Genomic DNA, 115343 nt, shown 5'->3' on the forward strand with positions numbered 1-115343 from the left:
TCTTTCTTTTGTTTTTCTGTAATTAGTTTATCTTTATTTAATTGCATTGGATTTTCCAACGTAGGGTTTTCCTGCGTGGGATTCTCCAACGTTGGATTTTCCAATGTAGGTGAAACCGATGCAGGAACGGGCTGCGGCAGCTCGAAAATCACATAGTCTGCACCACGCAGCCGCCCTTTCTCGTCCCGTTCTCTGGAACGCTGGATGTAGCCCGTCTGTTCCAGTTCCCGGATGGCCTGCCGTATCGCATCTATGCTTTCCCGATTGATACGGGCCAGCCCTTGCAGGGTGTAGTCCCAATCTTCCGGCAGGGAGAGCATTTGGGAGAGTAAGCCTTTGGCTTTCAGGGACAAGGCCCGGTTCCGCAGATGATGGTTCGACATGACCGTATAGCCGCTGTTCTTTTCTACCCGAAATACTGCCATTTCACGGATGCCTCCTTTCTGTTTTTGGGCAAAGAAAAAGCCGCAGGCTTTTTGTGAAAGTCTGCGGCTATGCCGATTGTTAGATATTCAATTCTTTGTGTTTCCGCACTCCATATCAATTACCACCGAAACAGTAATGTGATTTTCAATGCGTTTGTTGCGGAGTTTATCGCCCTCGCCATCGAACACAACGTGACGAGAAAATAACGTAAAACGGAGGATTTCTACTAGATTTCTCTTTGTAGCGAAACTATCGCTTCGACGTGCCTCGTCCTCGGGAAAAGGTCCACGGGCTGCACCTTTTCGGCCCGATACCTATGCTCTTCCAACCACTTGGCATCCCGGGCAGCGGTGGAGGGGTTGCAGCTGACATAGACCACCCGGCGGGGGGACATGGCGACGACAGCGGAAAGGGTTGCTTCATCACAGCCTTTGCGGGGCGGGTCGAGCATCACAACATCCGGGTGCAGGCCCTCGGCGGCAAGCTGAGAGGCGGCCTTACCAGCATCGGCGCAGAAGAAGCGGCTCTTTGCGGCTATGGTATCACCCATGCGGGCTGCATTGGCCTTGGCGCTTTCGATGGCCTCAGGCACGATCTCCACGCCGATGAGCTCCCGGCAATGGTCTGCCATGGACAGGCCAATGGTGCCCATGCCGCAGTAGAGGTCCAACAGCAGGTCATCCGGGGTCAACTGAGCATATTCTGCGGCAATGCCATAGAGCTGCTCAGCGGCCAGGGTGTTGACCTGATAGAACGACAAGGGGCCCAGCTGCACCGGAACGCCGCAGAGGGTGTCCTCGATGAACCCGGGGCCGTACAGGGTGTGGGTCTCGCTGCCCAGGATCACATTGGTGTTTCTGGCGTTGACATTGATCAGGATGGTAGCGATATCGGAAAACTGCGCAGTCAGTGCGCGGCAAAGCTCCTCTGCGTGGGGCAGCTTTGCCCGGGTGCAGACCAGACAGACCATGATCTGGCCGCTGTGGACACCCCGGCGCAGAAACATATGACGCACCAGCCCCTTGCCCGTCTGCTCATCGTAGGGCTGAATGTTGTGGGCGGCAAAGAAATCGCAGAGGGTATTGCCGATCTCGTTCAGCACATCCGGCTGCAGCTTGCAGTCGGGGCAGGGTACAATGCGGTGGGTGCGCCCGGCGTAGAAACCGATGCAGGGCTTGCCATTCTTATCACAGCCCACCGGGAATTGAACTTTATTGCGGTAGCGGTCGATCTCGGGGGAGGGGAGGGGCGGCAGCACGGGTACATCCAGCCCGCCAATGCGGCGGAAAGCATCGGTAACGCTTTCACCCTTGGCGCGCAGTTCAGCGGCATAATCCAGATGCCGCAGGCTGCAGCCACCGCAAGGGCCGGCCACTGCACAATCTACCGGGATACGGTCAGGCGAGGGAGTCTGAATGGCATCCAGAATACCGAAAGCGTAGCGGCCGCAATCTTTGACGATGCGGATGGCGGCAACGTCACCGGGGGCGGTGCCGGGTATGAACACAGCCTCGCCGTCCGGGCTGTGAGCAACGCCGCTGCCATCGTTGGACAGGCGCTCAATGGTCAGGGTCAGCACCTGATTTTTTTGTAAGGGCATGGAAATTCTCCTTTGGAATGGGATTGGGTCAGGCTTCTTCCGAAGCGGGGGCATCTGCATTTTCGCTCTGGGCGGCAATGTATTTGCTGGGCGGCATCCCCTTGGCCCGCTTGAAGACCCGGGAAAAATAGAACTGGTCAAAGAAGCCCACCGAGATGGCAACCTCTGCAATGGAAAGGTTGCCGGCCCTCAGTAGCTTGCAGGCTTCGTTGATGCGGTATTCGGTCAGATAATCGATGGGGCTCTTGCCCACATTGAGCATAAACACCCGGTACAGATGACTGCGGGAAACGCCCACGCTCTTAGCGACATCATCAATGGAGATGTCGTGCGAATAGTTGAACTGGATGTATTTGATGGCATTCAGCACATATTGATTGGAGGAGGAAGCGTTGTGGGGGCGCGTCTCGCTGGTCTCCTTCATCAGGGCAGAGATGAACAGGTAGAGGTATCCCACCATGGCAGCCTCATCCTGAGGCTCTAACCCACGGGAAGAATAGATGTTGGTCAGAGCTGCCCGCATTCCCTCCGGGTCCTGCGTGTGGTGCACAGGAGCAGTGTCGGTAAAGGGTAGCTGTGCCGCCAGTTTGTGAGCGCAGGCACCGTTGAAGCCGACCCAACTGTACTCCCAGGGCTGCTGCTCATCGGCAGAGTAGCGGATGAGCTGACTGGGCCGGGCAAAGAACAGATCTCCCGGCACGACCTCAAAGGTCTTGCCGCCCACTTCAAAGGTGCCCTTGCCCGAGACCACCAGATGGATCAGGTAGTGATCCCGGATACCGGGGCCCCAGGTTTGGCCCGGGGCACAGCGTTCCAGACCACAGTTGAAGATGGATAATTCAATATTATTGGTGTAATTCTGCTTGAAGGACTGCTTGTAGACATCTGCCATGATCGTTTCCTCCAGTTGACCGCATTCTTGACTCCAGTATATCATAACTGTATCTGCAAATTCAACAAAAGTACATCCGAAACTTTGGTTTTCGCGCCGAAATTGGATTTTTTGCGGATTCAAATTGCAAAAGAGGGCGGAATGAAGTACAATAAGGCTAACCCAAGTGCATGGAACCTTCATGCACGGACTTTGCGGAGAACGTTTGTGGAGGAGGAATGGCCATGGCGACCAGTACACAACTCAGGCGGGAGATCCTTGCGGGGCAGTGGGACGAAGCGCTCTGCACGCTCTATGGCACAGAACCGGCGGTGCTGGCCCGCCAGCGGCAGCGGTATGCCGCCGCGCTGGAACAGTTTGAGTTGTACTATGGCCCCGGGCGGCAGGTGCATGTCTACTCGGCTCCGGGCCGGGCAGAGCTGGGCGGCAACCATACCGATCATCAGCACGGGTATGGTCTTGCGGCAGCGGTGACGCTGGATCTGGTCGCAGTGGCATCCCCCAGTGACGACGGTTTTATCCGGGTCAAATCCCGGGGCTTCAACAAGCTGGATGTCATTGATCTGAGCGAGGCCGAGCCCCAGCAGGGCGAGAGCACCCATTCGGCCAGTCTGATCCGGGGCATTGCGGAAGGTTTCCGGGCACAGGGAAAGACGGTGGGGGGCTTCGATGCCTATACCGCCAGCGACGTGCTTCGGGGCAGCGGGCTTTCCAGCTCGGCGGCTTTTGAGATGGGAATGGCGGCCATCCTGAACGGGGAATATGGCTGTGGCCTGACTGCGCCGGAGCTGGCGAAGATTTGCCAGTATGCGGAAAATACATATTTCGGAAAACCCAGCGGCCTGTTGGATCAGCTGACCAGCGCCGTGGGCGGGGTCATCTTTGCGGATTTTGCCGACCCAAAGAAGCCCCGGATAGAAAAGATCCACACGGCAGGGCTGCTCCCGGCGGACATGACCCTTTGCGTGACCGATACCCGGGGGAGTCACAGTGAGCTGACCGGTGAATTTGCGGCCATCCGGAACGAAATGGAATCGGTGGCGGCCTGTCTGGGCGGTAAGGTATTGGGGCAGGTCAAAGAGCAGGAGTTCTGGACGGCTCTGCCACGCCTGCGCAGGGCTTGCGGGGATTGTGCCGTTCTGCGTGCGATCCACTATTTTGAGGAGAATGCCCGCGCATTGGCCCAGCGGAATGCCCTGGTCAGCGGGGATTTCAATGCTTTCCTGCAGCTGATTCTGGAAAGCGGACACGCTTCTTTTGCCCTGTGCCAGAACGTTTACTGCTCTACGGACGTACGGCATCAGGGGCTCTCGGTGGCGCTTGCCCTCAGTCAGACTCTGCTGGGGGGGCAGGGGGGAGCCTGGCGGATGCAGGGCGGCGGCTTTGCAGGGACCATTCAGGCGTTTGTGCCCGGTGCGCTGACGGCAAAGTATCACAATGCCATGGAAAAGGTGTTCGGTGCGGGCAGCTGCTATCTGCTCCGTCTGCGGGAGCAGGGGGCCCTGCGGGTCATTTGAACATCTGGAAGCGGCCAAACAAAAAGAGCTTCACACTCCGGCAGAAGCCGGAATTGTGAAGCTCTTTCGTGTTACAGGGAAAAGGGCTCAGATACCGCGTTGCTGCTGTTTTTGGCGCATTTCATCCGTGAAATTAGAAACGGCAGAGAAGGTATCATCGTGATAACCGAACCAGTTGGACAGGTTCTTGTAAATGTTCTCTACAAACCGGTAGCCAGAAACAACAACATTGAACAGGAGCAGAGGCACAAACGAGATGGAGATGGAGAGGATCCCCCCCTGAAAGAAGAAATCGTCCAGGTGGAGGTTATCCGTAAAGCTGTCCAATGCATCTCCCAGTTCTCCGCCGCCAAAGATCTCCGGCAGCTCTTCTTCCGGAAGCGTTGCATAAGATGCAGGCATACGCAAGTTTTCCATAAAAGGCTCCTTTCAAAGATTTACTCAGGCGGCCAGAGCTGCTGTACCTGCGGCCTGTGCCTGATTTTTGGCTTCGCTCTCGTTGTAGATGTTCCGCATGTCATTGTAAATGGACAGGAAGCTTTCAATAGCAGACCTAGCCCAGTAGTAGACATAAACGCCTGCAAAACCGGCAGCAACCACAGTCATGGTCTTGCCCACGGGAGTCTGGCGGCCCCAGTAATGCTCAATGGCACCCATCGTGGTCAGACCATCGTTCCGCATGTCAATGATGCCGGCAATGGTGTTGCTGATGGCAGCCTGACCCAGCATACGTACCAGGTTGACACCGACATTAACGGTGAAATTCAGGACATCCTGCGCGTTGATATTCAGCTCAAAAGCGCCGCCAACGGTGTAGACCATTTCATCTTCGGAGAGAACCGCATAGGATGCGGGCAGCTGCATCGTGCTCTGATAGGTAAATTCCATGGTGGAAAACTCCTTTCGTTCGTAAAATCCGCGCAAAGGCGGACGTGAAGCTAATTGGATTATAGCATAATTACCCAAAAACAACAAGAGAGCGATGAAACCCCAAATGCGAAAGAATTGTGAAGATACTGTGGCCGTTTTGTAAAAAAGAAACGGTTCTGCGCGGAAATATGTGGAACGTCCTGTGCGGGATGCGGCGAAAAAATGTTGTGTGAAAATTGAAAATAATGCAAAAAGAGACGGCGGGCACCAGTTCCTCCGGAAAGGAGGGGGCTAGGGCCTGCCGTCTTTGTATGGGGAGAAAAGAAGAAGGAACGTTTTAGCGGTCTGCCGCAGCCGGAGCCCGGTCATACAGTGCTGTCAGATCGGCAATATGCTCGGCCAGCAGACTGGTAAGCGGGGTGTCCAGCCGCCACTGCCAGTTGGCTCCCTGGGTGCTGGGGGTGTTGATGCGGGCCTCCGCGCCCAGATGCAGCCAGTCGGCCATGGGGATGATGGCCATATCCGAAACACTGGCAAGGCAGGCGCAGATCATGGCCTCTGTCAGATCCTCGGGCAGGCAGCGCAGGTAACGGCAGGCATAGTGGACATCCTCGGGGCTGGCAGATTGCCGCCAGCCCTCGGTGGTCACATTGTCATGAGTGCCGGTGTAGACCACGCTGTTGTGAGGGTAGGTGTAGGGAAGATAGTTGCCCGGTTCCCGGCTGTCAAAGGCAAACTGCATGATTTTCATGCCCGGGTAGCCGCTGGCAGCCAGCATGGTCTTGACCTCAGGGGTCAGGTATCCCAGATCCTCCGCAATGATGCTGCCCTGACCCAGGGTCTCGTGGATGGCATCGATGAAAGCACGATCCGGCCCCTTTTCCCAGTGGCCGCCCGCCGCTGTCTTGTTTCCGGCAGGGATGGCGTAGTAGCTCTCAAAACCACGGAAGTGGTCGATGCGCACGACATCATAAATCGAAGTAGCGTGCCGCATCCGGCGCTTCCACCAGGCGAAATCCTCGGCCTTGTGGCGGGGCCAGTCGTAGAGCGGATTGCCCCAGAGCTGACCGTCTGCCGCAAAGGCATCCGGGGGACAGCCTGCCACCTGCGTCAGGTGGGTCTGGCCATCGGTCTGGAAGAGCTCCGGCCGCGTCCACAGATCGCTGGAATCTGGGCTGACGTAGATGGGAATATCTCCCACCAGTTGGATGCCCTTGCCGTTGGCATAGGCTTTCAGGGCATTCCACTGGGTGTAGAAGAAGAACTGCACCGCCTTGAAATAATCCACCTGCCCGGCCAGACGTTCCCTGGCAGCGTCTACGGCCGCGGGCTGGCGGGTGCGCAGGTCATCCGGCCAGTCACACAGGCCTGCCTGTCCCTGTTCGGCCTTGACGGCCATGAACAGGGCGTAATCGTCCAGCCAGAAGCTCTGTGCCGTGCAGAAGTCTTTGTACTCCACGCTGGCTGCAGCCAGCAGACGGTCAGCGGCTTTTTGCAGCACCACCGGGCGCTGCTGGTAGAGCACGCCGTAGTCCACCGGTCCAACCGGAACCTCAGCGGGAATCTCATCGGCGGTCAGATAGCCCTGCTCGTGCAGGACACGGAAATCGATAAAGTAGGGGTTTCCGGCAAAGGCAGAAAAGCTCTGGTAGGGGCTGTCACCGTAGCCGGTGGGGCCAATGGGCAGGATCTGCCAATAGGTCTGCTTTGCACGGGCCAGAAAATCCACGAACGAAAAGGCTTCTTTCCCCAGCGTGCCGATGCCAAAAGGCCCCGGCAGACTAAAAACGGGCATCAGAATGCCGCATGCTCGCATGGTGAACTCCTCCTTAGCCCTTGACAGCGCCTGCAACAACACCTTCAATGATGTATTTCTGGCAGGTCATGTACAGGATGATGATGGGGATGATGGCGATGATGATGCAGGCCATCATGGGGGCCAGCTCCACGCGGCCGTAGCCGCCGCGGAAGTACTGGATCGCCATGGGGATGGTGCGGTACTTCTTGATATCCAGCACCAGAGTGGGCAGCAGGTAGTCGTTCCAGACCCACATGGTTTCCAGAATGGCGGTGGAGATCATGGTAGGCTTCAGGATGGGGAACACGATCTTGAAGAAGATCTGGATGGGGTTGCAGCCATCGATCATGGCGGCCTCCTCGATCTCAATGGGAACGCTCTTCATAAAGCCGGTGAACATAAACACAGCCAGACCGGCACCAAAGCCCAGATAGATGATGCAGATGTTCCAGGGGGTGTTCAGCTTGAGGGTGTCTGCGGTCTTGGAGAGGGTGAACATGACCATCTGGAAGGGGACGACCATCGAGAACACGATGAGCAGGTTCATAAACTTGCTGAGCTTGTTGTTCACGCGGGTCAGGTACCAGCCTGTCATGGAGCAGCACAGCAGGATGAGGACCACACTGGAAACGGTAATGACAAGGCTGTAGCCCAGACTGGAGAGGAAGCCCATTTTGATCACGCCGTAGACGTAGTTGGAAAGGCCTGCAAAGCTCTCACTGGTGGGCAGCTGGAACACGGTAGAGGTGGTAAAGGTACCCTCTTTTTTCAGGCTGTTCAGCAGAATCAGGACGATGGGGTAGATCCACAGCAGGCAAAGCAGGGCCATGATGACGGTGAGAATGTTATCCCACAACTTTTTCTGTTTAATCATTACTGCTGGACCTCCTTAGAACGGGTGAAGTGGAGCTGCGCCAGAGAGATGACCACAACGATCAGGAAGAATACCACAGCCTTTGCCTGGCCGATGCCCTTCCACTGAGCACCGGAGCGGCCATAGAAGGTATTGTAGATGTTCAGGGCCAGCATTTCACTGGCGTTGGCAGGTTCGCCTGCGGTCAGAGCAACGTTCTGGTCGAACAGCTTGAAGCTGTTGGTCAGGGTCAGGAAGGTGCAGATGGTGATGCTGGGCATGACCATGGGCAGCTTGATCTTGAACAGGATCTCGCGGTCAGAAGCACCGTCGATCTTGGCAGCCTCGATCAGGTCACCGGGCACGCTCTGCAGACCGGCCACGTAGATGATCATCATATAACCGATCTGCTGCCAGCACATCAGAATGACCAGACCGACGAAACCGGCCTTGGCATCCAGTGCCAGCAGGGGCTTTTGCAGGTTTGCCAGCACGCCGTTGAGCAGGATCTGCCAGATGTAGCCCAGCAGGATGCCGCCGATCAGGTTGGGCATAAAGTAGACGGTACGGAAGATGTTGGTGCCCTTGATACCGCGGGTCAGCACGATTGCAATGGCAAAGGCGCAGACATTGATGAGCACGGTGGAGACCACAGTGAACGCTGCCGTAAAGCCGAAAGCGTGCAGGAAGGTGGAATCCTGGAACACGGAAATATAGTTCTGGATGCCCACAAAGGTGGTCTTGCTCACGGTGGTGAAGCGCTGGAAGGAAAGGAAGATGCCCCAGATAAAGGGCCAGATAAAGCCGATGATGAACGCGATCAGCGTAGGAAGCACGAACACCGGCCAATATTTGCTGATGGCCTTTTGCATGATATACCTCCAAAACAAAAGGAGGCGGGCGAACAGCTCGCCCGCCTCCCATTACGGTTTACACAAATAAAAGGGGAAAGAGAAAACCGAGAATGCTTAGCCGTTTGCCAGCTTGTACTCCTTAGCCCAGCCATCGACAAAAGCGGTCACAACGCCGTTCCAATCGCCGGTGCCTGCTGCGTAAGCGGTCAGAGCGGAACCAACGCCGTTCTTCCACTCCTCGGAAGGCATGGTGGAGAAGCACCAGTCAACACTGGTCTTGCCAGCTGCAACGTAGTCGTTTGCAATGGCGATCAGGGGGTTGGTGGAATCCTTTGCAGCCTTGAAGGGGATGACAAAGCCCATATCATCAGCCATTGCGCTGGTGCCGGTCTCGGAGGTGACACACCAGTACAGGAAGTCCAGAGTGGCCTGAATGTCCTCGTCAGAAGAGGTGTTGTTCACGCACCAGAAGTTCTCGGAACCGGTGCACAGGCCCTGGTTCTCCTCGCCCTCAGCGCCGATGTAGATGGGCAGCATACCCAGGTTGTCGTCGCCCAGATCCTTCACGTCGCTGTAAGCCCAGGTGCCGTTCTGATAGAAGACAGCCTTTTTACCAACAAACTCGGCCACAGCGTCGTTGCCGGTCTTGGAAGCCAGCAGCGTGGGGTCGCAGGTAGAATCGGTGATGTACAGATCCCAGATCTGCTTGTAGTTGTCGAGGTAGGTGCCCTTGATAGCGTCGGTGGAGCTGATGCCGTCTGCCTTGTACTCGTAGTAGATGGGCAGGTTTGCCAGATGGGTCTTGAAACGCCAGTCAGAAGAGGCATCCATGCCGGCGGAAGTGAAAGCGCCATCCACGCCCAGCTCAGCCTTGCGTGCCTGGATATCATCGGCGACCTTCTTCAGATCGTCAAAGCCCTTGATGTCGTCCTGGGTGTAGCCAGCGGCAGTCAGCAGCTCCTTGTTGTAGATGATGCCGTAGGTCTCAATGACGTATGCGATGCTGGTGACAGCGTCGCCGTCCTTCAGGGCGAAGGAGTCGCTGGTCAGCTCGCCGTACAGCTTGCTGCCGGACAGGTCGTAGCAGTAATCCTTCCAGTTGGCCAGACCCACAGGACCGTTGACCTGGAACAGGGTAGGAGCCTCGCTCTTCTCCATCTCGCTCATCAGGGTGGTCTCGTACTGACCGGAAGCGGCGGTCACAACGGTCACAGGCACGCCGGTCTCCTTGGTGTACGCAGCAGCCAGGTCCTGCCAGGCCTGATCCTGTTCGGGCTTGAAGTTCAGGTAGTAGACCTTGCCGTCAGCCTTTGCAGCGGTCTCGGAACCGGCAGCAGAGCTGGCAGTGGAGGAAGCGGTGGAGCTGGACGAACCACCACAGGCAGCCAAGCCCAGAGCAGCGGTAGAAGCGCCTGCGACCTTCAGAAAGTTACGACGAGAGATCATCTTTTTCATAGTAGTACTCCTTCTTCTTTTGGTTAATATCTGCCACCGTCCACAGCATGAGGACGGAAGTTAGACTGAATAGTTCCGGCGGCAGGGGCAAACGCTTTCGCCCTGCTGCAATTCCGGCTGGAGCGTGACGGTCTGGGCCGGGGCTCCGTGTTCGATCTGCCGCACCAGCAGCTCGATGCTCTGCAGTGCGATCTGTTCACTGGGCTGGACGATGGTGGTCATCACCGGCACGCAGTAGCGGGACATCGTGATGCCATCAAAACCGATCACTGAGACATCCTCCGGCACCCGCAACCCTGCGCTTACCAGCGCCCGGATCGCACCAAAGGCGATCACATCGCTCATGGCAAACAGGGCAGTGAACTCGGCCCGGCGGGCCAGCAGACTGTTCATGGCGTGGTAGGCGGACTCGAAATCGTAGTTGGACAGGCCATAGAGCTTATCGTCAAGGACAAGCCCTGCGTCCTCCATGGCATCCTGCGCACCCAGACGACGCATCCGGCTGGGAAAGCTGGTGGCCGGACCGCCCAGCACCGCGATCTTGCGGTGACCCTGTGCGATGAGATGGGAGACTGCCGCTTTTGCTGCGGCCCGGTCATCCACACCCACCATCGAGAGGTTGGGAAAGTCCAATTCGTTGGAGACCAGTGTGGCCAGCACGGAGGGAACGGAGATGTTTGCAAAGCCGTTCTGGAAGTTCGTGACACTGCCGCCCAGAAAGATCATGCCCTTGGGCTTGATCTCCCGCAGGATCTTCTCGGCAGCATCGATCTCGTTGGCGTTCTCGTCCAGGTAGGAGACGATGCCGTTGTACCCATACAGGGTAGCGGCCCGCTGCAGCTGAACGAGGAAGTCGGAGAAGAAGATGTTCCGGGTCCCCTTGACCACGAACACCAGGCTACGGGATTGCTGGATCTTCAGCTGCCGCGCGTTGGTGTTGGGGGTAAAACCTGCCTCCCGCATGACCTTGAGCACATGCTCCTTGGTCTCGGGCCGGACATCCGGCCGGTCATTGATGACGCGCGAAATGGTGCTGACAGAACAGCCGCTGATGCGGGCAATGTCCTTGATCGTCATATCGCGTGCCCTCGCTTTCGGTTGGATTTTCGGGAACGGTGTCGGGAACGTTTCCAGTGGCTATAGTATGGCACAGTTTGTTCAAAAAATCAATCATGTGGAAGTAATTTCGTAAAAGGTGTACAAAGAATCGACTTGCATTTGTGCAGATTGATTTGCCAGCACATCAAAACACCGGTTGATTTCGGAAATTCCCGGTAAAATATCATGAAATGCCGGAAAAACCGTACCAGTTTGTAACTTTTTGACCGAGTGATGCAATTTTATGGATGAGAGAGATCTGCCCGGAAACTGCGGGAACGGTTCCATAAGATGTTCCCAGAATGCAGCAAAAAGAAACAGGCAGACTACTGAGTGCCGGGAGCACTGCACAAACGAAAGACACAACAAAAAAGCGCTTTCACCTTGTCATCGGTGAAAGCGCTTTGCTGATTGCTGATTATTTTGAATGGGTTGATAAAGTTCTGATTAGTCGCTGACGTAGGGCATCAGAGCAACGTGACGAGCACGCTTGATGGCGGTGGTCAGTGCGCGCTGATGATAAGCGCAGGTGCCGGTCACACGGCGGGGAATGATCTTAGCACGCTCAGAGACGTACTTACGCAGACGGGGCACGTCCTTGTAATCGATGGTGTCGATGCGATCGACACAGAAGCTGCAAACCTTCTTGCGGCCGCGACGCATGGGGCGTGCGGGGCGAGAGCCTTCGGTTCTTTCAAAAGCCATTGCTTATTACCTCCTATAAGAATTGAACGGTCAGACCGTTACGGAATCAGAACGGCAGGTCATCACTGTCATCAATGACAGCAAAATCATCTGCACTGCCGGCGGAATAGCTGGGAGCTGCCTCCACAGCAGCCGGACGGGCAGGGGCTGCGTTCTGGTAGGCGGGAGCAGAATTCTGATAATTTGCTCCACCGCCCTGATTGCTGCTCTTGGGGCCTGCAAAGCTGATGTTGTTGGCTACGACTTCCACAGCCGTGCGATTGTTGCCGTTCTTATCCTGATACTGGCGGGTCTGAAGAGAGCCTTCGATGGCGATCAGACTGCCTTTCTGGAAATACTTAGAAACAAACTCGGCCTGAGAACGCCAGGCAACAATGTCAATGAAATCAGCCTGACGCTGCTCACCCTGACGCACAAAATTGCGGTCGCAGGCAATGCGGAAGCTGCACACATTGGTGCCCTGGGGCGTGGTGCGGAGTTCAGGATCCGCCACAAGACGGCCCATGATAGCAACAACATTCAACATTTTACGGTCTCCCTTTCTGTCACGAAAAGATTACTCCTCGTGGGCAACGATCAGGCTGCGCATAACACCTTCAGTGATCTTGTACACACGGTCCAGCTCAGCGGGGAAGCTGGGCTCGCTGGTGAAGTTGATCACAGTGTAAACGCCTTCCTCCTCGTCGTTGATGGGGTAGGCCAGACGGCGCTTGCCCCACTCGTCGATGGAATCGATCGTACCGTTGTTCTCGATCAGGGTCTTGAACTTACCAACCAGAGCGGCGGTAGCCTCCTCGTCGAGAGCGGCGCTGGTAATCAGCATGGTTTCGTACTTTGCCATTTTGTAGCACCTCCTTTTGGACTTAAGGGCCTCAAGGTTATGAGGCCAAGGGTACACACGACATGCGGCATCGCCTGCCGTGTGTGGCGTGTCTGTTCAGACAGCAATTTATTATAGCAAGTCCCTGCTATTTTGTCAAGCCCAACGGCCCAAAAATCCGCACAAAAATTTGTGCTGAAGCTTTGGTGAACTTTGTCTGTTTTTTTAACGAGAAAAATTGATAATCATTTTGATTTTGGCAATGAGCGGCGATATAATAAAGAAATAGGATGGCGGGCGCGGCCGGCCGCCCTGTATAAAGAAATAGAACGGAGGAAGACAAATTTATGTATTCTGTTTTTCGGAACCTTGCCATCATCATCCTCAGTGCCAAGTTCTTCGGGCTGGTGGCCCGCAAGTGCAAGGCACCGCAGGTGGTGGGCGAGATCGTTGCGGGCCTGATCATTGGGCCCTGCCTGCTGAACCTTGTGCATATCAGCGATACCATTTCTATCTTTGCAGAGATCGGCGTGGTGCTGCTGATGTTCTCCACGGGCCTTGGCACCAACCTGAAGGAGCTGATCAAGGCAGGCCCCATCGCAACACTGATCGCCTGTGTGGGCGTGGCGGTGCCGCTGGCAGGGGGCACGCTCCTTTATAGTCTGTTCTACGGCTTCTCGGCGTTGGGCAGCCAGGAGTTCTACCGTGCTCTCTTCATCGGTACCATTATGACCGCCACCAGTGTGTCCATCACCGTGGCCACCCTGCAGGAGATGGGCCACCTGAAGAGCTTCCTTGGCACCACCATCGTCAGTGCCGCCGTTATCGATGATGTCATCGGCATCGTGGTGCTGACCTGTGTGCTGGGAGCCAGCTCCGGCACCGGCACAGGGCTGGGTAAGGTGCTGATGAACACCGTGCTGTTCTTCGCCACCGCCATCGGCGTGGGCATCATTGCCCATTTCGCCATGAAGTGGCTGGACAAGCGCAACCCCCACACCCAGCGCATCACCATCGTCAGTATGGCATTCTGCTTTGCCATGGCCTACATTGCTGAGGCTTACTTCGGCATTGCAGACATCACCGGTGCCTACATCGCAGGCATCGTCCTGTGCACTCTGGAGGATGCCCCCTATGTGGAGCGCCGGGTGGACATCAGCAACTATGTGCTGTTTGCTCCCATCTTCTTCGCCAGCATCGGCCTGAAGACAGATATCAGCGGCCTGACCCCGGAGATCCTGCTGTTCAGCGTGTGCTTCGTGGTGGTGGCCCTGATCACCAAGATCATCGGCTGCGGGCTGGCGGCCAAGGTCTGCAGGTTCAGCTGGGGTGATTCCCTCAAGGTGGGTGTTGGCATGATGACCCGCGGCGAGGTGGCCCTGATCGTGGCCCAGAAGGGCCTGGACATCGGCGTGGTGGATTCCGTCTACTTCACCGCCGTCATCCTGCTCATCGTCGTGTCCAGTGTGGCCACTCCGCTGGTCCTGAAAGCGCTGTTTACTAAAATGCCTGTGCAGCCGCATCCCAGTCAGGCAAAGCAGTAAGGGAGCTCTGCCAGAACCCTCTTGATGTTTTCCAAAACGACAGCAGCACCTCACCAGAAATGGCGGGGTGCTGCTGCTTTATGGGGAGAAACGGGGCGAAAAGTTTTCGCAAACGGTGCAAAACGGGCTGAAAAGCGGGGCCCTTTTGTGAATAGTGCTAAAGAAATGGCGAAATCCTTGTAAAAAATAACAGCAGGTGGTATAATTTACCTGTAAAACGAAAATGATTGGCTCAAAAGAAACAAACTTGGAGGGATTTACATGAAAACTGTAGCGCAGACCGTGATCGAGGCAGATCGCTTCTATACCATCGCTGCCAAGGGCGGCAGTGTCATTCAGGCCGTGGAGAAGGCCACCAACGGCGGCGATATCCGCCTGGGCAAGTACGAGCACAAGCCCGAGCAGGAGTGGGCCTTTGTGCGCGAGGGTGACGGCGTGTACCGCATCCGCAACCGCGCATCCGGCAAGCTGATCGACCTGATGATGACCGGCACCGCCAATGGCACCTGGCTGCACCTGTGGGAGGATGTGGGCGGCACCTCCCAGATGTGGGCCGTGGAGCCCACCCCCGCCGGCACCGTCCGTCTGCGTTCTTCCTGGGCCAGCGGCAAGTGCATCGATACTGTGGGCATGGGTGCCAACGATGGTGCCATCCTGCAGATCTGGCAGGAGGCCGCAGGCGATGACCAGCTGTGGACCATTTCCGAGGTGAAGGACCGCGCAAAGCGTGCCCCTGCCAAGAAGGCAGAGGAGCCCGTTGTAGAGACTTCACCTGTGGTCGAGAGCGCTCCTGCAGAGGAGGCAAAGCCGGAGGTCAAGGAAAAGCCCGTTGTGGAGGAAAAGCCCGTGGAGGAGCCTGCAAAGGCTGAGGAGAAGCCCGCCGAGCCTGTTAAGGCCGAAGAGGTGAAGGCAGAGCCTGTCAAGGCCGCTGCTCCCGCTGCCAAGGCTCCCGCAAAGAAGCCCGCCGCCAAAAAGACCAGCCGCGCTGCCCGCAAAAAGGCCGCTGCCGCTAAAAAGTAAGTAATACAAGCAAAAAGCAGCTGCATTCCGTAAAAACACGGAGTGCAGCTGCTTTTTTATTGCGATCTTACAGGCCTCCCCTGCGAGGAGAACTGGAACGAAACGCCTGAGAAGGTCAGACGTGCATCATGCCGCGCTGTGCATGGATGCGGAATTTGAGTGCGGCGGCGATAAAGCCCTTGAACAGGGGATGAGCGCGGTTGGGGCGGCTCTTGAATTCGGGGTGGAACTGTGCACCCAGATGGAAGTCACGGCCGGGCAGCTCCACGGTCTCCACCAGACGGCCGTCAGGGCTGGTGCCGGAAATGACCAGTCCGGCATCCTCCATCTCCTGACGGAACTCGTTGTTGAACTCGTAGCGGTGACGGTGACGCTCCCAGATCTCAGCCTCGCCGTAGCACTCGGCCATCTTGGTGCCGGGCTTGACGGTGCAGGGGTACTTGCCCAGACGCATGGTGCCGCCCTTGGGGATGTTGCCCTGCTGGTCGGCCATCAGGGCAATGACATTGTGGGCACCATCGGGGGTGAACTCGCTGGAATTGGCATCGGCATAGCCCAGCACGCCGCGTGCGAACTCCATCACCATGATCTGCATTCCCAGGCAGATGCCAAAGTAGGGGATCTGGTTCTCACGGGCATACTGTGCGGCCTGGATCATGCCCTCGATGCCGCGGTCACCAAAGCCGCCGGGCACAATGATGCCGTCCACGTCAGCAAACACTTCTTTGCAGGCATCCTGATCGATCAGGTCCTCGCTCTCCACCCACTTGATGTCTACCTGACTGTCGTTCTCAAAACCGGCGTGGTACAGGCTCTCCATCACAGAAAGATAAGCGTCGTGCAGCTTGACGTACTTGCCCACCAGCGCAATGGTGCAGGTCTTGCTGCGGGTGGCAATGCGGGAGACCACACCCTTCCACTCGGTCAGGTCGGCGGGGGGCACGTCCAGCTTGAGCTTTTCCACCACCACATCATCCAGACCGTTGGTGTGGAGCATCAGCGGGCACTGGTACAGGCTGGGCATGGTCAGGTTCTCAATGACACACTCAGGCTTGACATTGCAGAAGGTGCTGATCTTGCGGCGGATATCGCCGCCCACGCTGCCGTCAGCACGCAGGATGATGATATCGGGGTTCACGCCCATGCCCTGCAGCTCCTTGACGGAATGCTGGGCCGGCTTGGACTTGTACTCGTCGGAGCCGGAAATATAGGGCACCAGCACAACATGGATGTAGCAGCAGTTGTCGCGGCCCTGCTCCAGGCCCACCTGACGGATGGCCTCCAGGAAGGGCTGGCTCTCAATATCGCCGGTGGTGCCGCCGATCTCGGTAATGACCACATCGGCATCGGTAGAGGATGCCATGTTGTAGATGTAATTCTTGATCTCGTTGGTGATGTGGGGGATGATCTGGACGGTCTGACCCAGATAAGCGCCCTGGCGCTCCTTGTTCAGCACGTTCCAGTACACCTTGCCGGTGGTCAGGTTGGAATACTTGTTCAGATTTTCGTCGATGAAGCGCTCATAGTGGCCCAGATCAAGGTCGGTCTCAGTGCCGTCATCGGTCACGAATACCTCACCGTGCTGCAAGGGGCTCATGGTGCCGGGGTCCACGTTCACATAGGGGTCCAGCTTCTGGCTGGCGACCTTCAGTCCGCGGCACTTGAGCAGGCGGCCCAGAGAAGCCGCCGTGATGCCCTTGCCCAGACCGGAGACAACGCCGCCGGTCACAAAGATGAATTTTGCCATTTGTTCAGTCCTCCTCTAATTTATCTTTCAGAGATCATTCTTTCCCAGTATGGATGCGACCGCATCCGGAACAAAACATACAACACCAGATTATAATCCTAATCCTCGTAAGAATCAAGGATTTCCTGTGCAATTTCTGCACGGCTGCGCCGGGTGTCCATGGCGCGCTTTTCAATGTAGCGGTGGGCGGCATCCTCGCTCATCTGCTCCCGCTCCACCAGACAGCATTTTGCATGGCTGACCAGCCGTACCTGTGCGATCTTTTCCTGCATCCGCGCGTTTTCCTGCCGGAGCAGCTGCAGGCGGTGGTTGCTGGCCGCGGCCAGATGGATGGCCTGCAGGAACAGCGTGTTGGAGAACGGCTTGCTCAGCAGCAGCACCCCCTGCTCACTCATGGGGGCCAGCAGCTGCTCGGCGGCTGCCGCCTTGGCCAGCAGCACCACGCCTGCGTCTGTTTTTTCTACGGCAGAGGAACACAGCTCGTGGCCGAACTCGTCCGGCAAAGGCGCGTTGACCACGATCAACTCAAAATCAGATTCCAGCATCCTGCGCCGGGCCTCGGCACCACTGGGGATGATCGTAGGCCGGGTGTATCCCAGCTCTGCCAGCCGCGCGGAGATGTACTCGTTGGAGCTTGCTCCGGCACTCACGATCAGAGCACGTCCCATTTGAATCGCTCCTTTCTCTTACATCCAGGCAAGGGGCCGAATCATTGCCCCTTCGTACTTTCCCTCAAAAGCGGTTCAGATGGCGTTGAAGTAGTGCACCCGCTCGTACTCTGCCGGGTCGGCGGCAGCTTTCAGGGCGGCACAGCGCTTCAGTTCTTCCTCATAGTACCGATGCGAAAGTTCCTCCGGCAGCACGCGGCGCAGGAACTCGCTCTCCTGCGCGGCCTGCACAGCCTCCTCCAGCGTGGAAGGCAGTCTTTCCAGCCCAAGACCTGCGGCCTCGGCGGGATCGAACAGATTCTTGTTGATGGGGGGCTGCAGCACCATCCGGTGCTCGATGCCGTCCAGACCGGCGGCCAGCACCAGACCCACGGCCAGATAGGGGTTGCAGGCAGGATCAGGGCTGCGCAGCTCCATGCGGCAGTTGTTGCCCTTGACCTGCGGGATGCGCACCAGCTGGCTGCGGTTCTGGCGGCTCCAGCTTACATAGCGGGGGGCCTCGTCACAGCCAAAGCGCTGGTAGCTGTTGGGCAGGGGATTGGTGAACACGGTCAGCTCCCGGCTGTGGGCCAGAACACCCGCCATAAAGCTGCCTGCAATGCTGTCCGGGGCAATGTCGCCCTCAAACAGATTGCGGCCGTCCATGCAGAGCGAAAGGTTGATGTGCAGGCCGCTGCCGGCCTGATCCGGCAGGGGCTTGGGCAGGAAGCTGGCGTGGATGCCGTTGCGCATGGCAACAGCTCGCACAATCTGCTTGAACATCATCACATTGTCGGCTGTTTTCAGGGGGCCGGCGTAGTGGCAGTCGATCTCGTTCTGGCCGTGGCCGCTCTCGTGATGGCTGTGCTGGGGGCTCATGCCCATCTGCTCCATGGTCAGGCAGATGTCCCGGCGCAGGTTCTCACCTGCATCCAGCGGGGCTACATCAAAGTAGCCGCCAAAGTCGATGGGGATGCGGGTGGGGCGGCCCCGGTCGTCATTCTCAAACAGGTAGAACTCGCACTCAGCCCCCACGTTGCAGGTCAGGCCCAACTTGCGGAAGCTGCGGCTCATCTGGCGCAGGAAGCCGCGGCAGTTGCCGCCAAAGGCAGCGCCGTCCGGCTTTTCCACGTCACAGAAGAACTGCATCACCCGGCCCTCGGTGGGCCGCCAGGGCAGGATGGTCACGGTGGAAAGATCGGGCCGGAGCACAAGATCGCTCTCCTCCACCTTCATAAAACCGGCAATGGAGCTGCCGTCAAAGCAGACACCATCCTCCATGGCCTTGGGCAGGTCACTGGCAAGCACGGCGATGTTTTTCTGGGTGCCAAAGATATCGCAGAAGGCAAAGCGGACGAATTTGACGTTGTTGTCCTCCACAAAATCAAGGATGTCCTGTTGGGTATTATAGCTCATAGTGGTTCCCTCCGAGCCGCAGGGCGCGGCAAATGGCACAACAGTGCAAAACTGGAAAAATCGGCTTGTGTTCTTAAAAAACGCCTAAAGGCCTGCTTCGTATGCGCAAAGCAGGTCTTTAGGCTGGTGTAAGAAATAGGAAAAGGGGAATGGCTTAAAAATCCAACAACCCAGCGATGCTTATCAAGCTATGTCAGAAAGATCAGACGTAGTAGAGCATCTTGCTGTAGCTGGGCAGAGGCCAGTAGTCCTCACCGCAGATGGTCTCGGCATCGTCAGCAGCGGCGCGCAGAGCATCCATCTTGGGCAGAACGTCATCGTGGAAGGAGACAGCCTTGGCACTCTCATCGGTCATGGCCTCAGCAGTATCCACGGCAGCCTGCAGGGCATCGATGGCATCGCTCATGGCATCGGCATCGGTGGACAGGCGGGTGAGGGTCTTGGTCTCGCTGCGCACGCTGATGGCCTCGCTGACGGCCAGCTTGGATGCAGCGGTGTTGGCAACCTCGCTCATGTAGGCGTTGATGGCGGGCAGCAGCTGCTTGCGGGCCATCTCCAGCATGGTCAGAGCCTCGATGTTGATGATCTTGGAGTAGTGCTCCATCTCGACCTCGTAACGGCTGTGCATCTCTACCTTGGTCAGGACACCGAAATCCTCCATCAGCTGGATGTTCTTCGGGTCGATCAGTGCGGGCAGAGCGGCGGGTGTATTCTTCTTGTTGGGCAGGCCGCGGCGTGCTGCTTCCTCTTCCCACTCGGCGGTGTAGCCGTTGCCGTTGAAGATGACACGGCGGTGGTCACGGATGGTGCGCTTGACCAGGGCAATGGCAGCGCTGGTAAAGTCCTCAGCGCCCTCCAGCTCGTCAGCGTAGCCCTTCAGCTCCTTGGCAACAGCGGTGTTCAGGATGGTGTCGCAGTCGCTCAGGTTCTGAGCAGAGCCGGGCATACGGAACTCGAACTTGTTGCCGGTAAAGGCAAAGGGAGAGGTGCGGTTGCGGTCGGTGGTATCCTTGCTGAACTTAGGCAGCACGTCCACGCCCAGATCCATCTTCATCTTCACGGGGCCGGCATAAGGAGAATCAGATGCAATGGCATCGATGACAGCTTCCAGCTCCTCGCCCACAAAGATCGAGATGATGGCCGGGGGTGCCTCATTGGCACCCAGACGGTGATCGTTGCCCGGGGTGGCTACAGAGGTGCGCAGCAGGTCGGCGTACTCGTCCACAGCCTTGATGACGGCGGCAAGGAACACCAGGAACTGCAGGTTCTCCATGGGGGTGTCACCGGGATCCAGCAGGTTCTCCTCGGTGGTGGACAGCGACCAGTTGTTGTGCTTGCCGCTGCCGTTCACGCCCTCAAAGGGCTTCTCGTGCTGCAGGCAGACCAGACCGTACTTGGGAGCGATCTTCTTCATCATCTCCATGGTCAGCAGGTTGTGGTCAATGGCAACATTGGTGGTGTCGAAGATGGGGGCCAGCTCATGCTGGCAGGGAGCCACTTCGTTGTGCTTGGTCTTGGCGGGAACGCCCAGCTTCCACAGCTCCTCGTCCAGCTCCTTCATAAATTCGGAGACCTCGGGACGGATGACACCGAAGTAATGCTCCTCCAGCTCCTGACCCTTGGCAGAGGGAGCACCGAACAGGGTGCGGCCGGTGAGGATCAGATCCTGACGTGCCTCGTAGTCTTCCTTCTTGACAAGGAAGTACTCCTGCTCGGGGCCGACGGTGGTGGAGACGTAATCAACATCCTTGCCGAACAGCTTCAGGATGCGGATGGCCTGACCGGACAGTGCGTTCATGGAGCGCAGCAGGGGGGTCTTTTTGTCCAGTGCCTCGCCGGTGTAGCTGACGAAAGCGGTGGGGATGCACAGTACGTCATCCTTCACGAAAGCGTAGCTGGTGGGGTCCCATGCGGTGTAGCCGCGGGCCTCGCAGGTGGCACGCAGGCCGCCGGAGGGGAAGGAGGAAGCATCGGGCTCGCCGCGCACCAGCTCCTTGCCGGAGAACTCCATGATGGCGGTACCGTCGCCCACGGGGCTCACAAAGCCGTCGTGCTTCTCACTGGTGATGCCGGTCAGCGGCTGGAACCAGTGGGTATAGTGGGTGGCGCCCAGCTCCATGGCCCAGCGCTTCATCACGCTGGCCACAACGTTTGCCACCTCGATATCCAGGGGTGCGCCCTTGTGCAGGGTGCGCTCCAGGCTCTTGTAAGTAGCGCTCGGCAGACGCTCCTTCATTACATGCTCGTTAAAGACCTTGCTGCCGTAGATTTCCATAACATTTGCTGCCATAAATCCTACTCCTTACTTGATCTTATGTCTGTCCCTTCCGAAACTGTCTCCCGCCGCCGAACTGCGGCCCGGAAACAGCGAAAAGCTTTTTAACAAAAATGGCGCTGCGAGTCAGGAGGTGACCCACAGCGCCGTTGCTGTCTATGGTTTGATTATATCCCGGAACGGCTCAAAAGGCAATTGACAAAACTAACGATTCTGCACAAACACGTTCTCGTTTTTTTGGGAGATATCGTATTTGGTATGACTTTTGCGGGTGGCATCCTCGCCCTCTCAGCTTCGCTTCGCTCAGCAGCTCTCCCAAAGGGAGAGCCAAAGGCTATCCCAGATGTAGCAGCATCTATTCTCTGTGATGCGTTGCCTCTCCCCTCGGGAGAGGTGGATGCGAACGAAGTGAGCAGACGGAGAGGGTTAAATCACCTGGAACAGGAAGAACTTCAGGTAATTGGTCTCGGGCACGCCCCACAGGATGGGGTGATCCGGGGCCTGCTGGCGCACCTCGATCTGCCGCAGCTGCCGGTGAGCATCCTTTGCGGCGGCGTGCAGCATCTTGATGAACAGCTCCTCGGTGGCAAAGTGAGAGCAGCTGGCCGTGGCCAGATAGCCGCCCCGGGGCAGCAGCTTCATGGCGCGGTAGTTGATTTCCTTATAGCCGCGCATGGCGTTCTCCACCGTGCGGCGGGCCTTGGTAAAGGCCGGCGGGTCAAGGATGATAAAGTCGTAGGGGTGGCCCTCCTTTTCCAGCCGGGGCAGCAGCTCAAAGGTGTCCTCGCAGAGGAAATCCATGTTGGTCAGGTTGTTGCGCTGGGCGTTCCGCTGGGCCATGGCAATGGCCTCGGCGCTGATGTCAGCGGCGGTGACCCGGGCAGCCCCGCCCTTGGCGGCGTTCAGCGCAAAGCTGCCGGTGTGGGTAAAGCAGTCCAGCACAGTGTGACCGGCAGCAATGCGGGCCACAGCCCGGCGGTTGTATTTCTGGTCGAGGAAAAAGCCGGTTTTCTGGCCGTTCTCAAAATCGACGTGGTAGAACACGCCGTTTTCGCAGATCTCGGTCTGGGTGCTGTCGGGGTGCGTCTCGCCGGGCAGGTCAAACCAGCCCTTGTTCTGTGCCAGGCCCTCCTTGGCCCGCAGAGCCTCGTCGTTGCGCTCGTAGATGCCCTCAATGGTCTGGCCGTCAGCGCGCAGAACTTCTGCCAGAAGGGGGAAGAGGATGGGCTTGAGCTTTTCCATGCCCACGCTCAGGGTCTGGGTGACAAGGATATTGCTGAACCGGTCCACAGTCAGGCCCGGGAACTGGTCAGCCTCGCCAAAGATGACACGGCAGGCGGTCAGGTCGGCGGGCTCCAGCACGGTCTTGCGGTAGGCCCAGGCGTATTCGACACGGCGCTTCCAGAAAGCGGCATCAAAGGTGTCGTTGGCGTTGCGGGAGATGAGCCGCACCCGGATCTTGCTTTTCAGCGAGAGAAAACCGGTGCCGAGATAGGCACCCTTTGTGCTGACCACATCGACCAGCGTGCCGTTTTCAGGCTCCACCTCCGGGGAACCCAGGATGTCGTTTTCGTACACCCAGGGGTGGCCGCCCACCAGCAGGCCCTCGGCGTGTTTGTTGACGGTGTAAACGGGGTAATTGCGAGAAGATTTCATAGTTGCTCCTGTTATAACTGGCTCGCCCTCTCAGTCTCGCTCCGCTCGCCAGCTCTCCCAAAGGGAGAGCCTTTGGCGATTTTCGATTTAGTCTCATCAAGCTTGAATACAGAGCGGCTCTTGGCTCCCCCTTTGGGGGAGCTGGCAATGCCGTCAGGCATTGACTGAGAGGGTGAGGATGCTAAAATTTCATACTGATATTTATTCTAGCATAAAAACGTGCTAGAATAAATACAAAAACACAGAAACGAGGAAAACGTCATGGAGATCGAACGCAAATGGATGGTGAACGGCTGGCCGGAGGGTGAAAACTTCCCGGCTCTGCCGCTCAAGGAAGAGTTTGCCATGCGGCAGGGATATATCAGCGTGCGGCCCACCGTGCGCATCCGGGAGGAGGCGCTCAAAGGCGGCGAGACGGCCTATATCCTCTGCTTTAAGTCAGGAAGCGGGCTTGCACGGGAGGAAATCGAGCGCCCCATCGACAAGAAACTGTTTGATGAACTGGAAACAAAGATCATCGGTAAGCCCCTGATCGGGAAGATCCGCAGAAGCTACGCCCTGCCCGATGGCCTTGTGCTGGAGGTGAACCATGTGGATGAGGGCCAGCCCACTGCGTTCTGGTACGCCGAGGTGGAATACCCCACCGTGGATGCTGCCCGCAGCTGGAAGCCGGAAGCCTTTGGCCTTGCAGACTATCTGAACGATGATGTCACCGACCAGCCCGGCCAGAGCATGGGAGCCTACTGGGAACAGACCCGGAAATAAAAATGACCCTCTCCGTCGCGCAGATACGGCCGCCTAGCCCTTGGGGAAAGACGGCAGCGCAAAGCAATGACAGAGAGGGTCATTATTTTTTACTTCTTGTGGTACATCCGGTCTGCTTCCTCATAGGTGGGCTCGCAGGTCAGATACATGCCCAGCTTCTTCACGGTATCCATATCCACGCTGGACAGGATGACGGTGGAGTGCATATCGCAGCCCTTCAGGTGGGAGAGCTGCTTGAGGGCGGCTGCAGCAGTGGGATTCTGCGCGGCCGAGCTGGACAGGGCAATCAGGATCTCGTCGGTGTGCAGGCGAGGGTTCTTGCTGCCCAGATAGTTGGTCTTGAGGGTCTGGATGGGCTCGATGGCGGCGGCAGAAACGAGGTCAAGCTCCTGGTCGATACCGGCCAGCTTTTTCAGCGCGTTGAGCAGAGCGGAGGAAGCGGCACCCAGCAGGGGGCCGGTCTTGCCGGTGACAACGGTACCGTCCGGCAGCTCAATGGCGGCAGCGGGGGCACCGCCGGTCTTTTCGGAGACTGCATGGGCGGCCTGCTCCACCGGGCGGCTGCCCAGGGTCAGTCCGGCCTGATTCATCAGCAGCTCCAGCTTGTAGACCTCGCTCTGGATCTGTGCGCCGTTCTTGAGGTCGCACAGGGCCTTGAAGTAGCGGCGGACGATCTCGTTGCGGGAAGCTTCGCAGCAGGCCGCATCATCCACGATGCAGTTGCCGGCCATATTCACGCCCATGTCGGTGGGGGAGTGGTAGGGGCTCTTGCCTGCAATCAGCTCAAACATGGCGTTGACCACGGGGAAGATCTCAATGTCGCGGTTGTAGTTGACCGCGGTCTTGCCATAGGCCTCCAGATGGAACGGGTCGATCATGTTCACATCGTTCAGGTCGGCGGTAGCGGCCTCGTATGCCAGGTTGACCGGGTGCTTCAGGGGGATGTTCCAGATGGGGAAGGTCTCAAACTTGGCATAGCCGGCCTTCACGCCCCGCTTGTATTCGTGGTACAGCTGGGACAGGCAGGTGGCCATCTTGCCGCTGCCGGGGCCGGGAGCCGTGATAACCACCAGCGGGCGCTGGGTCTCAATGTACTCGTTGCGGCCATAGCCCTCGTCGCTCACAATGCGGGCAACGTCGTTGGGGTAGCCGGGGATCTTATAGTGCCGGAAGGTGCGGATGCCCAGGCTGTTCAGCCGCTTCTCAAAGGCTTCCACCTCGGGGGCAGCGGTGTACATGGTCACGCATACGCTGCCCACAAACAGGCCGCGCTCCTGGAATGCATCGATGAGACGCAGAACGTCCAGATCATAAGTGATGCCATAGTCACCGCGCACCTTGCTGCTGACGATGTCCTCAGCGTTGATGACGATAACGACCTCGGCCTGATCCTTCAGCTGCAGCAGCATCTGCAGCTTGGAATCGGGCTGGAAGCCGGGCAGCACGCGGGAGGCGTGGTAGTCATCGAACAGCTTGCCGCCGAATTCCAGATACAGCTTGTTGTCGAACTGCGCGATCCGCTCCCGGATGTGCTCCGACTGCATCTGCAGGTATTTGTCGTTGTCAAATCCTTTTTTCATTCGTTGCTCCTCTTCCTGATTTCGGTTCCCATATCCTGCCCGGGCAGCGGGTTCCACAGCGGAAGTGTGCCCGGGGAATTACACAATACAAAAACAGTATATCATATCAGAGGAGCGGGTGCAATAAAAAATCAACAAAAGTCCCGCTCCTTCCAGCAGAGCGCTTCTGCCGGAAAGAGCGGGGCAGGGAGGAACAGTGCGGATTACAGGGTCAGCTGGATGCCGCTGAGGGTCACGGTATCCGGATCGGGCTCCTCATCCTTTGCTTTGGCGCGGGTCTGTTTGGGCAGAGCGTCCTCGTGGACTACTTTGCCGCATTCCAGCTCAGGGATGGCAAAGAAGGCCGCTTCCAGAGCACCAGGCAGCTCTACTTCACCGGTAACATGCAGGAATTCGATCTGAGCCAGCAGGTCTGCGCTCTCTGCGGGGATGACAGCATCGCCCAGCACATAGAGACGGGTGCCATACCGGCGCAGGGAAGAGGCGGTCAGTTCCAGGTCGTCCTCCACCACGGCGGTGCCGTCCGGCACGATGATCAGCTCGGTGGAATCCGGGAAGAGCGGGGCCAGAACGGGCGCAAGGCTTGCGCACAGGATGGCCTTTGGAGCGGAAAAGCGGCAGCCCTTGGCGGCCAGTGCGGCAGTGTCGAGCCTGGGGTCAACCGCCAGGAAGCGATGTTCATTCCAGTACAGGCGGCTTTGTGCCCGCAGCAGGAAGGTGTTGTCTAGCTTGATGGAGCTTCCCGGCAGGAGCACTGCATCATCGGGGTAGACCGCCAGCTTTCCGTTCAGGATGCAGCGGGCGGATACCACTGCCGAGAGGCACTGCGGGCAGTAGATCATACCGTTGACCAGAATGCAGGCGTACTTCTGTAAAACCTCCGCAGCATCCGGTGCGATCATCAGCTTGCCGTTGACCACCAGTACCTGCCCGGCGGCGGTCTGGCTGGCAGAGCTCAGCGTGACCTTGCCATTGACCACACCCACCGAGACCTCCTCCGGGACATTTTTGCAGAGCATCGAATCCAGAGAAATGTTGTGCTGGCTCAGGAGCGTCTGCACCCGGGGCGAGGTCAGCGCGATCATGCAGTCCAGCTTGATCTGCTCATAGCGGTCAAGAAAATCCTCCTGCACATTGCGCAGGTCCAGGATCATAGCGTCCACATTCAGGTTCTTTTTCATCATTTATTCCTCCGTAAGTTCAGTTTTGAGGCGATGGCGTATCTGGGCAAGGCGGCTGCGGACCGTGCCGGGCGGGAGACTGAGCAGCTGACCGATCTCGCTGGCATTGTAGCCCGCTGTATAGCGCAGGGTGAACAGCCGCCGTTCTTCCGGGGTGAGCAGAGCCAGCAGACTGGCGGCTTCCACTGTGTCCAGCGCGGAATCCGGTTCAGCACTGTCCTCTTCCGGGAAAAAGGTGCTGAGCAGCTGCTCCTCCTTTGCCGTCCGGCGGAGCTGGTCACAGTAGAGATTCCGCGCTGTGGTAAATAGCCAGGCTTTGCACTGCCGTTCCGTAAAGCTGTTGATAAGGGTCCGGTTCTGCAGTGCCCGCAGAAAGACTTCCTGGGTCAGATCCTCCGCCCGGGCTTCGTCCCGGCAGAGATTGAAACAGAAGTGTTCCAGCCTGTCCCAGAAGGTCTCGTACAGCAGCTCCCACATGGGGCTTCCTCCTTTCATTGCGTCGTTCTGCCTGTAAGACGAAGGAGACCGGGGAAGTGTTGGATAGATCCGGAGAAAAATAAACCCTCAGTCTCGCTGGCGCTCGCCAGCTCTCCTACCAGGAGAGCCTTTGGCATGGCGGTAAACAGCGTGAAACTGAGGGAAACTCCTTGATTTAATGTTTTGCTTCCAGTGCTTCAAGATCTTCTTTGATCTCTTCCACATCTTCTTTCAGGAACATCAGGCAGAAGCTGACGGCCAGCAGCAGGCAGGAGAGCCAGATGGCCTTTGCGCCGCAGAGGTCCAGCGCCAGGCTGCCCAGGCCCGCGCCCAGCGCAAACAGGAGGATGATGCCCCAGTAATAAAGGGATTTTTTCAGGGCGGCAGGATTGCGGTTGAGCACCCAGCTGCAGAGGGAGTCCATGCCGCTGCGCATGTTGCCGATGCACATGGTGCTGGCAAAGGCATAACCGTTCACCTTGCGGAAGGTCTGCACCTGCATCGCACAGGCAAACGAGACCAGCGCATTGGCCATAAGATTCCACTCCTGCGGGAAAAAGCCCACCACGAACAGCATCACGATCTCACATAGCACCACCAGCTGCCGCCAGTGGAGCCGCTGCAGATTCTGCAGCTTCTGGTGCATCAGCTCTGCCGCGAACACGCCCAGCGCAAAGAAGCACAGGGGCACAAGATAATGCAGCACACGCCCCCACTCCCCGGCAAAGGCATGGACAGCCATCAGCACGATGTTGCCGGTCTGGGCGTTGGCAAACACCTTGCCCCGGAACAGATAGGTGTATACGTCCTGCAGGCCGCCGGACAGTGAAAGGAACATTGCCGTGCAGAAGGCTTCCGACATCTGGCCGCGGCGCTTTTTCTTGGAATTCATGCAAATTCCCCCTCTGTTTTTTTACCCCTATACTATAGCGCGGGTTGACGTATTTGTCAAAAACAAAAGGTGATTTTTGGCGGTTTTGACCATGTAAAACGAATATGCCTGCCATGTATTTTGCAATTGCATCCGGGTTGTGCTACAATAAGGTCATTCATACAGAAAAAGGAGAATCTCCCCATGCCCAATATCATCGAGATCACGGACTTTCACGCGCCGGAGCTGGACCCCTACGCCCGCCTGACACAGAACCAGCTGCGCAGTCGGCTGGAACCCGAAAAAGGCATCTTCATTGCCGAGAGCCCCAAGGTGATCTCCCGGGCACTGGATGCAGGCTTTGTGCCGGTCTCCCTGCTGATGGAGCGCAGGCAGATCACCGGCCCTGCGGCGGAGATCCTGACCCGCTGCGGGGATGCACCCATTTATACTGCTGACCGGGAGCTGCTGGCTGCACTGACAGGCTACGAGCTGACCCGGGGTGTGCTCTGCGCCTTTCAACGTCCAAAGCCTCGCACCGTGGAGGAGCTTTGCCGGAATGCCCGGCGGGTGGCCGTGCTGGAGGGTATTGTGGATTCCACCAACGTGGGTGCCATCTTCCGCAGCGCGGCAGCGCTGAACATGGACGCAGTTCTCGTCAATCCCTCCTGCTGTGACCCGCTCTGCCGCCGGGCCGTGCGCGTGAGTATGGGCACAGTATTTCAGGTGCCCTGGGCGCAGATCGGTGAAACGCCTGCTGATTGGCCCGAAAAGGGGCTTGCTCAGCTGAATGCCCTGGGCTTCAAGACGGCTGCCATGGCCTTGAGTGACCGTTCGGTCAGCATTGATGACGAAGCCCTTGCCCGGGAGCCGAAGCTTGCCATTGTGCTGGGCACGGAGGGAGACGGCCTTTCCCATACCACCATCGCATCCTGCGATTACACAGTCAAGATCCCCATGTCCCACGGGGTCGATTCCCTGAATGTTGCCGCCGCCAGCGCCGTGGCGTTCTGGCAGCTGGGCAAACAGTAATTCATAAGCCACACAGCAAAACTCCCGCCCGGAGCCGGGCGGGAGTTTTGCTATGCCTTAGAAGGATTCAAAGGAGAAATTACTTTTTCATGTAGATGTGGTGGGGCAGACCTGCAATGTACAGCGGAGTCAGCTCAGCCTGGATCAGCGGGCGGGCATACTCGAGGAATTCCTCGGTCATCTGGGTGTGATTCTCGTTCATCCAGCTCAGGGGAACCTTCTTCTCGAGGTTTGCAACTTCACTGATGGGGTGCAGCTCGGTGATGTACTGATAGGGGCTGTTGGAGATGCGCTTCAGGGCGACCATCTGACCGGTGACACCCTCAAAGGCAGCCTTGGCAGCAGCGCCGCCCACCTGGTAAGCCTCGGTGATGTCGGTGCGGCTGGTCAGGTGACCAGCGCAGCGCTGCAGGGTAGACAGCTCGATACAGCGGGTCTTGGTATCCAGATTGCGGGCGACCACATTCGCCAGATAGCGTGCGGTACCAGTCAGTGCCTTGTGGCCGAAAGCGTCCACTGCGTGCACATCATCGGCCAGCTCACAGACGTAACGACCGTCCTCGAGCTTGACACCCTCGGAAACAGCGATCACGATGCTGGGCTTCTTCTCCTGCATGGCGCGGACCTTCTCAATGAAGTGCTCCACGTTGAAGGGGACTTCGGGCAGACAGATCATATCCACGCCCTCGCAGTCATCGCTCTTGGCCAGAGAGGCAGCAGCGGTCAGCCAGCCGGCGTTGCGGCCCATGATCTCGACCACGGTGACATAATTGGTGCCGTAAACGGTGGCATCGCGGATAATCTCCTTCATCACCACACCGATGTACTTTGCCGCAGAGCCGTAGCCGGGGGTGTGGTCGGTCACCATCAGGTCGTTATCGATGGTCTTGGGAACGCCCATGAAGCGGATGTCGCTCTGGATGCGGTTGCCGTACTCGGCCAGCTTGCCGATGGTATCCATGGAGTCGTTGCCGCCAATGTAGAAGAAGTAGCCAATGTTCAGCTTTTCCAGGATGGTGAACAGCTTCTTGTAAACGGTCTCGTCATCGTGCCAATCGGGCAGCTTATAGCGGCAGCTGCCCAGGAAGCTGGACGGGGTGCGCTTGAGCAGCTCGATATCCAGGTCGTCGGTCAGCACGGTGGAAAGATCCACCACGCGCTCCTCCAGCAGACCGGCAACGCCGTTGCACATGCCGTAAACGATCTCAGCGCCGCGGCTCTTGCAGCTCTCGAATACGCCTGCCAGACTTGCATTGATGACGGAGGTAGGGCCGCCAGACTGACCAACGATTGCATTTTTACCCATGATGATTTCTCCTTTTCTTCTGTTTCGGCTTTTATATTATCGTGCAGGAGCACGAAAACAGACCACGAGGGGGGAGGAAACGCGCAAATGAAACTTACAGGCAGATATGGCGCGGGGTACCGTTGACATAGACCGGTGTCACTTCGTCCAGGATGAGCGGGCGGGCATACTCCTCAAATGCCGCCGTCACCTGCATTCCGTCCGGGGTGATCCAGTCCAGCGGCACCTTTTTCTCCAGGTTTGCCACCTGCCGGACATCCACCGACTCGGTGATGCACTGGTAGGGGTAATCGGAAATGCGCTTGAGCGAGATCATCCGCCCGGTCTCGCCCGCAAAGGCAGCGGAAGCGGCAGCGCCGCCCACGGCGTAGGCCTCGTTCACATCGGTGCGGCTGGCCAGATGGCTGGCGCAGCGCTGCAGGGTCGAGAACTCAATGGCACGGCTCTTGCAGTTCAGGTTGTCGTGGATGAGATCGGAAAGGTACCGGCTGGTGCCGCTGAGGATGGCCTTGTGACCAAAGGCATCCAGCTGCCCGGCGGTAGAGACCAGATCGCACAGATAGGTGCCGTCGGCAGTCTTAACGCCCTCGCTGGCTGCAATGATGACATTGGGTTTGACCCGCTGCAGCTCGTCCACCCGGGTCAGGAACCTGTCCGGGTCAAAGGGAACTTCGGGCAGCAGGATGAGGTCGGGGCCTTCGCAGTCATCGCCGCCGGCCAGGCAGGCCGCACCGGCCAGCCAGCCCGCGTGGCGGCCCATGATCTCGGCCACCGTCACGCTGCGGATGTTGTAAACGGAGGAGTCACGGATGACCTCCTTCAGGATGGTGGCAATGTACTTGGCGGCAGAGCCGTAGCCGGGGGTGTGGTCGGTCAGGCAAAGGTCGTTGTCGATGGTCTTGGGCACACCGATGAACCGGACGCTGCTGCCCACCTGGGCACCGTAACGGGAGAGTTTTGCAATGGTGTCCATCGAGTCATTGCCGCCGATGTAGAACAGAGCACAGATATCGTACTTGTCAAACAGGGTGAACAGCTTGATGAACGGGGTAGAGTCCACATCCGGGTCCGGCAGCTTGTAGCGGCAGCTGCCCAGATAGCTGGACGGGGTGCGCTTGAGCAGCTCGATACTCATGCGGTCATCCAGCAGAACGTTCAGTTCCAGCATCTCTTCCTTTAAAAGGCCCTCGATGCCGTACTTCATTCCGTAGACTTTATCGGCCCCCAGACTGCAGGCAGCTTTGTATACGCCTGCCAGGCTGGAATTGATAACGGCGGTGGGGCCGCCGCTTTGGCCGATGATGACATTCTTTGACATACGTCCTCCTTATCCAAAAGAACAACATTTTACGTCCTGCAAAGCACGCGGTCAGTCCCCCTGTGTCCTCCCAGAGCCCTGCACTGCCCGGGGAAGGAGAATGTGGATGCGGATGCGCGCCGCAAGTCGTACAAAAAGAATGCAGGATGTGCATCTGATTCAATGAAAACTGTGCAATTCCTGCAACAATACTATTGTAAACTATTTCTCTGTTGTATGCAAGACCTGATTGGTTGCATGGGCAAAAAAATTATGATACAATATTTGGCGTATCCTACAAAAACATAGGGTCGGTCGGAGTGCAGAATGCAAACTTTGCAATTTTTCGGGGATACTGACCGTAATGATAGAGAAAAGAAAACAGGGAAAGGCGGGAAAGAGAATGGGAATCTCACACGAATATCATTCCACCCATGGCCGGAGACGGCGCAGCAAGGCAGGCACCGGCCTGCGGCTGGCGGGGGTCATTGCAGCGATCCTGCTGCTGTCGCTGGCCATCACGGCCATTCTGGAAAATGGCGAAAAGCAGAGCGAGGCTGTCCAGCAAAGCCCGGCGGCGGGCACAGCGGCCAATATCCTGGCTCCGCTGCCCATGCAGGGAGATACGGGAGCCTCTGCGGCAGACAGCGCCGGCGGTACGGCAGGGGAAGGCAGTGGAACCGCCGATGCGGCGGCTGTCACGCTGGAACAGTTCGGACCCGCCCGGCAGGCAGCGGGGGCCTATCAGGTCAAGGCGTATGACAGCAGCGTGATCCGTCAGCCCAGCTGTGGGCAGGTGGATCTGAGTTACTTTTCGGATGCGGCCCTGCTGGGCGACAGCCTGACCGTGGGCTTTTCCGATTACAGCATCAACCTGGGCGGGGCGCTCATCTGTGGCTATACCGGCGTGGGCCCCGATGCCATCGTGAACCGCAGCGCGGTCAAGAGCAGCGTGCGCGGCTCAGAGGTGGCAATGGATGTGCTGACAGCGGCCCAGCCGAAAAAGCTCTATATCCTGCTGGGCACCAACACGCTGACCACGCTGGGGGCAGCAGACCGCTTTCTGGCCTACTATGGCCAGATGCTGGATCAGCTCAGGCAGGCCCTGCCCGGCTGCGTCATCTATGTCCAGTCCATCCCGCCGGTGCGGCCCCAGGCCGCTGCGGAAAAGCCCGGTCTTGCGTCCGATGTCCTGCGCTCGGTGAACGAGCAGCTGGCAAAGCTGGCTGCAGACAAGGGCTGTGTCTACCTTGACCTGTGGGAGACCTTTGCCGATGAGAACGGGAATCTGAAGGAGATGCTGGCGGCTCCGGATGGAGTCCACTTCTCGGCCGGAAACGGCTACGGTGCCTGGGTCACCTACCTGCGCAACCACGCAAAGTATTCGGCTTCCAACTCCTGGACCATGGGCAGCGCATACAGCGCTGAATAAAGAGCGAAACGCAAAAACGGCATCGCAGACCGATTGGTTTGCGATGCCGTTTTTTATGTTGATCGGGAAGGAAAGCAGCTTACTTCAGCTTGCTCTTTGCCTTCATGCGCTGGTCGTGGTTCAGGATCTGCTTGCGGATGCGCAGGTTCTCAGGGGTGACCTCCAGCAGCTCATCCTGTGCCAGGAACTCCAGGCAGCCCTCCAGGCTCAGCTTGCTGACGGGGATCAGGCGCAGAGCGTCATCGGAACCGGAAGCACGGGTATTGGTCAGGTGCTTGGTCTTGCAGACGTTGACATCCACATCCTCGCCGGAAGCGGTGTAGCCGATGACCATGCCCTCGTAGACCTTTTCGCCAGCGCCCACCAGCAGGGTGCCGCGCTGCTGCGCGTTGTACAGGCCGTAGGTAACGGCATCGCCGGTCTCAAAGCTGACCAGAGAACCGGTGGAACGGTTGGCAATCATGCCGGCCCAGACATCGTAGCCATCAAAGATCTGGTTGAGGATGCCTTCGCCGTGGGTATCGGTCAGGAACTGGTTGCGGTAGCCGAACAGGCCGCGGCTGGGCATCCGGAACTCCAGGCGGACACGGTCGGTGCCCAGGGACTCCATCTGCTGCAGGACGGCTTTGCGCTGGCCCAGGCCGGTCATCACAGCACCCTGATACTGGGTGGGAACGTCGATGACAACGTGCTCCATGGGCTCGTAGGTCTTGCCGTCGATGACCTTGGTCAGAACGTGCGGGGGAGAGACCTGCAGCTCGTAGCCTTCACGGCGCATGGTCTCGATCAGGATGGACAGGTGCATCTCACCACGGCCCATAACGCGGAAGGAATCGGTGGTGGGAGAATCCTCCACCTTCAGAGCAACGTCCTTCAGCAGCTCTTTCTGCAGGCGGTCACGAATCTGGCGGCTGGTGACGTACTTGCCCTCACGGCCGGCCAGGGGGCTGTCGTTGACGGAGAAGGTCATCTCCACGGTGGGGTCGTTGATCTTCACGAAGGGCAGCGGCTCAACCTGAGAGGGAGCACACAGCGTGTTGCCGATGGTGACATCGGGCAGGCCGGAGAATGCAACGATATCGCCTGCGGTGATGTTGTCGCAGGGCTGGCGGCCATTGGCCTGGAAATCGTACAGCTTGGTCAGGCGGCCGCGCATCTTCAGGTCGGGGTTGTGCCAGTCGCACACGACCACTTCCTCGCCGACCTTGGCAACGCCGTTCTGGATGCGGCCAATGCCGATGCGGCCAACGAACTCGTTGTAGTCAACAGAGGAGACCAGCATCTGGAAGGGAGCCTCGGGGTCACCCTGAGGAGGCTGGATGGTGTCCAGCAGGGTGTCGAACAGGGGGATCAGGTCGGTGCCGGGCACATCGGGGTCCAGGCTTGCGGTGCCCTGACGGCCGCAGCAGAACAGGATGGGGCATTCCAGCTGCTCATCGGAAGCGCCCAGATCCATCAGCAGGTAAAGCACCTCGTCGATGACTTCCTTGATGCGGGCATCGGGGCGGTCGATCTTGTTGATGGCAACCACCAGGCTCAGGTTCTGCTGCAGAGCCTTCTGCAGAACAAAACGGGTCTGGGGCATGCAGCCCTCAGCAGCGTCCACCAGCAGCAGTACGCCGTTGACCATCTTCAGCACGCGCTCGACCTCGCCGCCAAAGTCGGCGTGGCCCGGGGTATCAACGATGTTGATCTTGACACCCTTGTAGGTGCAGGAGCAGTTCTTGGCCAGAATGGTGATACCGCGCTCACGCTCGATATCGCCGCTGTCCATGACACGCTCTGCCACGACCTGATTGTCGCGGAAAGCGCCGCTCTGACGCAGCATGGCATCCACCAGCGTGGTCTTGCCGTGGTCAACGTGAGCGATAATGGCGACGTTGCGCAAATCGTTACGAACCATAAATAACTACCTCTCTATTTTGAATCTCTGTAGAAGTTACGTCATACGAATAAAGTTTATCTCAGTTGGGGGTGGTTTGTCAAGATTGTATAAAAACTTTTTCAAAATTTCGGCGCTTTGCCCGATAACTCTTGACACGATTTGGGCAGATGGACGCGGCGAGTTGTGCTATACTAAGGGTGCAAAACTGAACCGGGAGGTGTATCTATGAAGCTCACATTTTTGGGAGCCAACCACGAGGTCACGGGCAGCTGCACCCTGTTGGAAGCAGCTGGGCAGCGCTACCTCATCGACTGCGGCATGGAGCAGGGCAAGAATGTCTACGAAAACCAGCCCCTCCCTGTGGCACCGGGTGAAATTGACGGCGTGTTGGTGACCCATGCGCATATCGACCACACAGGCCAGCTGCCGCTGCTGGTGCGCAACGGCTTCCGGGGCAGGATCTATGCCACCAAGCCCACGACTCAGCTGTGCAGCATCATGCTGCGGGACTCTGCCCACATTCAGGAGTTTGAAGCTGAATGGAAGAACCGCAAGGCGAAGCGTGCCGGTGCCGAGCCGGTGGAGCCGATGTACACCGTGCAGGATGCCGAGGCGGCCATGCAGCTGTTCCGGGGCATGGAGTATAACACTAAGATCGAACTGGCCCCGGGCCTTGTGATCCGCTTCATCGATGTGGGCCATCTGCTGGGCTCTTCCAGCATCGAGATCTGGGTCACTGAGAGCGGCACCACCACCAAGCTGGTCTTTTCCGGGGACATCGGCAACCAGCATCAGCCCATCATCAAGGACCCGACAACGATCCGGGACGCGGACTATGTGTTTATGGAGTCTACGTATGGCGACCGCAGCCACGGTCCCCGCCCGGACTATGTGGGGGAGCTGAGCAGGATCCTGCAGCGCACCTTTGACCGGGGCGGCAATGTGGTCATCCCCAGCTTTGCGGTGGGCCGCACCCAGGAGCTGCTCTACTTTATCCGTGAGATCAAAAAAGAGGGCCTGGTCACCGGCCACGGCAATTTCCCGGTCTACATCGACAGCCCCCTTGCCATTGAGGCGACCCGCATCTTCAAAGATACCGACCCCGACTGCTTTGACGAGGATACCCGGGCGCTGCTGGCCCAGGGCATCGACCCCATCCAGTTCCCGGGGCTGCAGGTCAGCGTGACCAGCGATGAGTCCCGGATGATCAACGCCGACCGGGTGCCCAAGGTCATCATCTCGGCCAGCGGCATGTGCGAGGCAGGCCGCATCCGCCACCACCTCAAGCACAATCTGTGGCGGCCGGAGTGCACGATCCTTTTTGTGGGCTATCAGGCCGTGGGAACGCTGGGGCGCACCCTGATCGATGGTGCCGTCAATGTCAAGCTGTTCGGTGAGACCATCGACGTGCAGGCAGAGATCTGTCAGCTGACGGGTCTTTCGGGCCATGCCGACCGCGAGGGCCTGCTGGCCTGGGTGAACGCGTTCAGCCCCAAGCCCAAGCGGGTGTTTGTCATCCATGGCGAGGACGAGGTGGAGAACATCTTTGCCCAGACCCTGACCGAGCAGGGCTTTACCGCCTGTGCCCCTTACAATGGGGAGCAGTGGGCCATTGGGGCCGAAGGTGCGGTCTGCCTGCAGGAAGGCTCCCGTGTCCGGCTGGAGCACAAGCCCAGCGAGGGAGCGTCCCGCGCCGCAACGGTGTTCCAGCGGCTGGTCAGCGCCGGCAAGCGGCTGCTCCGCGTCATCGAGCACAACGAGGGCGGGGCCAACAAGGATCTTGCCAAGTTTGCCGACCAGATCAACGCCCTGTGCGACAAGTGGGACAGATAACCATAGAACCAGAAAAAACAGCACGCCGTTCGGTTTCGGCGTGCTGTTTTTGGTTAAAAGGGAAAAGGCTCTGCCGGGAGAAACGGCAGAGCCTTTTCGGGGTATGGAGAAAAGTGTGTGGGAGAAGAGCATGGAGGGCGCTACTGGTCGTCAGAGAGGCTTTGGGAGGAAGCCTTGTCTGCAGCATCCGGGGAGAAGGGGCGGTGCAGTGCTTTGTACTGCCTGTACCGGATGCCGAGCAACGTGAATACAACGCCGGTGACAAAGGAGCCGACGCTGACCACGATATAGGCATCAGCGCCGCTGTGCAGCAGCACCGAGCCGTACCCGGCCAGAACGATGGAAAGACCCGGAACATGCTCCTGATACAGCAGGGATGCAATGCCGACTGTCAAAAACAGACAAACTGCGGAGAGAGCGCAGTTGATTCGATGTGCCCGCCTTTGACGAAGCCTGCGTGTGCGGCGGCGAATTTCCTCCATACGAACACTCGCCTTCTGGGTCATGGACAGTCCCTCCTTTTGAGAGATCATCAGAGCGGCTGCTTTCCGTCCTCTCTATCTCCTATAATACAGTTCGCGCCGATTCCTTTCACCCAAATTTGAAAAAAGTTCAAAAAAATTTCCCGCTCCGGAAAAGAGCGGGAAACGGTCAGCGAAAAACAGTGTGCCTGCCCCTGTGGAGCAGCCTTGCCGCAAACAGGGTGACGATGATGGCAGAGGGAAAGAAGTACCCGACCATCTGCCAGAAGCCGTCGGCGGTGATCAGCAGATTGTAGATGCCGTGCAGCACCATGCAGACCCCCAGAATCCCCACCGTGCCGGTGCAGGTGAGCCATGGACGGCGGAACACATAGGCCAGTGCCAGACCGGTCAGGATGCCGCAGACCAGATGCAGGGCCCCGGCGGACATGCCGCGGATGAGCAGGAAAACAAAACTTCCTGCACCGTTTTCGGTCAGGTAGCAGACGTTTTCAAAGGTAGCAAAGCCCACTGCAATGCCAATGGCCGCAGGAGTCAGCTTGTGGGAATCCGGCTCAAAGATCAAAAAGTAGAGCAGCAGAGGCAGCAGCTTCAGGATCTCTTCGCAGACAGGTGCGATCTCTATGGCGGTGGTCACGGCACTGCACTGGTGCCGCCCCATGAAAAAGCTGCTGACATAAGCCGAAAGCAGGCAGGTGGCCATGCCCAGCACCACGAACAGGGTAAAGCGCCGGGGGCTGCCCGATGTGAACAGCAGGGAGAGCAGCATGGGAAGCGCCAGGCACAAAAAGATGTTTTCAATGTAGGTCATGGGGCTCCTCCTGCAGGATACGGGGCAGGAAGCTGACCAGCGTGAGGGTCAACAGGATGTCCACAGCATAGTAAAGGCTGAACCGGGTGTAATCACGGATGAACCCGGAGGCAACGAACAGAAGGATCTGCAAGGACATTTCAAACAAAAGTGCGATCTCATAAGGCCGGAGCCGTTTTTCCTTTTGCAGGGCCGAAAAACAGAGGTAGGCCAGCGTGCCAAAGGTGAGCGCCAGCGCACCGGACATCAGCGGCGAAGGGCCAAACACCTGCACCCGCATGACAACTCCGGCAAAGACCACCCCAGCTGCCAGCGCAAAAGGCGAGAACGGCGGACGCAGGCCCTCCCAATAGAGGATCTCCAGCGAGAGAAAAAAGAAATACGAGGCCATCCAGGAGCATTCGGCCACATAAAACACCTGCGGCCCATGGCCCAGAATGATCAGATGGAGCAGGTAGTACAAAGTGCCCATCATAAAGCTGGCGTAGCCGAACGCCAGGATCAGGCAGGAGCGGCTGCTGCGCCGGAAGGCGAGGATAAAGGCGAGGAGCGCCATCGCAGCCAGCACGATCACCTGAAAGGTGTTGTCAATGATCTCAAAGCTCATCGTCGTCCCTCGTGTGCTTCTTTTCACTGCTGCGGCGCAGGCGGTAGAGCAGGATGGTCACGCAGGAGCCCAGCAGGAACGAGAGTACGCCCACCAGGATATAACCGTCGGCTCCGCGCTCACTCAGCATCCCGGCGGTGCCGGTGGGGGAAACATGCAGCGCGACCGATGTGCCTGCCCAGCCGGGCATGGCAAGGCCCAGGCAGACCACCAGCGCCAGACAGGCCGCCATACAGCCTGCATCGATCAGCCGCATCTGCCGTGCGCGCGCCTGACGCTGCAGCTGGGCCGTGCGCTGGCGGATCAGCGCCATCCGTTCGGCATCAGTTTTCATACTGATATCCCTCCTGTTCCAAAAGTTGTTTCAGCTGCTGCTTGCCCCGGTACACAAGGTTCGTTACCTGCTGCTCGGTGCGTCCCAGCACCTGTGCGGCCTGCCGGTAGCTCAGTTCTTCAAAATAGACCAGAAAAAGTGTCTCCCGGTATTCCTTTTTGAGCTTGCCCAGTGCGGCGTACAGCTGCTGGTGCTGTTCGTTCTGGAACAGCCCGGTTTCGGCCAGCGCCTCGTCCGGCAGTTCAAAAGGCAGTTCCTCCAGCGGCAGAAAAAACCGCCGCCGGGTCTTGCAGCGCAATGCGAGATTGCGCCCGGTTTTATAGAGGTAAGCCTTGAAGCAGCCATCCCGAATGGGCCGCTCTCTTGCAAAAATATGGGCAAAGGCTTCGATCATCAGATCCTCTGCCTCGTGGATATCGCCCAGCACGCCGTTGATGTAAAGGGTCAGCGCGTCGCCATACCGCTCCACCAACAGCTGAGCGGCAGCCTCGTCCCCGGCCAGATACTTCCGGTAGGCTGTTTCGTCTGAGACCATCCGGTTGTTCCTTTCCGTGTTGTACACATTTCATCTTGTCTATTTTATATAAGATGAAAGAAATTTGCAAGGGAAAATACGAAAAAGCACTCCATTCTCTTCCAATTTGTGATATAATAAACTGATTTCGCCTGTTTTTCGTGCAGAAGGCGGGCGGCTGAAATTATTGGAGGGGACAAATTTATTATGGAACGTGAAACGCTGAAATCGCGGCTGGGCTTCATCCTGCTGTCGGCAGGCTGTGCCATCGGCATTGGCAACGTGTGGAAATTTCCTTATATGGCAGGCCAGGGCGGCGGCGGAGCCTTCGTACTGTTTTACCTGCTGTTCCTGGTCATTCTGGGGCTGCCCATTATGACCATGGAATTTGCTGTGGGCCGTGCCAGCCGCAAAAGCCCGGTGCACGCCTATCAGGTGCTGGAAAAGCCGGGCCAGAAGTGGCATATCCATGGCTACTTCACCCTGATCGGCTGTTACCTGCTGATGATGTTCTACACCACCGTTGCAGGCTGGATGCTGCACTATTTCTATATGACCGCCGCCGGAAAGCTCTCCGGCTTGAACGCAGACGAGGTGGCGGGCAAGTTCACCGAGATGCTGGCAAGCCCCGGCATTATGACCTTCTGGATGGTGTTCGTGGTCGTTCTGGGCATTCTGGTCTGCGCTAAGGGCCTGCAGAATGGTCTGGAGCGTGTGACCAAGGGCATGATGATCGCCCTGCTCCTCATCATGGTCATTCTGGCCGTGAACAGCCTCTTCATGGACGGCGCAAAGGAGGGTCTTTCCTTCTTCCTGGTGCCTGACTTTGGCCGCATGAAGGAGGTTGGCATCGTCAACACCCTGGTGGGTGCGATGAATCAGGCCTTCTTCACCCTGAGCCTGGGCATCGGTGCTATGTCTATTTTTGGCAGCTACATCGGCAAGGAGCACTCCCTGCTGGGCGAGAGCGTCCGTGTGGTGGTGCTGGATACCTTTGTGGCCATCACGGCCGGTCTCATCATCTTCCCGGCCTGCTTTACCTTTGGTGTGGATCAGACCGCAGGCCCCAGCCTGATCTTCATCACCCTGCCCAATATTTTTGCCAACATGGCGCTGGGCAGGTTGTGGGGCAGCCTGTTCTTCCTATTCATGGCATTTGCTGCTCTGTCCACTGTGCTGGCGGTGTTCGAGAACATCATCTGCTGCGGCATGGAGCTGACCGGCTGCACCCGTAAAAAGTCCAGTCTGGTCAACCTGTTCCTCATCATTCTGCTGTCCATGCCCTGCGTGCTGGGGTATAACCTCTGGGCCTGGGATGGCTTTGCCGTGTTTGGCGGTGCAGTGCTGGACTTTGAGGATTTCCTTGTCAGCAATCTGTTCCTGCCGCTGGGCAGCCTGGTCTACCTGCTGTTCTGCGTTTCCCGCTATGGCTGGGGCTGGGACAACTATAAAAAAGAGGTCAACACCGGCGAGGGGCTGAAGATTCACGATTGGATGCGCGGTTACCTGACCTACGGTCTGCCCGTGATCGTGCTGTTCATCTTTGCCTTTGGCATCTACGACAAGTTCTTTGCATAAGGAAATAAACCCTCTCAGTCTCGCATTCGCTCGCCAGCTTCCCCGAGGGGGAGCCAACGCATCTGATGGGGAAGCAGCTTGCACAGCCTGAAGTCAGAGCAGCAATTGCCTCGCCCTTTGGGAGAGGTGGCAGTGCGAAGCACTGACGGAGAGGGCGTTTTTGTTGGAGGACACAATGCACATTTTGATCTGTGATGACGATGCGGTGTTTGCTGCCCGCGTGGAAACGCTCGTCCGGGATTTCTTTGCGCGGCGGGGCCTGCAGGTGGAATGCACCGTCTGCCACAGCGGGGAAGAGACACTGGCCCGGCGGGACCTTGATCTGTATCAGGTGGCGCTGCTGGATGTGGATCTGGATACCATGAACGGCATCTCACTGGGAAAGCAGCTGCGCCAGTGCAGCCCGGAGATCTGCCTGGTGTATGTGTCAGCCTATCTGGAGTTTGCTCCGGAGGGCTACACTGTGAATGCGTTCCGCTATATCCTCAAGCGCGATCTGGACTGCCAGCTGTCCCGCTGTCTGGATGCCATTCTGCACGAGCAGGATCACCGGACTCCCAAGACCCTGACCATCCGGCAGAACCGCACCGAGACCGAGCTGCCCTACGACAGCATCTACTACCTCGAAAGCGATCTGCGCAAGATCAACGTTTACGGAGATGTGGCTCATCAGCCCCTGTGCTCCTACTATGGCAAGCTGAATGAGCTGCCGCAGGCCCTGTTTGAGAACGGCTTTCTGCGGGTGGGGCGGAGCGCGGTGGTCAATATGAAGTACATCCGGCAGATCAGCAGCTATATGGTCACCCTGCGCAATGGGGTCAAGCTGGGCGTGAGCCGGAACGGCTATGCTGAGATTCGCAGCACCTATCTGGAATGGAAGGGGCAGTTTGGGGATGACTAAGGAAATGCTCTGGCTTCTGATGGGGCATCTGGTCTGCATTGGCCAGTGGGCGGCCTTTATCATGGTGGACCATGCATTTCTGGGCCGCAGCAGGAGATTCCGCTTCCCCTGCCTGTGGGCAGCCCTGCTGGCAGCAGTATTTCTAGTGGCCTCGATCCGGCATGACATTGGCTTTTTCAATGTTGAATCTGTGATTTTGAATGTTATCTACCTGTTGGTCACGGTGCTCTTTTTCGGCGGAAGCTGGAACCAGAAGCTCTCGGCCTGCCTTGTCAACGGCATCATGTGCCTGTTGACGGAAAACACAGTCAGCTACACCTTTGCCTGGTGTAAGCACATTCCGGTCCGGGAGGTCTGGCGCTACCGCAGCTGTCTGTTCCTGCTGGTTGCTGCTGTTGTGGGGGCTGGCCTGCTTGCGGCTTATATTATCCGGCGCTGGCGGAGGGAGCAGGCGTTGACCCCGCTGCAGATGTTGGTCATGTCCTTTTTTCCTGGCATCGTTGTGGTGCTGAACATCGTGCTGATGGTATCCGGCGGCAGTGAAGTGCCCAGCATGATGAATATGATGTTGACCTTTGGTCTGACCATAGCAGTGCTGATCCATCTGGGGATCGTGCAGATGGTCAACGACCAGATGCTGCTGCAGCAGACACTGATGGTGGAGGCTGTGCGCCAGAAGAAGAGCGCAGAAGCTCTTCTGGAATCCTACAAGACCCAGCGGCGACTGACCCATGAGTTCACCAACCACACCGATGCACTGGCTCTGCTGCTCCAGCAGGGCGATTACGAGGGAGCAAAGGCCTACCTTTCCACGCTCACAAAGACCATTGCGGCGAATACCACCATTATGAACACCCACAACCCTTTATTGGATGCCCTGCTCAGCAAAAAGTACGAGGAAGCCAGCCGAAAAGGGGTCATGGTTTATTTTGATCTGCCCGATCTGCGGGATATGCCCATGGATCAGACAGACCTTGTGATCGTGCTCTCCAACCTGCTCAACAATGCCATTGAGGCCGCCGCGCAGGCTGATCCGCCGGAGGTCTATGTGCGGATGCGGAAGAGCGAGGACGAGGTGGTGCTCTCTGTCCGCAACCGGGTGGAGAAGGACCTGAATCTCGCGGACGGTCAGCTGCCCCGCATCTCTCAGAAAGGGGCGGGCCACGGCTTCGGGCTGTGGAACGTGCAGGATGTGCTGAAAAAATACGGCGGCGAATATACCATCAGCTGCCGGGGGTGCTGGTTCCGCTTTACCTGCACCATCCCGCTCCGCAAGTTATGACATGAAACCCTGCAGAATATGACATTTGGAGTGAAAGTTTCATCGGAATCTGCTACAATGAAATCAAGTTAAAGGCAGGAGCGCCTCCCCGCTGTATGGTTTGCGGCCGACAGAGGAAGGAACATCCGGGAACGCAGGCGTGTGTGCGTGGGCCGGAACGTCTTTACGAATAAAAAGTCTGACGAAGCTCTGAATGGCGATCTTGGGGGATTGCTGCAGATAGAGACCTTCTGAATGCACTGCACCTGCACGGCATCGTATGTGGGAATGGGATGCCGGGCGGTGCTGCCGGAGGGAGCTTTGTCGGGCTTTTTTGTTTGAGATCGGGCCGGAAGGAGGACGATGTGGAGCATGGCTGTACCTGCACGGAAGCGGGCATCCTGCTGGATATCTTCACCCCGATGCGGGAGGATTTCGTGTAACAAACAAAAAAGGCAGTGCGCCGCGTGGGACGCACTGCCTTTTGCTTTTGTACCGATTATTCCGGCTTCACCTGCAGCTCCTGCTCACAGTAGATGCAGCGGTATTTGCCGTTGGAGCTCATCTCAAAGATCTGGTCGCATTCCTCTTCAATGGAGGAGATGCAGCGGGGATTGCGGCACCGCACAATGTTCACCAGACGCTTGGGGGGCTTCGGCTTTTCCTTGCGCACAGCCTTGCCGTTTTCGATCACGGTCACGCTGATGTCAGGGTCAAGGTAGGCCAGCACGTCCAGGTTCAGCCAGGAGGCATCCCCCTCGACCTTGATGATGTCCTTGCGGCCGCAGTCGGCCTTGTGGGAGCGTGCATTCTGGATCAGTGCCACGTTGGCGGTCTTGTTGCCGGTGATGCCCAGCAGCTCCATCAGGCCCACAGCGGTGCCTGCCTTGATGTGGTCGATCACAATGCCGTTCTGGATCTCGTCAATATTCAGCATATCAGTTGCCCTCCTTCGGTGCTTTGGGGTCGGCAAGACCCAGCAGCGTCATGATCAGTGCCATGCGGACGTATACGCCGTTCTGCACCTGCTCAAAGTAGGCAGCACGGGGGTCGTTGTCCACATCCAGTGCGATCTCGTTCACGCGGGGCAGGGGATGCAGCACTGCCATTTCAGGCTTGGCAAGGGCCATCTTTTCGCTGGTCAGGATGTAGCTGTTCTTCAGGCGGATGTAATCCTCCTCGTTGAAGAAGCGCTCCTTCTGCACACGGGTCATGTACAGGATATCCAGCTCAGGCATGGATTCCTCCAGGCTCCGGGTCTCACGGTACTCAATGCCGTTGGCCTCCAGCACATCCTTGATGATGTAGTCGGGCACCCGCAGCTCCTCGGGGCTGATGAGCACAAAGCGGATGTTCTTGCAGCGTGCCATGGTCTTGATGAGAGAATGGACGGTGCGGCCGAACTTCAGATCGCCGCACAGGCCGATGGTCAGGTTATCCAGCCGACCCATCCGGGTGCGGATGGTCATCAGATCGGTCATGGTCTGGGTGGGGTGCTGGTGGCCGCCGTCACCGGCATTGATGACCGGGATGCGGGAGTAGCGGGAAGCGCGGAACGGCGCACCCTCCTTAGGGTGGCGCATTGCCACGATATCAGCATAGCAGGAGACCACACGGATGGTATCTGCAACGCTTTCTCCCTTGGAAGCGCTGGAGACGGTCTCGCTCGGGAAGCCCAGCACATGGCCGCCCAGGTTCAGCATGGCCGCCTCAAAGGAAAGGCGGGTGCGGGTGGACGGCTCATAGAACAGAGTGGCGAGTTTTTTGTGAGCCGCAACGTCCTGGTAAGCGGCAGGGTCGGAGCGGATGCGGTCGGCCAGATCCAGCAGGGAAGTGATCTCCTCCTGGCTGAAATCCAAGGGATCGATGAGATGGCGCATGAATTTTACCTCCGTCAAAGTAATTTTCGTAGAATGGAAAAATCGAAGAAATTCGTGTAATAACTCAGTGAGCGCATGACCGGGTGGCACAGACGGTTGAAGCAGATCTCATCCAGCAGCAGCATGGCCTCGCCGGGGGCAAGACGCATGGCAGCCCGGATGGCCTCGTCGCCGCAGCTGGCCTTGAGGTGGGCCACATTCGAGGAGATCTGCTGGTTGCATTCCTGCTCCAGGATATCGAACACGCTGCCGCTCAGGTCGATGCGGGTGTAGTCCCGGCTGCCAAAGAGGGCGCGGGGCAGATAATCGATGGAGTAGATGACCGGGGTGGTGTCGGCCAGGATGCGTTTTTTGATGCAGATGACCTCGTCCCCCGGTGCAATGGCAAGATCCCGGGCAAGCTCGGCCCCGGCGCGGATGGGATAGATCTGGATGCCATCGGCGTGGGGGTAGCTGCCAAAGCTGCGGATCAGCGGGTAATATTCCAGCTTCTGGTCAAGGCGGCTGCGCAGGCTGAGCACGGTGCGGTTGACCACTGTGCCAATGCCGCGCACACGCTCGATGTAACCGGCGCGCTCCATCTCGCTCAGCGCGTCCCGGATCACGGTACGGCTGACCCCGAGTTCCGCGGCCAGATCGACCTCGGCGGGCAGGCGGTCGGCATCGGCGTAGCGGCCGGTGCGCAGTTCTTCCAGAAGCGCCGCGACGACACGGTCACTGATGACCGCACCGCCCAGGCGGATGGATGACGAAGAGCTGGATTCTTTCATGGGCTGTTCCTCCGGTTCGCGGGCGGGGCAGTGCCCGCCTGGACTTGGGAAAACCTGCCCTGCAACCCAAAAGCTGCGCCGGACAGATTTTCTTACTTTCATTATAGCATGATTTGACTTTATTTTGAATGGTAATTATACTGGAATCCAGCAGAAAGTATGATTTTATTTTTGGAGGGTTCACAAAATGGAACTGATACTGCAAAAAGTGAGTGGCCGACCTGCACGGTTTCCCATTCGCCTGCGCCGGTGCGGCCCTGCGGATGCCGCCGCATTCTTTGCTTTACAGAACGAAGTGCGGGCCGCCATGCCTCACCCGGAGCAGTTTGTGCCCGACACACTGGAGAATATCACGGCCTACCTGAGGGAGGACTTGTGCATCGGGGCATACGACGGCGAACGGCTGGGGGCGTACTTTATCCTGCGCTACTGCGGCCGGAGCGCGCACAATTATGCGGCCTTCCTGGGGGTGCCCCGGGAAGAGTGGGAGCACTGGGCCAATGCAGACAGCGCGGTGGTCCACCCGGACTGGCGGGGCAACGGCCTGCAGCGGAAGCTGCTGGAAGCGGCGCTGCCCCTTGTCCGGCCCGGCATCGTGGGCATCGGGGCCACCGTCAGTCCGGAGAATCAATACAGCCTGAACAATGCCCTTGCCTGCGGTTTTGTCATTGCCGACCGCCGTGAGATGTACGGCGGGTATGACCGATATCTGTTAAAGAAGATGCTGTAAACAAAAAACGCTCTCCTGCTGAGCACAGGAAAGCGTTTTTTGTTATGCGGCCAGGCGGGCCTCTTCCTTCAGCTGATCGTTCATCTTTTTGCGCACGACCAGCAGGCAGATGAGATGCACACCTGCGGTCAGGGCCCAGCTGATGGGGTAGCTGATGTACAGCGTGCCGGTGGAGCGGAACATCCGGAAGATGGTTGCGATCCAGACCAGACGGAGCAGGCAGCTGCCCACCAGACTGACGATCATGGGGATCACCGAGTAGCCGCGGCCGCGCAGGCAGCTGGCCAAAGTGTCCATTATGCCGCACAGGAAGTAGGCAGTGCAGATGATCTGCATCCGGGACAGGCCGGCGGCCACCACGGCTTCATCCGTGGAGTAGAAGTGCAGCAGGACCTCGCCGCCAAAGTAAGCGCCGCAGCCCAGGAACAGGCCCACCACAGTGACGCAGAGCAGGCAGTTGCGCATGACGCGGTCGAGGTTGTCGTACCGGCGGGCACCCACGTTCTGGCTGGTAAAGGTCACGGCCGCCTGCGCAAAGGCATTCATGCCGGTGTAGATGAAGCCCTCGAGGTTGGATGCGGCAGAGTTTCCGGCCACGACCGTGGAGCCAAAGGAATTGATGGCCGACTGGATCACCACGTTGGACAGGCTGAACACGGTGCTCTGCAGACCGGCGGGCAGGCCGATCCGGATGATCTGCAGCATGGCTTTCTTGTGGATGCCCAGATGCCGCAGGTCAAGGTGCATGGCACCCTCTTCCCTGACCAGAAGCACCGTGACCATAATGGCGGATACCGTCTGGCTGAGGATGGTGGCCAGTGCAACGCCCGCCACGCTCATCTGGAACACGATGACGAACAGCAGGTTCAGCACCACATTGATGACACCTGCCACCGCCAGACAGACCAGCGGACGGCGGGTGTCACCCACGGCACGCAGCAGGGAAGCGTTGAAGTTGTACAGCATGGTCATCGGCATTCCGATGAAGTAGATCTTCAGGTAAAGGGTGGCAAGGTCAATAACATCCTCGGGGCTGGACATCAGTTCCAGCAGGCCGTGGGCTGCAAAAAAGCCCACAAAAGCCATCAGAACGCCGCCCACAAGGCTCAGGGTAACAGCGGTCTGCACCGCTTCGTGCACGCCCTGGTCATCCTTTGCACCATAACAGCGGGCCGCCACAACGTTTGCACCCAGCGCAAGGCCGACAAACAGGTTGACCAGCAGGTTGATGAGTGCACCGTTGGAACCAACTGCTGCCAGCGCGGCGCTGCCGGCGAATCGACCCACCACGACCACATCGGCAGCATTGAACAGCAGCTGCAAAAAGCTGGATGCCGCCAGCGGCAGGGAAAACAGGATGATCTTTTTCAGCATCGGGCCGCTGGTCAGATCACCGGCTTGGGACATTTGTGCCATGAAAGCTCCGCCTCCTTTGAAACTTCTCTCATACTCTTGCACCAAAATCGAAGCGTAAAAAATGCGCCGTGCCGTTTTGCGGCACAACGCAATTTGTAAAGAACACCTATATTATAATACAGTTTTCTGTAAAATACAAGATGCCGCGCAGGGGGTTCCTGCCTTTCTGGGGCGCTTTGATCAGGAATGATGGATCTGCAGCGTTTTCCAGTGCTCTTTCTTCTCGTATTCCGTTGTCACGCCGTCGTCCCGGTACATCCGGTACTCCGCGGATTCGCCGTTGGGCAGGAAGCTCCACAGGGTCAGACTGGCATCATCCAGCTCAGCGGTGTTGTTGGCGGGCTGTGCCACGGGAATGATGTGACCCGGACGGATGAACAACAGCATTTCGTCCAGCGCACAGCGGATATAGTGGTGTCCGGCGGGCAGGATCTCTTCGTCGTAGTCGTCTACAGCCCGCAGGCGCAGGAGCTTCATGGGCTCGGGCAGGTAGACATGCCGCCCGTGGGCATTCTGGACATAGACGGGAGCGGCCATCAGGCCCTCGCCCAGCAAAAGCTGATCTTCCACCTCCCGGGCATCGGGGTCATCCGGGTAATCGAAGGCCAACGGCCGGAAGTAGCTGGTGTTTTCCAGCGCAGCCTTCATAAATTCGCTGTACAGGTAGGGCAGCAGGGCGTAGCGCAGACGGATCATATTACGCACAGCGGGCAGCACCTCGGGGAAGCGGTAGTATTCCTGCATCCGGGTGCCCACCGCGGAGTGGTTGCGCATCAGCGGGGTGAGCAGACCGAACTCAAGCCAGCGCAGGGCAAGATCCGGCGTGGTATCGCAGGAGAAGCCGCAGAGGTCGGCACCGCTGTACAGGAAACCGCACATCTGGACACTGGGCATCATTTGGATATTGGCCAGCAGCTGGGCCCAGCTGGAATTGTTGTCGCCCAGCCAGATGCCGCCGTAGCGGTGGCTGCCAATGAAGCTGGAACGGCTGTAAAGCAGGGTGCGCTGGCCCGGACGCAGGTCGGCAAAGGCTTCCCCTGCGGCGCGGGTCATGCTGCCGCCATAAAGGTTGTGGACCTGATCGTGACGTACCTTCCGGCCGTCTGCCTCGTGGTAGAAACTGGCGTAGTCTGCCGGGCTGTTCATCAGGCCCATGGCACCGCCCACCACGCGCGGGAAAAACTCCTCCTGCTCAATGTTGTCCTTCTCCCGCAGGGCGGCCATATCGTCCAGAAAAGCGCGCAGCCGCTCAGGTGAGTAGAAGAGGGAGGGCTCGTTCATATCGTTCCAGAAGCCCTCGATGCCGCAGTCGGTCAGGGCCTTGTATTTGTGGCCGAACCACTCCCGCACCTCGGGACGCAGGAAGTCGGCAAAGTAGGCCTTGCCGGGCCAGACTGCCGCCACAAAGGGAGTTCCGTCGGCCTTTTTGCAGAAGTATCCCTTTTCCAGCCCCTCAGTGCAAGTGGAGTCGTTGGGGTCGACGCGCACGCCGGCATCGATGATGGGCACCAGCCGGATGCCCTGCGCTTTCAGGTCTGCGGAGAGCTTTGTAAGGTCTGGAAAACGTTCCTTGTTTACGGTGAAATCGGCATAGTCCTGCATATACTCGATGTCCATACAGATCATGTCCAGCGGCAGGTCGTGCTCCTTGTATTGGCGTGCAACTTCCCGTACGTCCTCCTCGGTCTTGTAGCCCCAGCGGCTCTGTGCCAGACCGAATGCCCACCTGGGCGGGATGTAGCTGCGGCCGATGAGGGTACGGAACTCCCTGCAGATCTCATTTTCGTTCCCGCCGGAGAGGAGATACAGATCGTAGTCTGGGGTCTCGGTGTGGAAAGAGAGAAGATCGTGGCGGGAATAACCGATGTCGTAATAAACCTTGCCCGGGAAATCCACGAACAGGCCAAAGCAGGTGCTGCCGTCCCGCACCAGCAGGAAATTGTGCGCACCATAGAAGGAAAGCTTGTCCTCGCTGTGGCGGGATTCATCGGTGTTGTTGGCGATGTAGTGCCAGCCGCGCTTGTTGATGCCGCGGGGCATTTCACCCAGACCGTAGACGGCAGCCTGCTCACTGAGGGTGAGCTGCCAGCCGCTGCCATCGGGAGTCAGAAAGGGGATGGGGCCGCTTTCCGCGGGAAGAGACAGCACAACGCTCTGGGTGGGAAAAGGATGCCCGAAAGAAAAACGTTGGATCACAGAAAAGACCTCCTGTTTCAGATAGAGTTGTTACTATAATGATACGGCAGAAATCGTTCCGGAACAAGAGAGAAAACAGGATGAATAATACAACAAAACAGGCGTTTTGTGGCCTGCGCAACAGCCAATACTTCTGCTGCACCTGCCTGAGCCTCTCGGGCGTAAAACTGCACGGAATGGATTGCAAACTGTCGAATGGCTTGCTATAATAAAAAGTACTCTGAAAAGGGAGGATCTTCCATGTATCGAAACGGCATCAAGCGGCTGCTGGCGGTCATTTTGTCCCTCTGCGGCATGATCGTGCTCTCGCCGCTGCTGCTCATCCTCTGCCTTGCCATCAAGATCGATTCCCCGGGGCCGATCTTTTTCAGGCAGAAGCGGGTGGGCATCCACAAACAACATTTCAATATCCTCAAGTTCCGCACCATGCGCATCGACACCCCCCACGATATGCCCACCCACATGCTCAAGGACCCGGATCATTATATCACCCGGGTGGGGCACTTCCTGCGCAAGACCAGTCTGGACGAGCTGCCCCAGCTCTGGAACATCTTTGTGGGCGATATGGCAGTCATCGGCCCGCGCCCGGCGCTGTGGAACCAGTATGACCTGCTGGCCGAGCGGGACAAGTACGGTGCCAACGATGTCCGCCCCGGCCTGACCGGCTGGGCTCAGATCCATGGGCGGGATGAGCTGGAGATCGTGGACAAGGCCCGGCTGGACGGCTACTATGTGGAGCACCTGAGCTTTGGCATGGACGTAAAGTGCTTCTTTGGCACCATCAGGGCAGTGCTCGACCACGACGGTGTGGTCGAGGGCGGCACCGGCACTTTGCACGAAGAGGAAAACCACAAGAAGTAAGACTGGCCCGGGCAGAATACTTGATTTATCCCCTGAAAAGCGTATAATAAAACGGTATAAGACATCAAAGGAGGATTTCCATGAATCGCACCTACATCAACGAGGTACAAAAGGAAATTGGCAATACGGTCAAGGTACAGGGTTTTATTGAAAACCTGCGCAACAGCAAGTATATGGCCTTTATCGTATTGAAGGATATCACCGGCAAGCTGCAGATCACGGTTGAAAAAGAAGATCATCCTGATCTGGTGGACACCATCGATCAGCTGACCCCTGATTCTGTCATCACTGTCACCGGTAAGGTGGTCGAGAACGACTACGTCAAGATGGGCGGCATCGAGATGATCCCCGAGGCCATCGAGGTGGAGAGCATTGCGGATGCACTGCCCATTGCCCGTAAGGCCATTGCCGCCACCAAGAAGAAAAAGGCGGTGGAGCGTTCCAGCATCGACCAGCGCATTGATTACCGCTGGGTCGATCTGCGCACCGACGAGAACCAGCTGATGTTCAAGGCCCAGAGCTGCATGGTCAACGCCATGCGCAAGTTCCTGCTGGACCAGAACTTCATCGAGATCCACACCCCCAAGCTGATCGCTGCTGCCAGCGAGAGCGGCTCTGAGGTGTTCAAGGTGGATTACTTCGACCGCAATGCCTATCTGGCACAGAGCCCCCAGTTCTACAAGCAGATGGCAATGGCTGCAGGCTTTGAGCGCATTTTCGAGACCGGCCCTGTGTTCCGCGCCGAGAAGAGCTATACCAATAAGCACGCCACGGAGTTCTCCGGCTTCGATCTGGAGTTCAGCTACATCACCTCTTACAAGGATGTCATGGCCATGGAGGAGCAGCTGCTCAAGGCTGGCCTGCAGGCTGTGAAGGACGCTTACGGCGACCAGATCCAGGAACTGTTCGGCAAGGAAGTCATCGTGCCCGAGATCCCGTTCCCCGTGGTCAAGCTGGCTGACCTGTACAATGGTCTGGAAGAGGACTTCGGTTATGTGGTGGACGATTCCGAGAAGGGCGACCTGACCACCGAGGCCGAGCGCCTGAGCTACGACTGGGTGAAGAAGCACTATAACCACGAGTTCCTCTTCGTCACGGATTACGATGCTGAGAAGCGCGCCTTCTACCACATGCGCGACGAGAACGGCGTGCCTCAGGGCTACGACCTGATCTGGCGCGGTGTGGAGATCACCACCGGTGCCCAGCGTGAGCATCGCTATGAGGTGCTGAAGAAGCAGGCTGAGGAAAAGGGTCTGGCTGAGGATGTCAAGTTCTATCTGGAATTCTTCCAGTATGGCTGCCCCCCGCACGGCGGCTTCGGTCTGGGCATCGACCGCCTGACCATGCTGCTGGTGGGCGAGAGCATCAAGGACGCGGAGTTCCTGTTCCGCGGCCCCAACCGTCTGACCCCGTAAGGACGGGGGTGTTCGTATGAACGCCGCAGACCATTATCTGACCCGTTATCTGGAAGCGAAGGATCTGGATCAGTACAACGCACTGCTCCGCTACACCTTTCAGGTCACGGAAGAAGAGCTGACTGCCACAGGCTGGAAGGACGATGAGATCAAGCAGTCCAAGTTCCCGGTGCTGGAACGTGCCGATGTGCTGGGCTGCTTTGATGGAGACACGCTGGTGTCCCAGTTTGCCGTCTATCCGCTGAAAATGAACATCTACGATACGGTCTACCATGTGGGCTTTGTCACCAGTGTCTGCACCTACCCGGAGTACACCGGGCAGGGCATTATGAAACACCTGATGATCAAGGGCCTGACCCAGATGCACGAGGAGGGCAAATCCTTCGCTCTGCTCTACCCATACAGCATTCCGCTGTACCATCACCTGGGCTGGGAAATCGTTTCCAACAAGATCTCGTTCAACATCAAGGACCGGCAGATCCCCACCAAGGTCAAGGCCCCCGGCTATGTCCGGCGTGTCAGTTGGGATAACACCGAGTTCCATGAGCTGCACTCCCACTTTGCGTCCATCACCCATGGCTGTCTGTTCCGCAACAGTCTGGCCTGGGAGGAATACTGGCGCTGGGATGAGGACGATACCAATGTTGCGGTCTACTACAACGTCAAGGATAAGCCCTGCGGCTACATGGTCTACCTCATCAAAAATGACATCATGCACATCAAGGAGATGGTCTACCTCAACCGCGAGGCCCAGAAAGGCCTGTGGGAGTATATCCATGCCCATGATTCCATGATCGATGAGGTGCACGGCAGCACCTATTTCAGCGAACCCATCGCCTTTGAGATGGACGATGGCGACATCAAGGAGAGCATCCGCCCCTATGCCATGGGACGCATCATTGACGTGGAGGATTTCCTCGCCGATTACCCCTGTGACCCGGACGGCGGCACCCTGTGCATCGAGCTGGAGATCGAGGACTCGCTTCTGCCATGGAACGACCGGACGTTTAACGTTCGCTTTGCGGATGGGCACTGCACCATGACCCGTGAACCCGCCGAGTATCACCTGAAAATGGGCATCGGCACCTTTACCACCCTGCTGCTGGGCTACAAGACTGCAGAGCGTCTGTATGAGCTGGAGCGCATCGAGGGCAGGGAAGAGGCTGTGGAACGGCTGGATGACGTGCTCTTCCATAAGATCCCGTATATTTCGGATTACATCTGACAAAAGAAAACAACCCTCTCCGTCAAAGCCTTTTGCTTTGCCTGCTTTTCCCGAAAGGGTGAGGCGGCATTGCGAGGCAATGACGGAGAGGGTTGTTCTTTTTGACTCAGAGCAGCGTCGGCACCAGCTCGGCCAGCTTTTCGGCCAGCTGTGCATGGCCCTTACGGGTCAGGTGCATGAAGTCGATCTGGTTGAACTCGCAGCCTTCAGCATCCAGGAAATGGACGTTGTTGCGCTCTGCAATGATCTTGTACCAGCCGGCAACGCCCTTGGACTTCTCCACACAGCCGTCACCCATGACCTCATCGTGGAAGCCCTCCTTGATGCGCGGAGGAGCAACCACAAGAATGTTGGGTTCCTTGCCGCCCCAGCAGTCCACGGTCTTGCACTTCTGGATCAGGCGCTCCATGCCCGCACCAATGCAGGCGGCGTTTGCGTTGAAGCGCTCCTTCACATCGTTGGTGCCCAGCATGATGATGAGCAGGTCGATGACTTCATGGCTCTTGAGCAGGGGATAGGCCACGCTCAGAGCATCCATGGACTCGTGGATGGGATCTACAAAAACGGTGGTGCGGCCGGAAAGGCCCTCTTCGGTTACCAGATACTTGTCGCCCAGAGCAGTCTGCAGGCGGCAGGTCCAGCGCTCGTCCTCGTTGAAGCGGATGCCGCCGTCGGCATTGTCCTTGGGGTCGGCACAATAACCGTGGGTGTTGGAATCGCCCAGGCAGAGAATATGTGTTTTCATCTCAATATACTCCTTTGATCGTTCAGATGATCAGGCTTCGCCGTGCTGCTGGCGGAAGTAATAGACTGCGCCTACCATACCGGCATCATTGTGCAGCTGGGCAGCGCGGATCTCCAGTCCCTCGGCAAAGGCGGGCATAACGGAGGCCCTGACTTTGGCGGCAATGGGCTCGATGAGCAGCTTCTGCTGGGCGCTTACGCCGCCGCCGATGAGAATGAGCTGCGGGTTAAAGATGTGCACCATGCCTGCAAGGCCCTGTGCGATCTCATCCGTCCAGGCATCCAGCAGGGCCAGAACGGTCTCGTTGCCAGCCTCCGCAGCAGCAAAAATGGCGCGGCCATCCTTCCAGGCCGGGTCCTTTTCCTGTGCGGCCCGTACCAGAGCCGTGGTAGCGGCGTAGCGCTCCCAGCAGCCGGTGGCACCGCAGGTGCAGGGGACACCGTCCAGTGCATGGGTGCGGTAGTGGCCCAGCTCACCGCCCAGTCCGCGGGCACCCTCCAAAAGGCGGCCGCCGGTCAGGATGCCGCCGCCCACGCCAGTGCCCAGGGTCACGCCGATGACATCGGTATAACCCTTTGCGCCGCCGATCCAAACCTCGCCCAGCGTCATGCAGTTGGCATCGTTGGCAACGGTGACGGGCAGGCCGAAGAGCCGTTCCAGTTCGGCCTGGATGGGGCTGTTGATGTAGTTGGGAAAGTTGCCGCAGGTACCGGCCACGATGCCTTTGCGGCTGTCGATCTGGCCGGTGGCCGAAACGCCCACGCCTTCCAGTGTGTTCACGTCGATGTTCTGGGTCTCCACAAAGGCTTTGGCGGCTTTGAGCACGGTGGTCAGTACCGGGGTCTGGTAGCCGTCAAAGTTGACGCTCTCCTCGGCCTTGGGGCCCACCGCGCCGGTCTCATCCACGATGCCCAGCTTGACGGCAGTGCCGCCGATATCGATCGCAAGATACTGTTTCATCTCAGTGTCTCCGTTTTACTTGTTCATGGCGTTGATGGCACCGGTGAAGCGGGCCGTGATCTCGGCAGGGCGGGTGATGGCACCGCCCACCACCAGTGCAAAGGCACCGGCTTCCAGTGCCTTGACGGCCTGCTCGGGGTAGTGGATGTGGCCCTCGGCAATGACTTTGGCGGGGCACTCGGTGGCCAGCTTGTGGACGAAATCAAAATCGATGTCGTCAATGCCCTGGGTCTCAGGGGTGTAGCCGCGCATGGTGGTGCCCACAAAGTCGGCACCGGCCTCGGCACAGGCCATGGCGTTCTCAAAGTTGTCGCAGTCGGCCATCACCAACTGATCCGGGTACTTTGCTTTGATAGCGCGGATGAACTCGGCGGAGGTGGAACCATCCGGGCGGAGAGCTCCCGTGCCCTGCACCGCCAGAATATCCACGCCGCAGGCCACCAGCTCGTCCACTTCCTTCATGGTCACAGTGATGTACATGGGGGTGCCGGGGTAGTCCTTTTTGATGATGCCGATCACGGGCAGGTCCACGACCTCCTTGATCTGGGTGATGTCCCGCACGGTGTTGGCGCGGATGCCCACCGCGCCGCTCATGGCGGCAGCCTTGGCCATCAGGGGCATCACGCCGCCCTCCTTGGTGTACAGGGGCTCGTGCTCCAATGCCTGGCAGGAGACGATCAGCCCGCCCTTGATCTGAGCAAACAGTTTTTCCTTATCCATGATACTTATCCTCCATCTTGATCTTGACTACAGCTTTGCGGACACGATCGCAGCCGGGCATTTCCACGCCGGGGCGGTGCAGCTCACCGGGGAAGAAGAGGACGAACCGCCCCTCGCCCAGAGCGCCGAAAACGGCATCCTCGCTGTCCTTTTTGCCGATATCCGGCTGGTAGGGCTCCACCTCGGTGCCAGGGGCGGTCTCGTAGCCCCATCCCTCGCCGCCGGTCAGGTCGATCTGCAGATCGGCGTAGAGCCGGTGATATTCGGCGTGGGAACCGGTGTGGGGTTTGAGATCGGCATCCATCACATTGATGAATACCTCATCGCCGTCCACTTCGGTACGGCCCAGCGGCAGGGCTTCCAGCGGGTGTGCGGCCAGAAACGCAATGGCCGTGTCGAGGTTTTTGTGGAACCCCTTGTACAGATGCAGTTGATCCAGGGTATCGCAGATCATACGCTTTCCCTCCAAAAAAGAAGCGCCCGCCTCCCCTCTGAAAAGAGACGGAGAGGGGGCGCTTGTTCAGCTTACAGTTTTGCGATGGCGGCTTCGATCATGGCCTGTGCTTCGGCCACGATGGCCTCATCCTCGGGGATCAGGCTGGGCATGGGTTCACGCACGCCGCCCAGCTCCAGACCGTACATCCGGCGCAGGATCTCTTTCTGCACGGCGTACAGGTTGCCGTGGGCCTCACACATCTTGTAGATGATGCGGTCGGCCTCATACTGGAGGGCCTGAGCCTCCTTGATCTCGCCCTTGTTGATGTGCTCGTTCATGGCCAGATACAGCTCAGGCATCACGGCGTAGGTGCCGCCGATGCCGCCGTCTGCGCCGATGACGCGGCCGGAGACGAACTGCTCATCGGGGCCGTTAAAGACCACAAAGCTGCCTTCGCCGCGGGCAGCGATACCGGCATCCTTGAACATCTGGATGTCCTGGGTGGGCATGGAACTGTTCTTGACAGCCACCACGTTGGGGTTCTTGAGCATCTCCTTCAGCAGGCTCATGGTCAGGCCGGTGCCAGCCAGCTGGGGAATGTTGTAGATGACGAATTCGGTATTGGGAGCAGCAGCGGACATGTCATTCCAGTATTTTGCAATGGCATACTCAGGCAGGTGGAAGTAGATGGGGGGGATGGAGGCGATGGCATCCACACCCACGCTCTCGGCATGGCGGGCCAGTTCCACGCTGTCGGCGGTGTTGTTGCAGCCAACATGTGCAATGACGGTCAGCTTGCCTTTGGCTTCGCTCATCACTGCCTCCAGCACGGCCTTGCGCTCGTCCACATGCTGGTAGATGCACTCACCGGAGGAACCGCCGACATACACGCCCTTGACACCCTTGGCGATCAGGTGGCGGGTGAGGGCCTTGACACCCTCGGTGGAAATATTGCCCTCTGCGTCGTAGCAGGCGTAGAAAGCGGGGATAACGCCCTGGTACTTAGTGATATCTTTCATGGTTTGTCTCCTTAAGCTCCTATATGCTTATTTGTTCTGTTCACTGCATCAGCGCCCTCTTGCGGTGCCCTGCATCCGCTTCGGCCCTTGGTGCGGGCCTTGCGTCTTGCAGACCGCTGCGCCAAAAATTGCTTCCTGAACATCAAGCTCCAACGCTTTCTGTTCCGGGCAACTGCATCAATGCCCTCTTGCGGTGCCCTGCATCCGCTTCGACCCTTGGGCGGGTCTCGCGTCTTGCAGACCGCTGCGCCAAAAATTGCTCCCTGTTTCCGCCGCAGGCGGCGGTCGCAATTTTAGCCCTTAACGGCACCCATTGCGATGCCCTTGGTGAAGTACTTCTGGAAGATGAGGAAGATGATGATGATAGGCACAGCAGCCAGTGCAGCACCTGCCATGATCAGACCGAAGTCGGTGCTGTTTTCCGCCTGCAGCTTTGCAATGCCCAGAGAAATGGTCAGGTTGCTGGTGCTGGACAGCATGATCAACTGCATAAAGTAATCGTTCCAGCTGTTGATAAAGGTGAAGATGGCCAGAGCACCGATGCCCGGCTTGACCATGGGTAGCACGATGCTGACAAAGGTCTTGGCTTCACTTGCACCGTCAATGCGGGCGGCCTCCAGCATTTCTGTGGGGATGCCCTCGCTGAACTGTTTCATCAGGAACACACCGAATGGCCAGCCGACGATGGGGAAGATGACGGCCCAGATGGTGTTGTAGAGGTTCAGGGCACTCATCTCACGCAGCAGGGGGATCAGAATGACCTGCTTGGGCAGAGCCATTGCGCACACGATCAGGGTGAACAGGAGCTGACGGCCCACAAAGCGCTTCTTGGCCAGTGCATAACCGGCCATGGCGGCGGTGATGCAGGTCAGGATCATGGAGACAACAGCCATGAACACGGTGTTGATCATCCAGCGCAGGGCAGCAGGAGCGGTGGGTCCGACCGAGAAATAGATGGGCTCGCCGTCGGCACTGAAGCGTGCACTGAAGGGGATGGCCAGCTGCCACAGCGGAGCGCTCTTTCCGGCAAACAGCTTCTGGTAGTTGGTCAGCACCCACTCATGGGGCCACCACTCGGGGGTGGTGGAGTTGATGGCTGCACCGGTTTTGAAGGAACCGGTGATGATCCAGTACAGTGGGAACGCAAAGGTCACGGCCACGATGCTGATCAGGATCAGGGTCAGGATGGTATAGGCGCTGGCCTGCTTGAGCTTGCTGGGGTGACGCTTCAAGGGCTTTTGCTTTTTTGCGGTTGCAGCAGTTGCACTCATTGTTACGCACCTCCTCAATTATTCTGGTTGCCAACCTTGAACTGGATAGCAGACAGGATGGCAATGATGATGGCAAGCACAACACCCATGGCGTTGCCATAGCCGTAGCGGTACAGCTTGAACGCGGTGTAGTAGATGTAGTACATGATGGTATCGGTGCTGTGGTTGGGGCCGCCGGAAGTCAGCAGCTGGATCAGCGCAAAGCACTGGAAGGAGTTGATGGTGGTGATGACCAGGATGTACAGGGTGGTGGGCATGATGGCGGGCCACTTGATCTTCCAGAAGCACTGGAAATCGGTCGCGCCGTCCACTTCAGCAGCTTCTACAATGGATTGATCCACGTTGCCCAGGGCGGAAACATACAGAACGATGGGCTGGCCCACAGAGGTGGTCAGCAGGATGAGGATGATGCAGCCCAGAGCGAACCGCTCGTCGCCCAGCCAGTTGATGTTCTTGTCGATCAGACCCAGCGTCTTGCCCAGATAGTTGAAGATGCCGTAGTAATTGTTGTACATCCACTTCCAGACAACGGTAACGGCAACGGAACCGGTGACAACGGGCAGGTAGAACACGCAGCGGAAAAGGCTGGTGGCCCACTCGGGCAGATCCACGATGGCGGAGCTGACCCACAGCGAGAAGGCGCAGGTCACAGGCACCGACACGATGACGATGATGAAGGTGTTCTTCAGAGCACCCAGGAAAATCTTATCGGCGAACAGCTCTTTGTAGTTTGCAAGGCCGACAAAGACATCGGCGCGGTTCATGGTGGAATCAAAGAAGCTCGTGACCACGCAGAGGATCATGGGATAGATGACGAATCCCAGAAAGAAGATCAGGCTGGGCAGAAGGAAGAGATAGGATGCGATGGTCTCCTGCCGGACCAGTGCGCGGCTGCGCTTTGGCTCTTTGACTTTTACGGTGGTAGCAGCCAAGAAAATCACCAAACCTTTCGTTTAGCTCCGGTAAAATGACCGGCTCCCGACGGAACTTGCAAAAAGAATGCCCCTCCCTCGCCGGGATTATCGAGGAAGGGGCAAGGTCTATAACGTTGCGATGAAAAACTCAGGCAGTGCGCTTATGCCTCGGCAGCAGCGGCAGCATTTGCGTTCTCAACAAAGGTAGCAACGGCCTGCTCAACGGGCTCACCGGTGCCAACGCGCTGCAGCATGTTCCACCACTCGGTACGAGCAGTTGCCCAGCCCGGGGTGATCTGGTAGTAATCGCCCAGGAAGCCCATGAACTTGGTGTACTCGCTCATAATGTCGTTGCCGGCGTAGATGTCGCCAACGCTCTCGCGAACGGGGAAGTAGGTGGAAGCCAGAACGCTTGCGCCAACCTGATCGGGGTCAGCAGCGATGAAGTCGATAAAGGTCTTGGCTGCTTCGATCTTGGCCTCGTCGCCGTTGTCGAAGATGCCGAAGCCCCAGATGCCGCCGCACAGCTTGGGATCGCCGCTCTCGGTGGGGAAGGCCATGGGGAAGATCTCGTCGCCGCTGTTGGTCAGGCCGGCATCGTTGTTGTCGGAGTTCAACTGCTGTGCAATGTTCCAGCAGAATGCCATCTGCAGGGTACCGTTGCGGAACAGGGTGATCTCCTCGCCGCCGTTGATGGAAGCATCAAAGTTCACGCCCTTGGCATCGTACAGAGCCTGGATGGCCTTGATGTTCTCGGGGGAGTCAGCGGTGTACTTGGTGTGCTCAGCATCGGTGAAGGTGCCGCCGTACATGTTGTTGATGATCGCGCGGGTGCCCTGGTCGCCGCCCTGGCCGCTGCAGTAGATGGCTGCAACATTCTCATAACCGCCATTATACAGTGCGTCAACAGTCTTGAGGAAGCCGTCGGTGCTCCAGGTGTGCTTATCAGTATCAATGTACTGGTCTGCGCCCACTTCCTTGACCTTGGTCATGTTCACGGCCATGCAGTGTGCGGTCATGCACAGGGGATACTCATAGTAGTCGCCGGCATCGTTCCTGCAGGCAGACTCAACGGAAGCGTAGATGTCCTTCTTGGCATCGTCGGTCCACAGGTCGTTCAGAGGAGCCATGACGCCCTTCTTGCCCCAGTTGGCAACCAGACGCTCGGGCCCTTCCATGATCAGGTCGGGTGCGCTGCCGCCCTCAATGGCGGTGTTGACCTGGTCATCACCATTGGTGTAATCCAGGTACTCAACGGTGACCTTGATGTCGGGATATTTTGCGTTGAAGCTGGAGATCAGCTCCTGCACAGTCTCGTCCTTGCCCCAGCCGCCGATGGGGTATGTCCACAGCTTGATGTTTGCGCCAGCTGCGGTGCTTGCCGCTGCAGAAGCTGCAGTGGAGGAAGCAGCAGTGCTGCTGGAGGAGCTGCCGCCGCATGCGGCCAGTGCACCGGCTGCACTCAGGGCACCCACGGCCTTCAGGAAAGAGCGGCGAGAGATACTGTTTTTCATAAGAAACTTCTCCTTACTCATTGATGTAGTGCGATTCTGCTCTGCGGCCCTCGTGTGGGAACCGCTTCTATTGGCCTTATTATAGAAAAATATTTTCATTTTGTCTATCGGCTGTCTGCCCAATAATGAAAGGATTTTCTTGTGGATGTCGCACAATTTTAGCGAAAAGACTGGCCTTTTGGGCAGGATTCACGGAAATTTTGAAATTTGTAGCTATTTTGTAACCATTATAGAAAAACCATACTTTTTGCCGGTGAAAATAGTTTTCACACAAAAAAGAGGGGAAAATCCGGTAAATTGAAAAGGATTTTCACGAATAAGTCATACTAATGCGGCGAATTTGGGCGCTCTGCACAGAAACGAACCTGAATTTGTAGTCAAAGCCCCTCTTGCCAAGCGGCAGGGATTCTTTTATACTTTCCTTAAAGGAAAACGTCCCGACAATGGTGTTGGCGTGTGCGGCCGGCCCTTCCGGCGGGAAACGGAGCAGGAAAAAGGAGACCATCATGTCTACGACCACAAACTTCTGGGAGCTGCTGCAGCAAAGGCAGGATGAACTGACAAAATCCGGCCGTGCTGTAGCAGATTACCTTGTCCACCATGCCGACGAGGCACAGTACCTTTCCATTTCCTCCCTTGCGCGGGAATGCAAGGTAGCAGAGGCAACGGTGTTCCGCTTCTGCCGGGCATTGGGTTTTGAGGGCTACCATGAGATGCGCATTTCGCTGGCGCAGGCCAACGCCACCGGTGCGCTGGTCAACCAGCATGAGCCGGAGCCGGGCGCTACCACCGCCAGCCTGTGTGAGCACGCCAGCGGCCTGTTTCTCACTGCCATCAACGGCACCCAGAATTCTCTTTCGCCCGAAGCCGTGGAGCAGGCTGTGGATCTGATGCGTGCGGCGCGGCAGGTGTTCTGCCTGGGTCAGGGCGGCAGTATGCTGCTGGCCAACGATATCTGCGCCCGCTTTTCCAGCCTGTCCAACAAGTTCCGCACCGCAGGGGACAGTCATCTGCAGATCCTGGCTGCCAGCCTGATGGGCCCGGAGGATGTGGTGCTCTTCATCTCCTATTCCGGCGCGACCCGCGATATGCTGGAAACGCTGCGCACGGCCAAGGCATCCGGCGCAAAGATCATTCTGCTCACCCATTATGAGGATTCGCCCGGCGCAGCCATGGCAGATGTGGTGCTGCGGTGCGGCGCGCAGGAAAGCCCGCTGGATTCCGGCAGCATCCCCATCAAGGTGGCGGTGCTTTATGTGGGCGAGGTGCTTCTGCTCCGCTATATGCTGGATGACCCCGAGCATACCAACGAAGCCCAGGACCGCACCAGCGAGGCGGTGGCCATCAAGCTGATCTGAATAGTAAAACAGGCGGCATCCAACTTTGGTTGGAGCCGCCTGTCTTTTCGTTATAAGAGCGCTATAGTTTCATCCGGGAACTGCTTCTGGTAGTAGGTCACCTTCCACCGGATATTTTCCGGTTCCACCGGCGCAAAGTGGAGCGAGGAACAGGCGGTGCGGGTATCACTCTGCTGCTTTCCGCTCACAAAGATCGCCGTTGGGCCGTCTGCCCCGCCGATGATGCCAATGGCTCCATCTTCCGTGGGTGCGTTGCTTTTCCGGATGGGCTTATCACTAGAGGCGCAGTCGTTTACCTGCACCCAGCCGGTGGTCACGGCGGGGGTCAGGGTGTAAGTCATTTCCACAAATTCCCGGGGCCATTCCATGGGCGGCCCCATGTGGGGGAGGTCATTCTCCGGTAGCCGGGCCGGTTTCAGGTCTTTGACCGTCAGCACGCAGGGCACACCGGTGACGGGGTGGGCAAACTCCACGGTCTTCCCGGGCGCTGCCGTGAACTGCACCGCTTCGGCAGGCTGTTCCCGCTGGGTGAGGGTCAGTGTCAGGCTGGTGATGTGGGCAGGCCTGCGCTTTGTCGCCCAGGGAAAGCTCCACTGCCGGAGATCCCAGCCCTGTTCCGGGTCAAGCCCGTAGTGCTTCACGATGTCCCGCGCCGCCTGTTCACCGCTGCAAACGATCTCCTCTTCGGAGCGGAGGGGGTTATAGTATTCCCCGGCACCGCGGCTGTACTCCACGGTTTTGCCGTTGATGGCTGCACTTGGCAGATAGTCAAAAGAACCAAACGGGTCCTCGGCTTCGGCCAGTTCGACAACTTCCGGCGGGCATTCGTCAATATCCATCCCTTCATAAGCGGCCAACTTCTGGTAATGCGCTTCGATCGCCTCACGCTCCACCCGGCGGCAGATATCTACAACCAGCCCTTTTCCACAAAGGTAAATCGCAGGGATGATGAAATGCTGCCCGCCCCACACCGAGTGTGCCCCGCAGGACACTTCCTGCCCGGGGCGGCCCCGATGCGGGCGGTGACAGCCCGGATTGTCCTCAAAATAAACCTTCCACTCCATCTGTGCTCCGCCTTTCCATACAGTTTTCTCTATTGTAGCGCAGAGGGATTTTTCCGTCAACCGACGCTTTTTCGCTAGGTGTCGCTCATATCTCGCCGCCTGTCCGAATAGACTGTTTCCGAGAAGCAGACGCAGAAGGTGCGGCCTTGCCGCCCGGTGCGGACGGGAGAGAGGAGAGAGCAATTTGGAAAAACAGGAGTGTTTGGAAGCCACTGTCTGCCGGGAGATCGGGGCACGCACCGGCGGGGAGATCCTGATTGGCGTGGTGGGGCCGGTGCGCACCGGCAAGAGCACCCTCATCAAGCGGTTTATGGAGCAGCTGGTGCTGCCTGCCATCGGCCCGGCGGACGCAAAGCTCCGGGCCCGGGATGAGCTGCCGCAGTCGGCGGCAGGGCGAACGATCATGACCACAGAGCCGAAGTTCATCCCGGAGCAGGCCGTGCCGCTCCAACTGGAGGGCGGCGGGGAATGCCGTATCCGGCTCATCGACTGTGTGGGCTATATGGTGGAGGGAGCCATGGGCCACGAGGAGGACGAGAAGCCCCGCATGGTCAAAAGCCCCTGGTTCGAGGAAGAGATCCCCTTTGACCTTGCCGCTGAAACCGGCACCCGCAAGGTCATCCGGGATCACTCCACCATCGGCATCGTGGTCACCACCGATGGCTCCATCAGCGAGATCCCCCGGGAAAACTACCTGCCCGCCGAAAAGCGGGTGGTGGAGGAGCTGGAAGCGCTGGGCAAACCCTTTGTCATCCTGCTCAACAGTACCCGCCCGGATGCTCCGGAGACAAAGGCTCTGGCTGCAGAGCTGGAACAGGCATACGGACGCACGGTCCTGCCGGTGAGCTGTCTGGATCTGCAGAAAGATGACCTGCTGTCCATCCTGCAGCGTGTCCTCTACGAATTTCCGGTACGGGAGCTGGATTTTGCCATCCCCCGCTGGGTGACGATGCTGGAAAAGGGCCACTGGCTCCAGAACGAGATCTACACGGCGGCGCTCCAATTTTCAGAGAAGATCAGCCGGATGAAGGATGTTCCGGCCCAGAACAGTGCCGGGGCGCTGGCCGGGGATTCGGTGCAGGAGTCCGCCCTGAGCGGCATGAACCTTTCCGACGGTGTGGTGCGGGTGACCGTTCTGCTGAAGCCGGAAGTGTTCTACCGCGTCCTCAGTGAGCAGACGGGGCTGGAAATTGGCGACGAAGCGGGCCTGATGCCCTGCATCATTGAGCTTTCCCGGGCAAAACGGGAGTACGAGAAGATCCGCAGTGCACTGGAACAGGTGGAAGCCACCGGCTACGGCATCGTGATGCCCAGCATTGAGGAGCTCTCGCTGGAGGAACCGGAGATCGTCCGGCAGGGCGGACGGTACGGTGTCCGGCTGGAAGCCAGCGCACCCTCCATCCATATGATGAAAGCCGTCATCCATACCGAAATCAGCCCCATTGTGGGCACCGAGAAGCAGAGCGAGGATCTGGTGCAGAGTTTGCTGGGCGATTTTGAAGCAGACCCGGAGAGGCTGTGGGAATCAAACATCTTTGGCAAGAGCCTGCATGAACTGGTGAATGAGGGATTGCAGAACAAGCTCCTCCACATGCCGCAGGAAGCCCGCACCCGCCTGCAGGAAACGCTGGAACAGGTCATCAACGATGGCTGCACCGGATTGATCTGCATTCTGCTGTAACATCACAAAAGCCACTCGGCCGCAGCGTTTCCGTCTGTGACCGGGTGGCTTTCTGTTTATGCCAAGGGCTCCCCTATTAGGGGAGCTGGCGCGCGTCAGCGCGACTGAGAGGTTTGATCCGTTTCAAACAGCCTTCAAAACTGCTCAATGTATCATGGAATCGAATCCCCTGTGCGGCCAGCTTTGAGCTGTCCATCACAAGGTTGCGGGAGAAATCAGCAGGCTCGATCTGCACCTGCACGCCCAGCGCTTCGGCAAACTGCCGGGCCGTTGTGACCATGTCGGCATCGTTCCCGCTGCCAAAATTGTATACACCGCCGGGCAGCTGCAAGGCGGGGAAGAGATGTTCCACCACCTCCCGCACCCAGCTGACACCCCGGTGATCGTGTGGCGAAAAGCGAACGGGAGTACCGTTTTGTGCGGCCTGCAGCAGGTTCAGCGGCAGATTGCCCCGGAGGGGCAGGCCATCACCGGGCAGATCGTACATCCACGGAGCCCGCAGAAGCACCGCCTCCGGGCAGAGCGCAAGGACCCGCTCCTCGGCCTCCAGCTTGTGCTGACCATAGGTATTGGCGGGGGAGAGCGGCAGCGTTTCGGGCAGGGGGCCGGGCTGGGTCACACCTGCGTACACCTGATCCGAGCTGAATGAGATCAGTTTGGCCCCGGTGTCCCGTGCGGCCTTTGCCATCTGGATGGGCAGTTCGACGTTGGCACGCTGGGATTCCTCCGGGTGCTGCTGGCAGTAGCCGGTATCGGACAATGCCGCCAGATGCAGGATGACATCCGGCTGCACGGTTTCCACAAAACGGCGAATGTCGGATTCATCGGCAGCAGCCAGAGATCCGCGCGGGAAGGTGAAAAGCTCTGCACGGCCCTGCCACTGGTGCAGTACCCGGGAACCCACAAAGCCGGAGGAGCCGGAAATTAAGATTTTTTTCATGATGCTTTTCTTGCGCGTACTTTTGCAAAACGCACTTGTTCTAAAAGAATGCTGATGGTCTTGGAAGTATCAGTCCACGAGAAACCGCCATCGTAACGGGTCAGCGTTGCATCATCTGCCAGAATGTCAATCAGTTCATCCTGCTCTGGCATGAGCCGGGCGGCCCGCAGGGTCAAATAGGTGTCCCGCGTAACAAACAGCGTGTAAGGACTTGAAACCTCAAACCAGATAGGCTCGTTGTTTTTACTGAACGTGCGCATCAGGGCTTCCCACCGGGTCTGTGTGACGCTCAGGAACACAATGGGGCTGTCCCTGTAATAACGTACCTGATAGCCGACTGTGGTGTAATAAACTCCTGTCTTTGCATTCCTGACTGCATTTTTCTGAATGGTGTGGATAGACCCGTAGGAATCAGAGGGAAGTACTTCATGGGTCTCTTCTACTACAAGATCTTCGACCGGCAGGTCCACATAAGAGTGCATCATCCAGTAGCGCCAGCCAAAGAAAGCGCAGATCAGGGCCAGCAGTCCGCCCACAGCGGCCAGCGTGATTTTTACCTGCCGGGCGCGCAGATTCTTTTTTACGGTGCTCAGGGCCTCAGCGGCCTCAGCGGCCTGCTCTTCCTGTACCGCAGTTTCCTGGGGCGGGGCGTCCATTTCAGCCAGCAGGGCAGAGCAGGCGGCACAGTCGCTCAGGTGCTCTGCCACATCGGCGGAAGTCTGTTCGTCGCAGACGTGATCTTTATAAAGGGGCAGAAGGTCCTGAACCAGGTAGCAGGGTAGTTTCATAAGATGGCCTCCTTCATTTTCATTCGGGCGCGGTAAAAGGTCACCCGCGCCCAGCTTTCGGTCTTGTGGTGCAGTGCGGCGATCTCTGCAAAGGTCAGTTCGCCGTAGACCCGCAGCCAGAACACCTCCCGGTACGGTTCGGGCAGGGCATGAAGCTTCTGGTAAAGGCTCAGTGCTCCTTCCCGCTGCTCCAGTTCCTCCCCCGGCAGGGGGGCGGGGCTGGGCACATCCGTCAGAGTGTCGTCCAGCGGGGGCAGTTCCCGCTTCTGCCGCCGGTATGTATCCGTCAGGGTGTTTTTGGCAATCTGACACAGCCAGACATTCAGTGCACAGCCGCCCTTGAACCCGTCAATGGCATCCAGCGCCTTGTAAAAGGTCTCTTGGGTCAGTTCTGCTGCCAGTTCCTCGTTTTGGCACAATGTCATCAGGTAAGCGTACACGGGCTTGTAATACTGCAGATAAATCTGCTCAAAACTGCGGTGCTCCATGTGCGCATCCCTCCTTTTTGGTGTGTTTTGGAACCGGTTCGCCCATAAGACGGCAAAACCGCCGGAACGTTACAAGTTTTCCGAAAAAATTTTCAAAGACCAAAAAGCCGCCATGGCCTACCCAGAACCACAGCGGCAGAAAGCTCAGTGCACCAAAAACAGTTCCAGCACAAGAACCACGGCGCAGCAGGAGACAGACACCTGAAACAAACTGGCCCCGAACCATGCAGCGGCAATGCCCACCACCAGCGCGGCGGCACCGGCAATGGGGCTTTGGGTGGCGTTGACGATGGCCGGGAAGGTCATCACGGCCAGCGTCACATAGGGCACATAGTAGAGGAAGGACTGGATGAACTGGTTCCGGATGGGTTTGCGGATAAGGGTCAGCGGCAGCACACGGATGGCGTAAGAAACGGCGGCCATCACGGCGATATAGACCCAATTATTGTAGGTCATGCCTGCACCTCCTCAGTTCCGGCAGCTTCCGGTGCTTCGGGTGTAACAGGGAACAGAACGGCTGCCCCGCAGGAGATCAGCACCGTCAGCAGGATGGTGCGGGTGCCGTCCGAAAGGGAAGCGATGCCGGGCAGGCAGCCGCAGGCAAAGCTCAGGGCAAAGCTCAGCATCACCAGCACGGCAACGACCCTGTTCTTCCGGGCGGGGGGAATGATGATGGCCAGGAACATGCCGTACAGGGCCACGCTCAGGGCGCTGACCACACGCACGGGCAGCAGATTGCCTGCAATGATGCCCAGCGCTGTGCCCATGGCCCAGGCGGGGGCCGCCAGCGCAATGGCACCGTAGGTGTAGAACGGGTTCAGATAGCCGGGCCGTGCGATCGTGATGCCAAACAGCTCGTCGGTGACATCGTAGCCGATGATGAGTCGGTGGAAGAACGGCGTGCCTGGGGCAAATTTCTGGGCCAGAGCGCAGCTCATCAGCAGGTAGCGCGCGTTGGCAATCAGGGTGATGATGGCAACTTCCAGATAGGTGGCACCGGCAGCAATCAGCGAAAAGGCTGCATACTCACCGGCAGAAGCATTGTTGAACAGGCTTGCAAAAAAGCCCTGAATGGGGGTCAGCCCCGCATTGCGGGCTGCAATGCCCAATGAGAACGAGACAGCAAAATAGCCCAGCGCAATGGGCACGCCATCCCGCATCCCCTCGCAGAATACCTTGCGGCTGAATGCGTAGGGCTTTTGAGTGGTTTCCATGAGTGGTTACTCCTTTCCTACTTCAAGACACAAAAATAAGTATAGCACATCCGGTAGGAATTGACAAAAGAAAAAGGCTCAGGTTTTTGATCGAAACCTGAGCCTTTTTCAAAGAAGGGAGCGTGGCTTAATCCACAACATCCTCAAACTGGCTGTTGTACAGGTCAGCGTAGAAACCGCCGGCCTCAATGAGCTGGTCGTGGGTGCCCTGCTCCACAATGTCACCGTCCCGCATGACAAGGATGAGGTCTGCATCTCTGATGGTGGACAGGCGGTGTGCGATGACAAAGCTGGTACGGCCCCGCATCAGGTTGTCCATAGCAGTCTGGATGCGCTGTTCGGTGCGGGTGTCCACACTGCTGGTGGCCTCGTCCAGGATCAGGATGCGGTTGTCGGCCAGAATGGCCCGGGCGATCGTCAGCAGCTGCTTCTGGCCCTGACTGACGTTGGAAGCGTCCTCGTTCAGCTCCATCTGGTAGCCGCCGGGCAGGGTGCGGATGAAGTGGTCGGCATTGGCGGCCTTGGCGGCGGCAATGACCTCTTCGTCGGTGGCATCCAGACGGCCATAGCGGATATTTTCCATGATGGTGCCCTTGAACAGCCAGGTGTCCTGCAGCACCATGCCGAAGCCCTCGCGCAGGGCACTGCGGTCAAAGTCGCGGATGTCGTGGCCGTTCAAGGTGATGGAGCCGGAATCTACATCGTAGAACCGCATGAGCAGCTTGACCATGGTGGTCTTGCCGGCACCGGTAGGGCCAACGATGGCGACCTTCTGGCCGGGCTGAACATTGCAGCTGAAATCGTGGATGATGGTCTTTTCGGGCACATAACCGAACCGGACGTGGTCAAAGGTGACCTGACCATCGATGCAGGCAGGGTCTGCCCGGCGGGCAGGGTCGGCCAGCTGATCCTCTTCGGGCTCGTTCAGGAACTCGAACACGCGCTCGGCAGCGGCGGCCATGCTCTGCAGCATGTTGGACACCTGTGCCAGCTGCTGGATGGGCTGGGTGAAATTGCGAACATACTGGATAAAGGCCTGGATATCGCCGATGGTGATGATGCCGTTGGCGGCAAAGATGCTGCCAACGATGGCAACAGCCACATAGCCCAAATTGCCCACAAAGTTCATAATGGGCTGCATCAGGCCGGAGAGGAACTGGCTCTTCCAGGCGGATTCAAACAGCTTGTCGTTGGCGGCGTTGAAGTCCTCCAGCACGGCGGCCTCCCGGTTGAAGGCCTTGATGACATTGTGGCCGGAGTAGACCTCCTCCACCTGACCGTTCACAACGCCCAGGGTGGCCTGCTGGGCCTTGAAGTATTTCTGGCTGAACCTGACCACCAGCATCACCAGCACCAGAGAGACGGGCAGGATGAGCAGTGCGATCAGGGTCATTTTGGGGCTGATGGACAGCATCATGATCAGCACGCCGATCATGGTGGTAATGCTGGTGATGAGCTGGGTCACGCTCTGGTTCAGGCTCTGGCCCAGGGTGTCCACATCGTTGGTGATGCGGGAGAGCACCTCGCCGACTGTCCGCTTTTCAAAGTAGGCCAGCGGCAGGCGGTTGATCTTTTCGCTGATCTGGCGGCGGAAATCATAGCAGACCTTCTGGGAAAGGCCGGTCATCAGCCAGCCCTGAATGAAGCTGAATGCGGCGGAGCAGAGGTACATGGCCAGCAGGATGAGCAGGATCTTGCCGATGTAGGCAAAGTCGATGCTGCCGATCCCCCGCAGCTTGGCGATCCAGCCGGTGGCAAGGGCCGTGGTGGCCTTGGCCAGAATTTTGGGGCCTGCGATATTGAAGATGGTGGAAAGGATGGCAAAGACCATCACAACGATGAGGGAAAGCTTATACTGGCGCAATGCGCTGAGGAGCTGCCGCAGAGTGCCCTTGAAATCCTTGGCGCGCTCGGTGGTCTGTTTTCCGGGTCTCGGCATATCACTCATCCTCCTTTCCGGTGTTCAGGTCCTGCAGGTTGAGCTCCTTCTGGCTCAGCTGGCTCCTGGCGATCTCCTGATATTCAGGGCAGGTGGCCATGAGCTGAGCATGAGTGCCCTTGCCCACCAGCCTGCCGTCATCCAGCACCAGGATCTGGTTGGCGTGGAGGACGGTGGAAATGCGCTGTGCCACGATGATCACGGTGGCGTTGTCGGTCTCTTCCTTCAGCGCACGGCGCAGGGTGACATCCGTCTTGTAGTCAAGGGCAGAAAAGCTGTCGTCGAACAGATAGATCTTCGGCTCCTTGGCAATGGCGCGGGCGATGGAGAGCCGCTGCTTCTGGCCGCCGGACACGTTGGAGCCGCCCTGTGCAATGGGGCTTGCATAGCCCTCGGGCTTTGCGTCGATGAACTCGGCGGCCTGTGCGATGGAAGCCGCCTTCTTCATGCCCGCATCGGTGATCTGTGCACCGCCGAATTTCAGGTTGCTCTCGATGGTGCCGCTGAACAGAATGCCCTTCTGGGGAACATAGCCCAAAAGGCTGTGGAGCTGCTCCTGCGGCATCTCCCGCACATCGATGCCGTCGATGGTCACGCGGCCGCCGGTGACATCATAAAAGCGGGGGATGAGGTTGAGCAGGCTGGATTTGCCGCAGCCGGTGGAGCCGATGATGGCTGTGGTCTCGCCGGGGTTTGCGGTAAAGCTGATGTGCTCCAGCGCGTCGCTGTCGGCACCGGGGAAGCGGAAGCTGACATCCTCGAACCGGACCACGCCATCCCAGTCCTTCTTTTCAAGGGCGGGCTTTGCGGTGGCAGCGTCGGGATCATGGATGGAAGCCTTGGTGCGGCAGACCTCGTCGATACGGTCAGCAGCCACACCGGCACGGGGAAGCATCACGGCCACCATGGCCAGCATCAGGAAAGACATGACGATCTGCATGGTGTAGGTGATGAATGCGATCATCTCGCCCACCTGCATATTTCCGGCATCCATGGCCTTGCCGCCGAACCAGACGATGAGCAGGCTGGTGCCGTTCATGATCAGGGTCATAAAGGGCATCATGGCCACCATGGCGCGGTTGGTGAACAGCTGGGTGCCCATCAGCTCCCGGCTGGCAGCATCAAAACGCTTTTCCTCAAAGGATTCGCGGCTGAATGCACGCACCGGCATCACGCCGGTCAGGATCTCGCGGCTGACGAGGTTCAGCTTGTCCACCAGCGTCTGCATGATCTTGAACTTGGGCATGGCGATGCTCATCAGAACCGTGATGAGCAGAAGCAGAGCGGCCACGTCCAGCACGATGATCCAGGCAAGGCCGGTGTTGCCCTGGGTGACGTGCATCACGCCGCCGATGCCCAGAATGGGAGCGTAGGCCACCATGCGCAGCAGGATGACACAAGTGAACTGCACCTGCTGGATATCGTTGGTGGTGCGGGTGATCAGGGAAGCAGTGGAGAAATTCTCGATCTCTGCGTTGGAAAAATGGATGACCGAGGAGAAGGTCTCTCTGCGCAGTTCCCGGCCGATGGAAGCCGAAACGCGGGAGGCAATCAGGCCCACCAGAATGGCAACGACCACCATCAGCAGGGTCAGGGCCAGCATCTGGCCGCCCACCCGGAAGAGGTAGGCCATCTGTACATCATGGGAAACGCCCTGTGCCTCATATTCCAGGCTGACCAGCAGGGTGGCCTGACTTGCCATGCTGGAAAGGGTGGTCTCGTCCACCTGTTCCATGGCGCTGGCCAGCTGCTGCTGGATCATTTCCCGTGAAAAGCCGGGCATCTGGGCCATGGCTGCGAACTGGGCGCAGACGGCATCCAGATCTTCTGCCGTAGGAGCAGCGGTCATGGCTTCTGCTTCATCCCCGGCAGTGGCGTTGGCGTTCTGTGCCGCCGCCATATACAGCACGATATCCGGTGTGGTAACGGCCTCCTCCAGAGCGGTGCGCTCGGCATCGGTCAGGTCACTGCGGAGCTTCAGAACACCGTTGTCCTGAAGATAATATCCGTAGGCATTCTGCAGTGCGTCTGCATCCTCTTCGCCCATCAAAAGCGAGAGGGCATCCAGTGTGCTTTGGCGCACAGTCTCCGGCAGGGGGCTTTCAATGCCGCCTTGCTGGATGCCGGTGTCCACGATCCTGCTCGTGTAATCCGGCAGGGAAAGGTCGCAGTAGGCCTGCACGAACAGCAGCGCCACCACGGCAAGGCAGGCGGCCCAGTGGCGGGCCAGCTGCTTGAAAATTTTACCCATTTTCGTTTTCTCCCTTCAATTTTGCTTGTTGCTCCGCATTTTCCGCCTCCACGGCCTCCAGCAGTACACCGGTCAGGGAGAACAGCTGCTCCCGCTGCTCTTCCGGGATGCGGCGGATGACCCGCTCAAAGTAACGGCTGATGGCAGTTTCGACCTGGCGGCTGGCATCCAACCCCTTTTCCGTGGGGCGCACCAGCGTTTTTCGGCGGTCATGGGGGTCTGTGATCCGCTCAATGAGTCCATCCTGCTCCAGCTGGCGCAGCGCGCGGGAAACAGCGGGCAGGGGCTGTTTGACGGCGGCAGCCAGATCGGAAACATAGATGGTGCCGTTCTGGCCATGCTCTTCAATGGTCATCAGCACGCCTTCCAGCATGATGAAATGACACTTGGGGCAGCTTTCCAGTGCCATTTTGGCACCGCGTTTGCCTTCCGTGCTCAGCCGATGCAGATAATGGATCGCGGCGAACAGTTCCGGCGCGCTCTTCTGCGGCATACGAATCCTCCTTATCACTTGACAGATACAAATACTTAACACATGATAACTATTTGCTGATGATAATAATATACCCGCCTGCATCGGAATGCAAGCGGGCAAACATGAACTTTTTGAAAACTCTGAAGATCCTGCGCATCAAGGAGAAAAATCACTCGTGGAGCTGACGTTCTTCCACCAGACTCTCTCGTTTGCTGCTGATACGTCCCAGCCCGTAGGCCAAAAACGTGGCGCAAAGCAGGTTCAGCCATGCCAGCGATGCACCGCTGAAGGTGTTGGTAACGCCTATGAGAAGGTTTGCCAGACAGAGCAGCCTCACCACCTGTCCAATTTTGTTCAGGTGGGAGATACGGGAATCTACATCCGAAAACATATCAAAGGGACCTAGCTGGGCGCTGCGGCGGAAATATCCCCAACTGAAGCAATGCCCAACGCTCTGTGCTTCCAACTCTTCCATGAAACTTTCAAAATCCGGGGAACTGTCCAGCATGGCAAGCCGAATGATGTACTGGCCGGGTTCCGTCTTTTCAAAGGTGTAGGTGCAGAACCCGGCATTCTGCAGGGCCCAGCCCTCCTGCGCCATTTCGTTGAGCCAGCGTTCTTCTTTTTCAAATTCCCAGACCCAGAAATTCCGATGCAGCGTTTTTGTTTCACTCATACCTGTTCCTCCTGTAAAATGGCGCGGCCATTGGCAGCAAGCTCCTCCAGCCGGACCAGCTCCTGTTTGAGCACCTTCAGCCCGGCGGAGGTCAATTGGTATTCTTTTTTGCGGCTCCCGCTTTCCATGGGCAGGGGAGAAATCCACCCCTTTTCGCACAGGGCATTCAGGGCACCGTACAGGGTTCCGGCAGCCAGCCGTACCCTTCCGCCGGAGAGCTGCTGGGTCTCCTGCATGATGCCGTAGCCATGCCGCGGATGATAGAGGGAAAGCAGGATGTAGTAGGTGGTTTCCGTCAGTGCCGGATTTTCCATTATATCACCTCGCTTTGTATCGCTATGCGATATATCATGGATGTATTATATCGCTTATCGATATAACTGTCAAGGGGCTGAAAATAAAAAAGCTCTCCCGGAGGGGAGAGCAAAGACAAACAACCAGAGAAAACCGGTCAACGATCGTGGAACAGTCGGTTATCCACCCAGATGCAGACGCAGGCACCCAGCACAGAGATGACAAAGGAGCTGATGCTGCCAGTGGCATGGATGCCAATGAGGCCGAACAGAAACTCACCCACAAAGCTGCCCAGAATGCCCAGCACAATGTTGCGGCCGGTGGAAGTCTGGGTGCCCATAAAGCGGTTGGCGATGTGACCGGCCAGAGCGCCTACCAGCACGCCCACGAGCAGGGAAGCCAGCAGGCCGATCAGAGAGAACAGGCCCATCAGCACGCCCACCAGAGCGCAGATCAGGGCAAGGACGATCAGAATAGACAATGTAATCATACAGAAGCCTCCTTGGTTTCTTTTGTAAGAACGGCGTTTTCTGCCGCGTACCGGCAGATATCGTTCAAGCAGCACTTTTCACATTCGGGTTTGCGGGCATTGCAGACAGCCCGGCCATGCATCACAAAGCGGTGGCACAGGTCACTGCCTTCCTCCGGCGGAATGATCTTCCACAGGGCCATCTCCACTTTCTGCGGCTCCTTGATGCCATCCACCAGCCCGATTTTATTGCACAGCCGGATGCAGTGGGTATCCGTGACGATGGCGGGCTTGCAGAACACATCACCCATGATCAGGTTGGCGCTCTTGCGGCCCACGCCGGGCAGTGCCAGCAGCTCTTCAAAGGTGGTGGGCACTTTGCAGTTGTATTTATCCCGCAGCACTCGCATACAGGCCGAGATATCCCGGGCCTTGCTGCGGCCCAGCCCACAGGGCTTGACGATGGCTTCGATTTCCTCGGGCTCTGCTGCAGCCAACGCTGCTACATTGGGGTATTTTGCAAACAAGTCCTGTACCACAATGTTCACCCGGGCATCGGTGCACTGGGCCGCCAGCCGGACGCTGACCAGCAGCTGCCAAGCGTGGTCGTAATCCAGCGTGCAGGCTGCATCCGGATATTCTGTTTTCAGCCGGTCGATGACATGGAGCGCCAGCTCCTTTTTGGCAGAGAGATCTTCTGCCGCAGCGGCTTTCTTCATCTGTACCCCTCGTTTCTCGTAAATGTACTATGATAATAGCATGTTTCGACCTTTTTGTAAATGGGATTTGCGGCATCCATCTGAGAATGATTTTCATTATTGCTCTTGCTGTTCGTGTAAAAATGAGGTATACTATTTCTATCTATATAAGGCCCATGCAGAACAGCAGGGCAGTACAGGAGGGAACGCCCGATGAATGAACCGCTGGCGCAGCGTATGCGCCCCAAAACGCTGGCCGAAGTCTGCGGCCAGCAGCATCTGCTGGCCCCAGGGCGGGTGTTCCGCCGCACCATCGAGAGCGGGCATATCCCCAATATGATCTTTTACGGCCCATCCGGCACAGGCAAGACCACCGTGGCCCGGATCATTGCCGAGAACAGCGGCATGACGCTCCACAAGCTCAACGGCACCTCCTGCGGCACGGGAGATATCAAGGCGGTGCTCAAGGATATCGGCACACTGGCCGGGGCGGGGGGCATCCTGCTGTACCTCGATGAGATCCAGTATCTGAACAAGAAACAGCAGCAAAGCCTGCTGGAGTGCATTGAGGACGGCACAGTGACCCTGATCGCCTCCACTACGGAGAACCCTTATTTTTACATCTATAACGCACTGCTTTCCCGCTGCACTGTGTTCGAGTTCAAATCGCTGACGGCTGCAGATGTGGAGCAGGGGCTGCGGAACGCCCTGAAAAAGCTTTCGGAGAGTGAGGGCGCGCCCATCCGGATGGAGGACGATGCCTGTGCCTATCTTGCTGAGAGCGCGGGCGGCGATCTGCGCAAGGCACTGGGCTGCCTTGATTTTGCTGTGACGGCGGCGGCTCCTGAACCGGAGGGGAAGCACATCACGCTGGACATGATCCAGCAGGTCACCCGCCGCACTGCCATGCGGTACGACCGGGACGGCGATGACCACTATGATATCGTGTCGGCTTACCAGAAATCCATGCGCGGCTCCGACCCGGATGCAGCGCTCCACTATCTGGCCCGGCTGCTGGAAGCCGGGGATCTGCCCTCGGCCTGCCGTCGGCTCATGGTGTGCGCCTGCGAGGATGTGGGCCTTGCCTACCCGCAGATCATCCCCATCGTAAAGGCGGCGGTGGATATCGCCAACGCGGTGGGCCTGCCCGAGGCACGGCTGGCCCTGGCGGATGCAGTTGTGCTGGTGGCGACCAGCCCAAAATCCAACAGCGCCCATGATGCCATCAACGCCGCCATTGCGGATGTGCAGGCAGGACGCACCGGGCCCATTCCCCGCCAGCTGCAGAACAAGCACTATGACGGCGAGGACGCGCTGGTAAAGGGCCAGAACTACAAGTACGCCCACGATTACCCCAACCACTGGGTCGAGCAGCAGTATCTGCCGGATGTGCTCAAGAATACAAAATACTACATCTTTGGGGAAAACAAGAACGAGCAGGCCTCCCGCGCATATTGGGCGCGGATCAAGGGCGAAGAGAACGTATAAAGGGAAGAGAAGGAGAGAGGAAGATGCGTTATTCCAAACAGCGGGAGCTGGTGCTGCGCACCGTGGAGCAGCTTTGCGACCACCCCACCGCCGAAGAGATCTTTGATAAGGCGGCCCCGGAGTGCCCGGGCCTGAGCCTGGGCACTGTCTACCGCAACCTGAACAGTCTGGTGGAGGCAGGCATGGTGCGCCGGGTGTCCATTCCGGGCAGGGCGGATCGTTTTGATCACACCCTGTGCTGGCACAGCCACCTCTACTGTACAGCCTGCGGCGGCGTGGTGGATGCCGATGTGGACGAGAAACAGGTGATGAGGCTGGTGCGCCGCCAGAAGGATGTTGTGGTGCAGGACTGCGCTGTGGTGCTGTTCGGCCTGTGTGAAGCATGCGCCAAAAAGCAGGCAGAAGGCTGAATTGCCCCGAAGGATTCTGAAATTTGCGGTTTCCCACTTGCCCTTATGGCAGAAAGAGGGTATACTAAAAAGAGCTTTTGAAAAATAAGGATGGTTTTTATTGGAATACATTAACTTTGAACACAACGAGACGGCTGCGGAGCTGGTGCGTGCGGCTTACGACACCCCGCCGCTGGCCTTTGTACACAGCTATGGCTGTCAGCAGAACGTCAACGATGGCGAGCGCATCAAGGGCGTGCTGGTGGATATCGGCTACGGCCTGTGCGATAAGCCCGAGGATGCAGACCTCATCCTCTTCAACACCTGCGCCGTGCGGGAGCACGCCGAGCAGCGCGTGTTTGGCAATGTGGGTGCGCTGAAGGGCCTGAAGGAGAAAAAGCGCGGCCTGATGATCGGCCTGTGTGGCTGCATGGCCAACCAGAAACATGTGGTAGAAAAACTGCGCAAGAGCTATCCCTATGTTGATCTGGTCTTTGGCGTGGATGGCATCGATACGCTGCCCCAGCTCATTGCTCAGAAGCTGCAGAAGCATAAGCGCGTGCTGATGGAGCCTGCCCAGCGCCCGGTCATCGTGGAGAACATTCCCATCCGGCGCGAGAGTGAGTTCCGCGCCTGGCTGCCCATCATGTATGGCTGCGACAATTTCTGCACCTACTGCATCGTACCTTATGTGCGGGGCCGTGAGAAGAGCCGCAAGCCCGGCGATATCCTGGCGGAGTTTCGGGGGCTGGTGGAAGCAGGATACAAGGAGATCACTCTGCTGGGCCAGAACGTGAACAGCTACGGCAAGGGCCTGGAGGAACAGGTGGACTTTGCTGATCTGCTCAATCTGCTCTGCGCTGTGCCCGGCGATTACCAGATCCGCTTTATGACCAGCCACCCGAAGGATGCCAGCCACAAGCTGATCGATACCATTGCGGCCCAGCCCCACCTGTGCAAGCACCTGCACCTGCCGGTGCAGTGCGGCTCGGATGAATTGCTGAAAAGGATGAACCGCCATTACACCATCGGGCAGTACATGGAGCTGATCGAGTACGCCCGCAAAAAGGTGCCCGGCATCACCTTTTCCAGCGATATCATCGTGGGCTTCCCCGGGGAAACGGAGGAGGATTTCCAGGGCACGCTGGAACTGGTGAAGAAAGTCGGCTACATGCAGCTGTTCACCTTTATCTACTCCAAGCGTACCGGCACCAAGGCTGCCGAAATGCCCGACCCCACCCCCCGCGCGGAGAAAACCGACCGGATGACCCGTCTGCTCAAGGTACAGGACGAGATCGCAATGGATCTGGTCCGGCAGCAGGTGGGCCAGACTGTCCGGGTGCTGGTGGAAGGCTATGGCCGCAGCGACGGCACCCTCTCCGGCCGGTTGGACAACAACCTGACCGTGGAGTTTGCCGCAGACCCCGCTCTGATGGGCAGCTACGCACAGGTGCACCTGACCGGTGCCCGCGCCACTGTCCTGCTGGGCGAACTGGAAACGTGATCCCGGGGCACACCGGCCTCAATGATAATCTAACTATAAAAACAAACACATCAAAGGAGATTTTTGATTATGGATTGCATCGATCTGTTCAAGCGCGCCGCTATGGCACTGCAGACTGACCCCCGTTACCTGGCTCTGGATCAGGCCCGCAAGGCAAACGACAAGGATGAGGAGCTGCAGAATCTCATCGGGGAGTTCAATCTGGCCCGCATGGATCTGAACAACGAGATCAGCAAGAGCGAGCGCAGTGATGAGCGCATCGCCGAGCTGAACACCAAGGTCAACGACCTGTACGGCAAGATCATGGCTGACGAGGGTATGACTGCTTACAACGAGGCAAAGCGCGACTGCGAGAACCTGGTTAACTACATTGATGCCATCATCAACACCGCAATGAACGGCGGCGACCCCATGACCGTGCAGGAGCCCAGTGAATCCTGCACCGGCAGCTGCTCCACCTGCGGCGGCTGCCACTAACAGGCAAAACGAGAACGCGGCTGCAAATCGCAGGCCGCGTTTTCCTTCCATTCGCAGTTACTTACTGCAAACCGACGGAAAGAAGCAAAGCGGCATAGCCCGCAGGAAAGGTGAACGATTATGGCAGAACTGTCGCCCATGATGCAGCAGTATATGGACATCAAGAAGCAGTATAAGGACGAGATCCTGTTTTACCGCATTGGCGACTTTTACGAGATGTTCTTTGACGATGCGCTGACCGCCTCCCGGGAGCTGGACCTGACCCTGACGGGCAAGCAGTGCGGCATGGAAGAGCGTGCCCCCATGTGCGGCGTGCCCTTCCACAGCTACGAGGGCTATGTGGCCCGCCTGATCGCCAAGGGATACAAGGTGGCGATCTGTGAGCAGATGGAGGACCCGTCCAAGGCAAAGGGACTGGTCAAGCGCGATATCATCCGGGTGGTCACGCCGGGCACTGTCATCGAGAGCAGTATGCTGCAGGATGACAAAAACAACTACATTGCAAGCATTTTTCTGAAAGGGAATGCGGCGGGCATCTGTTTTGCCGATGTTTCCACCGGCACGGCCCATATCACCGAGCTGAAACGGGAGAAGATCGTGCCTGCCGTGATCGCGGAGCTCTGCCGCTACCATCCCAGCGAGGTGCTGATGAATCCCGGAATGCTGGACTGCCGTGAGCTGACCGGCTATATCAAAAAGAACATGACCTGCTCTGTGGAGCTGGTGGAAGAGGAACGCTACGCCCCGGGCCTGGTGGCCATCTCGCTGGAAAATCAGTTTGGCCGCAATTGGGATGAGACCACCTCTATTGATAAAAAAGGTCTGGTGCGGTTTGCCATGGCCGCTCTTCTGGAATACCTGCACACCACCCAGATCAAAGGTGTGGAGCGCCTGAAGACCGTCATCAGCTACAATGAAGCCCAGTATATGCAGCTTTCGCCTGTGACGCGGGCCAACCTTGAACTCACCGAGACCCTGCGGGGCCGTGAGAAGCGGGGAACCCTGCTCTGGGTGCTGGACAAGACCAGCACTGCCATGGGCAAGCGACTGCTCCGCACCTGGATCGAGCAGCCGCTGCTTTCCAGCGATGCCATCAACCACCGTCTGGATGCTGTGGAAAGCCTGGTCAACCAAACCGTACAGCGCGGCGATCTGATCGAAGAACTGCATTACATCGCCGATCTGGAGCGTATGATGACCCGCACGGTCTACGGCTCGGCCACGCCCAAAGAAATCTATGCCATGGCGCAGACCTGTGAGCGCCTGCCCAGCCTGCGCCAGCAGGCCGAGAGCTGCGGCTGTGCCGAGCTCAGCGAGATCGTCTCCAGGATCGACCCGCTGAGCGATATCAAGGACAAGATCTATGCCGCTGTGGATCCTGACGCACCTTCTACCCTGAAGGATGGCGGTGTCATTGCCAAGGGCTACCACCCCGAGGTGGACGAGCTGCGTTCCATCCGCGATAACACCAAGGGCGTGCTGGCTCAGCTCGAGACCCGCCTGCGGCAGGAGACCGGCATCCCCAAGCTGAAGATCGGCTATAACCACGTGTTTGGCTATTTCATCGAGGTCAGCAACTCTTATAAGGCACAGGTACCGGAGAGCTACATCCGCAAGCAGACCCTGACCACCGGCGAACGCTACATCACACAGGAGCTCAAGGAACTGGAAAATAAGATCCTGGGTGCTCACGAGCGGCTGATCGCTCTGGAACACCGGCTGTTCAATGAGCTGCTGGAAAGCATTGGTGCCCAGCTCGACCGCATCCAGCGTACAGCCAACGCCGTGGCAGAGCTGGACGTGCTGGCCGCTCTGGCTCAGGTGGCAGCAGAAAACAACTACTGCCGCCCCACTGTGGATGAGAGCGACCAGCTGACCATCGTGGAGGGCCGCCACCCTGTGGTGGAGCAGATGCTCAAGGGCAGTCTGTTCGTACCCAACGATACCACCCTGAACTGCGGCGAGGATCGCTGCCTCATCATCACCGGCCCTAACATGGCGGGCAAATCGACCTATATGCGCCAGAATGCGCTGATTGCCCTGATGGCACAGATCGGTTCCTTTGTTCCGGCCAGAGAGTGCCATGTGGGTGTAGTGGATGCCATCTTTACCCGCATCGGCGCATCGGATGACCTTTCGGCAGGTCAGTCTACCTTTATGGTGGAGATGACCGAGGTGGCAGAGATCCTGAAGAACGCTACCTCCCGCAGTCTGGTGGTGCTGGACGAGATCGGGCGCGGTACATCTACCTTTGACGGCATGAGCATTGCCCGCGCCGTGGTGGAGCACATCAGCGACCCTGCCAAGGGACTGGGCTGCAAAACCCTTTTTGCCACCCATTACCACGAGCTGACGGACCTTGAGGGCACCATCAGCGGCGTGAAAAATTACAACATTGCGGTGAAAAAACGGGGTGAGGACATCACCTTCCTGCGCCGCATCGTCCGCGGCCCTGCCGATGACAGCTATGGCATCGAGGTGGCAAAGCTGGCCGGTCTGCCCGGCACTGTGACCCGCCGCGCCCACGAGGTGCTGCGCGCACTGGAAGCCACTGCCCCCAAGAACAAGGTGGAGCAGATGGACTTTGACGCGCTGCAGGAGTATAACTCTCCCGCAGTGCCCAGCGAGGTGCTGGAAAAACTGGATGCGCTGGATGTGGAAACGCTGACCCCCATTGAAGCGCTGAATTTCCTGTACGAGCTGAAAAAGATCTTGAAGGGCAGCCTGAACGGCTGATTTCCTGAAAAATCCTAAAAAACAGGGGAGGGAACGAATATGGCAGTCATCCATGTTCTGGACAAGCACACGGCAGAGCTCATTGCAGCCGGTGAGGTGGTGGAGCGGCCTGCTTCCGTGGTGAAGGAGCTGCTGGAAAACGCCATTGATGCCGGAGCAAGCCAGATCACCGTGACCATTGAATCAGGCGGCGTGAAGCTGATCGAGATCAGCGATAATGGCTCGGGCATTGAAGCAGAGTATATCCCCACGGCATTCATCCGCCACGCCACCAGTAAGATCCGGACGGAGGATGATCTGAACCATATCCACACCCTGGGCTTCCGTGGAGAAGCGCTGGCTTCCATTGCCAGCGTGGCGCGGGTAGAAGTACTGACCCGTACTGAGAACGACGAGTGCGCCTCCGTCTACCGCATCGAGGGCGGAGAGGATTATCCGCTGGAGCCCGGTGCACGCGGCGTGGGCACTACCATCCGGGTGCAGGATCTGTTCTACAACACCCCGGCCCGGATGAAGTTCCTCAAAAAGGATTCCAGCGAGGGTACCTTTGTGGCGGATATTGTGGCCCATGTGGCCCTGAGCCACCCCGAGGTCAGCTTCAAGTTTATCCGGGAAGGCAAGCTGCAGTATGTCACCCCCGGTGACGGCAAGCTGCGTAGTGCCGCCTACGCGGTGCTGGGCCGGGAATTCAGCCGTGACCTCATGGAACTGGACAATCAGGAGGGGGTCTACCGGGTGTGGGGCCTCATCACCCAGCCCAGGAGCTGCCGCGCCAGCCGCAGTATGCAGTATTTCTACATCAATGGGCGCTATGTCCGTAACCGCACCATGATGGCGGCCATGGAAACAGCGTTCAAAGGCACCACGATGCAGGGCAAGTTCCCTGGAGGAATCTTGCTTCTGGAAATGCCCGCTGACCTTGTGGATGTCAATGTCCACCCGGCCAAGACTGAGGTGCGCTTTGCCCGGGAAAACGATATCTTTGACCTCGTTTATCATGCTGTCAAGCTGGCACTGGCCCAACCGGGCACTGGAGAGCGGCGTTTTGCCTTTGAAGAGGATAAAAAAGATGAAAAATCCAACAAATCTGAAATAAGTGATAACGCGACAGAAAGTGATGTAAAGAAGAACAACTTTACAGGACTTTCTGCCATCATTCCGGGCCAGGCTGAGCCGGGAATGCTCCATGAGCATACCCCTCAGCCCCAGCGGAGCTTCCGGAGCTTCACTCCGGCACCGGCAGCAGCACCGCCGTCCCGTCCGGCACCTGCAAGCCACCCGGATATCCTGCCTTTGCCGGGCACTGCCGAGGAAAAGCCGACAGAGCACAGCTGGACAACGGTTGCATCGGGCCTGCCCATCCGGCAGGATGCCACCCTGCACAGCCCGGCATCAGCTCCCACGGAGAGTGAGCCTGAAGCACCCGCCTTTGCCGCAGCGCTGGGAGAAGGTGCATTGGATGTTGAGCCGGACGGCGTAGATCTGCCCGAACATCAGGACCACATGGCGGCATGGGATCCTGCCCCCAAGGAGGAAATGCCTGCCGCCCCAGCTCCGCAGCAGACCTCTGCTGCCGAGGACACGCCGGAACAGCTGGGCTTTGACGTGCAGGAAGGCCCTGCCCCTCTGCGCTATGTGGGTGAGATCTTCAAGACCTACATCCTTGCCGAGCGCGGGGAGGAGATCTGCATCATTGATAAGCATGCCGCCCACGAGCGCCAGCTTTTCGAGAAGCTGGCGGCAAACTATGGGGATGTTCCGGCCCAGCTGCTGCTGGAGCCGCTGGTGGTGGAGCTGTCGGCAGAGGAAAAGACTGCGCTCCTCTCCAACCTTGAGCTGCTGGAAAGCGCAGGACTGGAGATCGATGACTTTGGCGGCAACAGCGTGTTTCTGCGCTCTGTGCCCGCGGATGTGGAACAGGGCAGTGCCGAGGATCTGCTGGTGGAGCTGGCGGATAAGCTCTCCAAGGGCAGCCGCGATGCCCTGAGCGAAAAGACCGAGTGGGTGCTCCATTCCATCTCCTGCCGCGCGGCCATTAAAGCGGGGGATAAGACCTCCCCGCAGGAGCTGATGGCACTGGCCGAAAAGATCCTCTCGGGCGAGGTACCGCCCTTCTGCCCCCATGGTCGGCCTTGTGTCCTTAAATTGACCCGGAAGGAGCTGGAAAAACAGTTTGGACGGATCGTGTAACAAAAAGCACCCGGTGCTGGCCGTGGTCGGCCCCACAGCTTCCGGCAAGACCGCGTTGGGTGTTGCACTGGCCGAGCAGTTCGGCGGTGAGATCATCAGCGCCGATTCGATGCAGATCTACAAAGGTCTTGATGTGGGCACCGCCAAGGTGACCCCCGAGGAGACTCGCGGCATTCCGCACCATGGGGTGGATATCCTGCAGCCTGATGAACCGTTCAGCGTGGCAGATTTCACCGCGCTGGCCGGGGCGCTGGAACGTGAGATCTCCGGCAGAGGACATCTGCCCATCCTCGTGGGCGGCACCGGGCTCTATGTCCAGAGCTTTTTGTATGGTATCCGCTTTGCCGCTGAGAAAACGCCGGACGGTTTGCGGGAACAGCTGGCCGCGGAACTGAATAAAAAGGGTCCGGAGGCCATGTATGCGGAGCTGCAGGCGGTGGACCCCGAAGCGGCGGCGGCCATCCATCCGAACAACCATGTCCGGGTGCTGCGGGCGCTGGAACATTACCGCGCCACCGGCAAAAAGCTCAGTGAGCAGAAAGCTGACTCACTCCCCCCCGAAAAGCCCTACCGTTCTCTCATCCTTGGGCTGGATTTCCCGGAGCGCGCCCAGCTCTACCGCCGCATCGACCTGCGGGTGGATCAGATGATGGAGCAGGATCTGCTGAACGAGGCAAAATGTGTGTGGGAACACCGGGACACCTATAAAACGGCGGCCCAGGCCATCGGATACAAAGAATTCTTCCCATACTTTGCGGGGGAAAGTACACTTGCCCCCTGTGTGGAGAAGCTGAAACAGGCATCCCGCAACTATGCCAAGCGCCAGCTGACCTGGTTCCGCCACATGGAGGGCATCTGCTGGCTGGATGCCTCTGCCCCGGATGTCCGGGAACAGGCCGCACATCTCACAAATGAATTTTTAGCGAAAGGATGAGCGATATGCAGGAAGAAAACCGCGAGGGCATCTCCGGCGCACTGAAAACGCTGGCCGCTGTCGTCATCGTGTTTTTGCTGCTGGCGGCATTGTATGTGGGCTATCAGGCAATGCAGGTGCTGTTTCCGCCCAATACCTACGAGACCGCCCTGCTGGCTACGGTGGAGGACACCGTGGATGCCGAGGGCGTGCTCCTGTTTGAGGAAAGCTACGTTGCGGGCGGCGGCACGCTGGGGTATCTGGTGGCAGACGGCGAGCGTGTTTCGGCAGGCACAGCGGTGGCTGAGATCTACAGCGATGCAGCGCAGGCTTCTCTGCGCCAGCAGCTGACCCAGATCAATGACCAGATCGACCTGCTGCAGCGCTCCCAGAACACCACTTCGGTGCAGCTGGAATCCCTGCGCAAGAACCGTTCCGCTGCTCTGTACGACCTGATGGATTCGCTGGATGCAGGGGACTACGAGGATACCGATGCGGAGAAGGAAAATTACATTCTGGCCCAGAACAAGCTCTGGGTCATCACCGGCGAGGTGGCCAGCTTCTCCGACCAGATCACCGCGCTGACCCAGCAGGCCGCCACGGTGCAGTCCCAGCTGGGCAATCCGTCCCAGATCACGGCCCCGCAGACAGGCTATTTCATCCGCAGCTCCAGCTCCGGGCGGCTGAACGCTGGTTCTGCCGATATCCTTGCGCTGGATGCAGCCAACCTGAAAGCCTACGTTGAATCCTCCCCGGAGATCGCGCTGGACGGCTGCGCGGGAAAGATCGTTTCTGGCTTTACCTGGTACTATGCCGGGGTGTGCTCGGCCAAACAGGCGGAAAAGCTGCTGGGCAGGGACGGCAAGCCCTTGACCAAGAGCGTTGAGATCCGCTTTCCCGGTCAGGTGGAAACGCCCCTCAAGGCAAAGGTCAGCGAGGTGAACATCGATGCGGAAAACGACATTGCCCGTTTCGTCCTCTCCTGCGAGATCATCAACGGCGACGTGCTCCGGCTGAACTGTGCCGATGCCCAGATCATCGTGGGCCGCAACACCGGCCTGCGGGTGCCTGCTGCTGCGGTGCACTACCTCAAGGAGGACGGTTCCGAGGCAGAAAGCCAGGGTGAGAACTACATCCCCGGTGTGTACGTGAAGTACGGCAACCTGGCCCGCTTCTGCCGCATCGACCCTGTGGACGATGCCCATCCGCAGATCACAGACGGTGATGACCTCATCGTTTTGCCCAGCGGAACGGCTGGTTCTGTCAGTCAGGTTCGGCTTTATGACGAGATTATTGTCTCCGGACAAAATTTGTATGATGGAAAACTTTTGTAGTTATTGACATCTGCGGCAAAAAATCCGATAATAGTAAAAGCTATTTGCATCTCTTTTGCAAAAGGCGCCAGGCAGCTGCGGCTGCCCGAATGAAAGGAGCAGATACTATGTCTTTCGTGGATAGTCTCAAAAAGGGCCTTTTCGGCGGGGAGGACGATTACGACGATCAGTACATCGACGACGGCCCCCAGATGGTGAACAATAACAGCGGTCTCGGCGTTGGCATGGACGATGCAGAGGAAGAGCCGGTGGAGGGTGCCCAGAAGAAGAACAAGGTGGTCAACATCCACGCCACCACCCAGCTCAAGGTCGTTCTGGTAAAGCCCGAGCGCTTTGAGGATGCCAGCACCATTGCAGACCACCTGAACAACAAGCGCACGGTCGTGCTGAATCTGGAGTCTACCAACAAGGAAGTTTCCCGCCGTCTGGTGGATTTCCTGTCCGGCGTGGCTTATGCCAACAACGGCCAGATCAAGCGCGTTGCCAACAGCACCTTCATCATTACCCCGTACAACGTGGACATTATGGGCGATCTGCTGGACGAGCTGGAGAACAATGGCGCGTTCTATTGATCCTGCTCCCAGGGCAGTGCGGGGCTTTGTGCCCGCCCGCACCGATGAAGAGCGCTTTCTGATGCGGCATGTAGAAGATCTGGCCCGCGCGGCCGAGGGACGCGGCATTGCCCGCTACTCCGGCTTTTTGAGCGACAGGGAACAGGATCTGGCCCGCGCGGCGCTGAACCGTGCCGATGTGCCGGAGAGCGACCATCACTTTGAAGGCGGCTGGCCCGGGGCAGAGCGGAAGCTGCTCTGCCTGGAGCCAGAGGGCTGCTACCCTGCAAGCCCGCTGTGCTGCGTGAAGCTGACCTGCCGTACCCTTTCTGGGGCGGCACTGCCGGGCCACAAGGATTATCTGGGCAGCCTGATGGGGCTGGAGCTGCGGCGGGAAGCGCTGGGAGACATCGTGCTCCCGGCCGATACACCGGGCACTGCCTATGTCTTTGCGCTGGAAACGGCGGGGGAGCTCATCTGCCGAGAACTGCTGCAGGTGGGCCGGACAGAGGTCACCACCACGCTGCTTTCGCTGGATGAGGTTCCCGAATTCCCGCAGGCAGAGCGCAAAACGCAGACAGCCACCGTGTCCTCTTTGCGGCTGGACGCTGTGCTTGCGGCCATGCTCCATTGCAGCCGTGGGCAGGCGTGTGAGTGGATCGCGGCGGGCCGGGTGGAGATCAACCACCTGCCTGCCGAAAGTGCCCACGCCCCGGTGTATGAGGGTGATGTATTCACGGTGCGCGGCAAGGGGCGCTTTGGCCTGACGGCCCTGCCCGGAAAAAGCAAAAAAGACCGATCGATCATCGAGTTTTTTCAATATTGAATGAAAAGGGAGGAAACCACTATGCTGACCCCGCAGGATGTGCGTGCTGCACAGTTTGAAAAGAACATCCGCGGCTACCGGACCGAAGAGGTGGACCGTTTCCTGGATAAAGTAGAGGAGCAGCTGAAGCAGGATGAAGATCAGGCTGAGGAACTGCGCCGCCAGATCGCTGAGCTGACCGCCGAGAATCAGCGTCTGCACAAGGAAATGGAGAGCTACGAGGCTGACGGCGATATGCTCAAGAGTGCGCTGATCAATGCCCAGCGAATGGGTGAGAATGTTATCCGGGAAGCAAACCAGAAGTCGGAAGAGATCCTGCATCGCGCAAATCTGCGCGGTGATGATATTATCCGTGATGCCAACGAGCTGCTGCAAAAAGCCAGTGACCGCGCGGATGAGATCATCAACGAGGCAAACGAGAAAAAGCTTGCCCAGGAGCGCGAGTATGACCGCGTCCGGCTGGAAGTGACCCGCTTCAAGTCCGATGTGCTGAACCTGTACCGCAGCCATGTTGAGTCTCTGAGCCGCCTGCCTGAGTTCCAGAAGGAGGAGCCCGCTGAGGATGCTCCTGCCGAGGACGAGGCGGCAGCCGCCGATACCACTGCCGCCGCTGTGACCGAGGAGATCGCAGAGGCACAGCCTGCTGCAGCGGATGTGGATGCTGAGGACGAGACCCCTGCGGATGAAAAGACCAGCGAGGAGTTCTGGGCACAGGACGAGAGCCAGCTCAAGCTCGACCCGCCCCCGGCCCCTGCTGCCGAGGATGAGACTGCAGCGCCGGACTACGCCGCTTTTAAGGGCGTGAAGTTCAGCGAGTGATCCCAAAGCGTTTTAGTAAATTAGAGGAGTGTGTAACCATTGGCTAAGAATAAGTCCCAGTACGATAGTACCCTGAATCTGCCCAAGACTCTGTTTGAGATGCGTGCCGGTCTGCCCAAGAAGGAGCCCGCCATGCTGGAGGATTGGGAGAAGAACGACCTGTACAACAACCTGATCAAGCACAACGACGGCAAGCCCAAGTTTGTCCTGCACGACGGCCCTCCGTATGCAAACGGCAACATCCACATGGGCACCGCCCTGAACAAGATCATCAAGGATATCATCATCCGCGACAAGAACATGGAGGGCTTCCAGGCTCCCTATGTGCCCGGCTTTGATACCCACGGCCTGCCCATTGAGCTGAAGGCTCTGTCCTCTCTGGGCGAGAAGAAGAAGGACATCTCCAAGCTGGAGCTGCGCCAGATCTGCGAAAAGTTCGCCACCGAGCATATCGACATTATGAGCGACCAGTTCAAGCGTCTGGGCGTTATCGGTGACTTTGAGCACCCCTACCTGACCCTGAAGCCTGAGTTCGAGGCCCGCCAGATCGAGATCTTTGGCGAGATGGCCAAGAAGGGCTACATCTACAAGGGCCTGAAGCCTGTGTACTGGTGCCCCGACTGCCGCACCGCTCTGGCTGAGGCAGAGATCGAGTACGGCGAGGACGACTGCGATTCCATCTTCGTCCGCTTCCATGTATCTCAGGACCCCAACGGTGTGCTGGCAAAGCACGGCATCCCGATGGATAAGACCTACTTCGTGATCTGGACCACCACCACCTGGACCCTGCCCGCCAACGAGGCCATCTGCCTGAACGGTGCCTTTGAGTATTCCTTTGTCAAGATCGGCGAGGAGTACCATATCATGGCCACCGAGCTGGTCAAGAGCGTGATGGATGCCTGCCATATTGAGAACTACGAGATCGTGGGCGAGCCTGTTTCCGGCGCTGAGTTCGAGCTGATGCGCTATCATCACGTCTACCTGCCAAAGGAGGGCATTGTCATCCTGGGTGACCATGTCACGCTGGAAAGCGGTTCCGGCTGCGTCCACACCGCAGGCGGCCACGGCGTGGATGACTTCAATGTTTCTCAGAAGTACAACGTGCCCATCACTGTTCCTGTGGACGATGGCGGCTGCCTGACGGAGCTGGCCGGTAAGTACGCAGGTCAGCGTGTCTGGGCTGCCAACAAGACCATTCTGGCCGACCTGACCGAAGCCGGTGCCATCATGGGTCAGGTGCACATCAAGCATCAGTACCCCCACTGCTGGCGCTGCCACAACCCCATCATCTTCCGTGCCACCGAGCAGTGGTTCTGCTCTGTTGCCAAGTTCCGTGACGATGTCTACAAGGCCATCGACACCGTGAAGTGGATGCCTGACTGGGGCCACGACCGCATGAAGGGCATGGTCCGTGACCGCAACGACTGGTGCATCAGCCGTCAGCGTACCTGGGGCGTGCCCATCCCGGCTTTCTACTGCAAGAAGTGCGGCGCTTACCACATCACCGATGCCACCATCAAGGCTGTCAGCGAGCTGTTCCGCAAGGAGGGCTCCGATGCCTGGTATAAGTACGAGGCAGAGCAGATCATCCCCGCAGGTGAAGTCTGCGAGAAGTGCGGCGCTTCCGAGTGGACCAAGGATACCGACATCATGGATGTCTGGTTTGATTCCGGTTCCACCCACGCTGCCGTTCTGGAGGAGCGCCCGGAGCTGAGCTTCCCGGCCGACATGTATATGGAGGGCGGCGACCAGTTCCGCGGCTGGTTCCAGTCCAGCCTGCTGACCAGCGTGGCTGCTAAGGGCTGCGCACCTTACAAGTCTGTTCTGTGCCACGGCTGGGTCGTGGACGAGCAGGGCAAGCAGATGCACAAGAGCGCCGGCAACGGCGTGGAGCCCAGCGAGATCATCAAGGACTACGGTGCGGATATCATCCGCCTGTGGGTCGCTTCTTCCGACTACACTGTGGATGTGCGCGCCGGTAAGAATATCTTCAAGCAGCTGAGCGAGGCTTACCGCAAGATCCGCAACACCGCCCGCTTCATTCTGGGCAATCTGGACGGCTTTGACCCCAACACCGATTGTGTGGCAGATGACCAGCTGCAGGAGATCGACCGCTGGGCACTGGCTGCTCTGGATGACCTGATCGTGAATGCCAAGGCAGGTTACGATGTGTATGACTTCAACAAGGTCTATCACGCCGTCTACAACTTCTGCGTTGTTGCCATGTCCAACTTCTACCTGGATGTGACCAAGGACCGCCTGTACTGCACCAACGGTGTGGGCCGCAAGGCTGCCCAGACCACCATGTACAAGATCCTGGTCGCTCTGGACAAGATCATTGCCCCCATCCTCTGCTTCACCAGCCAGGAGATCTGGGACTTCCTGCCCAAGACTGAAGGCATGAACAAGTACGTTGTGTTCGAGGCAATGCCCAAGGCAGGCCAGTACGCTGCAGACGATGCCTTCAAGGCCAAGTGGGCACAGCTCATTGCTGTCCGTGACGAGGTCAAGAAGGTGCTGGAGCAGGCCCGTGCAGAAAAGACCATCGGTGCTTCTTTGGAAGCTTCCGTTACCCTGTACTGCAATGATGCCGTCTATGACCTGCTGAACAGCATTCCCATGGACGAGCTGGCTGACCTGATGATCGTCTCCCATGTGGAACTGGTCAAGGGCGAGGGTGGTTCCGCCTCCGCTGTTGAGGGTCTGGGCGTTGCTGCTGCACATGCCACCGGCGAGAAGTGCGAGCGCTGCTGGAAGTATTCTGCAGACATCGGCACTCATGCCGCACATCCCACCCTCTGCGCACGCTGCGCAAGCGTGGTGGAAGCATAAGCCTTCCTGAAATAAACGCTGCGGCGCTCCTTTCGAGCAGGGAGCGCCGCTTTTTGGTATCAGAACACAGGCGGCAGCATGCCGCAGTTGGGAGTATTTTTATGGCATTTGTGATCTTCAATCTGCTGTGCGTTGCGGCGCTGGTCGGCCTCGATCAGGCCATCAAGTTCTGGGCTGTCAGCGCTTTGCAGCCGGTGGGCGCAATGCCGCTGATCCCCCATGTGGTGGAGCTGCGGTTCGTGCTCAACCAGGGCATGGCATTCAGCCTGCTCAGCGGCAAGCAGCTGTTTTTGATCGTTGCAACCAGCGCAGCGCTGCTGTTGGTTGCTTATTGGCTGTTTTTCCGCAGCCGGAACAACCGTCTGCAGCAGGCCGCACTTATCCTGGTGCTGGGCGGCGGCATCGGCAACCTGATCGACCGTGTGCTGAACGGCGAGGTGGTGGATTACATCAACCTGCTGTTCATGCGGTTCGCAGTGTTCAATTTTGCAGATATCTGTGTCTGCGTTGGTGTGGCACTCTGGGTGCTGGTCATTTTCCTGGAGGAGCTGCACGAGGATACGAAAAAGGGCCCGAAGGAGCAGTAAGCCATGGAGCAGCGTGAATATATCGTGGAAGCCGAGGGCGCAGGCCAGCGCATTGACCGCTTTCTGAGCGGTGAGGACACCGGCCTTTCCCGCAGTGCCCTGCAGGGCCTAGTGGCTGAGGGCCATGTGCTCTGCAACGGCAGGGCCCCGGCCAAAAGCCTGAAGCTCAAGGCAGGGGATATCATCCTGCTGGAGATCCCCGACGCAAAGCCCATTGAGGCTGTACCGCAGGAGATCCCGCTGGACATCGTCTATGAGGATGCGCACCTTCTGGTGGTCAACAAGCCCAAAGGGATGGTCGTCCACCCGGCTCCCGGCAACCCGGACGGCACTCTGGTCAACGCCCTGCTCTGGCACTGCAAGGGCAGCCTTTCCGGCATTGGCGGCGAGATCCGGCCCGGCATCGTCCACCGCATCGATAAGGACACCAGCGGCCTGCTGGTGGTGGCAAAGGATGATGCAACCCACATCGGCCTTTCCCAGCAGATGGCGGTGCACAGCGTGGAGCGGGCCTACAATACCATCGTCTATGGCGGCTTTGCCCAGGATGAGGGTTTTGTGGAGAGCAACCTGGGCCGCAGCAAGACCGACCGCAAGAAGATGGCGGTCTATCCGGCCAGTGAGCTCCACACAAAGTACGCCTATACCGGCTACAAGGTGCTGGAACGGCTGGGCGAGTTCACGATGCTGGAGTGCCGCCTGAAAACGGGCCGTACCCACCAGATCCGCGTTCACATGGCTTCCATCCACCACCCGGTGGCGGGCGACCCGGTGTACGGCCCCCACAACTGCATCACCAGCCTGCATGGGCAGTGCCTGCATGCAAAAACGCTGGGTTTTGTTCATCCCATCACGGGGGAACACCTGCGGTTCGATTCTGAGCTGCCGGATTACTTCACCCGCTTCTTGACCACGCTCCGTCAGCGCACAGGAGGAAATACCCTATGAAAGAGACGACCATTGACCAGACCCTAGTCCTCTGTGATCTGGACAACCTGCTGCTGGATGCTGCAGGCAATCTGCCTCAGCTCCAGCGGGATGTGCTGCAGCTTTTTTCCAGCAGGGGCGGCAGGCTGACCGTTTTCTCTCAGCGCTCGCCCCGGGCAGTCCGCTCTCTGCTGGGCGGGGTGCGGCTCAGTGCGCCCGCACTGGTCTGCGGCGGCACACTGGCCTACAACTTTTCGGAGGGCTCCGGCACCGCGCTGTGCAGCTTTGAGGGGATGGAGGAGTCTGTCCTGAAGATACTGCCCTCCCTGTCCGGTGTGGGCATTGCCCTGCAGATGCGCGATGGCTCCACCCGTGCTGTGCGGATGAGCGAAGGGCTGGTGTTCCACCTCAAGCAGGAGTGGACTCCCTTTGTGCTGAGCAACGCCGCTGATGTCAAGGGCGAGGACGTTCTGCGCATCCTGTTTTATCAGGACAAAAAGCAGATGCCCATTCTGCCCACACTGCAAAAGGCACTGGGGGACGCGGCAGCCTTCCTGCATGCGGAGCGCCTTGCACCGGATACGCTGGTGCTTACCCCGGGCCTTGTCTCAGGCAGTACCATGCTCAACGCCGTCTGCCCTCCCTCCGGCTATGCTGCCGAGCAGCTGACGGTGCTGGCCGGCTGCACCCAGATGCTCGACCTTGTCCATCTGGCGGGGGAGAGCGTTGTGCCTGCGGATGCCGCGCCTGAACTGCGCCTTGCCGCCAACCGGATGACCCTGACCGACCACGATGCCGGTGCAGCGGCAGAGCTTTTGTATGGCATGGTGCGCCGTGCGGAAACTTCTGCGTAAAATCATTGTAAAGCTCTCTGCAAATTCTCCGCAGAGGGCTTTCTTTTTCAGAGAAAGTCGGGTACAATGGGATGAAGAAAGCCAGTCTCACAAAAACAGAACAGAGATTTCTGTGGACAGCGGCCCTTGTCTGCGCGGTGTGCGTTGCGCTGGCGTTTGGATTTGCCGTTCCGCGGCAGGCAGAACCGGACCGTGCAGCCGGGAGTGAAACACCGCTCATCCAGCTGGCGCGGGTCGATCTGAACACCGCCGGGTTAGATGCTCTCTGCACCCTGCCGAGAGTGGGGGAGCAGCGCGCCCGGGCCATCATTGAATACCGGGAGCAGTACGGGCGCTTTGCCGCGGTGGAAGAGGCCGCTGCTGTGCCTGGCCTGACGGAAGCGGTGGTGGCTGAGTGGGATGGACTTGTTTATGTGAGCTGAAGCGCTGCGGCGAAAGCCGCATGTCAGGGAAAAAGGGAGTAAACTACTATGAAAGAGGATACGATCTTCATCAACCGTGAACTCAGCTGGCTGGACTTTAACCGCCGTGTGCTGGTGCTGGGCAAGGATAAGAATGTCCCGCTGGCGGAGCAGGTGAAATTCCTTGCCATTTATGGCTCCAATCTGGATGAATTTTTCATGGTGCGTGTGGGCTCCCTGCAGGAGCGCGCAAACCTTGCACGCAGTCAGAAAGATAAGGACAAGCGTGAGAACAAGACCAATATGACGGCCGAGGAACAGCTGAACGCCATCATGCCCAAGGTTGCCCATTTGCAGGAGGATTGCGATAAATACTACGAGAAAGCGCTGGAAAATCTGGATGCCTGCGGCTATAAAAAGGTAAACTTCGATGGGATGGATAAGGAACAGGAGCGCTTCTGGAAAAAGTACTTCCAGAACGAGCTGTTCCCCATCCTCAGCCCGCAGATCGTGGACAACCGCCACCCGTTCCCATTCCTGCGCAATAAGGAGATCTACCTGGGCGCTCTGCTCAAGGAAAAGGAGGGCCAGAGCCTTGGCATGATCCCCATTTCCAGCCAGATGGAGCGGCTGATCCTGGTGCGCCGGGAGGGCAAGACCGAGTTTGCCCTGACGGAGGAACTGGTGCTGCATTATGCGTCTCTCATCTTCGGCAAGGATGCTGTGCAGGAAAAGTGCCTGTTCCGCGTTACCCGCAACGCTGACATTGATGTAAAAGAGGGCATGATGGACCATGATATCGATTACCGCGAGATCATGGCCGACCTGCTCAAGCGCCGCCGCAAGCTGGCCGCTGTCCGCCTGCAGGTAACTCCCACGGCCCCGCAGGAGATCCTGCGTCTCCTCTGCGATAAATTAGAACTGAGCCATAAGCGGGTGTTCGCCCAGAAGAGCCCGCTGGATCTGAGCTTCTTCTACAAGCTCACCGGTAAAATGGAGGCCGAGGGCAACCCGGAGCTGTTCTATCCCTCGGCCCGGCCCATGCTGCCGCCCCAGGATTATGACCTTGCCGCCGAGGTGGAAAAGCACGATGTCCTGCTCAGTTATCCGTATCAGTCCATCCGCCCCTTCATCGCGATGCTGAAAAAGGCTGCGCGGGATCCGGAGGTTATCTCCATTAAGATGACCCTTTACCGGATGGCGCGGGAATCCCAGATCGTGCAGGCCCTGATCGAAGCCGCCGAAAACGGCAAGGAAGTGGTGGCTCTGGTAGAGCTGCGTGCCCGCTTTGACGAGCAGAACAACATCGACTGGTCCAAGCAGCTGGAAGAGGCTGGCTGTACCATTCTCTATGGCTTTGATGATTACAAGGTGCACTCCAAGCTGACCCTCATCACCAAGAAGAGCCCGCAGGGCTACAGCTACATCACCCAGATCGGCACCGGCAACTACAACGAAAAGACCAGTGAGCTCTATACCGATTATTCGTTCATCACGGCAGATCTGGGCATCGGTGAGGAAGCCTCCAACGTGTTCCAGAACCTTGCCGTGCAGAAACTGACGGAGACCACCGAGAAGATGCTGGTGGCTCCTCTGCGCTTCAAGAGCGTGCTGCTGGACGAGATGGACCGGGTCATCAATGCAGCCAAGCTGGGCCGCCCGGCATCCATGATCCTGAAAAACAACTCCATCTCGGATCGGGATATCATCCTGAAGCTCGAAGAAGCCAGCTGTGCGGGGGTTCGCATCGATATGATCGTGCGCGGCATCTGCTGTGTCCGCGCCGAGGTGCCAGGTAAGACCGAGAACCTGCATATCCGCAGTCTGGTGGGCCGCTACCTTGAGCATGGCCGCATCTACAGCTTCTACGATGGCGTGACCACCCGCATCTATATCGCCTCCGGCGATTTCCTCACCCGCAACACCGAGTGCCGTGTGGAGGTGGGTGTCCGGGTGGAGGACCCTGTCCTCATCCAGAAGCTGAGCGATATCCTGCAGCTGCAGCTGCGGGATAACGTCAATGCCCGGGAGATGCGGGCAGACGGCAGCTATCAGAAGGTGAAAGCGGCCCCCGGTGAGCCCCTTGTCAACGGCCAGATGGACATGTACGATCTGCTCCGGGATGACTGGCTCGCCCGGGATACCGCTTCTGCGGCAGAACCGGAGCAGCCTGAAATAAAGGCACCGGAACGGCTGTCTGAGCCCGAAACGAGACCGGAGCCGGTTCAGGTGGCGGAGCAGCCCGCAGAACCAACAAAACAGCCTGCCACGGTGAAAGCAGCACCTGCTCCGGCTGTGCAGAGCGCACCCGCTCCGCACGATGTTGATCGCGCGGAACGGCACGGCCACCCCAGCCTCTTCCAGCGGCTCCATGACTGGCTCCGCCGGTAAATACGGAAAGAGCACCCTCTGGGAAATCTCCCAGGGGGTGTTTTGGTTCTCAGTGATCTTCCTTCTGCATACACTTTCCAGAACGGAGGGCGAAAAGATGCAGGCAAAACATGGACGAGCAGGGAAACACAAGCGATATCAACGGGCGGCGGTGCTGGCTCTGACGGTGCTGCTGATCATTCTGCTGGCGGGCAGGGTGCTCCCGGTCTGTGCGGGCAAAAATGTCCCGGCGGGAGCCAGCCTGAAACAGGCAAAGCCGGGGCAGATCCTCTGCTTCCCGCTGGAAACGGCGGCGTGGCGTGTCTCTGACCCTTATGGCTGGCGGAAGGATCCCTTTACCGGGGAAAAAGCCTTCCACCGGGGCGTGGACCTTGCCTGCGGGGAGGGCACACCGGTCCTTGCGGCACTGGACGGCGTGGTGACCGCCGCCCGGCGTGGAGCCGCTTACGGCAACTATGTCCGGCTGACCCATGGGGACGGGCAGGAAACGCTCTATGCCCACATGCAGTATCTCTATGTCCGGGCCGGGGAGGTGGTTGCAGCGGGCCAGCGGCTGGGCACTGCCGGACAGACGGGCCGTGCCACCGGGGCACACCTGCACTTTGAATTTCTGACAGGCGGCATCCGGTATGATCCTTCTGCCGCACTGAGCCTGCCATGATGCGGCATCGGTTCCGGTACGGGCCGCTTGTGTTCCGGGACCCGTTGCTGCTCTGCGGGGCGCTGTACGTTCTGCTCTATTTCGATGCAAGCGGGTTTCTGAGGCTGGGGCTGCTGGCAGCATTCCTGCATGAGTGGGGGCACATCGGGATATATCTTGCCCTGTTTGGGCAGTTTCCGGTCATTGAAGTCACCCTTGCCGGCTTTTGTATGCGCACCCGGGGCAGGGAAATGACCCTGTGGCAGACCGCTCTCCTTGCCGCGGCAGGCCCTGCGGTGAATTTGGTGCTGGCCGGGCTCTGGATGCTTCGGCTGGAACAGCGGGCCACCATCCGGGCCAGTGCCTTTCTGGCGGCCAACCTCCTGACCGGGGCCTTCAACCTCCTGCCCATCCCGCCGCTGGATGGGGCACAGCTGGCGGCGTGCGGCTGGTCGCTGCTCCAAAACAATGATTGCATTTCCCGGCAGAATCGGGTACAATAAAATGAATGAAGTAAAACTGTTCTGTCAATGGAGGAACTTGATGTTTGATCCCAAGCTGAAAGAAGCGCTGGGCCGGGTGCAGAAGCCGGGCCGTTACACCGGCGGCGAACCGGGCAGCGTGTATAAAGACAAAGAAAAGGTGGATGTCCGGTTTGCATTCTGCTTCCCGGATACCTACGAGGTGGGAATGTCCTTCCTCGGTGAGAAGATCCTGTACGAGCTGCTCAACAGCCACGAGAACTGGTGGTGTGAGCGGGCCTTTATGCCCTGGCTGGATATGAAGGCTGAGATGGAGCGGCTGGACCTGCCCCTGTACACTATGGAGAGCAAGGACCCCCTGACCGATTTTGATGCGGTGGGCTTTACCCTGCAGTACGAGCTTTCCTATACCAACATTCTGGCCATGCTCGATCTGGCGCACATTCCGTTCTACGCAAAGGACCGCGACGAGCACTGGCCCCTGATCGTGGCGGGCGGCCCCTGCGCCTGCAACTCGGAGCCCATTGCAGATTTCTTTGATGTCATCCAGCTGGGTGAGGGTGAGAACCAGCTGCCTTCCATCTGCGCCGAGATCGAGCGCGCCAAGAAAGAGGGCGGTGTCTCCAAAAAGGAGCTGCTGCGCCGCATTGCAAAGATCCCCGGGGTCTATATCCCCGCCTTCTACGATGTGACCTACTTTGAGGACGGCCGGGTCAAAGCCATTACCCCCAACGAGCCGGGCATCCCGGCGGTCATCACCAAGGCCATCATCAAGGATCTGAACGAGTTTGCCCCGCCAACGAACTTTGTTGTGCCCATGGTGGGTGCCATCCAGGATCGTGCCAGCATTGAGGTGCTGCGCGGCTGTGTGCGCGGCTGCCGGTTCTGCCAGGCGGGCTTCCTGTACCGCCCCATGCGCCAGCGGGATGCCAGCCTGCTGAATAAGGCGGCACAGGATCTGTGCGCCAACACCGGCTATGAGGAGCTGAGCCTGTCCAGCCTGTCCACCTCCGACCACGGCCAGCTGGAAGAACTGCTGGATGATCTGAATGAGTGGGCCCCCAAGGAGCACGTCAGCCTCTCTCTGCCCTCCCTGCGGATGGACAACTTCTCCCAGAGCCTGATCGAAAAGACCACAAAGGTGCGCAAGAGCGGCCTGACCTTTGCGGCCGAGGCCGGTACCCAGCGCCTGCGGGATGTCATCAACAAGAATGTTACCTGGGACGAGATCGAAAAGACCTGCTCACTGGCCTTTGCCAACGGCTATTCCTCGGTCAAGCTCTACTTTATGATGGGCCTGCCCACTGAGACGATGGAGGACATCGAGGGCATTGCCGAGACCGCTCAGAAGGTGGTAGATCTCTATTACTCCAACCCCAGGCACGCCAAGGGCAGGGGTGTGCAGGTAACCATCAGCTGTGCCTGCTTTGTGCCCAAGCCCCATACGCCTTTCCAGTTCGTGCCTATGGACACGGAGGAAAGCCTGCAGGCCAAGCAGAAGCACCTGCTGGAAAGCGTCCACAGCCGCAAGATCAAGGTGAACTATCACGACAGCACCACCAGTTTTCTGGAGGGCGTGTTCGCCAAGGGCGACCGCCGTTTGGCTCCTGTTATTCTGGAAGCCTACAAACGGGGCTGTTACTTTGACGGCTGGGAAGAGTGCTTCAAGTATGATACCTGGATGCAGGTGTTTGAGGATCTGGGCATTGATCCCAAGTTCTACTGCCAGCGTCCCATTGGGCTGGACGAGGTGACCCCGTGGAGCCACATGGACTACGGTGTGACCCACGAATATCTGGTTCGAGAGTACAACAAGGCCCTTGCCGCCCAGACCACCCAGCCCTGCAACCGTGCCTGCCATGGCTGCGGTGCCAATCATCTGTTAGGAGGTCCCTGCTTTGATTACAGTCAGAATCTCGTTTGAGAAGAAGAATGAGGCCTCCTACATCTCCCTGCTGGATCTGCAGCGGGTGATGCAGCGGGTGCTCAAGCGCAGCGGCCTGCCTGTGTGGCACACGCTGGGCTTCAACCCCCACATCTACATGACCTTTGCCTGCCCGCTTTCGCTGGGGCAAGAGAGCGAGTGTGAGTGCGTGGATGTCAAGACCGAGGCTGAGAACCCGGATTTTGCCCAGTGGCAGACCGAGCTGAATGCCATCATGCCCACCGGCATCCGCATCACCCATGTGGGCCCGGTGCAGATGAAGGCTGACCTCATCGCCTTTGCCTGTTACCAGATCACCTACCCGGCGGCGGCAGCGGCTGTGCTGGAACAGTATAACGCGCTGGAAAGCGCCCCGGTGGAAAAGCACAGCAAAAAGGGCAAAAAGATCGTGGAGCTCAAGGATCACATCCCGCAGGTGGAATATACCACCGCAGGGGATCGTGTCTGCATGGAGCTCTGCCTGCCTGCCGCACAGGAGCTGAACCTGAACCCCTCGCTGCTCACCGGCTTTCTGGAAGAAAAGTTCGGTCTGCCTGCCGCCAGCGCAGGCATCCTGCGCAAGCGCTTCCTGACGGCGGATCGGCAGCTCTTTGCCTGATTTCCCGGGCAAAGAATGCCTTTTGGGCAGAACAGAAAATTTTTGGGATTATTTTGGGCAAATCGCTTGATTTTACGGGCGTTTTGTGCTATCCTATTAGGGCGTTAGTGTCCGCTGATACCACAGCGGGGTTAATGACAATATCATTAAACGGGCGGTCCTCTGACGGCAAGGTGCCGTGTATGAACGTCTAAAAACAAATGGAGGATTCAAAAATGGACGCACTGAAGATTATTTCTGAAGGCAGCATCAAGGCTGAGAAGCCCCAGTTCAACGTTGGCGATACCGTCCGCGTTGATGTTCGTATCAAGGAAGGCGAGCGTGAGCGTATTCAGGCTTTCGAGGGCACCGTCATTGCTAAGAAGCACGGCGGCGTTGCAGAGACCTTTACCGTTCGCCGCGTTTCCTACGGTGTCGGCGTTGAGCGTGTCTTCCCCATCAACAGCCCCTTCGTTGAGAAGGTCACCGTTGTCCGCAAGGGCAAGGTTCGCCGCGCCAAGCTGTTCTATCTGCGTGGTCGTACCGGCAAGGCTGCTAAGGTCAAGAGCGATATTTGATGATCCCCGCGTAAAACCGGGAGAAAAGGGACAACTTGTTGTCCCTTTTTTCTTTATTCCGGGCCAGACAAGATTGTGAGGTGCATCGGGAAATGGAAAAGCATGCTTCAACACAGGAAACTGTGCGCGGACAGAATGTGTTTGAGTGGTACGAGGCGCTGATCTCCGCCGCGCTGGTGCTGGTGCTGGTATTCTCACTGTTCTTCCGCATCATTCAGGTGGACGGCGAATCCATGGTGCCCACCTTGCAGAACGGCGATAAGCTGATCGTCTGGGGCGCAGGCTACGAGCCCCAGCGGGGCGATGTGGTCATCGTGGACAGCTACACGGCCTACGGTAAGCCGCTGGTCAAGCGTGTCATTGCCAAGGGCGGCGATGTGGTGAACATTGATTATCAGGCTGGCACGGTCTCGGTGAACGGGGAAGTGCTGCAGGAAGCTTATATCGCTGAACCGACCTATCTTGGCTATGACGTAACGTTCCCGTACACGGTGCCGGAGGGCACGGTGTTTGTGATGGGCGATAACCGCAACGCCTCACTGGACAGCCGCTCGTCCTATGTGGGCTGCATTGATGAACGCGATATTCTGGGCAAAGTGCTGCTCTGCTTTTTGCCCTTTTCGGATTTTGGGGTGGTAAAATGAACAACGATACCCGCTTTGCAAATCAATATAACATCCAATGGTTCCCAGGCCACATGACCAAGACCCTGCGGATGATGGAGACGGAGATCCAGCATGTGGATGCCAGTCTGGTGCTGCTGGATGCCCGCATCCCACTTTCCAGCCTGAACCCCGAGGTGGAGCGTATTACGGCCCGCAAGCCCAAGCTCTATGTGCTGAACAAGGCAGATCTGGCCGATCCTGCCGTGACAGAGGAGTGGATCAGATACTTCCGCGCCGCCGATGCAGGCTGCGTGGCCATCAGCGCCAAGCAGAAGGGCGGTGCCAAGGCGGTGCAGATCGCCATTGAAAGGGAGCTGGCCTCGCTATTGGAGCGCCGCCAGAACCGTGGTATGGGTGGTGCCAAAACTCAGGTGATGCTCTGCGGCATCCCCAACGTGGGCAAATCCACCTTCATCAACACCTTTGCAGGTTCTGCCCGTGCCAAGGCGGCCGACCGCCCCGGCGTGACCAAGGGCAAGCAGTGGGTCAGCACCGAAAAGTTTGACCTGCTGGATATGCCTGGCGTGCTCTGGAAAAAGTTTGATTCCAAGACCATTGCTTCTAATCTGGCCTTCATCGGCTCCATCAAGGATGATATTCTGGATGTGGAAGAACTGGCCATGAATCTGCTGGATGAGGTGCGCCGCAATTACCCCGACCTTGTGGCCCAGCGCTACAAGCTGGATACAGAGACACTGGCCCTGCCGCCCTACGAACTGATGGAGGCCATTGGCCGCAAGCGCGGTCTGCTGGTGCGCGGCGGCGAGGTGAATACCGAGCGCTGTGCCATCATGCTGGTGGACGAGTTCCGCGCCTGCAAGTGGGGCCGCATCTCTCTGGAGCGCCCGCCCCAGCGGGATGATCTGGCGGATTTTGCCGAGGAGGACGACGAATGAAACGGCGTTCTGACGAGGAGATCTCTGCCCCTCTGTACGAGTATGATGCGGCTATCCGTGCGCAGTACGGTTTTTTTGCCGGTGTGGACGAAGCGGGCCGCGGCCCGTTGTGCGGCCCGGTCGTTGTGGCGGCCTGTATCCTTGACCCGGAGAAGCCGGTGTACGGCATCAACGACTCCAAGAAGCTGACCGAGAAAAAACGGGAAGCCCTCTTTGATGAGATCCGTGACAAGGCGCTGGCCTATAAGATCGTCTTTGTAGGCCCGGAAATCATCGACCGGGATAATATCCTGAACGCCACCATGAGCGGCATGAAGCAGGCTGCGGAAGGGCTGGACATTGTGCCGAATCTTGTGCTGGTGGATGGCAACCGTGTCCCGGCTGCGTTGGAGATCCCCGCCCAGCCGGTGGTCAAGGGCGATGCCACCAGCGCCAGCATCGGCGCGGCATCGATCCTGGCAAAGGTCAGCCGTGACCGCTATATGATGGAGCTGGACAAGCAGTACCCGCAGTATCAGCTGGCAAAACACAAGGGTTACCCGACCAAGCTCCATTATGAACTGATCGAGCAGTACGGGATCCAGCCCTTCTACCGCCGCAGCTTCCTGAAAAAGCAGGGCTATTGGCCGGAGGGCAAGTGATGGATCGGGCCGAGACCGGCCGCACCGGCGAGGCTGTGGCCGCGCGGTATTACCAGAAGCAGGGATGTGAGCTGGTGGCCCACAACTACCGCACTAGGATGGGGGAAATCGACCTCATCCTGCGGGAGCCGGACGGCACACTGGTGCTCTGTGAGGTCAAGACCCGCAGCCCCGACCCGCTGGCCGCACCTGCTGCGGCCGTGACCCCTGCCAAGCAGCGCAGGCTCATCCGCACCGCGGAATATTATCTCCAGCACACCGGACAGAGTGCTGAACCGGTTCGTTTTGACGTTGCCGAAGTGACCCCTCTTGACAGCGGGCGCTGGATGGTACATATTATAAAGGGTGCATTTACCGCGTAATGCGGGGTGCATCGGTGGGAAAAGGCAGAAAACGGCTTTTGCCGCTGTCACAAACATGGGGCCAATGCGGGTCCCGCTGGCAAAAAGGAGCGACGACAATGCAGTTTTTCAGCACGAGAGATCATAACCGCGTGGTAAGTGCCTCTCAGGCCATTGCACAGGGCCTGTCGGATGAGGGCGGTCTGTTTGTTCCGCAGAGCTTCCCGCAGGTGGATGTCAAGGCGATCTGTGCGCTGGATTACCCCGAGATGGCTGCTGCCATCGTGGGGCAGTATCTGACTGATTATTCGCAGGAGTTCCTGCAGGAGGCCGCCAAGGCCACCTATGGTGCGGCCTTTGGTGGAAAGGCGGGCTATCTGGCCCCTGTTTCGGATGAGGTGTACTCTCTGGAACTGTGGCATGGCCCGACCTGCGCCTTCAAGGATTACGCCCTGCAGCTGATGCCGAAGCTGCTGGTGGAGGCAAAGAAAAATCTTGACCGCACCGAGAAAACATTGATCCTGGTGGCGACCAGCGGCGATACCGGCAAGGCCGCGCTGGATGGCTACCACGATATCCCGGGTGTGGAGATCGCGGTGTTCTTCCCCACGGGCGGTACCAGTGAGATCCAGCGCCTGCAGATGGTGACCCAGGAAGGCGAAAATGTGGCGGTCTACGCTGTGCGCGGTAACTTCGATGATGCCCAGACCGGCGTGAAGAAGGTCTTTGGCGACCAGGCCATTGCTGCCGAGCTGGCAAAGCGGAACATCCGCCTGTCCAGTGCAAACTCCATCAACTGGGGCCGTCTGGTGCCGCAGATCGTTTACTACTTTGCCGCCTACGCCCAGCTGCTCAAGGCAGGGAAGGCGCGCTTTGGTGACAAGGTGGACTTCTGTGTGCCTACGGGCAATTTTGGCGATATTCTGGCGGGCTACTATGCAAAACAGATGGGCCTGCCGGTGGGCCGACTGATCTGCGCTTCCAATGAGAACAACGTCCTGACCGATTTCCTGACCACCGGTACTTATACTGCCAAGCGGGAATTCTTCAAGACCACTTCTCCCAGCATGGATATTCTGGTGTCCTCCAATCTGGAGCGCCTGCTCTATCACGTCACCGGCAGCGATGCCGAGGTGGCGGGCCTGATGAAGAGCCTGTCTGAAACCGGCAGCTATACCGTCCGGCCCGAGACGCTGGCCGCCATTCAGGAAAGCTTTGGCTGCGGCTGGAGCAGCGAGGAAGAGGTGGCAGGGGAGATCCGTGCCCGCTATGAGCAGGATGGCTATCTCTGCGATACCCACACCGCTGTGGCCTTCCATGTGGCGGGCCGTCACAAGCGCGAGGGTGTGCCCATGGTGGTGCTGTCCACTGCCTCCCCCTACAAGTTCCCCCGCAGCGTGCTGGAGGCTCTGGGCCACACTGCCCCGCAGAACGACTTTGAAGCCATGCAGGAGCTGGAAGAAGCCACCGGCCGCACTGCTCCCGCAAGCCTTGCTGCCCTGCGGCAGAAGGCCGAGCGGTTCAATACCGTCATCGACCCGGAGCAGATCGCGCAGGTGGCGCTGAGCTATCAGGAATAAACCTTGTCCTGCCGGACTTAGAACAGGAGAAAAATGAATGGCACTTTATGTGCTTGGCGATACTCATCTTTCACTGGGCGCTTCCAAACCCATGGATGTTTTTCCGGGGTGGAACGGCTATGTGGAGCGGCTGGAGCGCAACTGGCGCAAACTGATCAAACCCGAGGACACCATCGTGCTGGCGGGGGATATCAGCTGGGCCATGCGCCTGAACGATACGCGCAGGGATTTTGCGTTTTTACAGGAGCTTCCCGGCCAGAAGCTGATCATGAAGGGAAACCACGATTACTGGTGGACCACGGCCAACAAGATGAACGCCTACCTCAAGGCTGAGGGCTTTGACACCCTGCACATCCTGCACAACAACTCCTACTCTGTGGAGGGGTATGCGCTGTGCGGCACCCGGGGCTGGCTGTTCGATGTGGGAGAACCCCACGATGAAAAAGTGATGAACCGCGAGATCGGGCGCTTGAAAATGAGCCTGGATGCTGCGGAACCGGGGTTGGAGAAGCTGGTTTTCCTGCATTACCCGCCGGTCTACACCGGCACCAGTGCCCCTGAGATCGTGGCCACCTTGAAGGCCTACGGCATCACCCGCTGTTACTACGGCCACCTGCACGGAAACGCCATCCGGTACGCAGTGCAGGGCGATGTGGACGGCATCCGGTATAAGCTTGTCAGTGCCGATGGCCTGCGTTTCTGCCCCTACCGCATCAATTAAAGGCGGGAAGTGTGGGCAAAAAGAACAAAAAGTCAAAATTTGGTCTGGCAATTGTGTCTGGAACGTGCTATAATAAGTTTTGACGCGATTGTTGCACCCAATTGAGCGCGCGCGTCCCCGCATTTCGCAAACAGAAAATACAGGACGCGGTGCGCGGTTGCAGGAGACAGGGAAGAAAACCTGTCCCCAACGCAATAGAATTTTTGAGTGGAGGATACACAAAATGAATTTCATCAAGTGCGAAAAGCTCGAGAAGAGCATGGCAGAGCTGCAGTTCTCTATCGACGCTGAGGCCTTTAAGGGCGCAGTGGCCGATGTCTTCAAGAAGGAGGGCAAGAAGTACTCCGTGCCCGGCTTCCGCAAGGGCAAGGCTCCCCGTTCTCTGATCGAGAAGATGTACGGCGCTGATGTCTTTACCTATGATGCCATCAATGAGCTGTTCCCCGCTGCTTACGAGGCAGCTGTGAAGGAAGCCGGCATCGAGCCTGTTGGCCGTCCCGAGGTTTCTGTGGATGCTGCCAGCGAGACCGAAGGCGTGACCCTGACCGTCAAGGTTGCTGTGATGCCCGAAGTCAAGGTCGGTAACTACAACGGTCTGACCGTTGAGAAGACTGTCCATACTGTTACCGACGAGGCCGTCGATGCAGAGCTGAAGCGCGTGCAGGAGCGCAACGCCCGTGAGCTGACCCGCGAGGGTGCTGCTGAGAATGGCGATATCGCTGATATCGACTTCGAGGGCTTTGTGGACGGTGTCGCTTTTGAGGGCGGCAAGGCTGAGCACTACAACCTGACCCTGGGCAGCGGCTCTTTCATCCCCGGCTTCGAGGATCAGATCGTTGGTCACTCCGCCGGTGAGGAGTTCGACGTGAACGTCACCTTCCCCGAGGAGTATCAGGCTGCTGAGCTGGCTGGCAAGGCTGCTGTCTTTAAGATCAAGCTGCACGAGGTCAAGTACAAGGAGCTGCCCGCTCTGGATGACGAGCTGGCTAAGGACTGCTCCGAGTACGACACTCTGGAAGAGTTCAAGGAGTCCATCCGCAAGAACAACCAGGAGCAGCTGGACAAGCAGGATGACTTGGCTGTTGAGAACGCTCTGGTCGATCAGGTCATCGAGAGCATGGAGGCTGAGATCCCCCAGGCTATGTACGATACCCGTATGGACGAGATGGTCAATGACTTCGCCTTCCGTGTGGAGCAGCAGGGTCTGCGCCTGGAAGACTACCTGAAGTATATGGGCCAGACCGTGGATCAGTTCCGTGCTTCCTTCATGCCTCAGGCTGAGAAGCAGGTCAAGATCCGCCTGGCTCTGGAGGCTGTTGCCGCTGCTGAGAACATCGAGGCTTCCGAGGAGGATGTCTCCACTGAGATCAAGCGCATCGCTGACCAGTACAAGATGGAAGAGGATAAGGTCCGTGAGCTGGTCAACGTTGACGACCTGAAGAAGGATCTGGCAATCAACAAGGCCATCGACTTCATCAAGAGCCACGCCAACATCGTGGAGAAGGCCGCTGAGGCTGAAAAGACCGAGGACGCTGAATAATCCAGCTGCCAAGGCCGCAATTTGCAGGAAACGCTGTTTGAAGCGTACCCTGTAAACAAAGGTTGTTAAAATTGACCGATACGGCCCTGTTTCTTTTGCCGTATCGGTCAATTTTGCAAATAGAATCATTTTTCGTATCAGGAGGCGAACTTTATGAGTTTTGTTCCTTACGTTGTCGAACAGTCGGCACATGGTGAGCGTTCCTATGATATCTTCTCCCGTCTGCTGAATGACCGCATCATCGTTCTGAGCGAGGATGTCAACGACACCTCCGCAAGCCTTGTGGTGGCGCAGCTGCTGTACCTGGAAGGGCAGGACCCGGACAAGGATATCAGCCTGTATATCAACAGCCCCGGCGGCTCCATCAGCGCGGGCATGGCCATCCACGATACCATGCAGTATATCAAGTGTGATGTCTCCACCATCTGCATGGGCATGGCCGCTTCCATGGGTGCCTTCCTGCTGGCAAGCGGCACCAAGGGCAAGCGCTTTGCCCTGCCCAACTCCGAGATCCTGATCCATCAGCCGCTGATCGGCGGTCAGGGCGGCGGCCTTTCCGGCCAGACCACTGATATCAAGATCCACGCCGAGCACATGGTGTATATCCGCGATAAGATGAATCACATGCTCAGCGATTACACCGGCCAGCCGCTGGAGAAGATCCAGCTGGACACCGAGCGCGACAACTATATGACCGCGCTGGAAGCCAAGGAATACGGCCTGATCGATGAGGTCATCGCCCACCGCTGAAACTGAACGGTGCGGGGGAGAGCCCTGCGCGCAAAGACCCAGAATAAGGAATAACAGTTATGGCAAACAACAATTCCGGCAAAAATGAAAAAGACCTGGTGTGCAGCTTCTGCGGCAAACATCAGGACGAAGTGGAACGGATGATCATCGGCCCCGGTGTCAACATCTGCAGCGAGTGCATCGGCCTGTGCCATGATCTGCTCTCGGATCAGCCGGAGCACCCGGAAGCAAACGGCCGCCCGGGCCGCGGCGCAAGCCGTACCCGGATGCAGGCTGTGGATGGTCTGGATATCAATATCCTGACCCCGGCTGAGATCAAGAACGGGCTGGACCAGTATGTCATTGGTCAGGATGAGGCCAAGCGTGTGCTGGCGGTCTCCGTTTACAACCATTATAAGCGCATCCTGAGCGGCAAAGGTGCGGATGTGGAACTGCAGAAGTCCAACGTTCTGCTGCTGGGCCCCTCCGGTGTCGGCAAGACTCTGCTGGCTCAGACCCTGGCCAAGATGCTGGGGGTGCCCTTCGCCATTGCGGATGCCACCACCCTGACCGAGGCGGGCTATGTGGGTGAGGATGTGGAGAACATCCTGCTCAAGCTGCTTCAGGCGGCGGATTTTGATGTGCAGAAGGCACAGGTGGGTATCATCTACATTGATGAGATCGACAAGATCACCCGCAAGAGCGAGAATCCCTCCATCACCCGTGATGTGGGCGGCGAGGGTGTGCAGCAGGCGCTGCTGAAGATCCTGGAGGGCACCGTGAGCAACGTGCCGCCCAACGGCGGCCGCAAGCACCCCCAGCAGGAGTTCATCCAGATCGATACCACCAACATCCTGTTCATCTGCGGCGGTGCCTTTGATGGCCTGGATAAATACATCCTGCGCCGCACCGATCGCTCTGCACTGGGCTTCGGCAGCAGCCTGAAGGACAACTCTGATGATGCCCAGCGTGCCCTGCTGCGCAAGGTGGAGCCTCACGATCTGGTCAAGTTTGGCCTGATCCCCGAGCTGATCGGCCGTCTGCCGGTCATCACTGTGCTGGACGATCTGGACGAGGACGCACTGGTGCGTGTGCTCAAGGAGCCCCGCAACAGCCTGGTCAAGCAGTACAAGGAACTGCTGAGCATGGACAGTGTAGAGCTGGAGTTCACCGACGAGGCCCTCCACGCGATCGCCCGCAAGACCATTGAGCGCAAGACTGGTGCCCGCGGTCTGCGCAGCGTGATGGAAGGCATCCTGCTGCCTGTCATGTATGATGTGCCCAATGACCCCACCATCATCCGTGTCACCATCGACAAGGACACTGTGGAGGGCGGCGAGGCCCATCTGGAATACGGCGCTGTGCGCAAACGGTATAAGAACCAGACCGCCCTGAGCTGATATCTGCACTCTGCAGACAGCAGGGAAGGGATGCCCTGCCAAATGCTTCGGCTTTGGCGGGGCTTTTTTTGCAATTCGCTTGTTTCGCGCCCGGAGTTGCGGTATAATATTAAAGTCTGGATGACTGTGGTGGGAGAACTCTCTGGCAGGAACTCCTGAAACACCCGGCATCGGATACTGTGGGAAATTGGAAGTACGATAAAGGAGTGTGTTTTTCAATGGCAAACTATCTTGAGATGAATCGTGAGGAGCTCACTGCCGAAAAGGCAAAGCTGAATGAGCAGTACAAAAAGTTTCTGGCCATGAACCTGAAGCTGAACATGGCCCGTGGCAAGCCCGGCCCTCACCAGATGGATCTGGCAATGGGTCTGCTGCAGATGAACGATTACACCACCGACGCAGGCACCGATGCCCGCAACTATGGTGATCTTGAGGGCCTGCACGAGGCTCGCGTCCTGTTTGCGGATGTGTTCGGTGTCAAGCCCGAGGAAGTGTTCGTGGGCGGCAACTCCAGCCTGCAGCTGATGTACAACCTCATCAACATTGGCTATGTGTTCGGCTTCCCTGAGTCCCCCTGCCCCTGGTCTCAGGTGGAAAAGCGCAAGTTCCTCTGCCCGGTGCCCGGCTATGACCGCCACTTTGCCATCACTGAGGAGTACGGCTTTGAGCTGATCAGCGTGCCCATGACCCCCAATGGCCCCGATATGGACATTGTGGAGAAGCTGGTGGCCGAGGATGACACCATCAAGGGCATCTGGTGCGTGCCCCAGTATTCCAACCCGGATGGCTATACTTACAGCGATGAGACCATTGACCGGATGGCCAAGATGAAGACCGCTGCTCCTGATTTCAAGATCTTCTGGGATGAGGCTTACATCGTCCACCACCTGACCGAGGAGATCATCGAGACCCCTGTTCTGTTGAACGAGAGCAAGAAGTACGGCACGGAGAACCGTGTGTTCATGTTCACCTCCACCAGCAAGATCACCTTCCCTGGTGCAGGTGTTTCCGCCATTGCATGCAGCGTGGACTCCATGAAGTATATCTGCAAGCGCTTCTCCGTGATGATCATCAGTTATGATAAGATGAACCAGCTGCGCCATGTACGTTTCCTGAAGAACAAAGAGGGTGTGCTGGCCCACATGGCAAAGCACCGCCGCCGCCTGATCCCCTGCTTTGATGCGGTCAAGACGGCCTTTTCCGAGGAGCTGACCCCCTGCGGCGACATTGCCCACTGGACGAACCCCAAGGGCGGTTACTTCATCAGCCTGTACGTTATGCCCGGCTGCGCCAAGCGTGTGGCCCAGCTGTGCAAGGAGTGCGGTCTGACCCTGACCGGTGCCGGTTCCGCCTATCCCTACCACAAGGACCCGCAGGATTCCCACCTGCGTATCGCGCCCACCTATCCCAGCTTGGACGAGGTGGAGACCGCATCTGATCTGCTCTGCGTCTGCGTAAAGCTGGCAGTTATCGAAAAGCTGCTGGCCGAAAAAGCAGAGTAAGCGTTTTATTCTGCAAAAAATCTCCTCCGTGCAGAGGTTTTTCTGCGCGGCGGAGGTTTATTATATTTTGGAGGTTTCCTGTTTTTTATGAAGACGAAAGGCAAAGCATGGCAGCTTGTTGTCACAGTGCTCCTGATCGCCGCGTTTGTCTACACGGCATTCTTTGGTGTGGCAGTCAAGTACGGTGATGTGACCAAGACCTACATCAAGGGAGCGCAGGATATCCGCTTTGGCGTGGATATCAAGGGCGGTGTCAACGTAACATTTGCCCCCTCGGACAACTACGATGCCACCGATGATCAGCTGGACGCTGCCCAGCTGGTCATTGAGAATCGTCTGGTCGGCCTGAACGTGACCGACTACGAGCTGTATGTGGATTATGACTCCGACCGCCTGATCCTGGAGTTTCCGTGGCAGTCCGGCGAGACCGATTTTGACCCCGAAGCCGCCATTGAAGAGATCGGCAGCACCGCCTACCTGACCTTCCGCAAAGGGAGCAGTGCAGACGGCGAACTGATCCTGGACGGCTCCATGGTCGAGAGCGCAGCTGCTCAGTACGGCCCGGTGAGCGGCAGTACATCCGAATATTATGTGGCCCTCAAGTTCAACGACGAGGGTGCCAAGGCCTTCGGGGATGCCACCACGGAGCTCTACCAGAGCAGTGGAACGATCAGCATCTGGCTGGATGATCAGAACGTGAGCACGGCAACGGTCAATGCGGCCATCACCGATGGTGCCGCCATCATCACCAGTTCCGCGTCCAATCCCTTCACGCAGGAGGACGTGGTCAAGATGGCCCGCCAGATCAATTCCGGTGCACTGCCTTTTGCCCTGACTGTGGACAGCTATTCCACCGTCAGCCCCAGCCTGGGCGAGAACAGCCTGAGCGCCATGGTGCTGGCAGGTCTCATTGCCTATGCCCTCATCGTGGTGCTGATGACTCTGCTGTACCGTCTGCCCGGCTTCCTGGCCTGCATTGCACTGGCCGGTCAGGTGGCGGCAACGCTGGCCTTCGTCTCCGGCTACTTCCCGGTGTTCGAGAGCTTTACCCTGACCCTGCCCGGCATCGCAGGTATCATCCTGGCCATTGGTATGGGCGTGGATGCCAATGTCATCACCGCCGAGCGCATCAAGGAGGAGCTGAACAACGGCAAATCGCTGGATGGCGCGCTTAAGAGCGGCTTTGCCCGCGGCCTGACCCCCATCATTGATGGCAATGTGACCATTGTCATTGTGGCAATCGTGCTGATGGGAGCCTTCGGCCCCTCGGACGGCCTGTTCGCCAAGGCCCTGCACTTTGTGTTCTTCGCCTTTGGCCCTTCCACCGCAGGCACCATCTACGCCTTTGGCTACACGCTGTTGACCGGCGTTCTGCTGAACTTTGTGTTCGGCGTGTTCGCCACCCGTGTGATGATCCGCGGTGCAGCCTCCATCAAGGCCCTGCGGAATCCCTGGCTCTATGGTGCTGTCAAGCCCGGCAAGGAAGTCAAGGAGAAGAAGCCCATCGACTTTGTGGGTCTGCGTAAGCGCTTCCTGACCATCTCCACCTGCCTGATGGCGGCCATCATCCTGTGTGCTGCAGTATTCGGTGTCCGGCTGGATACGGAGTTTACGGGCGGTGCCATGATCACCCTGAGCTATCAGGGTGAGATCAGCACCTCCGAAGTTCAGAAGACCGCCTCCACCGCACTGGAAAACAACGGCCTGACCCTGCAGACCGGCGAGAATGTCGCCACCGGGGAGCAGACCCTGAAGATCTCCATGCCCGGCAACGAGACCGTGACCACCGATCAGGTGGAGAATCTGCTGACCTCCCTGAACGAACAGTACCCGGACAATGCCTTTGCCCAGCTGTCCCTGAGCAATGTCAGCGCTGCCATGGGCACCAAGTTCCTGCAGAAGAGTCTGGTGGCTGTGGTGTTCTCCCTGCTGCTCATCCTGCTGTATATCGGCTTCCGTTTCAAGAAGATCGGCGGCCTGACCGGTGGCCTGATGGCTGTGCTGGCCCTGTTGAACGACCTGATGGTGGTGTTTGGCACCTTTGTGCTGCTGCGCACCCCGCTGGACGGCAACTTTATTGCCGCTATGCTGACCATTCTGGGCTACTCGATCAACGATACGGTTGTGGTCTATGACCGCATCCGCGAGAACCGTGCCCTGATGGGGAAAAAGACCCCGTTCGAGGAGCTGGTCAACCACTCGGTCAACCAGTCTGCTCGCCGTACCATCATCACTACGGTGACCACTGTAATGGCACTGGGTGTGATGTGCGTGGTCTCCAAGCTGTACGGTCTGGACAGCATCTTTACCTTTGCTTTCCCGCTGATGATGGGTATGCTGAGCGGCGTGTATACCTCGCTCTGTGTTTCCACCTCCGCCTGGGTGCTGTGGAACGACCGCAAGAGCAAAAAGGCTGAAACCAAAAAAGCCTGACCGTGTTTTGCCCGACAGGCCAAGAACCAACATCAGGAGGAACGATTTATGAAATGTCCCTATTGCGGCGATGAGGAATCCAAGGTCATCGATTCCCGCCCGACCGAAGACGGTGAGCGGATCCGCCGCCGCCGCGAGTGTCTGCGCTGCCGCATGCGGTTTACGACCTATGAAGTGGTGGAGACCGTCCCGCTGATCGTCATCAAAAAGGATAACTCCCGTGAGCCTTTTGATCGTCAGAAGCTGCTCAACGCAATGCTGCGGGCCTGCGCCAAGCGCCCGGTGAGCTACGATGCACTGGAAAGGGCTGTCAGCAGCATTGAGCAAAGCCTGATGAGCTCCTATGACCGCGAGGTGTCCAGTGTGCGCATTGGTGAACTGACCATGCAGGAACTGAAAAAGATCGATGAAGTGGCCTATGTCCGCTTTGCTTCGGTTTACCAGCAGTTTGCCGATGTCGAGAGCTTTTTCACAGAGCTGAAAAAACTGATGGGCGACCGCAAAGAGAAAAACTAAGGTTCCAGCGTTAAAAGCCAGACTTTTTCGTGAACTTCACGAGAAAGCCTGGCTTTTTGTTGTGCTCACCTCAACTGTTCAGCTCAGCACAAACACCCTCAGAGAATGCGATGAGAGAGCCAGGCCAGGGTCTCTACCTGAACCTGTGCCCGGCGCAGTTCCCCGAAGGCTTCCTCGGGTGCATTCAGTTCCAGATGGCCATCGGCGGCGCGCAGGGCGGCTTCCAGCTCCGTGAAGTCCTGCGTGCGGAGCAGGTGGTTCATGCCTTCCCGCATGGTGTCGCAGAGCTCGGCTCCTTCGGCCAGTGCCTGCCGCGCACCGGTCAGATCGCTGTTCCGGATATCCTCCATGGCGGTGTCGATGTCATCGGAGATATCCTCGGCGAATTGCTGTACCCGGAAGCTGCTGTAAAAGGCTGCCGCCAGCAGCAGGACTACGATGCCAATGCAGACATAAATACGTTTCATGCCGCACCCCCTTGCCGGAGCCCCGCCGTTTGACGAGGCTCCTTTTTCAGCAGAAAATAATCCTCGGTATCGTTGCCCGCCAGGATCAGGATCTCTTCCAGAAGCAGGCTGTTGGCCTGTGCGGTGCGTTCCAGCCAGGCAGCATCCTTGCCGCAGATGGTCAGGTTTTCGGCAAGCACCTGACCATCCAGCACAAAGGGAATGGTGGCCTGTGCCCGCTGTACCTTTGCTCCAAGGTCGGCGAGGGTGGCCGGTTCCTTTTCCGGGCGCAGAGCCACCGAGAGACTGCCGTTGGTCTCCACGACTGCATAGGAGACATCCCGGGGGTCGAACACATCTTTGCCGCGCAGCGCCTCCATCAGATCGGCGGCAGTCAGCCGCAGGGTGCGCAGGGCGTTCTGATCGATCTTACCATTCAGGATGACCGTTTTGGGCCGCCCGGACATCAGGTTGAAAAAGCGCTGGCTCCTGAAGCTGAGGATTGACCCAAGAAGCTCCAGCGCCGCAATGAGAAAGAGGGGGATCAGGCTGGCTGTGACCGGTACTTCTTCAGATTCAATGGAGATGGAAGCCAGATTGGAGATGAGGATGGTGGACACCAATTCCTCAGGCTGTAGTTCCCCCAGCTGACGTTTGCCCATCAGCCGCATGGCAAACAGGACGCAGAGATAGATCAGGATGGTACGGAAGATCAAGAGTTTCAAACCGGAACACCTCCCAGCGT

Annotated in this window: 109 protein-coding genes; 51 read left to right on the forward strand and 58 right to left on the reverse strand. The window is 58.2% G+C overall.

The features are described 5' to 3' along the window. From D3F01_RS00005 to D3F01_RS00015, 3 genes are all read right to left on the reverse strand, one after another. On the reverse strand, positions 1–425 hold a 425-nt coding region (locus tag D3F01_RS00005), incomplete at its 3' end, for a helix-turn-helix domain-containing protein (RefSeq protein WP_242885377.1). Between the two features lie 227 nt (positions 426–652). Continuing rightward, the gene (gene rlmD / locus D3F01_RS00010; protein WP_242885379.1) at positions 653–2026 is read right to left on the reverse strand and encodes a 23S rRNA (uracil(1939)-C(5))-methyltransferase RlmD; all 1374 of its coding nucleotides are present in this window, start codon (positions 2024–2026) and stop codon (positions 653–655) included. Between the two features lie 28 nt (positions 2027–2054). Then, positions 2055–2918 carry an AraC family transcriptional regulator gene (locus D3F01_RS00015; protein WP_035394341.1) on the reverse strand — a complete coding sequence of 288 codons (864 nt, stop codon included), beginning with the start codon at positions 2916–2918 and terminating at the stop codon, positions 2055–2057. 224 nt (positions 2919–3142) lie between these two features. Between D3F01_RS00015 and D3F01_RS00020 the strand changes: the two genes are divergently transcribed. Further along, positions 3143–4435, forward strand: a complete 1293-nt coding sequence (locus tag D3F01_RS00020) for a galactokinase family protein (protein ID WP_242885381.1) — start codon at positions 3143–3145, stop codon at positions 4433–4435. Between the two features lie 87 nt (positions 4436–4522). On the opposite strand, the gene D3F01_RS00025 is transcribed toward D3F01_RS00020, so the two are convergent. From D3F01_RS00025 to D3F01_RS00055, 7 genes are all read right to left on the reverse strand, one after another. Continuing rightward, the gene (locus tag D3F01_RS00025; protein WP_117476103.1) at positions 4523–4852 is read right to left on the reverse strand and encodes a hypothetical protein; all 330 of its coding nucleotides are present in this window, start codon (positions 4850–4852) and stop codon (positions 4523–4525) included. A gap of 24 nt (positions 4853–4876) precedes the next feature. Next, complete coding sequence (locus tag D3F01_RS00030; RefSeq protein WP_005933531.1) at positions 4877–5323, reverse strand: hypothetical protein; 447 nt, start codon at positions 5321–5323, stop codon at positions 4877–4879. A 319-nt stretch (positions 5324–5642) separates the two neighbouring features. Then, positions 5643–7121 carry a 4-alpha-glucanotransferase gene (malQ, locus tag D3F01_RS00035; RefSeq protein ID WP_242885382.1) on the reverse strand — a complete coding sequence of 493 codons (1479 nt, stop codon included), beginning with the start codon at positions 7119–7121 and terminating at the stop codon, positions 5643–5645. A gap of 13 nt (positions 7122–7134) precedes the next feature. Further along, complete coding sequence (locus D3F01_RS00040) at positions 7135–7977, reverse strand: carbohydrate ABC transporter permease (protein WP_098922199.1); 843 nt, start codon at positions 7975–7977, stop codon at positions 7135–7137. Then, entirely contained in the window at positions 7977–8828 is an 852-nt protein-coding gene (locus D3F01_RS00045) for a sugar ABC transporter permease (protein ID WP_098922200.1), read from the reverse strand. Before D3F01_RS00045 ends, D3F01_RS00040 begins: the two co-directional genes overlap by 1 nt. Positions 8829–8924: 96 nt before the next feature. After that, entirely contained in the window at positions 8925–10265 is a 1341-nt protein-coding gene (locus D3F01_RS00050; RefSeq protein ID WP_242885383.1) for an extracellular solute-binding protein, read from the reverse strand. A gap of 60 nt (positions 10266–10325) precedes the next feature. Further along, positions 10326–11342 carry a LacI family DNA-binding transcriptional regulator gene (locus D3F01_RS00055; RefSeq protein WP_117476108.1) on the reverse strand — a complete coding sequence of 339 codons (1017 nt, stop codon included), beginning with the start codon at positions 11340–11342 and terminating at the stop codon, positions 10326–10328. A 323-nt stretch (positions 11343–11665) separates the two neighbouring features. On the opposite strand from D3F01_RS00055, the gene D3F01_RS00060 reads away from it, so the two are divergent. Then, positions 11666–11821 (forward strand): hypothetical protein, encoded by a 156-nt coding sequence (locus D3F01_RS00060; protein WP_156061002.1) that lies wholly within the window; start codon positions 11666–11668, stop codon positions 11819–11821. Here the strand turns inward: D3F01_RS00060 and rpsR are convergent. The 3 genes from rpsR to rpsF are packed head-to-tail and all read right to left on the reverse strand — an operon-like array spanning position 11811 to position 12909. Continuing rightward, positions 11811–12068: a 30S ribosomal protein S18 gene (gene rpsR, locus D3F01_RS00065; protein ID WP_050762800.1), complete on the reverse strand. Its 258-nt coding sequence runs from the start codon at positions 12066–12068 to the stop codon at positions 11811–11813. The genes D3F01_RS00060 and rpsR overlap by 11 nt on opposite strands. Positions 12069–12114: 46 nt before the next feature. Then, positions 12115–12594 carry a single-stranded DNA-binding protein gene (gene ssb, locus D3F01_RS00070; RefSeq protein WP_005933513.1) on the reverse strand — a complete coding sequence of 160 codons (480 nt, stop codon included), beginning with the start codon at positions 12592–12594 and terminating at the stop codon, positions 12115–12117. A gap of 30 nt (positions 12595–12624) precedes the next feature. Then, positions 12625–12909: a 30S ribosomal protein S6 gene (rpsF, locus tag D3F01_RS00075; protein WP_005933510.1), complete on the reverse strand. Its 285-nt coding sequence runs from the start codon at positions 12907–12909 to the stop codon at positions 12625–12627. Positions 12910–13235: 326 nt separating this feature from the next. Between rpsF and D3F01_RS00080 the strand changes: the two genes are divergently transcribed. Then, positions 13236–14432, forward strand: a complete 1197-nt coding sequence (locus tag D3F01_RS00080) for a cation:proton antiporter (RefSeq protein WP_242885385.1) — start codon at positions 13236–13238, stop codon at positions 14430–14432. Between the two features lie 261 nt (positions 14433–14693). Then, entirely contained in the window at positions 14694–15452 is a 759-nt protein-coding gene (locus D3F01_RS00085; protein WP_242885388.1) for an RICIN domain-containing protein, read from the forward strand. A gap of 115 nt (positions 15453–15567) precedes the next feature. Here the strand turns inward: D3F01_RS00085 and D3F01_RS00090 are convergent, their stop codons facing one another. The 5 genes from D3F01_RS00090 to D3F01_RS00110 form a co-directional block, all read right to left on the reverse strand. Then, positions 15568–17199 carry a CTP synthase gene (locus D3F01_RS00090; protein ID WP_097771883.1) on the reverse strand — a complete coding sequence of 544 codons (1632 nt, stop codon included), beginning with the start codon at positions 17197–17199 and terminating at the stop codon, positions 15568–15570. 98 nt (positions 17200–17297) lie between these two features. Continuing rightward, on the reverse strand, positions 17298–17867 hold the full coding sequence (locus D3F01_RS00095; RefSeq protein WP_097771242.1) for an ANTAR domain-containing protein: 570 nt from the start codon (positions 17865–17867) through the stop codon (positions 17298–17300). Between the two features lie 75 nt (positions 17868–17942). Next, positions 17943–19262, reverse strand: coding sequence for a glutamine synthetase family protein (locus D3F01_RS00100; RefSeq protein WP_242885391.1), 1320 nt, complete (start codon positions 19260–19262; stop codon positions 17943–17945). A gap of 202 nt (positions 19263–19464) precedes the next feature. After that, positions 19465–21552, reverse strand: a complete 2088-nt coding sequence (locus tag D3F01_RS00105) for a glutamine synthetase III (protein ID WP_156075758.1) — start codon at positions 21550–21552, stop codon at positions 19465–19467. A 411-nt stretch (positions 21553–21963) separates the two neighbouring features. Beyond that, positions 21964–23193, reverse strand: coding sequence for a class I SAM-dependent rRNA methyltransferase (locus tag D3F01_RS00110; protein ID WP_242885393.1), 1230 nt, complete (start codon positions 23191–23193; stop codon positions 21964–21966). A 261-nt stretch (positions 23194–23454) separates the two neighbouring features. On the opposite strand from D3F01_RS00110, the gene D3F01_RS00115 reads away from it, so the two are divergent. After that, a complete protein-coding gene (locus tag D3F01_RS00115; protein ID WP_098922209.1) occupies positions 23455–23958 on the forward strand; it encodes a CYTH domain-containing protein in 504 nt (167 codons plus the stop codon). A gap of 89 nt (positions 23959–24047) precedes the next feature. On the opposite strand, the gene D3F01_RS00120 is transcribed toward D3F01_RS00115, so the two are convergent. The 4 genes from D3F01_RS00120 to D3F01_RS00135 form a co-directional block, all read right to left on the reverse strand. Further along, positions 24048–25538, reverse strand: coding sequence for a DUF1846 domain-containing protein (locus D3F01_RS00120; protein WP_098922210.1), 1491 nt, complete (start codon positions 25536–25538; stop codon positions 24048–24050). Positions 25539–25741: 203 nt separating this feature from the next. Beyond that, positions 25742–26722: a hypothetical protein gene (locus D3F01_RS00125; RefSeq protein WP_242885396.1), complete on the reverse strand. Its 981-nt coding sequence runs from the start codon at positions 26720–26722 to the stop codon at positions 25742–25744. After that, the gene (locus tag D3F01_RS00130) at positions 26723–27196 is read right to left on the reverse strand and encodes a sigma-70 family RNA polymerase sigma factor (protein ID WP_242885398.1); all 474 of its coding nucleotides are present in this window, start codon (positions 27194–27196) and stop codon (positions 26723–26725) included. A 175-nt stretch (positions 27197–27371) separates the two neighbouring features. Then, positions 27372–28088, reverse strand: coding sequence for a YoaK family protein (locus D3F01_RS00135; RefSeq protein ID WP_097771222.1), 717 nt, complete (start codon positions 28086–28088; stop codon positions 27372–27374). A 183-nt stretch (positions 28089–28271) separates the two neighbouring features. On the opposite strand from D3F01_RS00135, the gene D3F01_RS00140 reads away from it, so the two are divergent. Next, positions 28272–29099, forward strand: coding sequence for an RNA methyltransferase (locus tag D3F01_RS00140; protein WP_005934478.1), 828 nt, complete (start codon positions 28272–28274; stop codon positions 29097–29099). Positions 29100–29178: 79 nt separating this feature from the next. Here the strand turns inward: D3F01_RS00140 and D3F01_RS00145 are convergent, their stop codons facing one another. Next, positions 29179–30405 carry a 6-phosphofructokinase gene (locus tag D3F01_RS00145; RefSeq protein WP_156064457.1) on the reverse strand — a complete coding sequence of 409 codons (1227 nt, stop codon included), beginning with the start codon at positions 30403–30405 and terminating at the stop codon, positions 29179–29181. Positions 30406–30499: 94 nt separating this feature from the next. Then, positions 30500–31723, reverse strand: coding sequence for a 6-phosphofructokinase (locus D3F01_RS00150; protein WP_242885401.1), 1224 nt, complete (start codon positions 31721–31723; stop codon positions 30500–30502). A gap of 382 nt (positions 31724–32105) precedes the next feature. Here D3F01_RS00150 and D3F01_RS00155 point away from each other — a divergent pair, with 382 nt between their 5' ends. Further along, complete coding sequence (locus D3F01_RS00155; RefSeq protein ID WP_242885405.1) at positions 32106–33134, forward strand: GDSL-type esterase/lipase family protein; 1029 nt, start codon at positions 32106–32108, stop codon at positions 33132–33134. Between the two features lie 79 nt (positions 33135–33213). Here the strand turns inward: D3F01_RS00155 and typA are convergent, their stop codons facing one another. Continuing rightward, positions 33214–35037 carry a translational GTPase TypA gene (gene typA, locus D3F01_RS00160; RefSeq protein ID WP_097771893.1) on the reverse strand — a complete coding sequence of 608 codons (1824 nt, stop codon included), beginning with the start codon at positions 35035–35037 and terminating at the stop codon, positions 33214–33216. 207 nt (positions 35038–35244) lie between these two features. Here typA and D3F01_RS00165 point away from each other — a divergent pair, with 207 nt between their 5' ends. After that, positions 35245–36852, forward strand: coding sequence for an MBL fold metallo-hydrolase (locus tag D3F01_RS00165; RefSeq protein WP_117535276.1), 1608 nt, complete (start codon positions 35245–35247; stop codon positions 36850–36852). Between the two features lie 140 nt (positions 36853–36992). Here D3F01_RS00165 and D3F01_RS00170 read toward each other — a convergent pair whose 3' ends face one another. The 5 genes from D3F01_RS00170 to D3F01_RS00190 all read right to left on the reverse strand — a co-directional run bounded on the left by D3F01_RS00170 (position 36993) and on the right by D3F01_RS00190 (position 39621). Then, complete coding sequence (locus D3F01_RS00170; RefSeq protein ID WP_143405654.1) at positions 36993–37358, reverse strand: hypothetical protein; 366 nt, start codon at positions 37356–37358, stop codon at positions 36993–36995. Positions 37359–37503: 145 nt separating this feature from the next. Beyond that, entirely contained in the window at positions 37504–38145 is a 642-nt protein-coding gene (locus tag D3F01_RS00175) for a PrsW family glutamic-type intramembrane protease (protein WP_097771895.1), read from the reverse strand. Next, entirely contained in the window at positions 38132–38752 is a 621-nt protein-coding gene (locus tag D3F01_RS00180) for a hypothetical protein (protein WP_242885408.1), read from the reverse strand. The genes D3F01_RS00175 and D3F01_RS00180 overlap by 14 nt, the downstream gene beginning before the upstream one ends. Beyond that, positions 38742–39086, reverse strand: coding sequence for a hypothetical protein (locus D3F01_RS00185; protein ID WP_242885410.1), 345 nt, complete (start codon positions 39084–39086; stop codon positions 38742–38744). Before D3F01_RS00185 ends, D3F01_RS00180 begins: the two co-directional genes overlap by 11 nt. Continuing rightward, positions 39076–39621, reverse strand: a complete 546-nt coding sequence (locus D3F01_RS00190) for a sigma-70 family RNA polymerase sigma factor (RefSeq protein WP_242885412.1) — start codon at positions 39619–39621, stop codon at positions 39076–39078. The genes D3F01_RS00185 and D3F01_RS00190 overlap by 11 nt, the downstream gene beginning before the upstream one ends. 186 nt (positions 39622–39807) lie before the next feature. Here D3F01_RS00190 and D3F01_RS00195 point away from each other — a divergent pair, with 186 nt between their 5' ends. The 3 genes from D3F01_RS00195 (at position 39808) to D3F01_RS00205 (ending at position 43361) form a co-directional block, all read left to right on the forward strand. Further along, positions 39808–41178: a sodium-dependent transporter gene (locus tag D3F01_RS00195; RefSeq protein ID WP_156064476.1), complete on the forward strand. Its 1371-nt coding sequence runs from the start codon at positions 39808–39810 to the stop codon at positions 41176–41178. Between the two features lie 175 nt (positions 41179–41353). Next, positions 41354–42079, forward strand: coding sequence for a LytTR family DNA-binding domain-containing protein (locus D3F01_RS00200; protein WP_242885415.1), 726 nt, complete (start codon positions 41354–41356; stop codon positions 42077–42079). Further along, positions 42072–43361, forward strand: coding sequence for a sensor histidine kinase (locus D3F01_RS00205; RefSeq protein WP_242885418.1), 1290 nt, complete (start codon positions 42072–42074; stop codon positions 43359–43361). Before D3F01_RS00200 ends, D3F01_RS00205 begins: the two co-directional genes overlap by 8 nt. Before the next feature lie 478 nt (positions 43362–43839). Here D3F01_RS00205 and D3F01_RS00210 read toward each other — a convergent pair whose 3' ends face one another. Genes D3F01_RS00210 through D3F01_RS00220 form a run of 3 tightly spaced genes read right to left on the reverse strand, consistent with a single transcriptional unit; the run spans position 43840 to position 45990 of the window. After that, positions 43840–44277 (reverse strand): aspartate carbamoyltransferase regulatory subunit, encoded by a 438-nt coding sequence (locus D3F01_RS00210; protein ID WP_005934452.1) that lies wholly within the window; start codon positions 44275–44277, stop codon positions 43840–43842. A gap of 1 nt (position 44278) precedes the next feature. Continuing rightward, entirely contained in the window at positions 44279–45220 is a 942-nt protein-coding gene (gene pyrB, locus D3F01_RS00215) for an aspartate carbamoyltransferase (RefSeq protein ID WP_117476127.1), read from the reverse strand. A gap of 14 nt (positions 45221–45234) precedes the next feature. Then, positions 45235–45990 (reverse strand): GntR family transcriptional regulator, encoded by a 756-nt coding sequence (locus tag D3F01_RS00220; RefSeq protein ID WP_242885421.1) that lies wholly within the window; start codon positions 45988–45990, stop codon positions 45235–45237. A gap of 187 nt (positions 45991–46177) precedes the next feature. Here D3F01_RS00220 and D3F01_RS00225 point away from each other — a divergent pair, with 187 nt between their 5' ends. After that, on the forward strand, positions 46178–46720 hold the full coding sequence (locus tag D3F01_RS00225; RefSeq protein WP_242885424.1) for a GNAT family N-acetyltransferase: 543 nt from the start codon (positions 46178–46180) through the stop codon (positions 46718–46720). Between the two features lie 42 nt (positions 46721–46762). On the opposite strand, the gene D3F01_RS00230 is transcribed toward D3F01_RS00225, so the two are convergent. Continuing rightward, positions 46763–48136: an MATE family efflux transporter gene (locus tag D3F01_RS00230; protein WP_242885427.1), complete on the reverse strand. Its 1374-nt coding sequence runs from the start codon at positions 48134–48136 to the stop codon at positions 46763–46765. Positions 48137–48316: 180 nt separating this feature from the next. Then, positions 48317–50332 (reverse strand): TIM-barrel domain-containing protein, encoded by a 2016-nt coding sequence (locus D3F01_RS00235; RefSeq protein WP_117534135.1) that lies wholly within the window; start codon positions 50330–50332, stop codon positions 48317–48319. 240 nt (positions 50333–50572) lie between these two features. On the opposite strand from D3F01_RS00235, the gene D3F01_RS00240 reads away from it, so the two are divergent. The 3 genes from D3F01_RS00240 (at position 50573) to D3F01_RS00250 (ending at position 53833) form a co-directional block, all read left to right on the forward strand. Continuing rightward, positions 50573–51193, forward strand: coding sequence for a sugar transferase (locus D3F01_RS00240; protein ID WP_242885428.1), 621 nt, complete (start codon positions 50573–50575; stop codon positions 51191–51193). Positions 51194–51273: 80 nt separating this feature from the next. Further along, on the forward strand, positions 51274–52608 hold the full coding sequence (gene aspS, locus D3F01_RS00245; protein ID WP_242885429.1) for an aspartate--tRNA(Asn) ligase: 1335 nt from the start codon (positions 51274–51276) through the stop codon (positions 52606–52608). 16 nt (positions 52609–52624) lie between these two features. Continuing rightward, positions 52625–53833, forward strand: a complete 1209-nt coding sequence (locus D3F01_RS00250) for a GNAT family N-acetyltransferase (RefSeq protein WP_097771202.1) — start codon at positions 52625–52627, stop codon at positions 53831–53833. A gap of 106 nt (positions 53834–53939) precedes the next feature. Here the strand turns inward: D3F01_RS00250 and D3F01_RS00255 are convergent, their stop codons facing one another. From D3F01_RS00255 to D3F01_RS00290, 8 genes are all read right to left on the reverse strand, one after another. Then, on the reverse strand, positions 53940–54578 hold the full coding sequence (locus tag D3F01_RS00255; protein WP_156068200.1) for a GDSL-type esterase/lipase family protein: 639 nt from the start codon (positions 54576–54578) through the stop codon (positions 53940–53942). Positions 54579–54608: 30 nt separating this feature from the next. After that, the gene (locus tag D3F01_RS00260; RefSeq protein ID WP_242885430.1) at positions 54609–55538 is read right to left on the reverse strand and encodes an ROK family protein; all 930 of its coding nucleotides are present in this window, start codon (positions 55536–55538) and stop codon (positions 54609–54611) included. Positions 55539–55553: 15 nt separating this feature from the next. Beyond that, on the reverse strand, positions 55554–56258 hold the full coding sequence (locus D3F01_RS00265) for an N-acetylmannosamine-6-phosphate 2-epimerase (RefSeq protein ID WP_005934431.1): 705 nt from the start codon (positions 56256–56258) through the stop codon (positions 55554–55556). Then, on the reverse strand, positions 56251–56712 hold the full coding sequence (locus D3F01_RS00270; RefSeq protein ID WP_242885431.1) for a YhcH/YjgK/YiaL family protein: 462 nt from the start codon (positions 56710–56712) through the stop codon (positions 56251–56253). The genes D3F01_RS00265 and D3F01_RS00270 overlap by 8 nt, the downstream gene beginning before the upstream one ends. 71 nt (positions 56713–56783) lie before the next feature. After that, the gene (locus D3F01_RS00275) at positions 56784–57713 is read right to left on the reverse strand and encodes a dihydrodipicolinate synthase family protein (RefSeq protein WP_242885433.1); all 930 of its coding nucleotides are present in this window, start codon (positions 57711–57713) and stop codon (positions 56784–56786) included. Positions 57714–58006: 293 nt separating this feature from the next. Next, on the reverse strand, positions 58007–58984 hold the full coding sequence (locus tag D3F01_RS00280; protein ID WP_242885434.1) for a carbohydrate ABC transporter permease: 978 nt from the start codon (positions 58982–58984) through the stop codon (positions 58007–58009). A 14-nt stretch (positions 58985–58998) separates the two neighbouring features. Then, complete coding sequence (locus D3F01_RS00285; RefSeq protein ID WP_097771261.1) at positions 58999–59925, reverse strand: sugar ABC transporter permease; 927 nt, start codon at positions 59923–59925, stop codon at positions 58999–59001. A 134-nt stretch (positions 59926–60059) separates the two neighbouring features. Continuing rightward, positions 60060–61412 carry an ABC transporter substrate-binding protein gene (locus D3F01_RS00290; RefSeq protein WP_117476134.1) on the reverse strand — a complete coding sequence of 451 codons (1353 nt, stop codon included), beginning with the start codon at positions 61410–61412 and terminating at the stop codon, positions 60060–60062. Between the two features lie 506 nt (positions 61413–61918). Between D3F01_RS00290 and D3F01_RS00295 the strand changes: the two genes are divergently transcribed. After that, positions 61919–62770, forward strand: coding sequence for a MurR/RpiR family transcriptional regulator (locus D3F01_RS00295; RefSeq protein WP_005934417.1), 852 nt, complete (start codon positions 61919–61921; stop codon positions 62768–62770). A 50-nt stretch (positions 62771–62820) separates the two neighbouring features. Here D3F01_RS00295 and D3F01_RS00300 read toward each other — a convergent pair whose 3' ends face one another. Next, positions 62821–63834, reverse strand: a complete 1014-nt coding sequence (locus D3F01_RS00300) for a sodium ion-translocating decarboxylase subunit beta (RefSeq protein WP_242885437.1) — start codon at positions 63832–63834, stop codon at positions 62821–62823. 184 nt (positions 63835–64018) lie between these two features. Between D3F01_RS00300 and spoIVA the strand changes: the two genes are divergently transcribed. Beyond that, positions 64019–65515 (forward strand): stage IV sporulation protein A, encoded by a 1497-nt coding sequence (spoIVA, locus tag D3F01_RS00305; protein WP_242885440.1) that lies wholly within the window; start codon positions 64019–64021, stop codon positions 65513–65515. Between the two features lie 76 nt (positions 65516–65591). Here the strand turns inward: spoIVA and D3F01_RS00310 are convergent, their stop codons facing one another. The 12 genes from D3F01_RS00310 to nth form a co-directional block, all read right to left on the reverse strand. Beyond that, positions 65592–66455, reverse strand: coding sequence for a sugar nucleotide-binding protein (locus D3F01_RS00310; RefSeq protein WP_117476138.1), 864 nt, complete (start codon positions 66453–66455; stop codon positions 65592–65594). After that, entirely contained in the window at positions 66452–67243 is a 792-nt protein-coding gene (locus tag D3F01_RS00315) for a zf-HC2 domain-containing protein (protein ID WP_242885442.1), read from the reverse strand. The genes D3F01_RS00310 and D3F01_RS00315 overlap by 4 nt, the downstream gene beginning before the upstream one ends. Next, positions 67240–67731: a sigma-70 family RNA polymerase sigma factor gene (locus tag D3F01_RS00320; RefSeq protein ID WP_117476140.1), complete on the reverse strand. Its 492-nt coding sequence runs from the start codon at positions 67729–67731 to the stop codon at positions 67240–67242. The genes D3F01_RS00315 and D3F01_RS00320 overlap by 4 nt, the downstream gene beginning before the upstream one ends. A 144-nt stretch (positions 67732–67875) precedes the next feature. Then, positions 67876–68187: an AzlD domain-containing protein gene (locus D3F01_RS00325; protein ID WP_242885444.1), complete on the reverse strand. Its 312-nt coding sequence runs from the start codon at positions 68185–68187 to the stop codon at positions 67876–67878. Then, positions 68184–68945 carry an AzlC family ABC transporter permease gene (locus tag D3F01_RS00330; protein WP_098922250.1) on the reverse strand — a complete coding sequence of 254 codons (762 nt, stop codon included), beginning with the start codon at positions 68943–68945 and terminating at the stop codon, positions 68184–68186. Before D3F01_RS00330 ends, D3F01_RS00325 begins: the two co-directional genes overlap by 4 nt. Before the next feature lie 127 nt (positions 68946–69072). After that, positions 69073–70884, reverse strand: coding sequence for an ABC transporter ATP-binding protein (locus D3F01_RS00335; RefSeq protein WP_242885447.1), 1812 nt, complete (start codon positions 70882–70884; stop codon positions 69073–69075). A 1-nt stretch (position 70885) separates the two neighbouring features. Continuing rightward, positions 70886–73135, reverse strand: coding sequence for an ABC transporter ATP-binding protein (locus D3F01_RS00340; protein ID WP_242885449.1), 2250 nt, complete (start codon positions 73133–73135; stop codon positions 70886–70888). Further along, positions 73128–73628 carry a MarR family transcriptional regulator gene (locus D3F01_RS00345; protein ID WP_242885452.1) on the reverse strand — a complete coding sequence of 167 codons (501 nt, stop codon included), beginning with the start codon at positions 73626–73628 and terminating at the stop codon, positions 73128–73130. The genes D3F01_RS00340 and D3F01_RS00345 overlap by 8 nt, the downstream gene beginning before the upstream one ends. Before the next feature lie 151 nt (positions 73629–73779). Then, positions 73780–74286 (reverse strand): DUF2812 domain-containing protein, encoded by a 507-nt coding sequence (locus D3F01_RS00350; protein WP_242885455.1) that lies wholly within the window; start codon positions 74284–74286, stop codon positions 73780–73782. Further along, positions 74283–74600, reverse strand: a complete 318-nt coding sequence (locus D3F01_RS00355; RefSeq protein WP_117534147.1) for a helix-turn-helix transcriptional regulator — start codon at positions 74598–74600, stop codon at positions 74283–74285. Before D3F01_RS00355 ends, D3F01_RS00350 begins: the two co-directional genes overlap by 4 nt. 137 nt (positions 74601–74737) lie before the next feature. After that, entirely contained in the window at positions 74738–75070 is a 333-nt protein-coding gene (locus D3F01_RS00360) for a GlsB/YeaQ/YmgE family stress response membrane protein (RefSeq protein ID WP_005934393.1), read from the reverse strand. After that, positions 75067–75768 carry an endonuclease III gene (nth, locus tag D3F01_RS00365; protein WP_242885457.1) on the reverse strand — a complete coding sequence of 234 codons (702 nt, stop codon included), beginning with the start codon at positions 75766–75768 and terminating at the stop codon, positions 75067–75069. The genes D3F01_RS00360 and nth overlap by 4 nt, the downstream gene beginning before the upstream one ends. A gap of 192 nt (positions 75769–75960) precedes the next feature. On the opposite strand from nth, the gene D3F01_RS00370 reads away from it, so the two are divergent. From D3F01_RS00370 to nrdR, 34 genes are all read left to right on the forward strand, one after another. After that, on the forward strand, positions 75961–77235 hold the full coding sequence (locus tag D3F01_RS00370; RefSeq protein WP_242885459.1) for a replication-associated recombination protein A: 1275 nt from the start codon (positions 75961–75963) through the stop codon (positions 77233–77235). 23 nt (positions 77236–77258) lie between these two features. Further along, on the forward strand, positions 77259–77645 hold the full coding sequence (locus D3F01_RS00375; RefSeq protein WP_098922258.1) for a transcriptional repressor: 387 nt from the start codon (positions 77259–77261) through the stop codon (positions 77643–77645). Between the two features lie 100 nt (positions 77646–77745). After that, positions 77746–79128, forward strand: a complete 1383-nt coding sequence (gene miaB / locus D3F01_RS00380; RefSeq protein ID WP_156064540.1) for a tRNA (N6-isopentenyl adenosine(37)-C2)-methylthiotransferase MiaB — start codon at positions 77746–77748, stop codon at positions 79126–79128. 69 nt (positions 79129–79197) lie between these two features. Next, positions 79198–79605 carry a YlbF family regulator gene (locus tag D3F01_RS00385; protein ID WP_005934385.1) on the forward strand — a complete coding sequence of 136 codons (408 nt, stop codon included), beginning with the start codon at positions 79198–79200 and terminating at the stop codon, positions 79603–79605. A 120-nt stretch (positions 79606–79725) separates the two neighbouring features. Continuing rightward, the gene (gene mutS, locus D3F01_RS00390) at positions 79726–82341 is read left to right on the forward strand and encodes a DNA mismatch repair protein MutS (RefSeq protein WP_242885461.1); all 2616 of its coding nucleotides are present in this window, start codon (positions 79726–79728) and stop codon (positions 82339–82341) included. Positions 82342–82380: 39 nt separating this feature from the next. Beyond that, positions 82381–84531 carry a DNA mismatch repair endonuclease MutL gene (gene mutL, locus D3F01_RS00395; protein ID WP_242885463.1) on the forward strand — a complete coding sequence of 717 codons (2151 nt, stop codon included), beginning with the start codon at positions 82381–82383 and terminating at the stop codon, positions 84529–84531. A gap of 13 nt (positions 84532–84544) precedes the next feature. Then, the gene (miaA, locus tag D3F01_RS00400) at positions 84545–85465 is read left to right on the forward strand and encodes a tRNA (adenosine(37)-N6)-dimethylallyltransferase MiaA (RefSeq protein WP_242885877.1); all 921 of its coding nucleotides are present in this window, start codon (positions 84545–84547) and stop codon (positions 85463–85465) included. 5 nt (positions 85466–85470) lie between these two features. Then, complete coding sequence (locus D3F01_RS00405) at positions 85471–86778, forward strand: HlyD family efflux transporter periplasmic adaptor subunit (protein ID WP_242885464.1); 1308 nt, start codon at positions 85471–85473, stop codon at positions 86776–86778. 107 nt (positions 86779–86885) lie between these two features. Continuing rightward, positions 86886–87350: a cell division protein SepF gene (locus tag D3F01_RS00410; protein ID WP_035394461.1), complete on the forward strand. Its 465-nt coding sequence runs from the start codon at positions 86886–86888 to the stop codon at positions 87348–87350. Then, the gene (locus tag D3F01_RS00415; protein ID WP_154276089.1) at positions 87334–88155 is read left to right on the forward strand and encodes a S4 domain-containing protein; all 822 of its coding nucleotides are present in this window, start codon (positions 87334–87336) and stop codon (positions 88153–88155) included. The genes D3F01_RS00410 and D3F01_RS00415 overlap by 17 nt, the downstream gene beginning before the upstream one ends. Before the next feature lie 21 nt (positions 88156–88176). Continuing rightward, positions 88177–88974 carry a DivIVA domain-containing protein gene (locus D3F01_RS00420; RefSeq protein ID WP_242885466.1) on the forward strand — a complete coding sequence of 266 codons (798 nt, stop codon included), beginning with the start codon at positions 88177–88179 and terminating at the stop codon, positions 88972–88974. Between the two features lie 39 nt (positions 88975–89013). Continuing rightward, positions 89014–91806 carry an isoleucine--tRNA ligase gene (gene ileS / locus D3F01_RS00425; protein ID WP_278251972.1) on the forward strand — a complete coding sequence of 931 codons (2793 nt, stop codon included), beginning with the start codon at positions 89014–89016 and terminating at the stop codon, positions 91804–91806. Positions 91807–91907: 101 nt separating this feature from the next. Further along, positions 91908–92393 (forward strand): signal peptidase II, encoded by a 486-nt coding sequence (lspA, locus tag D3F01_RS00430; RefSeq protein ID WP_097771174.1) that lies wholly within the window; start codon positions 91908–91910, stop codon positions 92391–92393. A 3-nt stretch (positions 92394–92396) separates the two neighbouring features. Beyond that, positions 92397–93341, forward strand: a complete 945-nt coding sequence (locus tag D3F01_RS00435; RefSeq protein ID WP_242885468.1) for an RluA family pseudouridine synthase — start codon at positions 92397–92399, stop codon at positions 93339–93341. Beyond that, a complete protein-coding gene (locus D3F01_RS00440) occupies positions 93338–94174 on the forward strand; it encodes an HAD hydrolase family protein (protein WP_242885471.1) in 837 nt (278 codons plus the stop codon). Before D3F01_RS00435 ends, D3F01_RS00440 begins: the two co-directional genes overlap by 4 nt. 71 nt (positions 94175–94245) lie before the next feature. Continuing rightward, on the forward strand, positions 94246–94596 hold the full coding sequence (locus D3F01_RS00445) for a helix-hairpin-helix domain-containing protein (RefSeq protein WP_242885474.1): 351 nt from the start codon (positions 94246–94248) through the stop codon (positions 94594–94596). A gap of 48 nt (positions 94597–94644) precedes the next feature. Then, positions 94645–96966: a polyphosphate kinase 1 gene (gene ppk1 / locus D3F01_RS00450; RefSeq protein WP_242885476.1), complete on the forward strand. Its 2322-nt coding sequence runs from the start codon at positions 94645–94647 to the stop codon at positions 96964–96966. Between the two features lie 97 nt (positions 96967–97063). After that, positions 97064–97627, forward strand: a complete 564-nt coding sequence (locus D3F01_RS00455; RefSeq protein WP_035394458.1) for a M23 family metallopeptidase — start codon at positions 97064–97066, stop codon at positions 97625–97627. Continuing rightward, on the forward strand, positions 97624–98109 hold the full coding sequence (locus D3F01_RS00460; protein WP_242885479.1) for a peptidase: 486 nt from the start codon (positions 97624–97626) through the stop codon (positions 98107–98109). Before D3F01_RS00455 ends, D3F01_RS00460 begins: the two co-directional genes overlap by 4 nt. A gap of 40 nt (positions 98110–98149) precedes the next feature. Beyond that, entirely contained in the window at positions 98150–100012 is a 1863-nt protein-coding gene (locus tag D3F01_RS00465; RefSeq protein ID WP_005934358.1) for a TIGR03960 family B12-binding radical SAM protein, read from the forward strand. Further along, a complete protein-coding gene (locus tag D3F01_RS00470; RefSeq protein WP_097771166.1) occupies positions 99987–100631 on the forward strand; it encodes a TIGR03936 family radical SAM-associated protein in 645 nt (214 codons plus the stop codon). The genes D3F01_RS00465 and D3F01_RS00470 overlap by 26 nt, the downstream gene beginning before the upstream one ends. A 215-nt stretch (positions 100632–100846) precedes the next feature. Beyond that, on the forward strand, positions 100847–101188 hold the full coding sequence (gene rplS, locus D3F01_RS00475) for a 50S ribosomal protein L19 (protein WP_035394456.1): 342 nt from the start codon (positions 100847–100849) through the stop codon (positions 101186–101188). A gap of 92 nt (positions 101189–101280) precedes the next feature. Then, positions 101281–101832 carry a signal peptidase I gene (gene lepB, locus D3F01_RS00480; RefSeq protein ID WP_097771940.1) on the forward strand — a complete coding sequence of 184 codons (552 nt, stop codon included), beginning with the start codon at positions 101281–101283 and terminating at the stop codon, positions 101830–101832. Beyond that, the gene (ylqF, locus tag D3F01_RS00485) at positions 101829–102749 is read left to right on the forward strand and encodes a ribosome biogenesis GTPase YlqF (RefSeq protein WP_242885481.1); all 921 of its coding nucleotides are present in this window, start codon (positions 101829–101831) and stop codon (positions 102747–102749) included. The genes lepB and ylqF overlap by 4 nt, the downstream gene beginning before the upstream one ends. Continuing rightward, entirely contained in the window at positions 102746–103390 is a 645-nt protein-coding gene (gene rnhB / locus D3F01_RS00490) for a ribonuclease HII (RefSeq protein ID WP_156064581.1), read from the forward strand. The genes ylqF and rnhB overlap by 4 nt, the downstream gene beginning before the upstream one ends. After that, positions 103390–103752, forward strand: coding sequence for a YraN family protein (locus D3F01_RS00495; RefSeq protein WP_242885484.1), 363 nt, complete (start codon positions 103390–103392; stop codon positions 103750–103752). The genes rnhB and D3F01_RS00495 overlap by 1 nt, the downstream gene beginning before the upstream one ends. 98 nt (positions 103753–103850) lie before the next feature. After that, positions 103851–105311, forward strand: coding sequence for a threonine synthase (gene thrC / locus D3F01_RS00500; RefSeq protein WP_242885487.1), 1461 nt, complete (start codon positions 103851–103853; stop codon positions 105309–105311). Positions 105312–105348: 37 nt separating this feature from the next. Beyond that, positions 105349–106032, forward strand: a complete 684-nt coding sequence (locus tag D3F01_RS00505; protein WP_097771161.1) for a metallophosphoesterase — start codon at positions 105349–105351, stop codon at positions 106030–106032. 223 nt (positions 106033–106255) lie between these two features. After that, entirely contained in the window at positions 106256–107572 is a 1317-nt protein-coding gene (gene tig, locus D3F01_RS00510) for a trigger factor (protein ID WP_242885489.1), read from the forward strand. Between the two features lie 153 nt (positions 107573–107725). After that, positions 107726–108322, forward strand: a complete 597-nt coding sequence (locus tag D3F01_RS00515; protein WP_097771159.1) for an ATP-dependent Clp protease proteolytic subunit — start codon at positions 107726–107728, stop codon at positions 108320–108322. A gap of 59 nt (positions 108323–108381) precedes the next feature. Then, the gene (gene clpX, locus D3F01_RS00520) at positions 108382–109701 is read left to right on the forward strand and encodes an ATP-dependent Clp protease ATP-binding subunit ClpX (protein WP_098922300.1); all 1320 of its coding nucleotides are present in this window, start codon (positions 108382–108384) and stop codon (positions 109699–109701) included. Positions 109702–109919: 218 nt separating this feature from the next. Continuing rightward, entirely contained in the window at positions 109920–111203 is a 1284-nt protein-coding gene (locus D3F01_RS00525; protein ID WP_005934338.1) for an aminotransferase class I/II-fold pyridoxal phosphate-dependent enzyme, read from the forward strand. An 87-nt stretch (positions 111204–111290) separates the two neighbouring features. After that, positions 111291–113636 (forward strand): protein translocase subunit SecF, encoded by a 2346-nt coding sequence (secF, locus tag D3F01_RS00530; protein WP_097771947.1) that lies wholly within the window; start codon positions 111291–111293, stop codon positions 113634–113636. A 48-nt stretch (positions 113637–113684) separates the two neighbouring features. Next, entirely contained in the window at positions 113685–114152 is a 468-nt protein-coding gene (nrdR, locus tag D3F01_RS00535; protein ID WP_005934334.1) for a transcriptional regulator NrdR, read from the forward strand. Between the two features lie 98 nt (positions 114153–114250). Here the strand turns inward: nrdR and D3F01_RS00540 are convergent, their stop codons facing one another. Further along, entirely contained in the window at positions 114251–114619 is a 369-nt protein-coding gene (locus D3F01_RS00540) for a DUF4363 family protein (RefSeq protein ID WP_005934332.1), read from the reverse strand. Further along, on the reverse strand, positions 114616–115323 hold the full coding sequence (locus D3F01_RS00545) for a DUF421 domain-containing protein (protein WP_242885492.1): 708 nt from the start codon (positions 115321–115323) through the stop codon (positions 114616–114618). The genes D3F01_RS00540 and D3F01_RS00545 overlap by 4 nt, the downstream gene beginning before the upstream one ends. Positions 115324–115343: the final 20 nt, after the last annotated feature.

The sequence above is a fragment of the Faecalibacterium sp. BCRC 81149 genome (assembly GCF_022750605.1).
Classification (GTDB): domain Bacteria; phylum Bacillota; class Clostridia; order Oscillospirales; family Ruminococcaceae; genus Faecalibacterium; species Faecalibacterium duncaniae.

Bases quoted from the DNA above. Each gene is read 5' to 3' on its own strand.
- D3F01_RS00170 (WP_143405654.1), bottom strand. From the start codon at position 37,358: ATGACCCAGAAGGCGAGTGTTCGTATGGAGGAAATTCGCCGCCGCACA.
- D3F01_RS00375 (WP_098922258.1), top strand. From the start codon at position 77,259: ATGCGTTATTCCAAACAGCGGGAGCTGGTGCTGCGCACCGTGGAGCAG.
- D3F01_RS00185 (WP_242885410.1), bottom strand. From the start codon at position 39,086: ATGAAAACTGATGCCGAACGGATGGCGCTGATCCGCCAGCGCACGGCC.
- ppk1 (WP_242885476.1), top strand. From the start codon at position 94,645: ATGAAAGAGGATACGATCTTCATCAACCGTGAACTCAGCTGGCTGGAC.
- D3F01_RS00300 (WP_242885437.1), bottom strand. From the start codon at position 63,834: ATGGAGTGGAAGGTTTATTTTGAGGACAATCCGGGCTGTCACCGCCCG.
- D3F01_RS00045 (WP_098922200.1), bottom strand. From the start codon at position 8,828: ATGCAAAAGGCCATCAGCAAATATTGGCCGGTGTTCGTGCTTCCTACG.
- D3F01_RS00025 (WP_117476103.1), bottom strand. From the start codon at position 4,852: ATGGAAAACTTGCGTATGCCTGCATCTTATGCAACGCTTCCGGAAGAA.
- D3F01_RS00085 (WP_242885388.1), top strand. From the start codon at position 14,694: ATGAAAACTGTAGCGCAGACCGTGATCGAGGCAGATCGCTTCTATACC.
- D3F01_RS00240 (WP_242885428.1), top strand. From the start codon at position 50,573: ATGTATCGAAACGGCATCAAGCGGCTGCTGGCGGTCATTTTGTCCCTC.
- D3F01_RS00110 (WP_242885393.1), bottom strand. From the start codon at position 23,193: ATGAAATCTTCTCGCAATTACCCCGTTTACACCGTCAACAAACACGCC.
- D3F01_RS00120 (WP_098922210.1), bottom strand. From the start codon at position 25,538: ATGAAAAAAGGATTTGACAACGACAAATACCTGCAGATGCAGTCGGAG.
- D3F01_RS00370 (WP_242885459.1), top strand. From the start codon at position 75,961: ATGAATGAACCGCTGGCGCAGCGTATGCGCCCCAAAACGCTGGCCGAA.
- D3F01_RS00225 (WP_242885424.1), top strand. From the start codon at position 46,178: ATGGAACTGATACTGCAAAAAGTGAGTGGCCGACCTGCACGGTTTCCC.
- clpX (WP_098922300.1), top strand. From the start codon at position 108,382: ATGGCAAACAACAATTCCGGCAAAAATGAAAAAGACCTGGTGTGCAGC.
- D3F01_RS00350 (WP_242885455.1), bottom strand. From the start codon at position 74,286: ATGAGTGAAACAAAAACGCTGCATCGGAATTTCTGGGTCTGGGAATTT.
- D3F01_RS00090 (WP_097771883.1), bottom strand. From the start codon at position 17,199: ATGGCAAAATTCATCTTTGTGACCGGCGGCGTTGTCTCCGGTCTGGGC.
- D3F01_RS00020 (WP_242885381.1), top strand. From the start codon at position 3,143: ATGGCGACCAGTACACAACTCAGGCGGGAGATCCTTGCGGGGCAGTGG.
- D3F01_RS00100 (WP_242885391.1), bottom strand. From the start codon at position 19,262: ATGAGCTATAATACCCAACAGGACATCCTTGATTTTGTGGAGGACAAC.
- rlmD (WP_242885379.1), bottom strand. From the start codon at position 2,026: ATGCCCTTACAAAAAAATCAGGTGCTGACCCTGACCATTGAGCGCCTG.
- lepB (WP_097771940.1), top strand. From the start codon at position 101,281: ATGGAAAAGCATGCTTCAACACAGGAAACTGTGCGCGGACAGAATGTG.
- D3F01_RS00135 (WP_097771222.1), bottom strand. From the start codon at position 28,088: ATGAATTCCAAGAAAAAGCGCCGCGGCCAGATGTCGGAAGCCTTCTGC.
- D3F01_RS00360 (WP_005934393.1), bottom strand. From the start codon at position 75,070: ATGATTACATTGTCTATTCTGATCGTCCTTGCCCTGATCTGCGCTCTG.
- ssb (WP_005933513.1), bottom strand. From the start codon at position 12,594: ATGTTGAATGTTGTTGCTATCATGGGCCGTCTTGTGGCGGATCCTGAA.
- D3F01_RS00125 (WP_242885396.1), bottom strand. From the start codon at position 26,722: ATGATGAAAAAGAACCTGAATGTGGACGCTATGATCCTGGACCTGCGC.
- D3F01_RS00105 (WP_156075758.1), bottom strand. From the start codon at position 21,552: ATGGCAGCAAATGTTATGGAAATCTACGGCAGCAAGGTCTTTAACGAG.
- ylqF (WP_242885481.1), top strand. From the start codon at position 101,829: ATGAACAACGATACCCGCTTTGCAAATCAATATAACATCCAATGGTTC.
- D3F01_RS00260 (WP_242885430.1), bottom strand. From the start codon at position 55,538: ATGAAACAGTATCTTGCGATCGATATCGGCGGCACTGCCGTCAAGCTG.
- D3F01_RS00015 (WP_035394341.1), bottom strand. From the start codon at position 2,918: ATGGCAGATGTCTACAAGCAGTCCTTCAAGCAGAATTACACCAATAAT.
- mutL (WP_242885463.1), top strand. From the start codon at position 82,381: ATGGCAGTCATCCATGTTCTGGACAAGCACACGGCAGAGCTCATTGCA.
- nrdR (WP_005934334.1), top strand. From the start codon at position 113,685: ATGAAATGTCCCTATTGCGGCGATGAGGAATCCAAGGTCATCGATTCC.
- D3F01_RS00435 (WP_242885468.1), top strand. From the start codon at position 92,397: ATGGAGCAGCGTGAATATATCGTGGAAGCCGAGGGCGCAGGCCAGCGC.
- D3F01_RS00195 (WP_156064476.1), top strand. From the start codon at position 39,808: ATGGAACGTGAAACGCTGAAATCGCGGCTGGGCTTCATCCTGCTGTCG.
- D3F01_RS00515 (WP_097771159.1), top strand. From the start codon at position 107,726: ATGAGTTTTGTTCCTTACGTTGTCGAACAGTCGGCACATGGTGAGCGT.
- D3F01_RS00445 (WP_242885474.1), top strand. From the start codon at position 94,246: ATGAAGAAAGCCAGTCTCACAAAAACAGAACAGAGATTTCTGTGGACA.
- tig (WP_242885489.1), top strand. From the start codon at position 106,256: ATGAATTTCATCAAGTGCGAAAAGCTCGAGAAGAGCATGGCAGAGCTG.
- aspS (WP_242885429.1), top strand. From the start codon at position 51,274: ATGAATCGCACCTACATCAACGAGGTACAAAAGGAAATTGGCAATACG.
- D3F01_RS00540 (WP_005934332.1), bottom strand. From the start codon at position 114,619: ATGAAACGTATTTATGTCTGCATTGGCATCGTAGTCCTGCTGCTGGCG.
- D3F01_RS00115 (WP_098922209.1), top strand. From the start codon at position 23,455: ATGGAGATCGAACGCAAATGGATGGTGAACGGCTGGCCGGAGGGTGAA.
- secF (WP_097771947.1), top strand. From the start codon at position 111,291: ATGAAGACGAAAGGCAAAGCATGGCAGCTTGTTGTCACAGTGCTCCTG.
- D3F01_RS00270 (WP_242885431.1), bottom strand. From the start codon at position 56,712: ATGATCTGCGATACCCTGGATCAACTGCATCTGTACAAGGGGTTCCAC.
- D3F01_RS00420 (WP_242885466.1), top strand. From the start codon at position 88,177: ATGCTGACCCCGCAGGATGTGCGTGCTGCACAGTTTGAAAAGAACATC.
- D3F01_RS00220 (WP_242885421.1), bottom strand. From the start codon at position 45,990: ATGAAAGAATCCAGCTCTTCGTCATCCATCCGCCTGGGCGGTGCGGTC.
- nth (WP_242885457.1), bottom strand. From the start codon at position 75,768: ATGAAGAAAGCCGCTGCGGCAGAAGATCTCTCTGCCAAAAAGGAGCTG.
- D3F01_RS00330 (WP_098922250.1), bottom strand. From the start codon at position 68,945: ATGGAAACCACTCAAAAGCCCTACGCATTCAGCCGCAAGGTATTCTGC.
- D3F01_RS00460 (WP_242885479.1), top strand. From the start codon at position 97,624: ATGATGCGGCATCGGTTCCGGTACGGGCCGCTTGTGTTCCGGGACCCG.
- lspA (WP_097771174.1), top strand. From the start codon at position 91,908: ATGGCATTTGTGATCTTCAATCTGCTGTGCGTTGCGGCGCTGGTCGGC.
- rnhB (WP_156064581.1), top strand. From the start codon at position 102,746: ATGAAACGGCGTTCTGACGAGGAGATCTCTGCCCCTCTGTACGAGTAT.
- D3F01_RS00415 (WP_154276089.1), top strand. From the start codon at position 87,334: ATGGCGCGTTCTATTGATCCTGCTCCCAGGGCAGTGCGGGGCTTTGTG.
- D3F01_RS00095 (WP_097771242.1), bottom strand. From the start codon at position 17,867: ATGGGACGTGCTCTGATCGTGAGTGCCGGAGCAAGCTCCAACGAGTAC.
- D3F01_RS00505 (WP_097771161.1), top strand. From the start codon at position 105,349: ATGGCACTTTATGTGCTTGGCGATACTCATCTTTCACTGGGCGCTTCC.
- D3F01_RS00525 (WP_005934338.1), top strand. From the start codon at position 109,920: ATGGCAAACTATCTTGAGATGAATCGTGAGGAGCTCACTGCCGAAAAG.
- D3F01_RS00040 (WP_098922199.1), bottom strand. From the start codon at position 7,977: ATGATTAAACAGAAAAAGTTGTGGGATAACATTCTCACCGTCATCATG.
- D3F01_RS00180 (WP_242885408.1), bottom strand. From the start codon at position 38,752: ATGAGCTTTGAGATCATTGACAACACCTTTCAGGTGATCGTGCTGGCT.
- D3F01_RS00465 (WP_005934358.1), top strand. From the start codon at position 98,150: ATGTTTGATCCCAAGCTGAAAGAAGCGCTGGGCCGGGTGCAGAAGCCG.
- D3F01_RS00165 (WP_117535276.1), top strand. From the start codon at position 35,245: ATGAAGCTCACATTTTTGGGAGCCAACCACGAGGTCACGGGCAGCTGC.
- D3F01_RS00230 (WP_242885427.1), bottom strand. From the start codon at position 48,136: ATGGCACAAATGTCCCAAGCCGGTGATCTGACCAGCGGCCCGATGCTG.
- D3F01_RS00440 (WP_242885471.1), top strand. From the start codon at position 93,338: ATGAAAGAGACGACCATTGACCAGACCCTAGTCCTCTGTGATCTGGAC.
- rpsR (WP_050762800.1), bottom strand. From the start codon at position 12,068: ATGGCTTTTGAAAGAACCGAAGGCTCTCGCCCCGCACGCCCCATGCGT.
- D3F01_RS00175 (WP_097771895.1), bottom strand. From the start codon at position 38,145: ATGACCTACATTGAAAACATCTTTTTGTGCCTGGCGCTTCCCATGCTG.
- D3F01_RS00130 (WP_242885398.1), bottom strand. From the start codon at position 27,196: ATGTGGGAGCTGCTGTACGAGACCTTCTGGGACAGGCTGGAACACTTC.
- D3F01_RS00060 (WP_156061002.1), top strand. From the start codon at position 11,666: ATGCAGCAAAAAGAAACAGGCAGACTACTGAGTGCCGGGAGCACTGCA.
- D3F01_RS00145 (WP_156064457.1), bottom strand. From the start codon at position 30,405: ATGGGTAAAAATGCAATCGTTGGTCAGTCTGGCGGCCCTACCTCCGTC.
- D3F01_RS00210 (WP_005934452.1), bottom strand. From the start codon at position 44,277: ATGCTGAATATTGACGAGATCCAGAACGGCATTGTGATCGACCACATC.
- D3F01_RS00405 (WP_242885464.1), top strand. From the start codon at position 85,471: ATGCAGGAAGAAAACCGCGAGGGCATCTCCGGCGCACTGAAAACGCTG.
- D3F01_RS00290 (WP_117476134.1), bottom strand. From the start codon at position 61,412: ATGAAAAACAGTATCTCTCGCCGCTCTTTCCTGAAGGCCGTGGGTGCC.
- rplS (WP_035394456.1), top strand. From the start codon at position 100,847: ATGGACGCACTGAAGATTATTTCTGAAGGCAGCATCAAGGCTGAGAAG.
- D3F01_RS00325 (WP_242885444.1), bottom strand. From the start codon at position 68,187: ATGACCTACAATAATTGGGTCTATATCGCCGTGATGGCCGCCGTTTCT.
- D3F01_RS00340 (WP_242885449.1), bottom strand. From the start codon at position 73,135: ATGGGTAAAATTTTCAAGCAGCTGGCCCGCCACTGGGCCGCCTGCCTT.
- D3F01_RS00280 (WP_242885434.1), bottom strand. From the start codon at position 58,984: ATGAGTGCAACTGCTGCAACCGCAAAAAAGCAAAAGCCCTTGAAGCGT.
- D3F01_RS00250 (WP_097771202.1), top strand. From the start codon at position 52,625: ATGAACGCCGCAGACCATTATCTGACCCGTTATCTGGAAGCGAAGGAT.
- D3F01_RS00255 (WP_156068200.1), bottom strand. From the start codon at position 54,578: ATGAAAACACATATTCTCTGCCTGGGCGATTCCAACACCCACGGTTAT.
- D3F01_RS00080 (WP_242885385.1), top strand. From the start codon at position 13,236: ATGTATTCTGTTTTTCGGAACCTTGCCATCATCATCCTCAGTGCCAAG.
- malQ (WP_242885382.1), bottom strand. From the start codon at position 7,121: ATGCGAGCATGCGGCATTCTGATGCCCGTTTTTAGTCTGCCGGGGCCT.
- D3F01_RS00030 (WP_005933531.1), bottom strand. From the start codon at position 5,323: ATGGAATTTACCTATCAGAGCACGATGCAGCTGCCCGCATCCTATGCG.
- D3F01_RS00410 (WP_035394461.1), top strand. From the start codon at position 86,886: ATGTCTTTCGTGGATAGTCTCAAAAAGGGCCTTTTCGGCGGGGAGGAC.
- D3F01_RS00335 (WP_242885447.1), bottom strand. From the start codon at position 70,884: ATGCCGAGACCCGGAAAACAGACCACCGAGCGCGCCAAGGATTTCAAG.
- D3F01_RS00055 (WP_117476108.1), bottom strand. From the start codon at position 11,342: ATGACGATCAAGGACATTGCCCGCATCAGCGGCTGTTCTGTCAGCACC.
- D3F01_RS00310 (WP_117476138.1), bottom strand. From the start codon at position 66,455: ATGAAAAAAATCTTAATTTCCGGCTCCTCCGGCTTTGTGGGTTCCCGG.
- D3F01_RS00150 (WP_242885401.1), bottom strand. From the start codon at position 31,723: ATGTCAAAGAATGTCATCATCGGCCAAAGCGGCGGCCCCACCGCCGTT.
- D3F01_RS00495 (WP_242885484.1), top strand. From the start codon at position 103,390: ATGGATCGGGCCGAGACCGGCCGCACCGGCGAGGCTGTGGCCGCGCGG.
- D3F01_RS00315 (WP_242885442.1), bottom strand. From the start codon at position 67,243: ATGAAACTACCCTGCTACCTGGTTCAGGACCTTCTGCCCCTTTATAAA.
- D3F01_RS00355 (WP_117534147.1), bottom strand. From the start codon at position 74,600: ATGGAAAATCCGGCACTGACGGAAACCACCTACTACATCCTGCTTTCC.
- rpsF (WP_005933510.1), bottom strand. From the start codon at position 12,909: ATGGCAAAGTACGAAACCATGCTGATTACCAGCGCCGCTCTCGACGAG.
- typA (WP_097771893.1), bottom strand. From the start codon at position 35,037: ATGGTTCGTAACGATTTGCGCAACGTCGCCATTATCGCTCACGTTGAC.
- D3F01_RS00190 (WP_242885412.1), bottom strand. From the start codon at position 39,621: ATGGTCTCAGACGAAACAGCCTACCGGAAGTATCTGGCCGGGGACGAG.
- D3F01_RS00155 (WP_242885405.1), top strand. From the start codon at position 32,106: ATGGGAATCTCACACGAATATCATTCCACCCATGGCCGGAGACGGCGC.
- thrC (WP_242885487.1), top strand. From the start codon at position 103,851: ATGCAGTTTTTCAGCACGAGAGATCATAACCGCGTGGTAAGTGCCTCT.
- D3F01_RS00455 (WP_035394458.1), top strand. From the start codon at position 97,064: ATGCAGGCAAAACATGGACGAGCAGGGAAACACAAGCGATATCAACGG.
- D3F01_RS00205 (WP_242885418.1), top strand. From the start codon at position 42,072: ATGACTAAGGAAATGCTCTGGCTTCTGATGGGGCATCTGGTCTGCATT.
- D3F01_RS00345 (WP_242885452.1), bottom strand. From the start codon at position 73,628: ATGCCGCAGAAGAGCGCGCCGGAACTGTTCGCCGCGATCCATTATCTG.
- D3F01_RS00295 (WP_005934417.1), top strand. From the start codon at position 61,919: ATGTCTACGACCACAAACTTCTGGGAGCTGCTGCAGCAAAGGCAGGAT.
- D3F01_RS00265 (WP_005934431.1), bottom strand. From the start codon at position 56,258: ATGGATAAGGAAAAACTGTTTGCTCAGATCAAGGGCGGGCTGATCGTC.
- D3F01_RS00140 (WP_005934478.1), top strand. From the start codon at position 28,272: ATGCCCAATATCATCGAGATCACGGACTTTCACGCGCCGGAGCTGGAC.
- D3F01_RS00385 (WP_005934385.1), top strand. From the start codon at position 79,198: ATGGATTGCATCGATCTGTTCAAGCGCGCCGCTATGGCACTGCAGACT.
- D3F01_RS00320 (WP_117476140.1), bottom strand. From the start codon at position 67,731: ATGGAGCACCGCAGTTTTGAGCAGATTTATCTGCAGTATTACAAGCCC.
- D3F01_RS00050 (WP_242885383.1), bottom strand. From the start codon at position 10,265: ATGAAAAAGATGATCTCTCGTCGTAACTTTCTGAAGGTCGCAGGCGCT.
- D3F01_RS00200 (WP_242885415.1), top strand. From the start codon at position 41,354: ATGCACATTTTGATCTGTGATGACGATGCGGTGTTTGCTGCCCGCGTG.
- D3F01_RS00275 (WP_242885433.1), bottom strand. From the start codon at position 57,713: ATGAAAGATATCACTAAGTACCAGGGCGTTATCCCCGCTTTCTACGCC.
- pyrB (WP_117476127.1), bottom strand. From the start codon at position 45,220: ATGCGCCATCTCATCGATCCCTTGGATTTCAGCCAGGAGGAGATCACT.
- mutS (WP_242885461.1), top strand. From the start codon at position 79,726: ATGGCAGAACTGTCGCCCATGATGCAGCAGTATATGGACATCAAGAAG.